This window comes from Longibacter salinarum (genome assembly GCF_002554795.1).
Classification (GTDB): domain Bacteria; phylum Bacteroidota; class Rhodothermia; order Rhodothermales; family Salinibacteraceae; genus Longibacter; species Longibacter salinarum.
Window position 1 is genome coordinate 115,343 of record NZ_PDEQ01000003.1, and the last position, 115,343, is coordinate 230,685.

Annotated in this window: 88 protein-coding genes and 1 tRNA gene (2 of these 89 running past the window's edge); 49 read left to right on the top strand and 40 right to left on the bottom strand. The window is 58.9% G+C overall.

Features of this window, described 5'->3' with window-relative positions; all coding sequences use genetic code 11:
- Positions 1–11, bottom strand: partial view of a lipoyl synthase gene (lipA, locus tag CRI94_RS06845; RefSeq protein ID WP_098074943.1) — the 5' portion only. It extends 979 nt beyond the left edge of the window; the window shows 11 of its 990 coding nt (coding positions 1–11); its start codon is at positions 9–11; its stop codon lies off the left edge, out of view.
- A 694-nt stretch (positions 12–705) separates the two neighbouring features.
- Between lipA and lat the strand changes: the two genes are divergently transcribed.
- From lat to CRI94_RS06870, 4 genes are all read left to right on the top strand, one after another.
- The gene (gene lat / locus CRI94_RS06850) at positions 706–2,046 is read left to right on the top strand and encodes an L-lysine 6-transaminase (RefSeq protein WP_218919366.1); all 1,341 of its coding nucleotides are present in this window, start codon (positions 706–708) and stop codon (positions 2,044–2,046) included.
- Positions 2,047–2,698: 652 nt separating this feature from the next.
- Positions 2,699–5,701 (top strand): S8/S53 family peptidase, encoded by a 3,003-nt coding sequence (locus CRI94_RS06860; RefSeq protein WP_098074946.1) that lies wholly within the window; start codon positions 2,699–2,701, stop codon positions 5,699–5,701.
- 405 nt (positions 5,702–6,106) lie between these two features.
- Entirely contained in the window at positions 6,107–8,026 is a 1,920-nt protein-coding gene (locus CRI94_RS06865) for a T9SS type A sorting domain-containing protein (RefSeq protein WP_179862192.1), read from the top strand.
- 176 nt (positions 8,027–8,202) lie between these two features.
- Positions 8,203–10,608 (top strand): S8 family serine peptidase, encoded by a 2,406-nt coding sequence (locus CRI94_RS06870; protein ID WP_098074948.1) that lies wholly within the window; start codon positions 8,203–8,205, stop codon positions 10,606–10,608.
- A gap of 119 nt (positions 10,609–10,727) precedes the next feature.
- Here the strand turns inward: CRI94_RS06870 and gyrA are convergent, their stop codons facing one another.
- Positions 10,728–13,451: a DNA gyrase subunit A gene (gene gyrA / locus CRI94_RS06875; RefSeq protein WP_098074949.1), complete on the bottom strand. Its 2,724-nt coding sequence runs from the start codon at positions 13,449–13,451 to the stop codon at positions 10,728–10,730.
- A 535-nt stretch (positions 13,452–13,986) separates the two neighbouring features.
- Here gyrA and CRI94_RS06880 point away from each other — a divergent pair.
- Complete coding sequence (locus CRI94_RS06880; protein WP_098074950.1) at positions 13,987–14,913, top strand: glycerophosphodiester phosphodiesterase family protein; 927 nt, start codon at positions 13,987–13,989, stop codon at positions 14,911–14,913.
- Positions 14,914–14,967: 54 nt separating this feature from the next.
- On the opposite strand, the gene CRI94_RS06885 is transcribed toward CRI94_RS06880, so the two are convergent.
- Complete coding sequence (locus tag CRI94_RS06885) at positions 14,968–17,136, bottom strand: PAS domain-containing hybrid sensor histidine kinase/response regulator (RefSeq protein ID WP_098074951.1); 2,169 nt, start codon at positions 17,134–17,136, stop codon at positions 14,968–14,970.
- Positions 17,137–17,447: 311 nt separating this feature from the next.
- Between CRI94_RS06885 and CRI94_RS06890 the strand changes: the two genes are divergently transcribed.
- The 5 genes from CRI94_RS06890 (at position 17,448) to CRI94_RS06910 (ending at position 24,367) form a co-directional block, all read left to right on the top strand.
- Positions 17,448–17,705, top strand: a complete 258-nt coding sequence (locus CRI94_RS06890) for a hypothetical protein (protein ID WP_098074952.1) — start codon at positions 17,448–17,450, stop codon at positions 17,703–17,705.
- A 74-nt stretch (positions 17,706–17,779) separates the two neighbouring features.
- Positions 17,780–20,134 carry a TonB-dependent receptor gene (locus tag CRI94_RS06895; protein ID WP_098074953.1) on the top strand — a complete coding sequence of 785 codons (2,355 nt, stop codon included), beginning with the start codon at positions 17,780–17,782 and terminating at the stop codon, positions 20,132–20,134.
- Between the two features lie 188 nt (positions 20,135–20,322).
- Positions 20,323–20,838 (top strand): hypothetical protein, encoded by a 516-nt coding sequence (locus CRI94_RS06900; RefSeq protein ID WP_098074954.1) that lies wholly within the window; start codon positions 20,323–20,325, stop codon positions 20,836–20,838.
- Positions 20,839–20,861: 23 nt separating this feature from the next.
- Entirely contained in the window at positions 20,862–21,650 is a 789-nt protein-coding gene (locus CRI94_RS06905) for a class I SAM-dependent methyltransferase (RefSeq protein WP_098074955.1), read from the top strand.
- A gap of 203 nt (positions 21,651–21,853) precedes the next feature.
- The gene (locus CRI94_RS06910) at positions 21,854–24,367 is read left to right on the top strand and encodes a DUF4623 domain-containing protein (protein WP_179862193.1); all 2,514 of its coding nucleotides are present in this window, start codon (positions 21,854–21,856) and stop codon (positions 24,365–24,367) included.
- 173 nt (positions 24,368–24,540) lie between these two features.
- Here the strand turns inward: CRI94_RS06910 and CRI94_RS06915 are convergent, their stop codons facing one another.
- From CRI94_RS06915 to CRI94_RS06925, 3 genes are all read right to left on the bottom strand, one after another.
- Complete coding sequence (locus tag CRI94_RS06915; RefSeq protein WP_098074957.1) at positions 24,541–25,206, bottom strand: uracil-DNA glycosylase; 666 nt, start codon at positions 25,204–25,206, stop codon at positions 24,541–24,543.
- Positions 25,207–25,319: 113 nt separating this feature from the next.
- Positions 25,320–26,123 (bottom strand): ion transporter, encoded by an 804-nt coding sequence (locus CRI94_RS06920; protein ID WP_245846103.1) that lies wholly within the window; start codon positions 26,121–26,123, stop codon positions 25,320–25,322.
- A 48-nt stretch (positions 26,124–26,171) separates the two neighbouring features.
- Positions 26,172–27,311: a TRAP transporter substrate-binding protein gene (locus CRI94_RS06925; protein ID WP_098074959.1), complete on the bottom strand. Its 1,140-nt coding sequence runs from the start codon at positions 27,309–27,311 to the stop codon at positions 26,172–26,174.
- 609 nt (positions 27,312–27,920) lie between these two features.
- Between CRI94_RS06925 and CRI94_RS06930 the strand changes: the two genes are divergently transcribed.
- Positions 27,921–28,922, top strand: coding sequence for a site-specific integrase (locus CRI94_RS06930; protein ID WP_098074960.1), 1,002 nt, complete (start codon positions 27,921–27,923; stop codon positions 28,920–28,922).
- Positions 28,923–28,979: 57 nt separating this feature from the next.
- Here the strand turns inward: CRI94_RS06930 and CRI94_RS06935 are convergent, their stop codons facing one another.
- On the bottom strand, positions 28,980–29,699 hold the full coding sequence (locus CRI94_RS06935) for an SDR family oxidoreductase (RefSeq protein ID WP_098074961.1): 720 nt from the start codon (positions 29,697–29,699) through the stop codon (positions 28,980–28,982).
- 332 nt (positions 29,700–30,031) lie between these two features.
- On the opposite strand from CRI94_RS06935, the gene CRI94_RS06940 reads away from it, so the two are divergent.
- Complete coding sequence (locus tag CRI94_RS06940) at positions 30,032–30,892, top strand: TrmH family RNA methyltransferase (protein ID WP_245846104.1); 861 nt, start codon at positions 30,032–30,034, stop codon at positions 30,890–30,892.
- Here CRI94_RS06940 and CRI94_RS06945 read toward each other — a convergent pair.
- The 6 genes from CRI94_RS06945 to CRI94_RS06970 all read right to left on the bottom strand — a co-directional run bounded on the left by CRI94_RS06945 (position 30,878) and on the right by CRI94_RS06970 (position 37,263).
- Positions 30,878–31,402: a hypothetical protein gene (locus tag CRI94_RS06945; RefSeq protein WP_098074962.1), complete on the bottom strand. Its 525-nt coding sequence runs from the start codon at positions 31,400–31,402 to the stop codon at positions 30,878–30,880. The two genes, CRI94_RS06940 and CRI94_RS06945, sit on opposite strands and share 15 nt — an antisense overlap.
- A 66-nt stretch (positions 31,403–31,468) precedes the next feature.
- Positions 31,469–33,082, bottom strand: a complete 1,614-nt coding sequence (locus CRI94_RS06950; protein ID WP_098074963.1) for a tetratricopeptide repeat protein — start codon at positions 33,080–33,082, stop codon at positions 31,469–31,471.
- A gap of 93 nt (positions 33,083–33,175) precedes the next feature.
- The gene (locus CRI94_RS06955) at positions 33,176–33,745 is read right to left on the bottom strand and encodes a hypothetical protein (protein WP_143815325.1); all 570 of its coding nucleotides are present in this window, start codon (positions 33,743–33,745) and stop codon (positions 33,176–33,178) included.
- A gap of 337 nt (positions 33,746–34,082) precedes the next feature.
- Positions 34,083–35,282, bottom strand: a complete 1,200-nt coding sequence (locus CRI94_RS06960) for an NAD(P)/FAD-dependent oxidoreductase (protein WP_098074965.1) — start codon at positions 35,280–35,282, stop codon at positions 34,083–34,085.
- Positions 35,283–35,387: 105 nt separating this feature from the next.
- A complete protein-coding gene (locus tag CRI94_RS06965; RefSeq protein ID WP_245846105.1) occupies positions 35,388–36,311 on the bottom strand; it encodes a helical membrane plugin domain-containing protein in 924 nt (307 codons plus the stop codon).
- A 271-nt stretch (positions 36,312–36,582) separates the two neighbouring features.
- The gene (locus CRI94_RS06970) at positions 36,583–37,263 is read right to left on the bottom strand and encodes a Tll0287-like domain-containing protein (RefSeq protein ID WP_098074966.1); all 681 of its coding nucleotides are present in this window, start codon (positions 37,261–37,263) and stop codon (positions 36,583–36,585) included.
- A 202-nt stretch (positions 37,264–37,465) separates the two neighbouring features.
- Between CRI94_RS06970 and CRI94_RS06975 the strand changes: the two genes are divergently transcribed.
- From CRI94_RS06975 to CRI94_RS06985, 3 genes are all read left to right on the top strand, one after another.
- Positions 37,466–38,266, top strand: coding sequence for a hypothetical protein (locus CRI94_RS06975; RefSeq protein WP_098074967.1), 801 nt, complete (start codon positions 37,466–37,468; stop codon positions 38,264–38,266).
- Positions 38,267–38,321: 55 nt separating this feature from the next.
- On the top strand, positions 38,322–38,936 hold the full coding sequence (locus tag CRI94_RS06980; RefSeq protein ID WP_098074968.1) for an SAM-dependent methyltransferase: 615 nt from the start codon (positions 38,322–38,324) through the stop codon (positions 38,934–38,936).
- Between the two features lie 138 nt (positions 38,937–39,074).
- Positions 39,075–39,983: a sterol desaturase family protein gene (locus CRI94_RS06985; protein WP_098074969.1), complete on the top strand. Its 909-nt coding sequence runs from the start codon at positions 39,075–39,077 to the stop codon at positions 39,981–39,983.
- Between the two features lie 136 nt (positions 39,984–40,119).
- Here CRI94_RS06985 and CRI94_RS06990 read toward each other — a convergent pair whose 3' ends face one another.
- Positions 40,120–40,617: a hypothetical protein gene (locus CRI94_RS06990; protein WP_098074970.1), complete on the bottom strand. Its 498-nt coding sequence runs from the start codon at positions 40,615–40,617 to the stop codon at positions 40,120–40,122.
- A gap of 197 nt (positions 40,618–40,814) precedes the next feature.
- The gene (locus CRI94_RS06995) at positions 40,815–43,253 is read right to left on the bottom strand and encodes an Ig-like domain-containing protein (RefSeq protein WP_098074971.1); all 2,439 of its coding nucleotides are present in this window, start codon (positions 43,251–43,253) and stop codon (positions 40,815–40,817) included.
- A 253-nt stretch (positions 43,254–43,506) separates the two neighbouring features.
- Here CRI94_RS06995 and rsmB point away from each other — a divergent pair, with 253 nt between their 5' ends.
- The 8 genes from rsmB (at position 43,507) to CRI94_RS07035 (ending at position 56,916) form a co-directional block, all read left to right on the top strand.
- Positions 43,507–44,850 (top strand): 16S rRNA (cytosine(967)-C(5))-methyltransferase RsmB, encoded by a 1,344-nt coding sequence (gene rsmB, locus CRI94_RS07000; RefSeq protein WP_098074972.1) that lies wholly within the window; start codon positions 43,507–43,509, stop codon positions 44,848–44,850.
- Positions 44,851–45,361: 511 nt separating this feature from the next.
- Positions 45,362–46,507, top strand: a complete 1,146-nt coding sequence (locus CRI94_RS07005) for a PorV/PorQ family protein (protein WP_143815326.1) — start codon at positions 45,362–45,364, stop codon at positions 46,505–46,507.
- Positions 46,508–46,570: 63 nt separating this feature from the next.
- Positions 46,571–47,299, top strand: a complete 729-nt coding sequence (locus tag CRI94_RS07010) for an energy transducer TonB family protein (RefSeq protein WP_098074973.1) — start codon at positions 46,571–46,573, stop codon at positions 47,297–47,299.
- A 166-nt stretch (positions 47,300–47,465) separates the two neighbouring features.
- Positions 47,466–49,472, top strand: a complete 2,007-nt coding sequence (locus CRI94_RS07015) for an alpha-ketoacid dehydrogenase subunit alpha/beta (RefSeq protein WP_098074974.1) — start codon at positions 47,466–47,468, stop codon at positions 49,470–49,472.
- Positions 49,473–49,904: 432 nt separating this feature from the next.
- The gene (locus CRI94_RS07020) at positions 49,905–50,111 is read left to right on the top strand and encodes a hypothetical protein (RefSeq protein WP_098074975.1); all 207 of its coding nucleotides are present in this window, start codon (positions 49,905–49,907) and stop codon (positions 50,109–50,111) included.
- A 187-nt stretch (positions 50,112–50,298) separates the two neighbouring features.
- Positions 50,299–51,603, top strand: a complete 1,305-nt coding sequence (locus CRI94_RS07025; protein ID WP_098074976.1) for a TolC family protein — start codon at positions 50,299–50,301, stop codon at positions 51,601–51,603.
- A 41-nt stretch (positions 51,604–51,644) separates the two neighbouring features.
- Positions 51,645–53,393, top strand: coding sequence for an efflux RND transporter periplasmic adaptor subunit (locus CRI94_RS07030; protein ID WP_098074977.1), 1,749 nt, complete (start codon positions 51,645–51,647; stop codon positions 53,391–53,393).
- Positions 53,394–53,649: 256 nt separating this feature from the next.
- Positions 53,650–56,916, top strand: a complete 3,267-nt coding sequence (locus CRI94_RS07035; protein ID WP_098075239.1) for an efflux RND transporter permease subunit — start codon at positions 53,650–53,652, stop codon at positions 56,914–56,916.
- Between the two features lie 153 nt (positions 56,917–57,069).
- Here CRI94_RS07035 and CRI94_RS07040 read toward each other — a convergent pair whose 3' ends face one another.
- From CRI94_RS07040 to cysS, 8 genes are all read right to left on the bottom strand, one after another.
- Positions 57,070–60,105: an efflux RND transporter permease subunit gene (locus tag CRI94_RS07040; protein WP_342751890.1), complete on the bottom strand. Its 3,036-nt coding sequence runs from the start codon at positions 60,103–60,105 to the stop codon at positions 57,070–57,072.
- 153 nt (positions 60,106–60,258) lie between these two features.
- The gene (locus CRI94_RS07045) at positions 60,259–61,503 is read right to left on the bottom strand and encodes an efflux RND transporter periplasmic adaptor subunit (RefSeq protein ID WP_218919360.1); all 1,245 of its coding nucleotides are present in this window, start codon (positions 61,501–61,503) and stop codon (positions 60,259–60,261) included.
- Positions 61,504–61,551: 48 nt separating this feature from the next.
- Positions 61,552–62,964: an efflux transporter outer membrane subunit gene (locus tag CRI94_RS07050; protein WP_098074979.1), complete on the bottom strand. Its 1,413-nt coding sequence runs from the start codon at positions 62,962–62,964 to the stop codon at positions 61,552–61,554.
- Positions 62,965–63,175: 211 nt separating this feature from the next.
- The gene (locus CRI94_RS07055; protein WP_098074980.1) at positions 63,176–63,691 is read right to left on the bottom strand and encodes an HhH-GDP family DNA glycosylase; all 516 of its coding nucleotides are present in this window, start codon (positions 63,689–63,691) and stop codon (positions 63,176–63,178) included.
- Positions 63,692–63,919: 228 nt separating this feature from the next.
- Positions 63,920–64,465 (bottom strand): outer membrane beta-barrel protein, encoded by a 546-nt coding sequence (locus CRI94_RS07060; protein ID WP_098074981.1) that lies wholly within the window; start codon positions 64,463–64,465, stop codon positions 63,920–63,922.
- Positions 64,466–64,635: 170 nt separating this feature from the next.
- Positions 64,636–65,640 carry a porphobilinogen synthase gene (gene hemB, locus CRI94_RS07065; protein WP_098074982.1) on the bottom strand — a complete coding sequence of 335 codons (1,005 nt, stop codon included), beginning with the start codon at positions 65,638–65,640 and terminating at the stop codon, positions 64,636–64,638.
- Positions 65,641–65,761: 121 nt separating this feature from the next.
- Positions 65,762–65,944 carry a CysS/YqeB C-terminal domain-containing protein gene (locus CRI94_RS07070; protein ID WP_098074983.1) on the bottom strand — a complete coding sequence of 61 codons (183 nt, stop codon included), beginning with the start codon at positions 65,942–65,944 and terminating at the stop codon, positions 65,762–65,764.
- 95 nt (positions 65,945–66,039) lie between these two features.
- The gene (gene cysS / locus CRI94_RS07075) at positions 66,040–67,578 is read right to left on the bottom strand and encodes a cysteine--tRNA ligase (protein ID WP_098075241.1); all 1,539 of its coding nucleotides are present in this window, start codon (positions 67,576–67,578) and stop codon (positions 66,040–66,042) included.
- Positions 67,579–67,948: 370 nt separating this feature from the next.
- Here cysS and CRI94_RS07080 point away from each other — a divergent pair, with 370 nt between their 5' ends.
- The 10 genes from CRI94_RS07080 (at position 67,949) to CRI94_RS07125 (ending at position 79,680) form a co-directional block, all read left to right on the top strand.
- Positions 67,949–70,552 (top strand): T9SS type A sorting domain-containing protein, encoded by a 2,604-nt coding sequence (locus CRI94_RS07080; protein WP_179862194.1) that lies wholly within the window; start codon positions 67,949–67,951, stop codon positions 70,550–70,552.
- Positions 70,553–70,630: 78 nt separating this feature from the next.
- Positions 70,631–71,563: a hypothetical protein gene (locus CRI94_RS07085; RefSeq protein WP_098074985.1), complete on the top strand. Its 933-nt coding sequence runs from the start codon at positions 70,631–70,633 to the stop codon at positions 71,561–71,563.
- Positions 71,564–71,655: 92 nt separating this feature from the next.
- Positions 71,656–73,401 carry a lipase family protein gene (locus CRI94_RS07090; RefSeq protein ID WP_143815327.1) on the top strand — a complete coding sequence of 582 codons (1,746 nt, stop codon included), beginning with the start codon at positions 71,656–71,658 and terminating at the stop codon, positions 73,399–73,401.
- A gap of 117 nt (positions 73,402–73,518) precedes the next feature.
- Positions 73,519–74,658: a PQQ-binding-like beta-propeller repeat protein gene (locus tag CRI94_RS07095; protein ID WP_098074987.1), complete on the top strand. Its 1,140-nt coding sequence runs from the start codon at positions 73,519–73,521 to the stop codon at positions 74,656–74,658.
- A 345-nt stretch (positions 74,659–75,003) separates the two neighbouring features.
- Complete coding sequence (yidD, locus tag CRI94_RS07100) at positions 75,004–75,366, top strand: membrane protein insertion efficiency factor YidD (protein ID WP_098074988.1); 363 nt, start codon at positions 75,004–75,006, stop codon at positions 75,364–75,366.
- Positions 75,363–75,755, top strand: a complete 393-nt coding sequence (gene hisI, locus CRI94_RS07105) for a phosphoribosyl-AMP cyclohydrolase (protein ID WP_098074989.1) — start codon at positions 75,363–75,365, stop codon at positions 75,753–75,755. Before yidD ends, hisI begins: the two co-directional genes overlap by 4 nt.
- A gap of 122 nt (positions 75,756–75,877) precedes the next feature.
- Complete coding sequence (locus CRI94_RS07110; protein ID WP_098074990.1) at positions 75,878–76,357, top strand: TspO/MBR family protein; 480 nt, start codon at positions 75,878–75,880, stop codon at positions 76,355–76,357.
- 203 nt (positions 76,358–76,560) lie between these two features.
- On the top strand, positions 76,561–77,442 hold the full coding sequence (locus CRI94_RS07115) for a DUF2911 domain-containing protein (protein WP_098074991.1): 882 nt from the start codon (positions 76,561–76,563) through the stop codon (positions 77,440–77,442).
- Between the two features lie 192 nt (positions 77,443–77,634).
- Positions 77,635–78,405, top strand: a complete 771-nt coding sequence (locus CRI94_RS07120) for a DUF6503 family protein (RefSeq protein WP_245846106.1) — start codon at positions 77,635–77,637, stop codon at positions 78,403–78,405.
- 183 nt (positions 78,406–78,588) lie between these two features.
- The gene (locus CRI94_RS07125) at positions 78,589–79,680 is read left to right on the top strand and encodes a PAS domain-containing sensor histidine kinase (protein ID WP_098074992.1); all 1,092 of its coding nucleotides are present in this window, start codon (positions 78,589–78,591) and stop codon (positions 79,678–79,680) included.
- Positions 79,681–79,720: 40 nt separating this feature from the next.
- On the opposite strand, the gene CRI94_RS07130 is transcribed toward CRI94_RS07125, so the two are convergent.
- Both CRI94_RS07130 and CRI94_RS07135 read right to left on the bottom strand, forming a co-directional pair.
- The gene (locus CRI94_RS07130) at positions 79,721–80,143 is read right to left on the bottom strand and encodes a hypothetical protein (RefSeq protein WP_098074993.1); all 423 of its coding nucleotides are present in this window, start codon (positions 80,141–80,143) and stop codon (positions 79,721–79,723) included.
- Between the two features lie 186 nt (positions 80,144–80,329).
- A complete protein-coding gene (locus CRI94_RS07135) occupies positions 80,330–80,536 on the bottom strand; it encodes a hypothetical protein (RefSeq protein ID WP_098074994.1) in 207 nt (68 codons plus the stop codon).
- A gap of 314 nt (positions 80,537–80,850) precedes the next feature.
- Here CRI94_RS07135 and CRI94_RS07140 point away from each other — a divergent pair, with 314 nt between their 5' ends.
- On the top strand, positions 80,851–82,401 hold the full coding sequence (locus CRI94_RS07140; RefSeq protein ID WP_098074995.1) for an SDR family oxidoreductase: 1,551 nt from the start codon (positions 80,851–80,853) through the stop codon (positions 82,399–82,401).
- Positions 82,402–82,467: 66 nt separating this feature from the next.
- On the opposite strand, the gene lepB is transcribed toward CRI94_RS07140, so the two are convergent.
- The 4 genes from lepB to CRI94_RS07160 form a co-directional block, all read right to left on the bottom strand.
- Positions 82,468–83,532 (bottom strand): signal peptidase I, encoded by a 1,065-nt coding sequence (gene lepB, locus CRI94_RS07145; RefSeq protein ID WP_179862195.1) that lies wholly within the window; start codon positions 83,530–83,532, stop codon positions 82,468–82,470.
- Between the two features lie 204 nt (positions 83,533–83,736).
- A complete protein-coding gene (clpX, locus tag CRI94_RS07150) occupies positions 83,737–85,011 on the bottom strand; it encodes an ATP-dependent Clp protease ATP-binding subunit ClpX (RefSeq protein WP_098074997.1) in 1,275 nt (424 codons plus the stop codon).
- Between the two features lie 286 nt (positions 85,012–85,297).
- Entirely contained in the window at positions 85,298–87,508 is a 2,211-nt protein-coding gene (locus tag CRI94_RS07155; RefSeq protein ID WP_143815328.1) for a hypothetical protein, read from the bottom strand.
- A gap of 13 nt (positions 87,509–87,521) precedes the next feature.
- Positions 87,522–88,181, bottom strand: coding sequence for a deoxynucleoside kinase (locus tag CRI94_RS07160; protein WP_098074999.1), 660 nt, complete (start codon positions 88,179–88,181; stop codon positions 87,522–87,524).
- 644 nt (positions 88,182–88,825) lie between these two features.
- Between CRI94_RS07160 and CRI94_RS07165 the strand changes: the two genes are divergently transcribed.
- Positions 88,826–89,197 (top strand): energy transducer TonB, encoded by a 372-nt coding sequence (locus CRI94_RS07165; protein WP_179862196.1) that lies wholly within the window; start codon positions 88,826–88,828, stop codon positions 89,195–89,197.
- Positions 89,198–89,229: 32 nt separating this feature from the next.
- Here CRI94_RS07165 and CRI94_RS07170 read toward each other — a convergent pair whose 3' ends face one another.
- The 3 genes from CRI94_RS07170 to CRI94_RS07180 are packed head-to-tail and all read right to left on the bottom strand — an operon-like array spanning position 89,230 to position 92,056.
- Entirely contained in the window at positions 89,230–89,772 is a 543-nt protein-coding gene (locus tag CRI94_RS07170) for a CIA30 family protein (protein WP_098075001.1), read from the bottom strand.
- Positions 89,769–90,971, bottom strand: coding sequence for an aminotransferase class V-fold PLP-dependent enzyme (locus CRI94_RS07175; protein ID WP_098075002.1), 1,203 nt, complete (start codon positions 90,969–90,971; stop codon positions 89,769–89,771). The genes CRI94_RS07170 and CRI94_RS07175 overlap by 4 nt, the downstream gene beginning before the upstream one ends.
- Positions 90,972–91,018: 47 nt before the next feature.
- The gene (locus CRI94_RS07180) at positions 91,019–92,056 is read right to left on the bottom strand and encodes an alpha/beta fold hydrolase (RefSeq protein ID WP_098075003.1); all 1,038 of its coding nucleotides are present in this window, start codon (positions 92,054–92,056) and stop codon (positions 91,019–91,021) included.
- A gap of 173 nt (positions 92,057–92,229) precedes the next feature.
- On the opposite strand from CRI94_RS07180, the gene CRI94_RS07185 reads away from it, so the two are divergent.
- Positions 92,230–92,302 (top strand) — tRNA-Arg (locus CRI94_RS07185).
- Between the two features lie 221 nt (positions 92,303–92,523).
- Positions 92,524–93,927 (top strand): deoxyribodipyrimidine photo-lyase, encoded by a 1,404-nt coding sequence (locus CRI94_RS07190; RefSeq protein ID WP_098075004.1) that lies wholly within the window; start codon positions 92,524–92,526, stop codon positions 93,925–93,927.
- A gap of 388 nt (positions 93,928–94,315) precedes the next feature.
- Here CRI94_RS07190 and CRI94_RS07195 read toward each other — a convergent pair whose 3' ends face one another.
- On the bottom strand, positions 94,316–95,419 hold the full coding sequence (locus tag CRI94_RS07195; RefSeq protein ID WP_098075243.1) for a 6-phosphofructokinase: 1,104 nt from the start codon (positions 95,417–95,419) through the stop codon (positions 94,316–94,318).
- Between the two features lie 328 nt (positions 95,420–95,747).
- Here CRI94_RS07195 and CRI94_RS07200 point away from each other — a divergent pair, with 328 nt between their 5' ends.
- The 3 genes from CRI94_RS07200 to CRI94_RS07210 are packed head-to-tail and all read left to right on the top strand — an operon-like array spanning position 95,748 to position 98,213.
- Positions 95,748–96,443 carry a hypothetical protein gene (locus CRI94_RS07200; protein ID WP_098075005.1) on the top strand — a complete coding sequence of 232 codons (696 nt, stop codon included), beginning with the start codon at positions 95,748–95,750 and terminating at the stop codon, positions 96,441–96,443.
- Positions 96,431–97,750, top strand: coding sequence for a hypothetical protein (locus CRI94_RS07205; protein ID WP_098075006.1), 1,320 nt, complete (start codon positions 96,431–96,433; stop codon positions 97,748–97,750). Before CRI94_RS07200 ends, CRI94_RS07205 begins: the two co-directional genes overlap by 13 nt.
- Positions 97,722–98,213, top strand: a complete 492-nt coding sequence (locus tag CRI94_RS07210; RefSeq protein ID WP_098075007.1) for a hypothetical protein — start codon at positions 97,722–97,724, stop codon at positions 98,211–98,213. The genes CRI94_RS07205 and CRI94_RS07210 overlap by 29 nt, the downstream gene beginning before the upstream one ends.
- A 162-nt stretch (positions 98,214–98,375) precedes the next feature.
- On the opposite strand, the gene idi is transcribed toward CRI94_RS07210, so the two are convergent.
- Complete coding sequence (gene idi, locus CRI94_RS07215; protein ID WP_098075008.1) at positions 98,376–98,900, bottom strand: isopentenyl-diphosphate Delta-isomerase; 525 nt, start codon at positions 98,898–98,900, stop codon at positions 98,376–98,378.
- A gap of 426 nt (positions 98,901–99,326) precedes the next feature.
- On the opposite strand from idi, the gene CRI94_RS07220 reads away from it, so the two are divergent.
- From CRI94_RS07220 to CRI94_RS07235, 4 genes are all read left to right on the top strand, one after another.
- Complete coding sequence (locus CRI94_RS07220; RefSeq protein ID WP_098075009.1) at positions 99,327–99,704, top strand: 2Fe-2S iron-sulfur cluster-binding protein; 378 nt, start codon at positions 99,327–99,329, stop codon at positions 99,702–99,704.
- Between the two features lie 185 nt (positions 99,705–99,889).
- Positions 99,890–100,267, top strand: a complete 378-nt coding sequence (locus CRI94_RS07225) for a hypothetical protein (RefSeq protein WP_098075010.1) — start codon at positions 99,890–99,892, stop codon at positions 100,265–100,267.
- 626 nt (positions 100,268–100,893) lie between these two features.
- Positions 100,894–103,701 (top strand): UPF0182 family membrane protein, encoded by a 2,808-nt coding sequence (locus CRI94_RS07230; protein ID WP_098075011.1) that lies wholly within the window; start codon positions 100,894–100,896, stop codon positions 103,699–103,701.
- Positions 103,702–103,855: 154 nt separating this feature from the next.
- Positions 103,856–104,305 carry a hypothetical protein gene (locus CRI94_RS07235; protein WP_098075012.1) on the top strand — a complete coding sequence of 150 codons (450 nt, stop codon included), beginning with the start codon at positions 103,856–103,858 and terminating at the stop codon, positions 104,303–104,305.
- Between the two features lie 26 nt (positions 104,306–104,331).
- Here the strand turns inward: CRI94_RS07235 and CRI94_RS07240 are convergent, their stop codons facing one another.
- Entirely contained in the window at positions 104,332–106,041 is a 1,710-nt protein-coding gene (locus CRI94_RS07240) for a helicase HerA domain-containing protein (RefSeq protein WP_098075013.1), read from the bottom strand.
- A gap of 52 nt (positions 106,042–106,093) precedes the next feature.
- Positions 106,094–106,360 (bottom strand): hypothetical protein, encoded by a 267-nt coding sequence (locus tag CRI94_RS07245; protein ID WP_098075014.1) that lies wholly within the window; start codon positions 106,358–106,360, stop codon positions 106,094–106,096.
- Between the two features lie 163 nt (positions 106,361–106,523).
- Between CRI94_RS07245 and CRI94_RS07250 the strand changes: the two genes are divergently transcribed.
- The 4 genes from CRI94_RS07250 (at position 106,524) to CRI94_RS07265 (ending at position 111,184) form a co-directional block, all read left to right on the top strand.
- Positions 106,524–106,934 (top strand): hypothetical protein, encoded by a 411-nt coding sequence (locus CRI94_RS07250; protein WP_098075015.1) that lies wholly within the window; start codon positions 106,524–106,526, stop codon positions 106,932–106,934.
- 209 nt (positions 106,935–107,143) lie between these two features.
- Positions 107,144–107,668, top strand: a complete 525-nt coding sequence (locus CRI94_RS07255) for a hypothetical protein (RefSeq protein ID WP_098075016.1) — start codon at positions 107,144–107,146, stop codon at positions 107,666–107,668.
- A 304-nt stretch (positions 107,669–107,972) separates the two neighbouring features.
- On the top strand, positions 107,973–110,735 hold the full coding sequence (locus tag CRI94_RS07260) for a valine--tRNA ligase (protein WP_098075244.1): 2,763 nt from the start codon (positions 107,973–107,975) through the stop codon (positions 110,733–110,735).
- A gap of 41 nt (positions 110,736–110,776) precedes the next feature.
- Positions 110,777–111,184 (top strand): FxLYD domain-containing protein, encoded by a 408-nt coding sequence (locus CRI94_RS07265; protein ID WP_143815329.1) that lies wholly within the window; start codon positions 110,777–110,779, stop codon positions 111,182–111,184.
- A gap of 128 nt (positions 111,185–111,312) precedes the next feature.
- Here the strand turns inward: CRI94_RS07265 and moeB are convergent, their stop codons facing one another.
- The 4 genes from moeB to CRI94_RS07280 are packed head-to-tail and all read right to left on the bottom strand — an operon-like array spanning position 111,313 to position 114,352.
- Entirely contained in the window at positions 111,313–112,524 is a 1,212-nt protein-coding gene (moeB, locus tag CRI94_RS07270; RefSeq protein WP_218919361.1) for a molybdopterin-synthase adenylyltransferase MoeB, read from the bottom strand.
- Positions 112,525–112,578: 54 nt separating this feature from the next.
- Complete coding sequence (locus tag CRI94_RS17815) at positions 112,579–112,872, bottom strand: ubiquitin-like small modifier protein 1 (RefSeq protein WP_218919362.1); 294 nt, start codon at positions 112,870–112,872, stop codon at positions 112,579–112,581.
- A gap of 57 nt (positions 112,873–112,929) precedes the next feature.
- Positions 112,930–113,394 (bottom strand): M67 family metallopeptidase, encoded by a 465-nt coding sequence (locus CRI94_RS07275; RefSeq protein ID WP_098075018.1) that lies wholly within the window; start codon positions 113,392–113,394, stop codon positions 112,930–112,932.
- Positions 113,395–113,446: 52 nt separating this feature from the next.
- Positions 113,447–114,352 carry a PLP-dependent cysteine synthase family protein gene (locus tag CRI94_RS07280; RefSeq protein WP_098075019.1) on the bottom strand — a complete coding sequence of 302 codons (906 nt, stop codon included), beginning with the start codon at positions 114,350–114,352 and terminating at the stop codon, positions 113,447–113,449.
- 710 nt (positions 114,353–115,062) lie between these two features.
- Between CRI94_RS07280 and CRI94_RS07290 the strand changes: the two genes are divergently transcribed.
- Positions 115,063–115,343, top strand: partial view of a hypothetical protein gene (locus tag CRI94_RS07290; protein WP_098075021.1) — the 5' portion only. Its footprint extends 28 nt past the window's final position; only the first 281 of its 309 coding nucleotides appear in the window; its start codon is at positions 115,063–115,065; its stop codon lies off the right edge, out of view.

Below are 115,343 nucleotides of genomic sequence, written 5' to 3' on the forward strand. Positions count from 1 at the left end.
GTCTCGGACATGCGGAAGGTCAATTTGGCGGAACAGACGGTCGGTAGGAATCCAGTACCCGGAATGCCGACGTGATCATCGGTCTATGACCGTATGAGCCGGCCCCGATCCGAGTACGTTCCCTACGTCGACGTCCACGATTGCGCAGTTAGCGTACGTGGCGGACGAAACGATCCGAAAGGCGAGCGATTCGCGAAGTCGTGGTCTTCGGCCGAAGGACATCCGGCAAAACCGTGACTCCTGCAAAACTCGCTAATCGTGTCGTGGCATACCGACCGGATAGAAGGGGATCGGGAGTGGGCGTGTGTACGACCGACCCGATGGGGCGTTCCTCTATCTTCGGACTGTTGCCGGCCACTGTTAGGCCTGCTCGACCTGTCGAAAATGAATCGTTTGTGCGGTATCTGTTGTAGCCGAGAGCGACGGTTATCAATCCGTCTCTCGGCTTCTCATCTGGCAATTCTCCGGGCTGATGGTGTTACTGATCTGTCCGGTTGCTTTCATTCCGATATCGCTCTGGCCGAGTCTGTGTGGTGAGGCACAAGCATGATGTCGGCCCAGCGAGATGCGCTGTGTCCCGCCCATCTCGCCCTTCTCCCATTGTTTGTTTCATCTTCTGGAAGCCCTTACATGCAGGTAAATCACGATACCACGTCCGACGCTCCGGCATCCCATACCCGTAGCACCGAACACGAATCAGGTTCGATGCCGGATGTCCGGAAGTCGCTGTCTCGCCACATGCTGACCAAGGGCATGATGGAGATGGTGCTGGACATGGATGAAAGTCACGGCGTCATTTTACGTGACAAGCATTCCGGTCGCGAGTACGTCGATCTGTTCGGGTTCTACGCATCGAGCCCGCTCGGAATGAACCATCCGGAGTTGACGGACGACGAGGGGTTTCGCAAGCGCCTGCTTGATGCGGCCGTGAATAAGGTGACGAACTCTGACGTCATCACCAAGCACATGGGGCGCTTCGTCGATACGTTCAGCCGCGTGGGGATTCCGGAATATCTCCCCTACACGTTCTTTATCTCCGGTGGTGCGCTTGCGGTGGAGAACGCTCTGAAGACGGCGTTCGACTGGAAGGTTCGGAAAAACCACGAGAAAGGGTATCGCCGTGAAGTGGGTCACAAGGTCCTTCACTTCGACCAGGCCTTCCACGGGCGCAGCGGCTACACGATGTCGCTGACAAATACCGCTGATCCGCGGAAGACGATGTACTTCCCGAAGTTCGACTGGCCGCGGATCACGAATCCGAAGGTTCACTTTCCGATCGACGCCGACGAGACCGCCCGGGTCGCCAAGCACGAAGACATGGCCATCCGTCAGGCTGAACAGGCGTTCCGGGAGCATCGGGACGAGATCGCCTGCGTGATTTTGGAGCCCATCCAGGGAGAAGGGGGCGATAACCATTTCCGTCCAGAGTTTCTCCACCGCCTCCGTGACCTCGCGCACGAGAATGATGCTCTATTGATCTTCGACGAGGTCCAGAGTGGCGTGGGCATCACGGGTGAGTTCTGGGCCCACCAGTCGCTGGGAGTACAACCGGACATTATCGCTTTTGGGAAGAAGACGCAGGTCTGTGGGATTCTGGCCGGGCGGAAGCTCGACGAGGTCGACGATCACGTGTTCAAGACGCCAAGTCGAATCAATTCGACGTGGGGGGGGAATCTCGTTGACATGGTTCGCTTCGATCGTATTTTGGAAATTATCGAGGACCACGACCTCGTTGGTCACGCAGGACAGGTTGGCGCCCATCTGCAGAAGCGCTTGCACGAGCTCGAGGACGATTTCTCTGTCGTGGATAACGTGCGAGGTCGCGGTCTTATGTGCGCCTTCGACCTTAGCACAGTCGAAATCCGCGACGCCGTCCGCGAGCACACCTTCAAGGAAGGAGCGATCGTGCTCGGATGCGGTCACCGCTCAATCCGCTTCCGGTCACCGCTTACGATTACGGAAGACGAGATCGACCGAGGTGTCGCCTGCCTGCGTCGGGCATTGGAAACCGTAACCACGAAGCCGACGGCCCAGGCGCATTCCTGACGATGCATCGTAGGTAGCACCGAGGACGTAGCAACGTTCGATTGCGCCGGCCGGCAGAAAGACCCCTGCCCGGTCGGCGTCGTCGTATTCAATCACAGCGGTGGGCAATAACGAGCGGACCCAAACCGTTCGAAATTGGTGTAAATGTTGCGTAGAAAGAGGTGCAGGCTGGTCTCCCCGCATGACTATTGGTTTTCTCGTTGTCACCGACATACGATGCAGCGCACTGGTTACGTTTATCGCGCGGTTGTGACAGGCCTTGGAGGTGTCGGCTCATTCGCAACGAGCGTTGTGCTCGCACTCTTGGTGCTATCAATGATTGGGGCGGGCTGCACGAGCTCGGACGAACTCACTGAATCCCAGATGCAAAAGCTGAGTCCGTTTCTTCAACAGCAAATAAATGCGGAGGGCCAGGGCTCAGACCGCATTTGGCCGGTGACGGTAAAGACAGCCTCAGTTCAGGATCTTCGCGACGCGAACCTTCCTCTTGCTACGGTGACGGAGGGGATTGTAACAGCGAGATGGACGATGAAACAGATTCGCGACGCTGCGCAGATCTCTTCCGTTTCCGCAATCTCCTCGACGGAGAACCGGCCGATGTCACCGTCGAATTCGCCTGATTCTTCTGCCTGACTGTCTCTAACCTGTGCGTATGAAGCGATTCGCTACAGTTTTTCTACTTGTCGTTCTTGGGGTGTTCGTTGGCCTTCGCCCGGCCGCCGGTCAGGATTTGACGGCGGAGCAGGTGGCGAAGCTGGACGGTCGTCTTCGGTCCGTTGTGGCCCATGCGGTGCCCTCGGCTGGGCTGCCGCAAGACCAGGCGCCGGCGGTCGCGCCCATCACGGATGCTCGAAAGAATGCACCTGCGCGGTACCGCGTCGTGCTTCGCACGTCCGCGGGTGAGGCTCTGCGAGCAGCTGGAATGCCGATTCAGACGGCATTGTCTCGTGTCAGTACGGCACGACTAACCCCCCGACAGATGGTCGATCTCGTGCGGCGGGACGACGTGTCAGCCATCCATGCTGCAATTCAAAATGAGCCGCATAACGACGAGGCTGCGGGTCTGTCCGGGATCCGCGCGTTGAACAACGGCCGACTGAACAACACGAACTACACGGGGGCAGGCGTTGCATCCTGCGTCATTGACAGCGGGGTCGATTTCACGCATCGCGACTTTCGCGAGATTGCAGACCCATCGAAGAGCCGCATCTTGTCGATCTGGGACCAGACGCTCTCGGCCCAGTCGGGCGAGTCTACGCCGACCTCCTACAGTTATGGCGTGGAGTACACGAAGGCCGATATTGAAGACGAGATCGACGGGTCGCCGGCCGGATATATCCGCCAGAAGGACACATCCGGTCACGGAACGCACGTCGCCGGCACGATGGCGGGCAACGGCGGAGCCGACCCTGAAGGACGGTACGTTGGAATGGCGCCCGAGTCGTCGATGATTGTCGTTAAAACAGACTTCTCTTCGACAGGCATTATCGACGCTGCCAATTACTGCAGCACCGTTGCGACGTCGAACGGAATGCCAGTGGTTGCAAATCTAAGCCTCGGAACGGACTACGGCCCGCACGACGGGACGCTCGATCAGGACATCGGTCTGTCCGATTGGGCGACGGCTGCTCCCGGGAGAGCGGCGATTGCGAGTGCCGGAAACAGTGCGGATAACGGGCAGCACCTGACGGGTACGATCGCTGGAGGGGCGTCGAAAACGATCGAAGTCGATATTCCGGGTACGTATGAGCCCGAACCCGGGACGAACAACGACGTGTTGGGAATCGACTTCTGGTTTGATGGAGTGCCCAACGTCGACTTTACCGTGACGACGCCGAATGGCCATACCGGCTCCATGTCGTTCGGAAGCAACAATTCGGTCGATACGCCGGAGGGTGAGATCCAGTTTTTCCAGGGGATATCCCAGGAAAATGGAGACTACGAAGTTGTTTTCCAGCTTGCGGACGCGGAGCAAGGTACGCAAGAGTCGGACACGTTAACGGCCGGTACCCTCACGATCGAGATTACCAATAACGAGACATCCTCGGCCTCGTATCACGGCTGGCGGTACCGTGATGGTGTGGGCACCACGCTCCCTGCCGGGGACGGTGCCTTTACGATTGGTTCGCCCGGCTCCGCCCTTGAGGTGATTGCGGCCGGGTCGTACGTGCACCAGTGGGTCTGGTGCTCCGAGAGCGATGGTTGCCTTCATACAGTCGATCGGGGATCCCCGAATCGTGGTGACGATGTTTCTTCCTTCAGCAGTGTCGGTCCGCTGCGCAACGTTTCGCAGACAAAGCCAGACGTTGCTGCCCCGGGCGAAATGACGCCGTCGTCGTACTCCTCGGACTACTCGACGAGCGGTTTTTACGTTGCCGATGGTGGAAAGCACCGGTTCAGCAGGGGGACGAGCATGTCTGCGCCCGTCGTAGCGGGGGCGGCCGTTTTGCTGCTACAGGAAAATCCAGGGCTTACGTCCGGGCAGATTCGGGAGGCACTTCAATCTGGTGCGTCCACGGACGCGTTTACCGGATCTGTACCGAACGATACGTGGGGCTTCGGAAAGCTCGATGCGATCGGAGCAATGAACTACGTAATCGATGCCTCGGCATCGTATTCGAGAGAGGTCATTGCGTACGACGACTGGAGCAGTAGCGAAACACCGATCTCAGCTGGGAGTGCGCCGGTGGCCGTTCGATTTGAGGCCTCTTCCTCCGGTGTGCTGAGTGGTGTACTCTTCCATACCGCCAAGAGCAACGCTGTAACCGGCCCCATCTCGGTCGAGGTTTGGTCCGACGACGGAAGTGGTTTCCCCGATCAGAAGGTGTCGCAGACGGTGACGACGCCAGCCGGTAGCGTGCAGAATTACTCGTGGAACTACGTCGATTTTGCCGGGGCCGGATTCGAACCGGAGGCCGGCACACCCTATCACATCGTTGTGTCGGCTGCATCCGGTGATGATCTCCAGTTGGTCAGTTCAACGCAATCTGTGGATGGCCGCTCGTCGATTCGTTCCGGAGGCACGTGGGACGGTGTCTCGTCTGATCTTCGGATTCGTCCCATCGTGACATCCACCGAGGTCTCGGGCCAACTTCCCGTCGAACTTTCAGGCTTCAGCGGACACGTCGATGAAGACCGGGTCATCCTTACGTGGAATACATTGTCTGAGGCGACGAACGACGGATTTGTCGTCGAACACGCACGAGAAGGCGGATCGTTTTCTCGCATCGGTTTCGTCGACGGGGCAGGGACGACGCGCGAGCGTCAGTCATACAGCTACACGACGCGAGCTTGCGACGCGGGGACGCATCGGTTCCGCCTCCGACAGGTCGATGTAGATGGCACCAGCACGCTTGGCCCGGAGACGACCGTCGTGATTGGGCTGCAGCAGCCATACGTTCTGTCACAGGTGGCACCGAATCCGGTTCGCGACCGCGCCACTCTCACGCTTGAGGTGAAGAAGCAGCAGGAGGTCCGAGCGGAGTTATTTAACGTTCTTGGCCAGCGGGTGCGCGTCCTGCATGATGGGGCGATCAACCCAGGATCCGAGCAAACGATCTCCGTGAACAGCGCCGATCTGGCCAGCGGGATTTACTTCGTGCGCGTGAAAGGCGAGACCTTCAGCGAAACTCGAAAATTCGTACGCGTACGGTAGAGAGCCGTGACATGGATGCTAGCTGTCAGCATTCCCATGATGTGTTCGGATTCGCTCTTCCACGGAAAAGCCGGAGAACCGCTCGTGTGAAGAAATGCGTTATCAACGAATCGAGGTGCATTCGTGACGGAAACGTAGCGGGGTCGGTCGCATTGCTGCTTACATTCCGTTATCTTTTCTTGGTCTGGAAAGACCGTCGTCGTACCAAGGCGTCTGGGCATATCTGTCTACAAGATGTGCCAGTTCTGTTTTCCCCGTGGGAATGAGCCTCCGTCTATTGTGGCAGGGTTCGTTCTTGATCCCACTTCGTTGTCTTTTGAGCTCCCCACACCCATGAGCAAGATTAACGTGGTATCCCGATCGCCTTTCTGTACAGTGGTCGGTGTGATTTGCCTTCTGCTGTTGATGAGTTCTCAGGATGTTTTCGCGCAGCAACATCGACTCGCGGACTTGAAAAATGCTCGGAAGGTCTCGAACAATATTTTACCGGATATCGAGTGGACCTGCGGGTTGACAGCAGGCGATGTGGTTGAGTCAACCTTCGTCCCACGGGCAAAGAACCAGTCGAAAGCGACGGCGACGATTAACGTCAACTACGGGCCAGGTTTTAACGCGAACCCGGACGCAAGGGATGCTTTCCAGCGCGCCGTGGATACGTGGGCTCGGCATCTTGACTCCCCGGTCGAGATTCTGATCGATGCGACGTTCGAGACCTTTGAAAATCCGGCTGTTCTCGGTGGCGCGCGTCCAGCCTACGTTCTGGGAGATGTTAATGGTGAGCAACTCGTCGTTGCCGTCAATATCCTGGAGGCGATCCGCGGGGACAACGTTGAAAACTTCGCGCCGGCTGCTGGCCATACGTCGAACGATCCGGAGATTTTTGCATCGTTCAACGAGGGCCGTTCGGATTGGCACTTTGGTGAGGGGCCACCGCCGGCTGGTGCGATCGACTTCGAGAGTGTCATTCTGCACGAGATTGGGCACGGTCTTCAGTTCGCCTCGACGTTCTCGTACAACACAGGTTCTGGAAGTTACTCCTGCAATGGTGGCACCGGGTCTGCATGCTGGGGCTTCGGTACGGGACGGCCAAGCACGTACGACCAGCAGGTTGTCCAGTATAATCCGCAGACCGATACGGCCGTCGACATGCTTAGCTTCCAAAACGACTCACCGTCACTTGGAGATGCTCTTACCGTCGACGCAACGGAGGCAACAACGGAGCAGGTTCGATTTAGTGGTGAGCTAGCAACAGGGAATGCGAGCCTGACGAACGGGCCGCAGCCACCCGTGCTGTATGCGCCCTCTCCGTGGCAGGGAGGATCAAGTTTGAGTCATCTCGACGAGAGCACGTACGCGGCAGGTACGGAAAATGCGCTCATGACGCCTCAGATTGGGAGTGGAGAACTTGCGCGCGAGCCGGGCCCGGTCGTGTGTGGCAGTCTACGGGACATGGGCTGGCCGCTCGGACCGGGATGTTTGGAGTACATCGCAGCTCCGCTGAATCTTACCATTTCGGCTCAGGACCTTGCGCAAGGAACGGTAGAGCTAAGCTGGTTCGTGAGTTCAACCGCGGACGTTGCTTCCTATACGGTCGAGCGTCGCGCCTTTGACGGGCCTTTTCAGAGTATAGCGACGCTTCCCGGTAACGCAGAACCCACGTTCGAAGACTCCGGGGTTGGTCTTGGCGTCTACACATATCGACTGAAGTATGAGAAAGGCAATGGTGAAACTGGAGCCGTCGAAGAGACGCCGACCGCTCGAATTGGATTCACCGATATCGAGGGCGCTCTGGAGCGCGGAGACCTCGTGTCGACCATTACGCTCAACTGGGCCGTTCCCACATCTACGACTGGATACGAGTATGTCGTCGAACGAACCACGGGCGCAGCAACGGTTGACTCGACATTCAAGCCGGTCGGTCGAGTAGCAAGCGCCACGGAGTTTACGGATACCGGTATCTATCCAGCCACCTATAAGTATCGGGTCCGGGCAGTTGACGGCAGCGGAAATTCGATCACGAGCCCGAGCACGACGGTTGATATCGAGTTTAAAGGAGATGCTTTTGTGACTGGGCCGAATCCCAATCCGATCTCGTCGGGAATGGCAGAGGCGCAACTCGTTGTCTCGACAGATGAAGCGCAAGATGTGACCGTTGGGGTGTACAATACACTCGGGCAGAAAGTCTATGACGAGCGTGTCTCGATGCGCGCGTCCTCGTCGAAAACGCTACAGATTCCCGTTGGAAATCTTGGCAGCGGCGTTTATTTCGTCCGCGTTCAGGGGGAGACATTCGCCCGGACGCAACGCATGGCGGTTACGCGCTAGGCGCATTCGATTTGTCCCGATTGGTCACCGTGCGATCGTGCCGTTGGCCTGATCCTGCTGACTAGGGCTGCCCGGTTGAGATATCTCTCGACCGGGTATGTCTGCGGATGGCTACAACGTGGACATTCATCCCGTGAGTCGCACCTTCTGTGTTCTTCTCACTTCTCGGTCGATTCATGCCGATCCCCTCGTCGTATCGACAGCTCGCGTCCACGCTGGTCGTTCTGTTGGTTTTCTTCGTGCCCGAATTATCTCACGCACAGCACGATCTTGGTCCGGCAGGTTCCAGTCTTCGGTCGCTCTATAACGCATATCAGAAATATACGTCTGCTGGAAAGTCTGCGGCATCATTTGGGGAGGGACCCGCGCTGGTTTCCGTTCACGCTGGTAGGGTCAGCGTGGAGATTGTGACCGAGGTTGGCAAGCGCTCGCGGGTCGCGGCACGCCTTCATTCGCTCGGGATGAGGGGCGTCCAGTCGAACGCCCGCCTGATTACCGGCTGGTTGCCTGTCGGGAAGCTGCCCAACGCGGTTGCAATCGATGGCGTGCATTCCATTTATCCCGCGCTGATGGTGGCGCAGTCGGGGTCGGTGACGTCGCGTGGGGTTGAGGTGATGGAGACAGAGGCGTTGAGCACCGCACTCGGAACGAGCGGCCAGGGTCTTGTCGTGGGCGTCCTCTCCGACTCGTATGACAACTACGACGGCTCCCAGCCGGGTCAGGCGACGGCGAGCGATGACGTGTCGACCGGCGATCTGCCCGGAGGCGGGCGTGTCCAGATTCTTCAGGATTCGAGCACGCCGGCGAGCGACGAGGGCCGAGCGATGATGCAGATTGTTCATGATGTCGCGCCGGGTGCGGACCTTGCCTTCCATACGGCGACGGGCGGCCGCGCAGCTTTCGCAGATGCGATCCGTAGTCTCGCTGCTTCTGGATCACGGGTCGTTGTCGATGATATTCTGTACTTAAACGAACCGGCGTATCAGGATGGGATAGTGACAAGGGCGATCGATGAGGTCGTCCGGCAGGATGATGTCGTCTACGTAAGTGCAGCAGGCAACACGGGGCGGGACGCGTTCGAGAGCCCGTTTCGCGGGTCGGGGACCGAGGGGCCGCTCGGCGGAGAAATGCACGATTTTGACCCGGGCCCCGATGTCGATCCTATTCAGCAGATTTCAATTTCGGACGACAGCCAGTTTCAGATCGCTTTTCAATGGTCGCAGCCTTATGCCTCTACGGGAGGTCCAGCTGCGATATCGGATCTCGAAATTTACCTCGTAGACAAGCGGGGTCGACTCCTTCCGTCTGTCCAACCGGAGCGCAGGGATAATGTCGGTGGCGACCCGTTCGAGTTTATCAACGTTCAGGATCTCAGTGTGGACGCAGATGGGGATGGCACGGACGATACGGAGTTTGGCCTCGTCATCGAGCGCATATCAGGGCCCGCACCGGAGCGAATTCGCTACGTTCCGTTCCAGCAACGGGGAGAGATATCCGTCGAGGAATACGCGACCCGTTCGCCGAGTCTGTATGGCCACCCGAATGCTGAAAGTGCTATCACCGTGGGGGCGACGGCATGGTTCGATACGCCGGAGGCAAATGGAGATCTCACCGCCCCGCTCGTTCACACGTTCTCTGCGGTAGGGGGAACACCGGTTCTGTTCGATGCTCTCGGACAGGAGATTCCTCCGGTGGTACGGCAGAAACCGGACGTGACGGGGCCCGATGGCACGAACACGACCTTTTTCGGTCAACCGCTCAATGATGGAGACGACTTTCCGAACTTTTTTGGCACCTCGGCCGCCGCTCCGCATGTGGCCGCCCTGGCAGCGATTATCCGCTCTGGACGTCCAGACGCGACTGCTGAAGTTGTGAAGCGCGCCATCATTGCTTCCGCCGAAGATATCTCTAGCACCCGCGATGACGTGGAAACGACGATTGCGGGAGAAGATGCGCAGGGATTCGACTTCTTCAGCGGCACCGGTCTGGTCAGGGGCGATCAGGTGACCGTTTCGGCCTTCCCCGTGCGCGCGTTTCAAGCACGGGCGACCGAACGTGCGCCCGGCGGACGTGTGATCGTGTCGTGGGAGGAGAAAGAGGCAGCTGGAATTGATACGTACCGTGTCGAACAGAGCTACGTCGGTCAACCGTTCAACGAGATTGCGTCGGTGCCCAGTTCGGGAGGCGGGGCGTATGAGCAGGCGATTTCGGATGTACGCCCGGGGACGCACACCTTCCGGCTCACGTGGACCACCTCAAGCGGAGACCAGATTCGCGGACCAGAAACACAGGTCATGGTTTCCGTTAAGGGTGAGGCTGTCGTCACGAAGCAGCCGTTTCCGAATCCGACCCGCTCCTCCTTTCGACTAGAGCTGACGGCGAGTCAGTCGCAGAACGTCGTCTTGGCGATGTATGATGTGCTCGGGCGATACATTCGGACGGTCTATACGGGACGGTTGCGAGCAGGCCAGCCCTCACTCATTCAGGTCAATCGCGTTAGTCAGACAGCGAGCGGGCAGCACTTCATTCGCATCATTGGGGAGACGTTCGAAACAGTGGTCCCTGTGACGGTCCTGCGGTGAACCGAGCGAGTGTGAAGGCCACTCATAGCACCTGTACATGACGTCGTAGCAAAAAAAAGAGGTGGAAGCGACCCGGTCGCTTCCACCTCTTCATGTAGATACCTCATAGACGCGACAGATCAGGCGTCATCTGCCTGGCCATTGGCGCCTGGCTCCTCCGATGCAGCTTCGCTTGTTGCGTCGTCGCCCTCGGCGGTCACGTCCGCTTCTTCAGCAGCGCCGTCGCCTGACGTTGCCTCGTCGTCGATCACGACGCGGGTGACATCAGCGATGGAGTCGCCATCCTTGAGGTTGATCACGCGGACACCCTGAGTGTTGCGTCCCATCGTCGAGATCTCGTCGACCGACGTACGGATCATGATCCCATTTTCGGTGATGATCATGAGATCCTCGCCGTTGTATACGCCTTTGATCGCAACGAGCTGTCCGGTGCGGTCCGTGCAGTTCATTGTAATCAGGCCTTTCCCGCCACGGCCCTGGACGCGGTAATTTTCCAGGTGCGTGCGCTTGCCATATCCTTTCTCGGCAATAGCGAGGACATCGACATCGTCGCGGGCTTCCGGCGGAACGCTGATCATGCCGACCAGCTCCTCGCCGTCCTCCAGACGCATGCCGCGGACGCCACGCGTATTTCGACCCATCGGGCGGGCGTCTTCCTCGTCGAAGTGAACGGCGCGGCCCCCAGATGATGCAACGACGACCGTGTTCTCTCCACCGGTGAGTGCGGCTTCCAGCAATTCGTCGCCGTCCTCGATGGAGATTCCAATGATGCCGTCGGTACGCGGACGACTGAATGCTTCGAGCTCCGTTTTCTTCACTTGTCCCTGTCGCGTGGCCATCAGGACATAGTGGGACGTGAGGAAATCCTCATCCTCAAAGTCATCTTTGGTGACGTTGAGCACCGTACGGATGCTGTCCTCCTTGTCGATCTGGATGTAGTTCCGGATCGAGCGACCCCGCGCTGTACGGCTTCCTTCCGGAATTTCGAACGGTCGCAGCCAGTAGCACTGGCCGTGGTCGGTGAAGAAGAGCAATACGTCGTGCGAGTGGCAAACGAACAGGTGTTCGATGTAGTCGTCGTCACGCTTGCCCGAGCCGCGCATGCCGACCCCGCCGCGGCCCTGAGAGCGATATTCGTCCACGCTGGTCCGTTTCACGAGGCCCTGGTGGGTGACCGTCACGACGACGTGCTCCCGCTCGATCAGGTCCTCGATGATGATGTCGCCACCGGTCTTGTCGATCTCCGTGCGGCGCTCATCGTTGAACGAATCTTTGACTTCCAGCAACTCATCTTTGATGATCTGCATCCGGAGCTCCTTGCTACCGAGGATGCTCTGGTAGCGCTGAATCTCCTGGATGATGTCGCGGTACTCACCGGCAATCTTCTCCCGCTCCAAGCCCGTAAGGCGGCTCAGCGTGAGGCGAAGGATCGCACGCGCCTGATCTTCCGTGAGCCAGTGTCCTTCTTGAGGACGACGTGCAAGGGTTTCGTATTCATCGTCCAGCATGTCCTTGACCGTCGTCTGCGACTTGTCGCTTTCGACGGGCGGAATCAGCGGGACGCCGAGTTCGCGGAGGTCATCCTCCGTGAGTTGCGACGGATACCGGCCCAGCATCAGGTTTTCGCGAGCGGCGTCCGTATCCGGAGAATGGCGGACGATGGTGATCACCGCGTCGAGGTTGTCGAGCGCGAGCGTAAGGCCCTCCAGCACGTGAGCACGCTCCTGCGCTTTCCGCAGGTCGTACTCCGTCCGGCGAACGACGATCTCGTGCCGGTGATTGACGTAGTGCCGAATCGCGTCCTTGAGCGTGAGTACCTTCGGGCGGCCGTCCACGAGGGCGACCATGTTGACGCCGAAGGTATCCTGCAGGCGCGAGTTCTTGTAGATCTGGTTCTTGACGATGTCCGGCACCGCGTCCTGCTTCAGCTCCACAACGATGCGCATACCGTTGCGGTCGCTCTCGTCGCGGAGGTCGGACACGCCTTCGATCCGGTCCTGGCGGACGCGTTCGGCGATCCGCTCCAGCTCCCTCGACTTGTTGACCTGGTACGGAATCTCCGTGATCACGAGAGCTTCGCGACCCTTGCGGACCTCCTCCACGTGCATCTTCGCACGCATGACGACGCGTCCGCGGCCCGTGTGGTAGGCCTCGTAGACGCCGGAATAGCCGTAGATGATGCCTCCCGTCGGAAAGTCCGGAGCGGGAAGATGCTCCATCAGGCCGTCAATGGTTATTTCCGGGTCGTCGATGTACGCTACTGTCGCATCGATGGCCTCCCCAAGGTTGTGCGGCGGAATCTTCGTCGCCATTCCGACCGCGATGCCGTCCGCGCCGTTGACGAGCATGTTCGGGAAAGCCGCTGGGAGAACCGTCGGCTCTTCGAGCGTGCCGTCGAAGTTTTCGCGCGTGTCGACCGTTTCCTTGTCCAGGTCGGCCAGCATCTCTTCGGCGATCTTCGTCATGCGTGCCTCGGTATACCGCATCGCTGCAGCCGAGTCGCCGTCGATCGAGCCGAAGTTGCCCTGCCCGTCCACGAGCGGGTAGCGCATCGAAAAGTCCTGCGCCAGGCGGACGAGCGTGTCGTACACCGACGAGTCGCCGTGAGGGTGGTACTTACCCAGCACCTCCCCGACGATACGAGCGCTCTTTTTGTAGGCAGCTCCAGCCGTCAGGTTGAGTTCGCTCATGCCGAACAGCACACGACGGTGCACCGGCTTGAGGCCGTCCCGCACATCCGGTAGGGCGCGGCTGACGATCACCGACATGGAGTAGTCGATGTAGGAGGACTTCATCTCCTCCTCAATATTAATCGGAATGATGCGGCTTTCTTCCGCTACCATGCTCGCTTTAGATTATTTCAGGCACTCATCCCGCGCCCGGTTGCTCCGTGGATTCGGCGTGTCCGCTCCGTGCTCTCGTTCGCTGGCAGGGCGGAACACGTTAGCCCCGATCTCCCGGGCAGCGTGCGCGTTTCACTATCACAGTAATGTACCATTGAGACGGGAGAAACTCCACTTCTGAGCGCCCTGAATGGCCTCCTCAAGGGGCCTCCGTAGAGGTTTCACAGGGTGCGCAAAATCAACGACGAAAGGGTTTCCCTTACGGGTGGATTTTCATGCAGAGATGGCCTGTTTGGCGGATGGATCGGGCGCCGTCATGGCACGGAGGTCGCCCGGTGGAAGCGTCGCACGACCGTGGGGCGCTCAGGGCATGAGAAACGGTATGCGCGCCTAGAATGGACCGACATCGCGTCATCGAAGTTGATGTCGATGCCACGTGTCGTCCCGATTTCGACGAAATGATGCCGACGCTTCTCCGAATATGACTTTGAGTCGCTTTTCGACTGCTCTCTCACTTCTGCCGCTGGCCCTCGTTATGCTTTCTCCGACCCAACGATCGCCACTGTACACCCCGCAGGATCACGGTGCGTCTCGCGCGGCCGACACCTCGGCGCTCGTTCCAGACGGATTGGACTTGCAGGGGCATCGCGGAGCACGGGGACTCGCGCCGGAAAACACGATACCTGCGTTCAAAAAGGCTCTCGACCTCGGCGTCACCACGCTGGAGCTGGATGTCGTGATCAGTGGAGACGGCCAGGTCGTCGTCTCGCACGAACCGTGGATGTCCAATGTCATCTGCACGCAGCCGATCGGCACGCCGGTGCAAGAAGGGACGGAGCGTGAGCATAACATCTACGAAATGACGTACGACGAGGTGAAATCGTACGACTGTGGCACGCGCATGCATCCGCGCTTTCCGGAGCAGGTGCGGCAGCCCGCGCAGAAGCCGTTGCTCGGGGACGTCATCGAGATGGCAGAGGCGTACGCTGCCAATCACAGCCGCGGACCCGTCTTTTACAACATCGAGACGAAAATCCGTCCGAAGTGGGAGGGGACATTCACACCGGGACCGGAGGAGTTTACGGATGCGGTCCTCAGTGTCATCGACGAAAATGGTGTGTCCAGGCGAGCGACCCTGCAGTCGTTTGATCCACGAACGCTCATCGTCGCTCATGCGCGGCAGTATCCGGGTCGCCTCGCCTTACTGGTGGCAGCGTCCGCAGACAATGGCGTATCCGGAAACCTGGAGATGCTGCCGTTTACGCCCGACATCTACAGTCCGGACCATGAGCTCGTGACCGATGCGTTGCTGACGGAGGCGCATGGCCGCGGGATGGAGGTGATTCCGTGGACCGTAAACGATCCGTCGAGAATGACGGCGCTCGTCGAGCTGGGGGTCGACGGTCTAATCACGGACTATCCCGACCGGGCCGTCGCGGTGCTGCCCTCGTGGGCACGATAGCAGGTGCGGAGGGTTACTGCCGATCTCGCCTACGGCACCTGATCGTGGTGGCTGCTACCGATCGGAGGCGAGGACCTGATCGACCATGTCGAGAAGTTGATCCGACGTGAATGGCTTGCCGAGGTAGGCATCGAAGCCGGCCTCGATGAAGCGCTCCCGGTCGCCCGAGAGAGCAAACGCTGTCAGCGCGATGATTGGGGTTTGCGCATAATTTGGCAGGGCACGCAACTGTGGCAGCAGGTCCAGTCCGCTGCCGCCCCCTTCCAGGTTGATGTCGAGGATGATGACATCGTAGGCGGCTTTGCCGAAGGAGCGATTCTCCTGTGCGGCCTGCAGCGCGTCGTCGGCTGCATTGACGATCGTAACGTCGTGGTAGGTAGAGAGAATTCGGTCGATGAGCGCCTGCGTCTCGGGGTTGTCTTCCGCGACCAGGATGCGGTGCCCCTGCTGATGTCGTGCGAGTCTGGAGTGGGGCGACGGTTCGGCACCATTCGCGCCTCGTACCGTCGGAAAGGTGACGACGAACGTACTGCCTTTATTTTTGCTGCTCCGAACGCTGATTTGTCCCGAGAGATGATCCACGAGGTGTTTGGTGATGGCGAGCCCGAGGCCGCTCCCTTCATGCGTCCGCTTCATCCCCGCGCTTTCCTGTTTGAACACATCGAACAGCTGCGGTAGGAACTCCTCGCTGATTCCGACGCCGGTGTCCTTGACGCGAATCTCGATGCCGCCATTGGGCGACGGTTGGACCTCCTGCTCATCCTCGTCGTCTGAAAACGGCGTTGGGTTGGGGAAGGGGGCGTCTCGAACGACGACGGTAATCTCGCCGCTATCGGTAAACTTGATCGCGTTGCCGATGAGGTTCGAAAGAATGCGGTCCAGGGCGCCCTCATCGAGCATGGCATACCGCGATTCCGGGAGCCGCTCGATACGCAGCGTCAGGTTTTTATTGTCGGCCAGGGGCTGCATGAGGTCGACGTGATCCTCCACATGCTGCGGAACGTCGATCATCTGGAGGTTGAGCTCCATTTCGCCCGATTCCAGCATGGAGAGATCCAGCACAGAATTGAGCGTATCCAGGAGTCGTTTTCCGCTCTGCTCGATGAGCTGCGGAATCCGACGCTGCGTGCTCGGGAGTTCGTCGGTGAGAATGTCTGCGAATCCGATAATCGCGGTTAGGGGTGTGCGGATTTCGTGGCTCATGTTGGCGAGAAAGGCAGACTTCAACTGGTTCATCGTTTCTGCCTCGTCGCGAGCCTCGATGAGCTGCTGCTCGTACCGACGGCGTTCGGTGATATCCTCCACGATGCCGACACCGCCCATCACCTCACCGGCCTCCGATCGGATACTGTTGAACAGGCAGCGGACGGGCGTCACCTTGTCCGCCGTGACGGATTCGTAATCCCCCTCGTAGGCCCCGCTTCCGTGCTCAAGAGCGTCTTTGACCGCTCGGATCATCTTCGAGTCGTGGAGATCTTCGAGCATGTTCAGCCCGATCAACTGCTCACGCGAAGAGCCAATGATCCGAACAAAGTTGTTGTTGCACTGCGTGATGCATCCGTTCGCATCGAAGTGTAAAATGCCGAGCGGGGACTGGTTGAAGATATGCTTGTACTTCATCCGGTTGGCCCGCATGGCCTGGTCATAGCGGCGCTCAAACGTAATCTCACGGAGGGCGCCGTGAACGCGACGCACCCCACCCGGACCGTGAATCGGTTGTCCGTAGTCGCATACCCACCGGACATGGTCGGACCGCGACTGGATTCTGTATTCGGTCACCATTCGCGAGCCGCTGGCGAGGTGCTCTCGGTGGCGGCGGACGAGCATGCGGTCGGCCGGATGAACGTGATCGAGCCAGTCACCATCCGCGAGCAGACGTCCTTGGGAGATTCCAATCATTCGGGAGAACGAGGAGGAGGCCCACGTCAGCTTGAACGTCGGTGAGTCGGAATCCCCATGCGTCAACTCAAGATCATACGCGGCATCTGTGGTCAGATCGACCAACGACCGATATCGCTTCGCGGCCTCGCGGAGACTCTGGACCTCTTGTTTAAGCGAGTCGATTTCAGCCCGCAGAGCCGCAGGATTGTCCGACTCGACGGCGGACGAATTGCGATTGCTCGCCTCAGAAGACGTTTCGTCGTCATCGACGGGCTCATCAGAGTCGTTCCCGTTGGCCGCGCCGGGAGGACGGGCGTCCGAGCTGGGGGCGCTGGCATCCATGATGAAATGGGCTCGCGGAGGAAATACGTAAACCGGAAGTTATGCTCCTGATAAAGATACACCGCGCCCTATGAGGGCCCTTAAAGCCAAAGCTACAAGAGAGGGCGGTACAGAGCGTCCTTTCCCGTCACACTTTTTTCTAAATATATGCAAGCCATTGCGGATAGTCACATGTCCACGCCACAAGAAAATGTGTCACACCTTGGGAAAAGGTATGTCAGCGGAGCGAGGATCGATGATCAGGCCGAACGAACCTGTACGCGTGTAGGTATTGACATCCGATGGTTTTAATTCTCAATGCCTGAAGTCGCATGTCAAATCGCGAGTCTGCCGATGTCGTCCGAAACTACAACACGTGGAAACGTCTAGCACCGCTCGGGCTGCTGGGCGTGGGACTTGGAGCGAGCCTTCTCGGACATGCTACGCTGAAGAAGGCCACCTGCGACCGAACGTGGCCCTGGGTCGTCACGGGAACGCTGAGTCTGGTCGTGCTGAATGCAGGACTGAGCATGTTCGGCGATGCTGTCAAACATCGAACGATTTATGAGATCCGAACCGGTGCGGACTGAACTGGCGCGGACCATCATCGACTGAAAAAAGCTCATTCCGCCCTACAGGGGGGATCTCTCGCCATCACGACCATATGGAAGTCGCCTTCCCAACATTTTTCCGTCGTGCAAACGCGTCTTCCGGCAAGCAGGTGGATGTTCGTGGTCGCACCGACTGGTCGCTATGTTCGATAACCCTTCTACTGGCGCTTACGCTGATCCATTTCTTTCTCCCAGCGCCGGGGGCTGTTGGACAAACATCATCGGACGAGATCGTCACAGGCGTCGTCGTTGATGCTCAGACGGGAGCACCGCTTTCGCTGGCAAACGTGCTCATTGTAGGCGAAAATAGAGGGGCGACGACCGGCGACAACGGGCGATTTACTCTTCGAGATGTCTCTACGGGAGCGCAGACGCTGCTCGTATCCTACGTCGGGTTTGAGACTGCGAGAAAAGAGATCAACGTGCAGAGGGGAGAGCGGCTCGACGTACGCGTCGAACTTCGCCCGGTGGAGATGGAAGTGGAAGGTGTGATGGTTACCGGGCGTCGTGTAGAAGAACGTGCGCTGGGAACGGAGACGATCACGCCGGACGACGTGCAAAATCTACCCACGGTGCTGGAGCCCGATCTCTTCCGAACGCTTCAGTTGCTGCCCGGCGTCAAGTCCGCCTCGGATTTCTCGACCGGATTGTACATTCGGGGAGGTTCTCCCGATCAGACGCTCATCCGGCTCGACGAGGCGACGATTTACAATCCTACGCACGTCTTTGGATTTTTCTCGACGTTCAACCCGGACGCTGTTGGGGATGTTGTGTTGTACAAAGGCGGCTACCCGGCGCAGTATGGAGGGCGACTCGGGGCCGTCGTTGACATCGCGAATCGGCGAGGCGAGAAGAGTGCAACGCGCGGTGGAGCGAGCCTGGGACTGTTGGCGTCGCGAGCATATGGCACCGGCCCGTACGAAATCGGCGGTCGGTCCGGAACGTGGATGGCGGCTGCCCGGCGATCCACGATCGAACCGCTGCTCTCAGGCCTGCAGGCAGCTGAGGTACAAGACATCCCGGAAGGATTCTACTTCTGGGACATCAATGTTGCGACCCGTGTGAATCTTACGGAGCGCGACCAGCTGTTCGTTTCCCTCTACGCCGGACGGGACCAGCTCGATTTTCCGTTTTTACGTGACGTCGTGTTCGATATCGGATACGGGAATCGTGCTGGAACGGTATCGTGGCGGCGTGTGATCGGTCAGAATCTGACGACGCGCCTTTCCGTTACGGGATCACACTACTTCGCCGATCCTCGGGCAGATATCGCAAATACCCAGTTCGTCCGGGACAACGATGTGTTCGATTTCGCCACGGACGCCCGAGCTACGCTCTCGGCCGGCGACCACACGGTGGAGGCAGGATTCCGGGCCGGCCGTTTCGTCTCGCGGCTGCGAAACTATTTCAACGGTGATAGAAACTACAGCCCGAGCTTTCGCACCCCATACGGCAGTTTGTATCTGCAGGACACGTACCGCCCTACGAGCGACTGGACGCTCACAGGTGGGATGCGAGCGAGCTATTTTGGGCAGGGGAAAAACGTTCGGTTTGCGCCCAGACTCTCGCTCGAGCATCGACTCTCCGACTGGCTTTGGCTTCAGGCGGGATACGGGCGCTATTACCAGTACCTGACGGCCGCCTCGACGGAGCTCTTCTCAGCCTTCGACTTCTGGCTCACCACGGATGATCAGGTCCCGCCCGCGTACGGTGACCAGTTCGTAGCTGGAGTAAAGACGGAGCCGAAGGACAATCTTCGGGTTGACCTCGAACTGTACTATCGCACGCTCCGCGACCTCTTCGAATTCGACCGACTGTACACCGATTACACCGGGCTCGACTATCCCGAGGTTTTCCGTTTCGGAAACGGATACGCCGCCGGTGCAGAGCTCATGATTCGCCGGGACGCCGGGACGGTCAACGGCTTTATCAGTTACGCGCTCAGCCGCACACGACGTGAGTTTGACCGCTTTGAGGGAGGACGGGCGTTTTCGCCAAAATACGATCGCCTGCACGACTTGACGACCGTACTGCGGTACGATGTATCCGAAAACTGGCGTGCAACGGCGGTTTTTACCTACGCGACCGGGCAGGCCTACACCGAACCGAGCGGGTACTACAAGCTCGTCGACGATCCGACGCTGAGTCGTCCCCGTGATGTTTTTCAGGCCGAGTACAATGCCTCTCGACTTCCGGCATATCATCGTCTCGATCTCGGCGTTCGTCGAAAAGGTGACTTCTTCGGAGTCGGCACATATGAGGCACGGATGCAGGTTGTCAACGTCTATGGGCGTCGAAATATCTGGTTTGTGATTTTCGAACCGACGCAGGGAAATACGATCGAGCGCAACATCGTCCCACAGATCCCGGTGCCCCTTCCGAACCTTTCGCTTACCGTCTCTTTTTGAAAACGTGAGGCGTAACGGTGGGCAGGGGCGGCAGGTTGGAAAGGTGGCCGGTTCGAGAGGTTTTGTTGCTTGTATTCGGGGCGGGTTGAACGTATCTTCATGGTTGCCCTCAGCGCCTCGCCGATTGCTAGCGGTCGACCTCGCGACATGGCGCTCGCTCTGTTCGTTGTCCGTACCGTCCCCCGATCATGTCACTCCAGATCCGTCCGACCTTTCAGGAGGTCATCCCATGCGCTCCGGCCAAGGTTATCCGCTACCTGAAACGAGAAGTTATTCAGCAACAGGCGCCGTGCACGGGCAATTTTTACGACCAGCACGCCATCCTAAACGTGCGGGAGGAGGACCAACATTTCTGGTCGCCCCAGCTCAGTCTCGATTTTGAGTCCCACCGCGATGGTACGCTCGTCCGAGGGCTCTTCGCCCCGCGTCCGTCCGTGTGGACGATGTACGTCGCAGCGTACGCGATCCTCGGTTTTAGTGGCATTATTGCACTTCTTTTCGGGACGTCGCAGATGAGTCTCGGAATGAGTGCGACCGCTCTGTGGGTGATTCCATTCGCTGGCATACTGGCTGCTTTTGTTTACGGAACGGCGTGGATCGGCCAGCGACTGAGCCGGTCGCAGATGGTGGAGTTGCGGGCGTTTATTGATCGGGCCTTGAGCGATTGCGCCCTACGCGAAGCAGAGTCGACGCCCACACCATAACTCGGCCACGATCTTCTTTCCTTATGCGCCGAATCGAACGCGGACAAGCGCAACTTTTCATCTCGCTGCTGTGCTTGCTTCTCGCCTGGTCAGGGTGCCGCGTCTCCACCGATAATGAGCAGTGGCGGCAACCAGATTCGCTGTCGGCACAATCCAATGGCGTGTACACGCGCACCGCGCCGAGCCGGGATGGGATCGGAAAGGTGTACATGGGACGGGAGATTTCTCAGGTGATGGGACATCGCGGTGCAGATTGGCTGGAACGAGGGGATCGTGAATCGGAGGAACAACCGGGGCTTGTGGTCGACAGTCTCGATTTGGACCAGGACGACGTTGTTGCCGACATCGGAGCGGGAACTGGCTATTTTACTTTTCGCATCGCTCCTCGTGTGCCGGAAGGGCGCGTGTTCGCTGTCGACATTCAGCCGGAGATGCTGGATGTCATGCGTGCACGGATCAAGAGAGATGCCATCTCCAACGTCACGCTCGTTCGTGGCACCGAACGCAATCCAAAGCTACCGGCCGATTCCATCGACGTCGTGCTCATGGTCGACGCATACCACGAATTCGCGTACCCATGGGAAATGATGCAGAGCCTTCGCAAGAGCCTCGTCCCGGGCGGACGAGTTGTTCTGGTGGAGTACCGACAGGAAGATCCCTCGGTACCGATCAAGCAGCTACACACGATGACCGAGGCGCAGGTGAAGCGGGAGATGGAAGCCGTCGGCTTCGAATGGGAGAAAACGCTCGACATGCTGCCGCAACAGCATTTTATCGTCGTGAAAAACCCGACGCGCAAACACACGCCGTAGGATTGAACCAAGGATGTGGGAAAGAGTCTGTCGGCGTATATTCGTAGATCGTGGTTTATCTTTGTAAAAGATTCTGTCTTGAAATATACGCGTTGTATGGGTTGGTTGAGGGTGGCGAGAGGTGGTAATCTCTTTGGGCGGCGATCGGGATGTCCACCTTGTCGCCGTCTGCGTTCTGTTCCGCGAATCGATTTTGCATTCACATGCATCGCTTCTTGTTACGGCATTCCTCGACCGAGCCGACGGCGTTTGCCACGGCTTTTTTCATGCTAATGGGTCTCTTTTTCGCCGGGTCCGCAGTTCATGCCTTCGCGCAGGAGGCGGTCCCATCTAGCGACGACGTTCAGCGACATCATCTCGACCTCGGTGCAAAAGACTTACAGATGGCGGCAAAGTCGGAGCCCGGCCTCCGGGTTGATGATCGCGTATCGCTCAAAAGCAACGTCGATCGGGCGACTCTGACCTCGTCGGTGATCGAGGCGCCCTTTGCTTTTAATGGACTTGCACCGCACTGGCGAGCCGAGACGCCGTCCGACGCCCACATCCACGTCGAGGTGCGCACCAGCCGGGACGGCTCATCCTGGACGCGCTGGACCCCGACCGGACACGCGGCGCCCGTCGAACCGACGATCAAGCGCACGGGTGAGCCGAATCCGTACGCCGGCGACATGGCCACCGGATATGTGCTCACCGAGCTCGGTAGCCGGTACGTTCAGTTTCGCGTCACCCTCGAGCGCGGTGCCGACACCCCACAGCTAGACCGCATCTCGATGTACCTGGTCAACTCTACCGGCGGCCCCTCCGAGCCGAGTGCCGAACAGAATGACGCGTACAACGAGCGGATCGAACAGGATATGAAGTCCGCCAACCCGGCGAAGGCCGTGTCGAAGCCACGCATTTACACGCGCAGTGAGTGGGGGGCGCAGGCTCCCAGCGGCGGATACCGCTATTACACCGCCGATCATCTCGGCATGCATCACAGCGCTTCGACGTCCGACGGTAATGCAGATACCTGGAGTGAGTGTGCTGCCGCTGTCCGCGGGATCCAGGACTTCCACATGTACACCAACGGTTGGACCGATATCGGCTACAACTACGTCGTCTGCCAGACCGGTCACATTTTCCAGGGCCGAGAAGATGGCGACGACGGGTCTGACATCGTCGGTGCACACGATGGTGCAAACACCGGAAGTGTCGGTGTGGACGGGCTCGGCTACTTTCACGCGCCGTACGACCAGACGCCGACCAACGCGATGCTGGACGGCTTCGCAGAGCTCTTCGCGTGGATCGCAGACCGTCGCGGCATCGACCCGAGTTCGGCCAGTTACTATTACGGTTACGGCGGCACCGTCGATAACGTCTACGGCCACCGGGATGTATCCGCGACGGCCTGCCCTGGAGATAATCTGTACACGGAGATCCCGACCGTGATTTCGAAAACAAACACGATTCTTGATGGCGGCGGGTCCGTCACGCTTACGAGCGATTGGCAGCGGAACGGTGCATCCGGTGGGCGTCCCTCGTGGTTCTCCAGTACGGCAAGCACGGAGCGCGGGTTGGCGTATGGCGTTGTCGGCGGCAAAGAGCGCGTCTATGCCGTGAGCCGAACCGGCGGCCTCTCGGTTCAAGTAATGCGCGCCTCTGACGGTGCCGATGTCACCACGCTGTCGACCTCTGGCATCTCCGGAGGAGTGTATGCGCTGAACGATATCGAAGCCTCGTCCGACGGCGTCCTCTTCGCTGCAAATCTTACCACCGATGCCTCACAGAGCGCGTTCAAGGTGTACCGATGGGATAGCGAATCCGACACGCCCACGGAGGTGGTTTCGTACAGCGGCGCAGCGCTTCGTCTCGGCGATCACATCACCGTCACCGGTTCCACCGCCGACAACTCGATCGAGATCTGGGCGCCGGGGAGTGGAAGCAACAACGTCGTTCGCTTCGCCACGTCCACGAACGGGCAATCGTTTACGGCATCCACGATTACGGTGGGCTCGATGGGCTCGACCCCGTCGGTGGGAGCGTTCAGCCAGTACTTCTTTCTCAGCTCCGCGGGCGTTGGGGCTGGGTCGTATAACGACAGCGGATCGCAGCGAGGCACTGTTCCTGCATCGGTCATTCCGTCAACGACCGGCAGCCTGAAGACATACGCCGACTTTTCGGGGCCGTCCATGCGGAAGTACGCGGCGGCGTACGACTACGTTAGCGGGAGCGCGCACGGCGGCAAGCTGCGCCTCGTCGACGTGACCGATGGGGCCTCGAGCGCTACGCTCCAGGATGAAACACCCTGGCTCGGCGGTGCGGATAACCCGAATGGAACCGGCGACGTTGCGGTGAAGAGCAATGGCGACGGGACATTCACCATCTTCGTACTGGCGACGAACAACGGGCTTGCCGCTTATTCCACCAGCACCGTGAACGGACTGGCTGCGTCGGGTACAGAGGCGTCGGAAGAGGAGTGGGAGACGCCGACAGCCTACCCAAATCCAACGAGCGAAAGCGTTCGTATCGACGTCTCGCTCACGGAAGCATCTGCTGTCCGCGTGGAGGTATTCGATATTCTGGGGCGGCGCGTGCTGTCTCGCGACTATGGGCGCATCGGAGGTGGGGAGCGCACGTTCACGGTCCCGGTGCAGAACCTGGCAAGCGGTGCATACCTCTATCGTGTAAAGGCTGGTGAGCGTACGGCAGAAGGTTCGATCCGCATCGTGAAGTGACACTCAGTCCGATGCGATCCATCGTGCGCGATGTGAACGTGTGGAGGAATGGAAGTGTGGAAGTATGAAGGTGTGAAGGTGTGAACGTGTGTGGGTATGAATGTGGGTGTTTTGGTCGTTATGCTGCCTTAACGACCAACGTATTGATGCCTCAATACTCCAGCACAGGGACGCTATTTCGACCGGTTGGCTTCTGGGAGCCCGAGTTCATCAACGATGTCGGCAATGCCGTTGGTAAACTTGGTGGCTCCGCCCTGTGATGGATGGCGGACGTACGTGACGTCAACGCCGATCTCTTTCACGGCACGCTCCGCCTTGCGTCCGATGCCCACGACGCGCTCCGGCTGCAGAATGTCGATGATGTCTTTCGTTAGCGACTCCCATCGAGCGACTTCACTCCGGCGCGGGTTGCGGATCGAAAGTGGTTCTCCGGGATTGTGCGGGTGGAGAGGCACGCTATTCCACACAAAGAATTGCGGGAAGACCGGCTGGAGCACGCGCCAGAAGATGTTGGCACTGTACTCGGTGTGCGGCTCCTCCTCAAGGCTCGTCGGCACTCCGTCAATCGGAAACTCGGGGTCGACGAGTTGAGCCTCCGCCGTGATCGGCACGCCAGAAAATCGGCAGCCCCACGGTCCGGGTGCTTCCGCGAGCAAGAAGAGCGAGGGTTTCTCCTCGTACGCAGAGAGGTACGCATGAACATTTTTGCGACGGATCGCAGCCGCATCGTCCACATCGAGATGAGAGACCTCATCCCCGTAGAGGTTGAACAGTTCATCCGTGGATAAGACGTCGAACAGGTCATGCGAAAATAAATCGTAAACGGGCTGCAGAAGCATTCGAGCTGCGTCAGATAAAATAGAGAGGAGAGAATACGGGTGGATGCTGTCCCGCCGCATCGGGGCTCAAAAGGAGCCGTCGACGGCCGATGCAAAGTGGAATTGTTGGGTGATCAGGCATGCAGTTTCGTCCCGCAGAACTTGCAGTAATCTGCGTCGATGGTGTGGTCATCCCGCTTGCAATTCGGGCAGCGTACAGGTTGCTGGTCTTGCGTTCGGGTCAGTTCGGCTGTCACGATTCCGGTGGGCACAGCGATGATTGCGTAGCCGATGATCATGATAATCGCCGAGAGGAAGCGCCCCGTGGTTGTCTGTGGCGAAATGTCGCCGTAGCCAACGGTGGTAAGCGTCACGACCGCCCAGTACATGCTCGTCGGGATGGACGTGAAGCCGTTCTTCGGCCCTTCGACCAGGTACATGAGGGAGCCGATGATGACGATGAGTGTCGTCACCGCGAGAAGGAAGACCGATATCTTCTTCCGACTGGAGCGGAGGGCCCGTGCGAGGACATCGGCCTCTTCGAGATATTCCGCGAGCTTCAGAACACGGAAAACACGGAGCGTGCGCAGCAGCCGGACGACGAGGAAATACTGTGCTCCGGGGAAGAGAAGACTCACGTACGTTGGCAAGATGGCGAGCAGGTCCACGATGCCGTAGAAGCTCTTGGCGTAGCGACGCCAGCTTTTTGCGCAGTAGAGCCGAACGGCGTACTCGATGGTAAAGAGAAGGGTGAAGGCCCACTCCAAAGCGTACAACTCCGACGCATAATCCGCCCGGACCGACGGCATCGTCTCCAGCATGACCGCCAGAACGCTTGCTATAATCGCGCCGATCAGAACGACGTCGAACAGCTTCCCGGAGGGGGAGTCCGACTTGAAAATGACGACGTACAGGCGATTGCGAAGGGGAGAGCGCACAGAATCGTCGGTCCGTAGGATAAGAGTGAAACTCGATGCCTTGTTGGGTCAGGTATTGGTGGGGAAGGCAAAGTCGGCGTATGCTCGCTCCGCGGTACCGAACCACCGATAGCTGTCGGAACGCGCCGCTTTGTAGGACTCGTAGATCTTCCGGTACTGTGCGTTGCCTGCGGCTTCGTCCTCCAGGAGTTGTTGCGTGACGTCTTGCGCTTTGGACATAACGTCCTCGGGAAACTTGCGGAGTTCGGTTCCCTGCTCGAGGAGCCGTTCGAGTGCCGCCGGATTCTTGTGATCGTAGGACGCCAGCATATTCACGTTCGCCTCCGAGGCCGCGACGGCGAGAGCGTGTTGATACGTGGCCGGGAGCTTATCGTAGGCATCCTGATTAACGTAGAACGTGAGGGCGGGGCCGGGCTCCCACCATCCAGGATAATAGTAGTACGGAGCGACCTCGTGAAAGCCGAGTTTCTCATCGTCATACGGCCCCACCCACTCGGCGGCATCGATGGCGCCGCGCTCAAGGGCCGGATAAATCTCGCCGCTGGGATAAACCTGTGTGTTGACGCCCATCTCATTCATTACCTGGCCACCGAGTCCAGGGATGCGCATTTTTAAGCCGTTCAGGTCGCTAAGCGATTCGACGGCGACCCGGAACCATCCGCCCATCTGCATCCCGGTATTCCCGCCGGGAAAGTTGATCACGTTGAAATCAGAGAACAGGTCGCGCATCAGATCCATTCCGCCGCCGTGATACAACCACGCGTTGTACTGCCGGGCGGTCAGCCCGAAGGGCACAGTCGCATCGAACGCAAGCGCAGGATTTTTCCCGATGAAGTAGTAACTCGCCGCGTGCCCCATCTGCACGGTCCCCGTCTGCACGTTGCTCAGCACCTCAAGCGACGGGATGAGTTCGCCGCCCGGGTAGCAACGAATGTCGAACTTGCCCTCCGTCAGATCTGCGACGCGTTGGGCCATGACCTCAGCGGCGCCGTAGATCGTGTCGAGTGAACGGCTAAAGCTCGAGGCAAGTCGCCACCGGATCGAGGGGCCGGTGATCACGTTCGGGCCACCGTCGGCATCGCTGGATGAGTCATCAGATCCACTTCCTGAATCGTCTCCGCAGGCCGTGAGCATGCCGGCTCCCACCGCACCGAGAAGAGCCGTTCGGGTAAAGTCGCGACGGTTCATACAGAAAAAGGGTCGGGTCGAAGAATGTACGAGGACCTGCAGGCATAACCCGTCTCCGAGCCGTGTCCCATACAGGCGCTTGTGAGTATACGGGAATCGGGGGAGAGATCGCAACTGTGGAGCGGGCTCTTTCCGTCGAAGTGCACAGCGGGACAGCGCATGGTCCGACTCTTGCGCTATGTAGAATCAACCGTTGAGTACCTGTTCGTCGGACAGCCTTCGGCGATTCAACGATACGGACCTCTCGGTGGTCGGTCCTCGTGCCGCTTGAAATACACGGCGTGGTTGAACTCGCGCACCAGGTCTACGTCGTCATCGTGAACGGCCCCCTCAGGTCTGCGAATAGACATCAACGGCCGCGCTTACGTTTTTCGCCGCCTACCCGCCAAACAGGTTGTGATGCCGATACATTTGTGTTACACGACCGTGATTTGGCGTCTCCGGGCACTGACCAATTGCGTTTGTACCAAAGAAACGGTTACATCTAGTATATAGCGGTTACAATCCTGGCCGGATCGTTTGGAGCGCACACACGGATGTGCCATCTGAGTTGCCGGGAACGACCGCGAACTCTCTCATCCGTGCTATGGGCAAGGCCCATCATTTTCTATGAGTGGATTAGTAACATCGCGGTCGGCAGGCCCTCCTGCGAGCGAGGCCGGACGGCTCCTGAAGGTCGCGCGCATGCTCAGTGATTTCCCGGATCTCGAGAAGCGGCAGAAGCAGATCTATAGCCTGTGGATTATGGGCTACCTGCGCTATGTGGATGCGAACGATCTCGGGGAGCCTGAGCCCCCGCATATCAACCGGTTTCTCGATCGACTGACGGAGAAGAAGGGCATTGACGACGCGATGCGGCAGCAGGCCGCTGAAGCGCTCGTGTTCTTTCACGAATGCGTTCTGGACCAGAGCGTAAGCGAGATGCATGGCCGGCTTTCCATGTTGAGCCGGGACGAGCGCCAGCGAATCCTCAGCCAACTCTCCGGGCCGGAGAAGCTGCTGGCCCGCATCGTCTTTCACACCGAGCTCGACCTGACGGAGGCACTTCGCCTCCGGGTTGGAGATGTTGATCTAACACGTGGTCAGATCACGGTGTCCGATGCGCAGGGCTGTAGCGATCGGTTCGTGACGCTGTCGAGTGAACTCACCGTCGCGCTCGAACGTCATCTCAAGCGTGTACAGGAGATGCACGAGCGTGACCTCGCCGAAGGACATGGAAGCGTCGACCTCCCGGTTTCGATTCGCGACCAGTTTCCCGGGGCAGGCTCTGCATGGATGTGGCAGTATGTTTTTCCGTCACCACGGCGAACGGTCGATCTGCATTCGGGACGCGAGCGACGGTATCCGATGCAACCAAATAACCTGATGGAGGCGATCGAGATGCTGACGGAGCCTCGCACGAGGCACTTCATCTCGGCCGTCTCGCGTGGGCCAGCCCCTGGACAGCGTGACGAGAAGAAGCCTGCGGCATCTACGCGACCGAACGAGTCGGCCAGTGAGCCTGAGCCTACACCTGAGCCCGATGAGCCCGTACCAGCACAAGAAAATGGCCCCACCGATGAAGGTGAGGCCGAGCAGAGCCACAGCGAGTGGAAGTCCGTTTTTTCCTGACAACTCCGGTCCAACAGCCCAAATCCCTGTGGCACGTTTACCGCGAGTAACCGTGCGTTACCCTCGAGGACGGAGCGGGCGCATGACGACTTCGGAGATCAGGTAATTCTCCGGGCTCTCGATCACGTGCATGACGGTTGAGGATACGTCTTCGGGCTTCATGGGATGATCGGTCATATCGACACCGGCCACGTCGAAGAAGTCCGTCTCGATCGATCCGGGGTAGACGCACGTGACTTTAATGCCATCGTCACGGAGCTCCTTCATGATGGACTCACTGAAGCCGCGGACGCTGAACTTGGATGCGTTGTAGGCGCTGATATTCGGATTCCCCAGGAGTCCGGCGATCGACGCAATATTGACGATGTGGCCCCCGAAGCCGGATTCATCATTCTGGGCTCTCATGGTCGGAACGGCATTGCGCGTGCAGAAAAACACGCCCCGAACGTTGGTTTCCATGAGCGTGTCCCAGTGCTCTGTGGAGAACTCGTCGACCGGTCCGAATTTACCGAGTCCGGCGTTGTTGATCAGAACGTCAATCCGCCCGGCCGCGTCGACGGCTGTGTCGAAAGCGTCGGATACAGACTCTTCGTCTCGAACATCGCACCGGACCGGGTGAAATGAGTCCCCGAGTTCATTTCGGAGGTCCTCCATCACGTCGAGACTTCGTGCAAGGCCGAAGACGGTGGCGCCCCGGTCGATTAGGTCCGAAACGAACCGTTGCCCGATGCCGCTGCTGGCTCCGGTGACGACGGCGACGCGATCAGTGAAGTCCATGGTAGCGTTGTGGTGTGGTCGGCGATTGGATGTCGTATGCGTAAACCAGTTTTAGCATACGGAGCGGCAGGGCCCATGATCACGAGCCGGGTGATCGTCCGGTAACGTTCACCGGCTCAATGCTGAATTCACAGCCGAATGCATTGTCAGCTCGAGGAGAAATAGACTTCGCTGCCCTTCCGTCTCCAGTGCTCAACGGCGGTTTCACATGAACGCATGCCACCAGCGGACGGCGTCCGCGTATGTGGTTGGGGTTGGACCGTACGGATCCCCTTACGGCGCGCCGTTCGTACAAGCCACCCACTCTGCTCGCACGAATTCTATTTTTTGCTATGCCGTCCTCCGAAACCGGTTCAGGCGACACCGCTCGCCCGGATGTTCAGCCCCCAGATACGTCGTTGCCTTTCGAGGGGCGGGACCGAAACGACGTCGACCCGGATCGAGCGATGCAGCAACTGTTGGCTGCGGGAGGCCGCCCGCCCCACCGTGATCGTCCGTTTGACATCGCGGGACGGGAGCTCTCACCGACGCGCATTATCGAATTGCTTACGCCATTCATGACGGAGCGGCGTATGCGTCGGATTCGAGAGGTCGTCGGTGAGCGGACACGAACGGTGCTGCCGGTCGTGGAGGGATTGGTAAACACAGGCAACGTGAGTGCTGTCATGCGTAGCGCGGAAGCGCTGGGCTACCAGGATGTTCACGTCGTCAAAGGCTCCAACGAAAAGCGCTACAAGCACTCGAAGCGCACAACGCAGGGAGCGCAGCACTGGCTTGATGTGTGGCGCTGGCCGGATGCTGATGCCTTCGTTCGAGCCATGCACGACTCCGGGTATCGGGTCGTGGTGACGGCTCTGAGGGAAGACGCGAAGTCGATTCGCGAGGTCGACTTCACACGCCCGACGGCTCTGGTTGTGGGAAATGAGCTGGAGGGAGCGAGCGACGCCATGCTCGAGCTTGCCGATGAAGCCGCGATCATCCCGTTGAACGGGTTCACGGAGAGCTTCAACGTGTCCGTGGCTGCGTCTATTGGTCTGTACCATGCCCGGGAGGATCGCATTCGGCGACAGGGGCATCATGCGGACCTCTCACAGGAGGAGCAGGAAGCGCTCGTCGCCCGATTCTGCCTGCGGAGCGTGACGAACGCAGAGTCGATCATCGAGCGCGTCTTGTCCGACCTACAGAGCAGCTAAATCGGTGTCGTTTGCGGCGTACGATGGGAGGTCGCGAGCGATCATTGGCGTGGTGCTTAGGCGTTCCCCGAACCGCACGGCCGACCAGAGGAGTGGGCGCCGAATGACGGTTCCGTCGGTCGGGTGGAGTGGAACGCGAAACTGGGTGCCCTCGGCGTCCGAACGTGGCTCCCCCGCGCAGTTGCCGCCGATGTAGCAGACCGTCCGTTCGGTCGGCGTATTCGCTCGGATCGTACCGAGAACCGCCAGGGGAACGAGGTCTCCAGCTTTCTTTTTGGCCTCAAACAGGGCTCGGCTCCGGTGGAACGTGTCAGCCGGAAGCGGCATGCGGACGAAAATTCGGGACTTCACGAACGCCACGTGCTCTCGGAAAACCCATTCGAACTGACGGTTGAGCCCACGCGACGCGACGACGTCCCGCAGCGCCGTCACGGCCTCCGTAAACGAGGCCGTTCTCAGTCCGGTTGGATGAAGCTCATTCCATCCGTCAATGTCGAGCGTCGCACTCATGAGACGTCACGTCTGCACGTACATGGCATGATGGGCGGTTGCGACCGCCCGATGGGTTGGGTGTGCTTACTCCGACGCAGCGGTGGTTGCGATTCCGTCAAGGTGCTCTCGAACCGCCGGGTCGGCGTCATCCCAGATCGATCGGAGATGAGCTTCCGCCTCGCGAGCCGTCTCTGTATTGCCGGCACGCGCCGCCGCTCTGGCTTTGCCGAGGAGAGACAGGGCCCGGGCCGGATACCGATCGAGCGACGCGTCGAATTGCTGTTGCGCCTCTGCCGGGCGATCGAGTTGGAGGAGGACCTCTCCAAACAATTCGTGCGCGGGCTTCAGCGGCCAGGCGGGCCCGAACTGTAGAGGCATCTCATCTTCGAGGTCTGTGGCTTGTGTAAGAGTCGCTACGGCAGACTCGGAATCACCGGCATCTAGCTGAAGAAGCCCTTCGAGCTGCAACACCGGGATCTGGAGACGGCCTTTCTTTCCTTCGACCGATGCTTTTGCGTCTGCCAGTTTCTTCTCGGCCCCCGGACGGTCACCTGTGTTGAGTGCCGCCATGCCCTGAACGGTGAGGGCGGACACTTTCAGCCGCGGCGAAAGCCCCGTCGTGTCGATTGCGAAGTCATCCATCTCACTCCAGCGCTCGGTCTCTACGATATAGCTGGCCGGGTAGGCCGAGAGGATGTAGCGTTCGTATCCGGTAGCATGGCCATCGCTTTCTCGAGCGTGCTTGATGCCCCGGTCTGTCACCTCGCGGGCATCGTCGTAGCGTCCTTGCTGGGCGCGGGCGTAGGCAAGCCAGTGCAGTGCGTGATAGCCACCTCCGCCGAGCGGGTCGCCGTTTTCGTTTGCCTGGCTACGTTCCGCTTCGTACGAATCGACGTTCGATGCCGCTCCGCGGTCCCACATGCCGAGCGCGAAGAAAATGTGTGAGGGCATGTGGAGCGCATGAGATGCCTTCGGGGCGATCTCCGCGTAGATGCGAGCCGGTCGAAGTCCCAGCGGTGCATGGACGGGATCGTCGTACGCGTGGATCAGATAATGCGCGGCGCCAGGGTGCTTCGGGTTGGCGTCGAAGACCTCCTCCGCGATGGCAGCCGATCGCATGTAGGTGCTGAAGTCGCGTCCCTCATGGGCCGTCCCAAGAATTGAGAGGGCGTGGAAGGCCTGTGCGTCCAGATCGTCGGGGAAGCTGGTGGCCAGTCCGGCCATTGCCTCCGCGTACTCGTCATCGCGCGTTTCCTTCGACGCCGGCTCGTCCGTTCCGGCGCCGTACAGTACGTGGAGCGTTCGCAGGTAGTGTCTCTCGCGCTCGGTGGATGCGGCGGCGAGTTGCTCGTCGGGCGTTTCACCAAGCTTCGCCAGAGCATCCAGTGCTGCCTCCCGGTCTTGCTCCATCCAGATCGGATGGTTGTGGGTCATCGCCTCTCCCCAGATTGCCATGACGAAGTCTGAATCGACCTCCTGGGCTTTCTGAAAGGCCTCCCTAGCCTCGGGGTACTCGAAGCTGTGAAGCATCAAGAGTCCATTTAGAAACGGCTTCTGGGCCTCTTCAGCGCCTGAGTTTTCGAACGACGTTTCACCGTAGTCCTGTGCCGTGGCGGCGGGTGTGGTGATGGCCAGAATCAGCAACACGGTTGTGAGTGTGTGCCGAATCGTAGACCAGCGGAGAATGGGTGCGTGCATAGCAAAAACGGTTCAGGTTCGGCGAGAAAAGGCGAAGCAATTCCACGTAGAGAATAATGAGCCCGGGTTTGTGCATCAACAGGAGAGCAGAAGTCACTCATCCAGGACAAAGAGGCGCTGGGCATCCCCCCATTTCCAGATATACAGCCAGGCCGGACCGGTGCCTTCCGCATAGAGATCTACGCGATTCCTCCAGAGAAGCGGATACACGTTCATCTGGCTTAGTCCGTCGACGTTTGCTGATTTTGGGACCGCAGACGCCCAAAGCAGTCGGCCGTTGACTTGGTAGGCAATGGCAGCGGTCCGTTCTTCTGTGCGGCGAAAGCTGAGCAGAAATCCGTCCTCGTAGCGGATACTGTCCGATGCGGCTTCCGTTGAGAGCGCGTCGAGCGAGGCCGGTGGCATTCCACGCATGTCGAACGAGGTACCGCCGGTGAGGACCCCGTGAGTTAGCAGGCCGAGGGGGATCGTCACGAATCCGATGAACGCAAGCCCGCCCCAGAGAAGGCGCCGGAAGGGGAGGGAAGAGATGGTCAGGTGAGCCGAACCGGCCGCCACGGCAACCACGAGGGGAGCGAAGAGAGGATGGGCCGCGGCAGCGAGGGAGGCACCCACGGCCAGAAGAAATAGCGCCGTCATCACGCCAGCGAAGGCAACGGGCATCGGTACGATGATATTGGGCAAATTGGGCAGGCTCGTACCCATTTTCCTCTCAATCGTTCGCTGAGGAGACGCTCAAAGAGATGGGTCGTCATATCGACCGTAATGTGCTGATGTCTACGTTCGGTACCACCACGTTCATTGACGTAAACTGCGTTCGAGGAATGTGATAATGCACGGAAGCAGCCGTACGGTGATCGTCGACAAGCCGAGGCACGGTCAACACGGAGAAGGGGAATGGTTGTCTGAATGCGCCTTACGCCCTAAGGCGACAAAAAATAAAAGAGGCGGCATCCTGGGCAAGGATACCGCCTCTTGCGTTTTCAAACCTAGGTGATGTTTACATTCGACCGCGGAGCATCCCATTCCAGTACATTCGCGGTAGGCCGTACGCTTTCAGTGCGTACATGGAGTACCGTTCCTGAGATTGGTCGAAGGGGAAGCTCTCCATCGGGTTCTTATCATAGTCGAACTCCGCGAGAACGAGCTTCCCGTATCCGGTGACGAGCGGACACGAGGTGTAGCCGGTATACCGGCCGTTCAGTGGTTTTCGATTCTGCAGCGCCGCGAGCAGATGATCGACAACAACCGGCGCCTGCTTGCGAATGGCAGCTCCCGTCTTCGAGGTCGGGAGGTTCGAATTGTCACCGAGGCCGAATACGTTTTCGTATCGGTTGTGGCGAAGCGTGCCTGGATCCACGTCAACCCAGCCTTCATTGTCTGCAAGCGGGCTCTGAGAGATGAAGTCGGGGGCTATCATCGGGGGCACGACGTGAATCATGTCGTAGTGCTCGGTGTGCTCCTCGCCCGTCTCCAGATTCTTGAACACAGCCTCGTTCTGGTCGGCTCGAAGCTCGATCAGCTCCGTCATGAGGTTGAGTTCGATGTCTTTCCGTTTCACCACATCGTAGAGCGTTCGCTCGTACTTCGGCGAGGAGAAGAGCTTGCCCTTCGCTTTCATGAACGCGATGCGACTGCCGTCCCGAACCCCGTTGCGCCGGAAGGCGTCGTCAGCAAGATACATGATTTTCTGTGGAGCACCGCCGCACTTGACACCGGTGGTTGGCTCTGTAAAGATCGCAGTGCCACCCTGTGGAAAGGCCTCGATCGCTTCCCATGTTTTCTCGCACGTGTCATATAGATAGTTTGAGACCACCCCATTCCCGGGTTGGTGAAGGGCTTCGGTGACGCCGGGAATGGCATCCCAGTCGAGCTTGATCCCGGCGGCCATTACGAGGAAGTCGTATCCGACGCTTTCGCCTCCTTTTAGCGTGACACGGTTCTCGTCCGGATGCAGCTCTGTGACTGCATCCTGGATCCATTCGGCGCCGTCTGGGATAAAGTCCGCTTCATCGCGCTCTGATTCCTCTTTTGGGAAAACGCCGCCGCCGATGAGCGTCCAGAGTGGCTGGTAGTAGTGCTTGTCGGATGGTTCAATGATAGCGATGTCGAGGTCGTCCTCGTGTTGCATAAGCTGCGAGGCGACCATGAGTCCGCCGGTGCCACCACCGACGACGAGTACGCGATAATGATCTTTCATGGGATCAGAGCAGTCAGGTCAGATGAGTCAGGCGAAGTAAGCGAAGAAGTAGGCGCTGAAGGCGTCCAGAGGTGTGCGTTGGGGCCGCGGCGCATGGAGGACGATTTACGAGCGGAGCTGGCGGCCGAATCGTTTAGCGAAGCTGGTGAGGAAGCCGACGGCATGCTGAACGTCGGGGTCGCGAAGAGCACGCAGGAGCCCGAACATGCCGCGCTCTGGCGTTTCGCCGCGAGATGCTTCTTTCTGGCTTTCGACGAGAGCTGTGCCGAGGCTGCCGATGACCCGGAGCGCCTCGGGATCGAGAACGCCGGAATCGAGAAGGGCGCGAAACTCGTCTGTGCGGAAGACTTCGGAGAGCTTTCCAAGGGCGGAGGCGGCGTCGCGGAGCGCGCGTTCCGGGTCGAATCCCGCATTCATGGCACGCGCGTATTCCGAATCAAGGATGTCGACCACGGTAGCGATCGCCTGGGGGGCATGCTCAGCGAGCTTCGCGAGTTCGGCAATCTGGTCTGTTCGGCCGGCGAGTTCGCCGAGTGCCTGCGCCGTCTTCGGCTCGGTGAGGGTCTCAAGTAGCATGAGACCTTCGCGAACGCGCTCGTCCAGAACGACTCCACGATCGGCGGCGCGGGTCAGCGCCTCGTCGAGGGTATCGACGGTCATGGCTGCGGCACCCGGCACGTGGTCAGCCAGGTCAGCAATCTGCTCGATTCGGTCCAGCCGGTCGATCAGGCGCGTCAGCGTTTCGACCGTCTTCGGCTCGGTTAGCTTTTCAGCGAGCCGCAGTGCTTCACCGGCGCGTTCGTCAAGGACGACGCCGCGCTCAGCTGCTCGCGTAAGTTCGTCGTCCAGCACATCTGCAGCCGTACTCATCGCCATCGGTAACTGATGCTCCAGACGCTCCAGCGCATCTACGGCTCGCTCGATGGTATCCAGGCGGTCTAACAGGTGGTTGAGCTTTTCAACGGTTTGAGGTTCGTGTAGACGCTCTTCCAAGGACGGAGCGCCGTTGGTCATGGCGGTGGATTCCATAGCAGATTCGGATGGTGAATGGGTGACGTACTCGGTACCGAGGAGGAGCGGGCGTATCCCGGGCGGAAGCAGTCCGTTTAAATTTCCGTCCGATGGGACACGGACAAACGACACGCGGGTAGCACGTTTAATACGTTAGAACCTGTAAAGGCAAGTTGCATGAGGATAGATTTTCATTGTCTATCAGGGAATTCCCCTTGGAGTTGTAGGTCAAACCCGGCGATTTGCTTTCGTCCCGCGTGGAGGTTCGACCGTGTGCACGTCCTTTGCGCTACGGCCGCTCGCTGTCGGGACGATCCGTTGACGGTTCCGGTGCGGCATCCGGTACGAAGACAGCGTACAGTCCGCGGAGGTCGCCGGAATCGAAATCGTAGGCTTTGTCGTCGGGATACCCCGCCTTGATAAAGTCGGGGCGGCTCTCCTTCGGGCCGTGACACGCCAGACAACTCGGCTCGACGGTGATCCGGTGAAAGTAGCGCCATCCCTCGGTGCCGTTGAGCGTCGTGCGCCGCCAGAATGATGTTTCTTGGGGATTCGACTCGAATCGTGAGTGGGCTTGTGCAGCGATCGAGTCCAGGGTGTGAGCTGGATTACGGTATTTCTCAGCGAGCTGCTGGACGACCCATCCGCTGTCCTGTGCAACGGATTTTGCTCGCCGACCGACGGGCTTGCAGACACGCTCAAACGTCTCGGCGGTGACGTTATCCGGATCGAACGTGGTTGCAAGTTGCGAGCGCATTTGGTCGATGCCACGGACAGCCGTTACGACCGATGTACGGATGCTATCCGGAGGGGCGACGGCCGATGTGCTGACCGAGTCCCCTGAGGCGCTCGTATCATCATCGCCGCCGTTGTCGGTCTGGCATCCTGCCACCACAGCAAGGCCGAATGCGAGCGCGAGAAAAACCGTGGCTCGGGTGTGGCGAGGAATGTCACTGGAAGAGAAGATCATCGTTGGGGCCACACCTGTCTGAATAACCGAAGTATCACTTGTTACTACAGGATCATACAACAGAGTGGTCCGTTTTTCCAGCGTTTTCTCCCCGGCTCATCCTGTAGGGAATGTCCCCACACGGGAACCGACTTGCTATCCTCGTCAGGGCGTGCCTGTTTTATTATCACCGGAATCTCTTTACCCGTCTCTGAGCATGACTATGGTTTATCCTTTGCGTCTCATCCTCTTCACGGTCATCTCAGCGATCGTTGCAACGGCTCACATCCCAACCGCTTCGGCAGAGCATTCCGTGCGGGTCGATACAGCGGGGGTGCCCACCACGGTGACCGTGCGGGTGCTGTCGAATGATGCGAAACTGCTTCAGGACCCTGTTGGGGGCGCACGCATCGAAATTCGCCACGCCGAGACCGGGGACGTTCTGGCGGAAGGTGTGCAGACGGGCGATTCTGGGAGCACGGACAAGATCATGCGAGAACCGCACACACGGGGAGAAACGATCTACGACGTGGAAGGAGCCGCGTCATTTCAGACGACCCTCTCGCTTAATGGTCCGACGCCGGTCGTCGTCCATGCGGAGGGACCGCTCGATTATCCCGAATCGATGCAGTCGGCCTCGGCATCCGTCACGCTCATTCCTGGTCAAGATATCGAGGGAGACGGGCTGATCCTCACCCTGCACGGCTACATTGTGGAGATGCTTTCTCCTACCGAGAACGAGGAGACAGCAGATGGGGAGATGACAGTTCGAGCGCGCGTCCGCATGCTCTGCGGATGCCCAACGGAGCCCGACGGACTCTGGGATGCCAACCGCTATGACATCCGCGCCAAACTCATCGGTAGCAAGGGAGAGGTGATCGACGAGGTACCGATGACGTTTACGGGAACGACGAACGAGTACGAAGCGACCGTGGAGGTGCCGGATCGCGGTGCAGAACGTATTCGTGTCACCGTTTCGGATGCAGAGCGCGTCAACTTCGGTGTGGCGGAACGGGAGATATAATCGTCCCGGCAAGCACCTGCCGAGGTTTCTAATTCAAAAATTGCCTTTTTTATTTATGGCCAACATCGAGTTCTGGGACGAGCGATACGACACCGATGAGTTCGTGTACGGCACCGCTCCCAATGCCTTTTTGGCAAATGCAGTCATGGACTATTTTCCATCTCCTCCGGCTACGATCCTGGATCTGGGCGCGGGAGAAGGCCGAACAGCAGTTTTCCTCGCTACGCGGGGCTACGATGTTGTCGCGGTGGACGCGTCAGCGGTCGGGCTTCGCAAGGCGAATCAGTTGGCATCAAAGCATGGTGTCCAAATTGCGACGGAGGAGAAGGATATCACGGAATGGCAGGACGAGGAGCGTTTTGATGGGATCGTCTGCTCATTCCTTCACTTTGCACCGGCGGATCGGCCGCGGCTGTACCGCATGATGCAACGTGCCGTGCGACCCGGAGGAATCGTGGCAGCCGAATGGTTTCGGCCGGAGCAACGCACGGAAGGCTACACCAGCGGCGGGCCGCCTCACGTTGAACTCATGATTGACAAGGCGGAGCTTCGAGCGAATTTCCCGGAGGAGGGTCTTCTTCTACTCGAGGACGCGTCGCCCATGCTCGAAGAAGGGGATCACCACAGCGGACCTGGCGCGACCGTCCGACTCGTCTGGCGGAAAGGATGAGGAAAGTATTCGGGTGTTTTTGTATTTACGTGTTAGCGCTGCTTCGCAGTTATCCCCTGGAGGTCAAAGGAAGCTTGATTCCATCAACTCCTGAGCACATAAACACTCGAGCACGTTAACACCTGAACACGTTGTCCCATGCCTGATCTATCGTTTGAAGCGCCAAATTTGATTCACTTCGCGATTCCGGCGTTCATTCTGCTGCTGATCGTCGAGGCGATCGTCAGCACGCTCGATCAGTTCGATGAGCACGATCTGTTCGAAGGAAAGGATACCGCGGCTAGTCTTGCGATGGGCGTGGGTAACGTCCTCACGAATCTGGGGGCGAAGGCGGTCGTCATCGCTGCGTTCTTTATTGCCTATGAGTACACCGGCTTCTTCAAAGAAACGATTCACCCCGGCTGGTGGGCAACCTGGGTGATCCTGTTTTTCGCTGAGGACTTTTCATATTACTGGTTCCACCGGAAGTCGCACGAGATCCGCTTCTTTTGGGCCTCACACGTCGTTCATCACTCGTCCGAGAAATACAATCTGTCGACGGCCCTGCGGCAGACGTGGACCGGCAACATCACCGGCTCCTTCATTTTCTGGATGTGGCTCCCCGTTCTCGGATTTCATCCGTTGATGGTCGTTACGATGCAGTCGGTCAGTCTGCTATATCAGTTTTGGATCCACACGGAGACCATCGGCAAGTTGCCTCGGCCCGTGGAGTTTTTCTTCAACACGCCATCGCATCATCGCGTGCATCACGGGTCGGACATCAAGTATCTTGATCGCAATCACGCCGGCATTCTGATCATCTGGGACCGGATGTTCGGCACGTTTCAGGAGGAAGAGGAGCGCCCGACGTACGGCCTCACGAAGAACATCGAGACGTACAACCCCTTCCGGATCGCCTTTCACGAGTGGATGGACATCTGGCGGGATGCGACGCGCCCGGGTCTTGCGCTCCGTGAACGTTTCGGATACATTTTCGGACCGCCCGGCTGGAGCCACGACGGCAGCCGTATGACGACGGAGGAGATGAGGGAGAAGGTGGATCGTTGATTGTAGATGGTTAATAGTTTTTGGTTGATTGGATTTCAGTCGATCGTGATCGATGCGATTCTGGCATTTAAGCTTGAATCAGCACGACGGAGATGCGGTGATCCGATCCACAATTCACAACCTACCATCGTCGATTCTACAGCCTCGTCACGTCCCCGACCCGCGTCCACGTCACGTCGGTGAAGTCGATGTCGATCCGCCCCTTCGAGTCGATAAACCGTTCTCCGGCGTCATCGGGGAAGCAGATGAGATCGAATGGAGCTTCGCGATCAACCTCAGCCACGGCATTCTCCACGATCTTGAGAAACGGATCCAGGCGGGTGTCCCATTTCGCCATCGCAAAGTGCGTGTCTGCATAGCGCCGGACCAGCGAGCCAATCTTGTCGGGTCCGACCTGGCCGGCCTCGCCCCAGAAGACCGGTCGCCCGCGCAGAGCATCCATTTGCACGACATCGGGTTTGTACTTGTCGCCAATCTTGACTTCCACCGACAGGTCCGGATACTGCGGGAGGTACAGCGCCCAGAGAAACGCCTTCATCCAGACGTGCTCGATGCGCTCGTGCTGGTTCTTGACGAACACGACCTGCTCGCCATGAGCGCGCAGCGTGAGTTTGCGGCGGAGGGGAGACGGCATTGTTGAGTGCGAAGGGCGAAGTGGGGAATGCGAAGTGTGGAGGGCGAAGGGTGAAGGGCGAGATCCGGTGTAGTACTTGAGGGAGGATCGGGTCCTCTTTAGGTCGCCGGAACGGAAGGAAACATAAGAACGGCCGGGGCTTGGAGTTGCCCCGGCCGTTCTCTGGTGGTCCACCATCTTTGCCAGCAGAGGGCGTTTTAGCGGACAATCGTCAGGCGCTGCGTTTTCCGTTCGCCGTCCGCCGTCAGGACGAGGAGGTAGGTGCCACTGGAGATTCCACGTGACGACATCGAGTAGGTTTTGCGTCCCGCCGTCTCGCGGCCATTGACGAGGGTGGCCACGCGCCGACCCAGCATGTCGAATACCTCCAGTCGGATATCGGTCGCTTTCGGAAGCGTGTAGACAACCTCGGCCTGGGTGTGCACCGGGTGCGGAGCTGCACCGAGTAGCTTGAGATCCGATGGCGTTCCACGACTCACTTCGATGGGGTCGGAGAGGGTCGATGTGCCGTCCACATCAATCTGCTTGAGACGATACGACGCGGTTTCCGCGGTAAAGGGCAGTTCATCGCTAAATCGGTACTCTTGCGCCTCCGACGTGGTGCCTGCACCCTGAACGGCGCCGATGCGTTTGAAGGGGCCGTCGTCACCGACCTTGCGCTGAATTTCGAACCGGTCGTTGTTTTTCTCACTGAGGGTCGTCCACGTTAGCACGACGCGATCTTCGTCCGATGATGCTTCGAGGTTGGCTAGCTCGACGGGAAGTACCGCATCATCCGCCACGACGATCTCAACAGTTGTGCTACTCGCGGCGTAATTCCCCTGGCTGTCCTGGATGGAGTAGGTGAATGAGTCTGTGCCGGTGAAGCCGGCGTTCGGTGTATAGGTGATGGCGCCGGCCGTGTTTAGCGATAGCGAGCCATTCGACGGAGACGAGTAGCTGGTCGCGATTATGTCGTCGCCGTCGCCGTCGGCGTCATAGTCATTGGCCAGGAGGCCGGGGGCCGCGATGTCGAGTGTGCGGCCTTCAAAGACGGAGTATCGGTCTGTTGCCCCCACAGGCCGACGGTTTGGATCGGGTTGTACCTCGAAGGTCACAGTGGCAGTACTCGTTGGACTATCGTTTTCATCCGCCATGGTATAGGTAAACGAATCCGATCCGGTAAAGCCAGCGTCGGAGGTATACGTGGCCTCTCCGGCGACCGTCAGCGAGAGCGATCCATTGGCTGGCTGGAAAAAGCTTCGGGCCGTGATGGCGTCACCATCGGGGTCGTAGTCGTTCTGCAAGACACCGGGTGCCGGGATGGTCGTCTGCTGACCTTCGATCGCGAGGAATGTGTCATCGTGAGCCTCCGGCGGTCGATTCGGGTTATAGACGGTGATCGTCACGGTACCAGTATCCGTATTGCCGTTTCCGTCGCGGAGGGTATACGTAAACGAGTCACTGCCCGTAAATCCTGCATCCGGCGTGTACGCGAACTCTCCGTTCGTAACCACAGATACCGAACCGTTCGGGGGATTAAAGTAGCTCGCGACAATCCGGCTGCTACTATTCGGAGCCAGGTCATTACCGAGCAGGCCCGGGGCTGCGACCGTGAGCGTGCTGTCCATCTTTGTCCGGTAGAGGTCGTCTCCGGCAAGAGGTTGGGTTTGCGACGCCGGGATCACCGTGATTTCGACACGACCAGAAGAGGCTGACGTCGCCCCGTTCGCGTCGCGAGCCGAATACTTGAAGGAGTCCGTTCCGGTAAACCCGGGATCCGGGGTGTACGTGAACTCGCCGGCTGTATTGAGCGATAGACTGCCGTTAGATGGCGAAATATAACTGCTGGCGATGATGTCGTCATCATCCGGATCGTAGTCATTTGCCAGTACAGCCGGTGCCGATACGTTTAGCGTTTGCCCCTCCACGACGGTATAAGCATCGTCCAGAGTAACGGGCGGGCGGTTCGCCGGTGGTTTTACATATAGCGTTACGGTGCCCGTGCTGACTGTGCCGCCGTTTTCGTCGCGCATGTTGTACGTGAATGAGTCCGTGCCGGAAAATCCGGAATCAGGCGTGTACGTGAACTCTCCGCCGGTTGTCAGGGAGACCGTTCCATTGGCCGGTTGAAAGAAGCTTGCGGCGATGATGTCGTCGCCGTCGGGGTCATAATCGTTTTCCAGAACACCGGGACTACTGACTGTGAGGGTTTCGCCCTTCATTGTCACATAATGGTCGTCGATGGCCACGGCCTCGCGGTCGGCGTCTGGCTGGACGGTGATGGTTACCGTCGTCGTGGACGCAAGCGTACCCGCGGCATCGCGGATGGTGTACGAGAAGCTGTCTGTTCCTGAAAACCCACCGTCAGGTGTGTAGGAGAACGAGCCGTCCGTGGAAATCGACACGGTGCCGTCGCCTGGGTCCGAAAAGCTCACAACGGAAAGGGCGTCGCCATTCGGGTCGTAGTCGTTGGAGAGTACGCCCGGGGCATCGATGGACAATGTTTCTCCCATCTCAACCACGTAGTCGTCATCGAGACCGACCGGTGCAGCGTTCTGAGCGAAGGTTGGGCTTGCCGTCATCCATAGGGTGATACAGCCGAGAATGAGGCCGATATATCGTGGGATAGAGCGATACAGTAGCGGTTCGGGCATAGAATCCGAGAGGGATGTTAGAGGGGAATGACCGTCACCACGGACATAGGTAACGTGCAAAAACCGGTCGGGGACATAGCCGGTGTATATTTATATGCGCAGAGACGCTGGCGGTAAGGACAGAAGCGGCGAGAAGCCGGGATGAATCGACGCCGGGATGGTCGCTCACCGAAAGTGCACGAAAACAAACCGGGAGGAGGGCGTACATCGGAGTGGATATTTGCAACCGCTCTCCCTCGATTCTCTGCGTTTGATGAAAGATCTCACTACCGTTTCTCCGTCCCGTTTCCACGCGTTTCAGAACCTGGAGCGCATCGATACCACGGATGCGTTTGTCGGACGGCTGCAGATTGATGAGGCGGATCAGCGAGAGCGGCGGCAGGCGCGCGAACTCGTGGCAGGCGTCACCCGCTGGCAACGACGGCTCGATTTTCTGCTGTCGGAGTTTTACAACGGCGACTTCGAGGACATGGAGCTGCGGCTTCAGGTCATTCTCCGTCTCGGTCTGTACGAGATTTTGTACCAGGACACACCGCCGCACGCCGCCGTCGATCAGTACGTCGAGCTTGCCAAAGAGGTGATTCGACCGGGGGCCGGTGGTCTGACGAATGGAATCCTGCGAGCGATTCTACGGAAGAAAGATGCGCTTCCCCAACCGCGAACGGGGGATACAGCAGAAGATCTGGCGATCCGGCACTCGCACCCGACATGGATGGTTCGCCGGTGGCTGGATCGTTTCGGAGACATCGATACGGCGGCGCTTCTGACGTGGAATAATCAGCGGCCCATGTTCGGTCTGCGCGTCAACACCGCGAAGACCACGGTCGAGGACGTCACAGCCTGGCTCGACGAGAACGAGGTTGCATGGACGCCGTCGCCATACCTGAAGGATGTCGTTCGCGTACAGCGCTTGCAGCCCATCATTCACGGCTCGTTGCTCGACGAAGGGAAGGTTGCCATACAGGACGAGAGCGCGAGCCTCATCGTCCGGTGCCTCGATCCGCAGCCCGGGGAGACCATTTTCGATCTGTGTTCGGCACCGGGCGGCAAGACCATTTATGCCGCTCAGCGTATGCACGGGGAGGGACGCATCATCGCGTTCGACATCCACGAGGGACGTCTCGGTCTGGTGAAGGAGGCCGCGGAGACGCACGGATTTGGCGACTTGATCTGGAGGCAGCCGGCGGACGCTCGGGATCTCCCCGGCCGCGACGATCTCCCGACGGCTGACCGCGTGCTGCTGGACGCTCCGTGTTCCGGACTTGGCGTGCTCTCGAAACGCGCGGATCTGCGCTGGCAACGCAAGGAGTCGGACCTCGAAGAACTGACCCAGCTACAGGCAGAACTACTCGACGCCGCAGCTGACCTCGTCCGCCCGGGCGGCGTACTCGTTTACAGCACATGTACGATCGAGCCGGAGGAAAATGAGGCCCAGGTCGACCGCTTCCTCGCGGAGCACGAAGACTTCGAACTGGAGTCCGTCGAGGGGTTGATCGCGGATGAACTGGTTACGAGCGACGGGGCGTTTGCGTCGCTACCCCACCGCGATGCTATCGACGGTGCGTACTGCGCGCGGCTCCGACGGGTTGAGGGGTGAAGGTATGGATGTTTGAAAGTATGGACGTGGGAAAAGGTGAGAGTGTGTGAGTGGAGTTACCCCGATTTGGTGGACTCCTCTACGCTTGCATGAAGCAAGGATGCTGCATCCGTTCGCAGGTGATCGGCGAACGGTAGCCGAGTGGAGTCGGCACCGGCTGTTTATCCATCCGGCATACATGCTCTACCGGATACAAAGTTGAGGCAATTCCACACGGCTGGCTGTCGCATCGAGCCTCCGGTTTAGCTGCATTCATTCGGCTCGTGGATGTGCTCGAGAGTGTCGGCGAATACAAGCCGCCTTCCTGGTTCAGGCCTGCCGGGAAATCCCTTAACCTCCAAATCCACAATCCATAATTCCCAATCCAGAATGCTATAACGGACCAACGTCTAACGACTCAACGCACAAACGTAAAAAACTGGATCTTTGCGGCACAGCGATTGTAGGTTTGCGAGGACACCATGTCACCTCCCGGCGATATTTCGTACGCCCCCACCCGTCTTCTGAACGTATGTTGTCTTGCCGTTTCCCTCGCGTCTTTATTCTGACGGTCCTACTCCTGTTTCTGATGGGAGGGCGTCCGGCAAACGGGCAGCGGATTGCGAAATACGGCGCTGACTTTTTAGCAGGCGGTGTGGATGCGCGCGCGCTCGGCATGGGCGGTGCCTACGTTGCGCACGCGTCTGAAATTACGGCGGGTTACTGGAATCCGGCTGGCTTGTACCACATCAGTTCGACGCAGGTCTCATACATGCATGTGAGCCGCTTTTCCGGAGCGGTCACGTTTGATTACGGTGGCGTCGCCGTTCCCCTCGATGAGCGGTCGGCCCTCGGCATCAGCTTCTTCCGGAGTGGCGTCAACGACATCGTGAACACGCTCAACGCCTGGGATCCCGTCCTGCAACAGCCCAGAGCGAACTATGAGAGTCTTATCACGACGTTCTCCGCAGCAGACTGGGCGCTCTTCTTGAGCTACAGCCGAAAGATTAACGAACGGCTCTCAGCGGGCGTAAACTTCAAAGGCATTCGCCGCTCGATTGGGGATTTTGCTCAGGCCTACGGTTACAGCATGGACGCCGGCGCGCAGTATCGCGTCGGTGTGTATCGCTTTGGCGTAAACATTCAGGACCTATCCACGATGCTCCAGAGCTGGAGCGTGAACCGAGAGGAGTTTCAACTCAACGGCGACGAGATCAACCCCGACACCGGACAACCCTACACGTTTTCTGAGGTGTTCGGCCAGGATTTGCCGCAAGGAGGCACGGAGCTCGTTCTTCCGGTCGTCCGCCTTGGATCGGGTGCTGTCTGGCCTGTCGGAGATCGACACTCGGCGACCGCCGGGTTCGATGTCGATGTCGCATTCGATGGGCAGCGAGCCTTCGTGCCCAATATGGGCGACGTATCCTTTCATCCGCGCGTCGGCGGCGCCTTCAACTACGCCGGTGTGGCGGAAGTGCGTGCTGGCCTTCAGCGGATCCAGACGGGAGGCGACCTCGGCGGCATCACAGCTTCTCCGACGGTTGGGGCCGGCGTGCGGCTGGATCGCATTTCGCTCGATCTCAGCTTCGGCGACTTCGTAGGAATCACCGCGGAGGATCTTGGGTTCACCTACAGACTGTCGGCCATCATTCGCCTACAGCCGCCGGATCAGCAATAAGCGTCCGTCCTCGGCCGTTGTCTTCGGCCCCTCGCTTCGATTCTGATTCTCCAGGACTCCGCTATGGACCAGAATGACTACATCGGGATCGGCACCAGTGTGGTGCTTCACCTGTTGCTCGGGATCCTGTTCTCGTTTCTGACCGCCTCCCGCCCTGTGCCGCCTCAGTTGGGATACGTGGAGGTCGAGTTCGGGGAGTTTCAGTCGGGGCGGCCCGTCGAAGCGGTCGACGAGGCACCGGAGGCATCCGCACCGGAGGAAGAACAACCGGAACCCGAGACGCCCACCGAGCCGGAGCCGGAGCCCGAAGAGGTCACGGAGCCGGAGCCTGAACCTGTCGAGGCGCCGCAGGAAGACCCGCAATCCGAAGAAACCGTTCCGCCGACGGAGGAAGAGACCACAACCCCAGAGCCTCAACCGGAACCGCAACCAGAAGAAGGCGCGGACGAACAGGAATCCGACGACGAATCGGGAGCAGAGACCGGGGATCCGGGCGAAGGCGCCGACGAACAAAAGTCCGCGCCGTACAATATCGAAGGCCTGAATCGGGATCCGATCACTGCGCCTCTTCCGCAGTACACCGAGAAGGTCGACGCAACCATCAGTTTCATCATTCGCGTCGGCCCGGACGGTCGCGTCGTTGGGCTCATCCCCGCCAGAATGGGGGGCAGCCCTGAGCTTCAGAATGAGGTGAAGCGTGTGCTGAATCGCTGGCGTTTTAACGCTCTCCCACCCGCAGCACCGCAGGAAGTTCAGCGTGGCACGATCACATTCACGTTCCGGCTGGAATAGAAAGGAAGGTGTGAACGTGTGAAAGTGTGGACGTGTTAAGGTGTTTGACCGCTTAGAATTGGGCTCCTCCCGTAGAGTGGGCGGAATCGTTTACACGAAAAGCCACGCTCCTTTCCCCCCTCTCACCCCCTCTCTCTTTTTCTCCCTTTCCCCCTTCAGCACACCTATGCCGCAAGTCGATACGCCGCCCTCGCTCGATGTTCATGCTCTCTATCGGGCGATGCTCGTACCGCGCGTTATTGAGGAGAAGATGCTCCGTCTAATTCGACAGGGGCGCATCTCCAAGTGGTTTAGCGGTTATGGTCAAGAAGCAATTGCCGTGGGAACGACGTGGGCGCTACGGGACGACGACTACATTCTACCCATGCACAGGAATCTGGGCGTCTGGACCACGCGCGGGGTAGAACTGCGCCCGCTCTTCTGCCAGCTCATGGGGAAGGAAGGCGGCTTTACGAAGGGGCGCGATCGAACCTTCCATTTCGGTCTGCCGGAGAAGCACATCATCGGGATGATCTCCCACATGGCGGCCATGATGCCCGTCGCGTGCGGACTCGGACAGGCCTTTCGCTACCGGGATGAAGACCGCGTGGCGGTGACGTTCTGTGGAGACGGCGGCTCCCGAGAGGGCGACTTTCACGAGGCGCTCAACCTTGCATCGGTCTGGGATCTGCCAGTCGTCTTTCTGGTGGAGAACAACGGATACGGTCTTTCGACGCCGACTACAGATGCCCTTGGCACGACGAATATTGCCGAAGCGGCACGTGGATACGGCATGCCGGGCGAGGCCGTGGACGGTAACGACGTTCTTGAGGTCATTGACCACGTGGAGTCCGCGGCGGAGTACGCTCGAAGCAACGGGCCAGTACTGCTGGAAATGAAGACGTTCCGTGTCCGGGGGCACGAGGAGGCGTCAGGTACGAAATACGTCCCGGACGATTTGATCGAGACGTGGGAGGATCGCGACCCCGTCGATCGCCTTACACGCCATGCGCTCGCAAACGGGCACATGAAGCAGGCCGACATTGAGGCGCTGCGCGAGGAATTGGAGCAGGAGATCAATGAGATCGCCGAATGGGCACTCGATCAGCCGGAGGTCGAAAGTACCGTTGAAGCCGAGAGGGCGGACCTCTTCGCTCCATTCTCCGACGATTCGCCCCTCGCGTTCGACCTGTCGCTCGTAGCGCCGAATGATGAGCCGAAAAGCGAGAAACGGTTTATCGATGCCATCCAGGATGGGCTGCGTCAGGCGATGGAAGCCGACGAGACGTCGCTGGTCATGGGACAGGACGTTGCAGAGTACGGCGGCGTGTTTAAGGTGACGGAGGGCTTCCTTGACCAATTTGGTCCGAAGCGCGTCCGCAACACGCCGATCATCGAAAGCGGTGCAATCGGAGCGTCGCTCGGCCTGGCGGTCGAGGGATTGAATCCGGTCGTCGAGATGCAGTACGGTGACTTCATCACGTGTGGATTCAACCAGACGGTGAACAACCTGGCGACCACGCACTACCGCTGGGCACAGGAGGTCGGCGTTACGATTCGCGCCCCGATCGGCGGAGGCATTGGCGCGGGCCCGTTTCACTCGCAGTCGATGGAAGCCTGGTTCGCGCATGCCCCGGGCTTGAAGGTCGTTCTTCCTAGCTCTCCCGCTGATGCGAAAGGGTTGCTTATTGCTGCAATGGCCGACCCGAATCCAGTTCTCTTTTTCGAGCACAAAAAGCTGTACCGCTCGATTCGCGAGGACGTGCCCGACGCGCCGTACCGCCTGCCTCTCGGGACGGCTCGCGTCGCCCGGACGGGAGCAGACGCGACGATCGTGAGCTGGGGCGTTGGTGTGCACTGGGCGCTCGAAGCTGCGGAAGCCTGGCAGGAGGAGGGCGTCGATCTGGAGGTGATCGACCTACGGACGATCGTGCCGTGGGACCGCGATATCGTACTCCAGTCACTGGCGAAAACAAACCGTCTCCTCGTTCTACACGAAGCGACACGAACCGGAGGCTTTGGAGCCGAGGTGGCCGCGGAAATAACGGAGGAAGGGTTCAAGGAACTGGACGCACCACCGATTCGCGTTGGTGCAGAGGATCTGCCGGTACCGTTTGCCCGGAATCTTGAACGCGATATTTTCAGCGCGAAATCGAAGCTCGACGATGCACTGGATCGTCTGCTCACATTTTGATTCCCGTAATGTCTTGGTCCGTCAACAGTGAAGAGCGAGGCTCGTCGTGATGCGGCGGGCCTCGTTATGTTTTGTTTGCACGAACGCGACGATCCCAAAGGCACTCTGGAAACCTGAGCGATCCCGCGGTGTGTCAAGGTTGTGATGAGAAAACGTCTTCCATATCGTCTAGTCGCTGCGACACTCAGCCTCCTCCTGGTGGCGGGTGTCGCCGTGCCCGTTGTTCAAGCGGCGTGCGCGGCCCACATGCGGATCGATGCAGATGTTCATCATGCGTCCGTGGTACCACCTGATGCGTCTGACGATATAATGGCCATGCAGGTGGTTGCATCGCACGTACGTGATGGCGATCACGTCTCCTCCGCACAGAGTGAAAGTGAACCCTGTGAAGCGGCTCCGTCTCCATGTGCCAGCGACTGTGCGTCCTGCTGTATGGTCGAGACCCCATCTTCGACGTGGACAAGCATCCGTGTCGTCGATCAGGTCTCGTGGAAAGGCGACGTACCGTCACGGTACGATGTGGTGACGATCATCCTGCCGCGCGACGGCAATGAATCGCCGAGGCATCGCGCGTCGGACGCTTCTCCTCCCATTTCTCCTGTTCGCCTCCACGTCTGGACGGCGACATTTCTGACGTAAATCTGGATCCGTACGTGAGCCGCGCGGTCGCGTGATGCTCATGTGTGCTTCTGTCGATTGTCGGTCTCCCGCCCGACACTACTGCACGCCTTCTGGGTGGTGACGTGTGTCTGATTGGACCGGGTCGGCAAACTGATTCTCTCAGCTTCCATCTGCGAGGCATCCGTTCCAGATTTCCGGATTCTCTATGTCCCACCCGTTGACCCGCATCGGTGTGGTGCTCATCGCGAGCATCGCCCTGGTTTTGTTCTCTCCTGTGCAGGCGCAACCTTCGACCGATGGTTCCGTGCCGTCCGCCGATTCATTGCGCCTCTCTGATCTCGTTCAGCAGGCCGTGTCGGCCAACCCTGATTTGCAGGCGGCCCGTCTCGAAGCCGCCGCGCGAGCGGAGAAGGTCGCTCAGGCCCGGTCGTGGCCCGAGCCTACCGTCGGAGCCACGTATTTCCCACGCTCGATTGTGACCGCACGCGGGGCTCAGCGCTCGCAGTGGCGCGTCCAGCAGACGCTTCCCGTCCCGGGGTCTCGGTCGCTTCGCGGCGAAGTTGCCGAGCTCGGCGCGGACGTGGTCCATCGCCAGACGGAGGCGTTGCAGCAGGAGGTTGCACTGAACGTGCGTCGCGCCTACTACACGCTGTATCGCGTGCAGCGGCAGGAGCAGCTCATCCGCCGCTTTCAGGACGACCTCCGACAGGCCGAGGACGTCGCTCTCGCGCAGTACGAGGTGGGAGAGGAGGGACAACCGGCCGTCCTGAAGGCGCAGATCGAGCGTGAACGTCTCCAGGTGCGGCTTGAATCGCTCGACGCCGCTCGTCAGCGGACGGTCCAGACCCTTGCACGCCTTACCGGAAACGCGTCCCTGGCGACCGACGGAGCCATCTACGTGCAGGCGCCGCGCCGCGAACGGGTCGTCTCTGCACGGGTGGAGGACGCGCTCGCTCAGCGACCCGAAGTTGCAGCGCTTCAGCAGAGCGTGAAGCAGGCCGAGCGGAAAGTCGACCTGGTGCAGCGCGAGAAGTGGCCCGATGTGACGGTGGGCGCGCAGTACTTCGATATCGAAAGTACGGGTCTGACACCGATGATGGACGGACGCGATGCGCTTGCTCTCTCCGTCGGGGTCAAAATTCCGCTCTGGCGTGGGGCCGAGCGGGCACAGGTCGATGAGGCCGTGCTCCAGCGCCGGGCCGCGGAGTCTCGCCTCGATGCGCTCGCGCTGGACGTCCGTACGGATCTGCAACGTCTCGAAGCCACCCTCGATCGCCAGGAACGACAGCTCCGCATTCTGGACGCGACCCTCATTCCTCGGGCTGAAACCGCCCTCGAAGCAACGCTCAGCGCGTATCGAACCGGCCAGAGTGATTTCCTCGATCTCCTGGACGCCGAGCGCACGCTGTTCCAGTTGCAACTCGATCGCGCCACCATCTTCTCTCGACTCCTGACCACTCAGGCCGAACAGGACCGGGTCGCCGGTCGGACAGCCGTGTCCGATCGCTGATACCGATCTCCCTGTCTGCCTGACAATTTTCTCTGCTGAACATGTCTACGACAAGCTTTTCTCGCACAACTGCTGTATTGATCGCCGTCGCGCTTCTGGTCGGCGTCGGGCTCGGTGTCACGGCCATGACGGTGTTTTCGGACAATAGCGACGTCGAGGCAACGGCCGGATCGCCGCCGGCGTCCGATTCTGCTGCTTCAGCCGCATCCGGCGCGACCGGACTGGCTGCCTACGACAAGGATGGGGACGGCACCGTTTATCAGGGGGGAATGCACCCCGAGGTGATTCAGGACGAGCCCGGCAACTGCCCGATTTGCGGCATGGCGCTCACGCCGACGCCCGTGAACGGGCAGGCACCGGAGGGGACGGTTCAGATTTCTCCGACGACGCTTCAGAACATTGGTGTCAAGACGGCTCCGGTTCGGACGGAGTCGCTCGCACGACGGGTACGCACGACCGGGCGCTTTGAGGTAAATGAGCGGCGCACGACCGCCGTCGCTCCGAAAGTGGGCGGATGGGTCGACAAGCTGTACGTCGATTACGAAGGCGCGCGGGTCGGAACAGGGCAGCCGCTTATCGAACTGTACAGCCCGGAGCTCGTCGCCACGCAGGAGGAGTACCTGAGCGCTCTCCGCGCGGCCGAACGTCTCGATGATGCCTCCTCCCAGCGACTCGTGGAGGCAGCGCGTCGACGGCTCGCGTACTGGGACATCTCCGACGCCCAGATCGAGCGTCTGAAGGAGACCCGAGAGCCGATGCGTACGCTCACGTTCTATGCGCCCTCGGCCGGGACCGTGACGAAGAAGTCGATCACCGAAGGGGAGAAGTTCTCTCCGGGTGAGACGCTCATGCAGATTGCCAACCTGAGTTCGCTCTGGCTGATGGCTGATATTTACGAGCAGGACCTCGCCTGGATTGATACGGGCAGCAAGGCGCGGGTCCGTCTGCCGTACGATCCCACAGCGGAGGTTGAAGCTGAAGTCGACTACATTTACGACGAGGTCGATGGACAGACTCGCACGGTACGCGCTCGCGTGTCGGTTCCGAACCCGGACCGTAATCTGCGTCCCGGAATGTACGCGGTTGTTATGATCGAGGGCGACGAGACGGAGCCCTACCCGGTCGTCCCGCAGGAGTCGATCGTCGACTCCGGAGACCGCGACATTGTGATTCTTGCCGAGGGGAATGGGCGATTCCGTCCGGTGCCCGTCCAGACGGGGCGCACGGCGGATGGAAAGGTGCAGGTCGTCGAGGGTCTGCGTGGAAACGAGACCGTGGTGACGAGCGCGCAATTCCTGATCGACTCTGAAGCCCGGCTTCAGGGCGCGCTGTCGGCGATGACGATGCCGGGGCATGACCACGGTTCATCCGATGCGATGTCGAATGACCGGGAGGAGTCACGTGCAGACCACGAGCCGGCAAATCACTCGGCTAGCGACCACGCAGAGATGTCGGCCGAGCAGATGCCGTCTGAGTCTCACGACATGACCGGCGGTCAGATGACCACTCGGGACACCGTCGACATTCGCGTCACGAAAAGCGGGTTTGAGCCGTCGATGGTCCACGTGAAGAAGGGGGATCAGACCGTGTTTCGCTTCATCCGTCAGACCGAGTCCACCTGCGCAACCAATGTTCAGATTCCTGCGCTCGATGTGAAACCGACGGATCTGCCCATGAACGAGGCCGTCGCGATCGAGGTGACGCCGGAGAAGACGGGATCATTCACATTTGCCTGCGGAATGGACATGATCGAAGGTACGGTCATGGTCGAACGGGCATCCAAGGGGTGATTGCCTGAACGCCTCCGCCGTCACCCCCTTTGCTATTGAGGACCGAATGACCAAAACCTGTTTGGCGGACAGCCTTCGGCCACCCCAAGGTACGAACCTCCCGACGGCCGGTCCTCGCGGCGCGCGCACGATTTTGACGTCGTGGATCGCGCTCACCGAGCCGACTGCGTCCGTACCAAAGTTTGACCTTCAGCCCTACCTGAGACGCGACCGTCTGCCCTTCCTTATTCGCGATTCATCCACCGAACAGGTTATCATGCTTTCTTCTGTTATCGAATGGAGCGCCCGAAACCGGCTTCTCGTCGGCATGCTGACGCTTCTTCTCGCGGCTGCGGGAACGTGGGCGACTCTGAGCATTCCGATCGACGCCTTTCCGGACCTGTCGCCCACACAGGTGATCGTGAAGACGGAATACCCCGGACAGGGGCCGCAGATTGTCGAGCAGCAGGTCACGTATCCGCTGACGACATCGCTGATGTCCGTTCCGTTTGCGAAGACGGTGCGCGGCTATTCGATGTTTGGGACGTCGTTCGTCTACGTCATTTTTGAGGATGGGACGGACATGTACTGGGCGAGAAGCCGGGTGCTCGAGTACCTGAACACGGTTTCCGAGGATCTCCCGGCGTCGGCCAAGCCGGCACTCGGTCCGGACGCGAGCGGGGTTGGATGGGTCTATCAGTACACGTTGCGGGACACGACCGGGCAGCACGATCTCGCCGAGCTTCGCTCGATCCAGGATTTCTTCCTGCGATATGAGTTGCAGGGTGTGGACGGAGTGTCGGAGGTCGCGTCGGTGGGCGGATTTAAGAAGCAGTACCAGGTCGTCGTCGATCCGCAGAAGCTGTCGGCCTATGGCGTGCCGTTACAGCATGTCAAAATGGCGCTCAAACGATCCAATCAGGATGTCGGCGGGCGCCTGCTCGAGATGGGGGAGCGCGAGTTCATCGTGCGAGGAAAAGGCTATCTGGAGGGCGTTGACGATATCCGTTCGGTGGGTCTCACGTCGAGCAACGGGACGCCGCTCACGATCGGAGATATCGCCCGCGTTCAGGTAGGCCCAGAGCTTCGCCGCGGAATTGCCGAGGTGGACGGCGTGGGCGAGGTGGTCGGGGGAATCGTCGTGATGCGAAGTGGCGAGAACGCGATGGAAGTCATCGAGCGGACGGAGGCGCGACTCGATGAACTATCTGCCAGCTTGCCGAGCGGAGTCGAGATTGTCACGCAATACAACCGTCGTCCACTCATCGAGCGCGCGATCGACACGCTGACCACGCAGCTCATCGAGGAAATGATCGTCGTTGCGCTGGTCGTGCTGCTCTTTCTCCTGCATGCGAGAAGTGCTGTTGTTGCGCTGATTACCGTACCGGTCGGGATCGTCGTGTCCTTGCTCGTGATGCACCTACTGGGCATCAACGCGAACGTGATGAGTCTCGGCGGGATCGCGATCGCCATCGGCGTGATGGTGGATGCGTCGCTCGTGATGGTGGAGAACGCCCACAAGCATCTGGAGCGAATACGCGAGGCCCGATACGCAGAAGCGACCGGTGACGGAGCAGGGGATGGTGCTTCAGGGGAAGAGCCTGAGATCGACAACGGCGAGCGGATTGAGGCTGTAATCGCTGCGGCAAAAGAGGTCGGGCCGAGCCTGTTCTTTTCGCTGCTGATCATTACGGTCAGCTTCCTGCCGGTATTCACGCTGCAGCAGGTGGAAGGAAGACTTTTCCGGCCGCTGGCGTTCACCAAGACCTTTGCGATGGCCGCGGCCTCGCTGCTTGCGGTGACGCTCGTTCCCGCACTCATGGTCACGTTCGTGAAAGGGCGGATCCGGAAGGAGTCGGAGAACCCGATCGCCCGATTTTTCATCGGCGCGTACCGCCCGGTTATCCGGCATGTGCTCCGCCGACCCGTGACGGTGCTCGTTGGTGCCACGGCCTTGCTTCTGATTACGCTGCTTCCGATTCAGCGGATGACGCTTGGGACGGCGTACGTTCCGTTCCCGCAGATCGGGTCGGAATTTATGCCCCCACTAAACGAGGGCGATCTTCTGTACATGCCGACCACGCTGCCCGGCGTGTCTCCGCAGAAGGCTAAGGAATTGCTCCAGCAGACGGATCGCATCATCGCGCAATTCCCCGAAGTCGAATCGGTGTTTGGAAAAGCAGGGCGTGCGGAAACCGCGACGGATCCCGCACCGCTATCGATGCTGGAAACCACGATCCAGCTTAAGCCGAAGGACGAGTGGCGAGACGGCATGACGCGGCAGAAGCTGATCCGCGAAATGGATGCGGCCCTGCAGATTCCGGGGCTCACGAACGCCTGGACGCAGCCAATCGAGGCGCGAACGGACATGCTCGCGACGGGAATCAAAACGCCGGTCGGGATTAAGGTTGCCGGTGAGGATCTGAAAACGCTCGAACAGATCGGCGAGCAACTCGAAGCGGTGCTCGCGCCCCTGTCCGGCACGCAATCGGTGTACGCCGAGCGCGTGATGGGCGGGACGTTTTTGGACATCGAGGTCGATCGCCGCGAAGTCGCGAGGTATGGCCTCACGACCGGCGACGTGCAGGATGTGATCCAGACGGCCATTGGCGGCATGCCCGTGACGACGACGGTCGAGGGACTGGAGCGGTACTCGGTCAATGTGCGCTATCCGCGTGGACTCCGCGATAATCTACCGGCGCTACGCGACGTTCGCGTTCCCCTTCCGAGGGGCGGAGAGATTCCGCTGGGACAGGTCGCCACGTTCGAGCGCGTCGAAGGCCCGCCGATGATCAAAAGCGAGCAGGCAAGGCCCAACGCGTGGGTCTTCGTCGACATCACGGATCGCACCGACGTCGGAACGTATGTCCAGAATGCGAAGGAGGTCGTTCGCGAGCAGATCGACCTTCCGGCCGGATACGCACTCACATGGAGCGGTCAGTATCAGTACATGGAGCGAGCGAATGAACGACTGCAGCTTCTTGTGCCGATCACGATCGCCATCATTTTCCTACTGCTCCTGATTCATTTTCGGAGCGCGATGAAATCGGCCCTTCTCCTCGGGCTGTTGCCTTTTTGCGCCGTTGGCGCGATCTGGCTGATGTGGATGCTCGACTTCAACATGAGCATCGCCGTCGGCGTCGGGTTCATCGCCGTGGCAGGACTCGCCGCGGAAACGGGCGTCGTGATGCTGGTCTACCTCGACGAGGCGATCGAGCGATACCGCGATCGAGGCGACCTCGGTTCTATCGAGGCTCTGCGCAGCGCCCTCGAAGCCGGATCCGTGATGCGCGTGCGACCGCTGCTAATGACGGTGTTCACGACGTTCTTCGGCCTGCTTCCGTTGATGTTCAGCACCGGCACGGGGGCACAGGTCATGCAGCGTCTCGCTACGCCGATGGTGGGAGGATTGGCGAGTGCTGCAATGCTCACGCTGGTCGTGCTTCCGGCGGCGTACATGGTCGTTCACCGGCGACGTCTGGAACCGGCACCCGTAGATGGATCGCGGACCGTTGACGCTGTGGCGGATAGTATGGAGGTGTGAAGGTGTTGAGGTGTTAAAGTTTGGAGGTGGGGACGTAGGGAGTCGGGATCAGGGCGGGCAGGCGAGCCGACTCTGCAACCCCCGATCCCCAATCCTAAATCCCCAACCCTCACTTCGAACTTCACCCTTCCACCTTCGCATTTCGCACTGTCGTCAGAGCGTGGTGACGTCCTCCAGGATGAGGTAGAGGCAGGGCACGATGATCAGGATGATCGATGTCGCAAAGACAATCCCGAATCCGAGCGAGATGGCCATCGGGATAAGCTGGTAGGCTTGGCTCGACCGCTCGAGGATGATCGGCGAGAGGCCACCAAAGGTCGTGAGGGTTGTCAGGATGATGGGGCGGAAGCGCCGGACGCCAGCTTCTTTGACGGCGTCGAAGACCGACATCTCGCGCCGCTTTTTGTTGGCGAAGTCGATCATGATCAGTGAGTCGTTTAGCACGACGCCTGACAGCGCGATCACGCCCATCAGGCTCACGAGCGAGAGGTCGTAGCCGAGCAAAATGTGGCCGATCACCGCACCGACGAGTCCGAACGGAATCGCGCCCAGCACGACGAACGGCTGCGAGTAGCTGTTGAAGGCCACTGCGAGGAGGGCGTAGATGATGAGCATCGCGAGAGCAAATCCTCCCCACAGGGCTTGCGTCGACTCGCGCATATCCGCCTGACTTCCCTCGAAGCTCCACGTGAGGCCCGGAAACTGATTCCGGAGATCGGGCAGAACGTCCGTCCGGATGGCCTCGATCACGCGGGTGACGGCGCTCGGTGGGTCGGCATCCATGCTAACGGTCACGACGCGTCGCCCGTCCCGCCGGTTGATCGACGTGAATGCTTCGCCCTCGTTGATTCCGACCACGTCGAGAAACGGGACATCTGTGCCATTCGGTGTCTGCAGAACGAAATCCTCCAGGTGGTACAGGTCCTTTCGCTCCTCTCGTGGAAGCTTTACGCGCACCTCGATCTCGTTCGTTCCTCGCAACTGTCGCTTGGCGAGAGCACCGTAGAATGCATTTCGAATTTGCTCCCCGACCGTGGCTGAGGTGAGACCGAGGCGGCGCCCTTCCGGGAGGAGGTGGAAGTCGAACTGGGACTTCCCGCGATTGTAGTTGTCGTTGACGTCGCGCGTCGCGGCGAACGACTCCGCGCGAGTCAGAAAGGTTTCGCTCGCTTCCTCAAGGACCTCGATGTCGGAGTGGCTCAGGTCCACGCTGATGTCCTGTCGGTAGCCACCGGGACCGCGCTCTGCCTCGAACGTGATCTGGTCGAGCCCCTGGATGTCTCCAATTTCATCGCGCCAGATCTCGATGACCTCTTGTGCAGACATGTCGCGCTCGGTTGGCGGCTTCATCACGATCTCGACATCGATGAAGTTCTGTCCGCGCACGTTCGTTTTGATTCCTTCCGCCACGCGGTAGAGGTCGTTCTCTTCGAACATCCGGTAGGTGGCGTTGGTGATGTCCTTCGCCACCTTTCCGGCCTGATCGACGGTCGTTCCAACGGGCAGGCTCGCACCGGCCTCAATCTCGTCAGTGGCAACCTCGGGCATCAGCACCATGCCCATGTGATCACTGTATCCGTAGCCTCCGACGACCAGGAGGAGCGCAATCGATGCGGTGAGGGTGACGTATCGGGCGTTCAAACAGGTATCCAGGAACGACCGGTAGTGTGTGTTGACGAAATGATTGAATCGACGGGCGAAGTTCTGCTGTCGCTGTTCGATCCACTTCGTGACACGATACTGCGCCGAGTCGGCGGTGTGGGCCAGGTGCGCCGGAAGGATGAACAGCGCCTCCAGCAAAGAGACTGCAAGAACCACGATGACGACTGCGGGCAGGGGCCACCAGTATTTGCCGGTCGTTCCGGGGATGAAGAGAAGTGGAACGAATGCAATGATGTTGGTGAGGATGGCGAAGGTGACCGGCTTGGCCATGTCGCGCGCGCCATGTACGGCTGCTTCCATCGCGCCCATGCCATCCTCGCGAAGCGCGTAGACATTCTCGCCCACCACAATCGCGTCATCCACCACGATCCCGAGTGCGACGAGAAAGCCGAACATCGAGATCATGTTGATGCTCAGTCCGGCGATAGGCAGGAAGAGCATCGCCCCGATAAACGAGATCGCCATTCCCATCATCACCCAGAAGGCGAGCCGCAGATCGAGGAACAGGGCGAGGATGAACAGCACAATGATTACCGCCAGCACACCATTTTCCGTGAGCAGTGTCAGACGCTGCCGGTAGTCGTTGGCCGCGTTACTGTCTACGCGATAGGTGATGCCGGGCGGGAACGAGGCCGAGGCGGTTTCGAGTACGCCGAGTGCCGTTTCAGCAATATCCAGAGGGGATTGATCACCGATACGGTAAATCTGCAGATCGACGGTGGGTTGGCGGTTGAACTTGCCGTGGAAGCCGGTCTCCTCGAACCCGTCGGTAATCTCTGCGATGTCGGCAAGCAGGACGTTGCTGCCGATATCGGATGTCACGATTTCGATGTTACCGAACTCGTCGGCCCATTGCTTTCGCTCTTGCATCCGAAGCAGGATTTCACCATCGCTCGTTTCCACCGCGCCCGCCGGTACGTCCTCGCTGGATGCCTGAAGGAGCTGGGCAACATCGCTGAGCGTCATTCCATATTCGCGTAGCCGATCCCGTGGAATCTCCACGTGCGTCACGTAATCTGGCACGTTGCCAATTTCGACCTGGGTGATGCCCTCCGTGCTCAGAAGTTGATCGCGGACCGACTCGGCGAGCTTTCGCAGGGTCCAGATGTCCGCCTCCCCGTAGATACCGATCGACATCACCTCCCGCTGGTTGGACTGCAGTTGCACCTCCGGCTCTTCGATGTCGTCCGGAAACGTGCGGATGCGATTGACGGCCTGGTCGATGTCCTGAAACGCCTTCATGCGGTCGGTTCCGGCGACGAGCTCAATACTCACCGTTCCGCGCCCTTCCTCTGCTGTGGAGGCGACTTCTTTGATGCCCTGAACGCCCCGGATGGCCTCTTCGACGGGACGGAGGATCCCCTGCTCGACCTCGGCTGGCGCAGCGCCCGGATACGTCACGTCGACGTCGACTACGTCCAGTTGGTACTGCGGAAAGACCTCCTTTTGGATGGTGTACATCGACCACAGTCCGCCACCGATGAGAATGACCATCAGCAGGTTGGCCGCGATCGGGGTCCGAACCATGAACGCGATCGGACCGGAGAACCAGCCTTCCGGGGGCGTGTCGCCCGTGGAAGGGGAGTTGGAGTCGTTGGGCGGGGAAGTAGCCATAGCAGAAGTGGATCGAGCCCGTCAGGAGCGGGGCAGCGCGAGGACAGAGCGGAGGATGCGGGATCGTTACCGCGACGGATCGGGGAGACGTTTCTCGTCGGACGTATCACTTGTGTCCGAGGCGAGACGGAGGGGCGCTCCTTCGCGCACAGTGGCGAGCGTCGACGTAATAATGCGGTCGTTCTCTTCGATGCCGTCGCGGACGTACGCGTAGACGGCATCTTTGAGTACCACGTCAACATTCTCGATTCGGAGTGTATCGGCATCCATAATCCAGACCGTATCGTCTGCTCGCAGGAAGTCGCGATTCAGGCGGATGACATCAGGAAGCGGCTCGGCCGGGATTTGTGCCTCCACATACGAGCCAAGCATGAGTGGAGGAGCATCCTGGTGCTCCGGACGCGTGGCTCCGGGGTCCGGAACAGAAATCAGCACGCGAGCCATGCGGGTCCGATCTTCCAGTGCCCCGATGCGCCGGGCCAGGTATCCGGTGCGGTACTGATCATCCATCCAGGCCGTCCGATTACGAATGCGTACCGCAGACCCGTTCGCCGTCGCTTCTTCCATGGAGGTAGAGGTGGATAGCCACTGCAGGTGAGAGAGTGGAACGGTGGCTTCGACCCAGTATCGATCGCGCCCGACGAGACTCGCGATCGGGTCGCTTGGCTGGACCTGCGATCCGACGCTCACATTGCGCTCCAGAACGTGGGCGTCGAAGGGCGCCCGGATCGTGGTTCGGTTGAGCGCGAGGCGTGCCTGTTGCACGGCGGCGCGGGCAGACTCGACCTCCGACTGGGCCGCCTGTAGCTGCGGCCTGCGGAGGACGAGATCCTGGTTTTCCTCGGCAAGCGTATCGTCGAGCAGTTTGTAATCCTGCCGGGCGACATTTTGCCGTCCCATTTCGAGCTTCAGATCCGACTCTGCCTGTTGAAGCTCGCTCTGTCGTTGCTGAAGAGCATTTCGGTAGTCCGAGGGATCGATTTGCACGAGGATGTCGCCCTCCTGGACATCGCGGCCCGGATCGAAGGCGGCCGATCGATCGATGATCTGGCCTTCGACGCGTGGACTGAGGACGATCTCATCCACCGGACGAACGGTGCCCATTGCGCGGATGGTGGGACGAATGGTGTCGCGTTCGAGTGTGATCACGTCCACCAGCATGGCACTTTCTTTCGTCGCGCCGGAGGTCTGTGCCGTTGGCTCGGTCGAGAAAATGAGCGCCATGAGGACGGCTGCACCGGCGATGATACCTGCACAAATGAGCACCGTGTGCATCCATCCGCTGGAAGAGTTCGGGAGCGAAAGAGACATGTCGGAGGCGAGGGAGGTCAGAGAGAATGCTTAATCGGAATGCCGAAGCTACGTGTCGTCTCGTTCGCGCTCGGTCGTGAAGGCCCCGGCGAGTGCGCGGTAAAGCGCTATTCGGTCTTCCGCCAGGATGCGACGGGCCGCGAGAAGGTCGCGCTGGAGCCGTTGCACATCGCGTAGGGCCGTCAGCACGTCCAGGTACGAGCCGGAGCCATTCAGGTACTGCACGCGCAGCTGCTCGTACGCCTGCTGGGCGAGTTCTTCCTGCTGGATCAGTTTTTCGACCTGTTTGCGCTGGCTCGTTTCGAGCACCAGGGCATCCTCGACGTCCCGAAATGCCTGGAGAACGGTCTGCCCATACGCGTATACCAACTCTCGCTTGCGTGCCTCGGCACGGTCGACCTCCGCCTGTAGCGCTCCACCGTAGAAAATCGGCGCGAGAAGGTCGCCTGCCACGCGTGCCACCCAGTCGTCGAACAGGTTTTCCGCCGCCTGCGCGGACGTGGCGGCCGATGCCGTGAGGGTAAGACGAGGGTAGCGATCGCTCATCGCCGCGGCGAGGTCACGATCGGCTGCTGCGACGCGGAAGCGTGCCGCTCGAACATCCGGGCGGCGGCGAATCAGCTCGGCTGGCACGCCAGTTTCAGGTGCAGGAGGAAGGTCGGGCAGTGAATCCGGCCCCGCAACAGGCTGGCGAGGCGGAGAGGTGCCGAGAAGGACGGCGAGCTGGTGTTCGAGCACGCCTACGCGAGCCCGAGCGGCAGATCGGTCCTGCTCCGAGGCAGCGATGAGTTGGCGTTGCCGGAGGATGTCGACGCTGCGTATCTGCCCGGTCCCGAACCGTTCACGGAGGAGGCTGAGGACCTGTTGGTTTGTCTGAACCTGCTGTTCTGTGAGGTCGAGCTGACGCCTCGCTTCGGCCAGCTGCATCCATGCACGAGTTACTTCTGCCGCAATCGAAAGGCTCGCTGCGCGGTAGTCTGACAGGGTTGCCTCGGCACGGGCCTGTTCGGCATTTGCACGGGCGCGAATGCGGCCCCAGAGATCGATCTCGTAAGATGCAGCAGCCCCTAGTTCGAGGTCGCGCTCGCTGGGATTGCGTCCAGCTCCATCTTCGGATCGACGCTCGGTTACGGCGGAAGCTGATGCGTCGATCTGGGGGAAAAGCCCTGCTTGCTCCTGGTCTACGATCGCGCGGGCCTCCTGCAAGCGAGCCCAGGCTGCGCGGAGCGTGAAGTTTGCCGATAGGGCCGTGTCGATGGCTGCATTGAGGGAGTCGTCACCGAAGGCGGTCCACCATCGGTCGATTTGGTCGGCTGAGCCCTGCTGCGAAAACGACGCGGGTGCCTCGACGGGCTCAGGTACACTTCGTTCAGGACTGCAGGCGCTTATCACGCTCGCGACGAGAACACATACGACGACGGCGGTTGATCCAAACGAAGCGGCGCTTGTGGAATCCGGCATGCGACAGCGTTCTTTGTCAGCTAGGGAAGCATGAAACGTCGCGGTACATATCCAGAAGATACCGAACGACGCGCCGTTCCTCCAGAGATCAGATCGTCACACATGAATGTACGGGCGGCTTGGTTGATAAAATCGACGGTACGATACACAAAAAAGCGTCCCACACCTAGGCAGGCGTGGGACGCGAGATTCCGGCAGAAATAGCAGCGCGCTACTCGTCGGAAAAGTCTCTGTGTCCGAAGTAGTGCAGCACGTACTTGATTTTTGACGCTTTGCCTTTCCCGAAGCCCGGGAATTTGCGAATTCGCTTCTCGATGGTGTCGATGTCCACTCCGTCGTTCCAGATATTGGCGGCATTGCCGTCGTACTCTTCGACGAGCATCGCAGCGACCTTCTGCGTGTTCTCCGCCATCTTGTTGGTGAAGCGGTGCACCGCCGGTTTCTGAGCGAAGAGCTCCTGGAATTCGTCGAAGTCCATTGCCGCGATCTTCTTCATGTCCAGATGACCGAGCCGGTCCTTCAGGCGAAGGGGGCCGGTGAATGCGAATTCGGCTCGGACACGCTGGTCGTACAGGAGGCCGAGAAGCGCGGCGTTGGGGTCTTCGCGAAGCCGGTCGTCGTCTTCAGGCTCCCCCGTTAGGGTGCCTTCCTCTTTGAAGCGTTCCATCATGCGGACGAGACCGCCCTTTAGATCGCCGTAGTCGATGTGTGTAACTTCGATCGCCATATGCTATTTCGTTCAGTATAATTTCCGGAAGCAGTGAACGGTCCAGGGCAGAAGGTAGTAGCGCGCTATCGGAAATGACAAGCCGCACATCAGAGTTTGCAAGATCTGGCGACTCTTCCGCGCTTGTCGGAGCCGGAAAGATACAGCGAGGGAAATAAAAAACGGACCCCGACTGTGGCAGCCAGGGTCCGTCAAATTGCGCAGGGCAGGAGAGTCCTCGTTCACTGATTAACGCATGGCAGGGCGATCCGGGATGTACGCCGGTCCACCATTTACACCGACATACGTGAAGTCGTCCCCCTCGGTAAACACGACGTTGTACTTCAGGTTGAGGTCGAGGTCGAAGCCGCGGGAGAGCGGGATTCGAAGACCCAGCCGGGGCGCAACGCCGAAGTTCGTCTCATCCGTCGCGCCGCTGACGAACGTTGGACCGCCTTCTACGCCGATGTACGGCTGAATACCCGTCAGGCGGAAGTTATACTTCGCGGCAACGTGGACGGGGATGATGTCGACATCGGCGACGTTTCCTTCACCTGAAAACTGGTGATACCCACCGGCGACGCCAATGAAGAAGGCGTCGGCCGCACGGTAATAGTACCCGCCATCGATTGCCAGTCCGGTTTTGTAACCGTCGGAGGCGTCACCCGTTACGAACTGCGGACCGGAGTTGAAATAGATCTGGTGCTTCCAGGCTGGCGTCTGCGCCTGGGTGACGTCCGGGCTCGACGCCGCTAGGAAAAGGAGTAGAGCCGCAAAGATACCGAGGCGTTTCATCGTAGCGTGGTGTCAGTGAGCAAAATATGTTCGCCCCCGCCAAACGAGTGGTGTCACGCTCGGTTGTTACGCTGATGTGTGTTGCGGAAAATGGAAATTACGCCGTTTTCTGCGCCACAAAAGAGGGGGAACGCTATCACTCGGTAGCCGGGACGAGAATTCGGCAACGGTCAAGACTCGCTGATCCACTGCGCCACTTGCTTGGCGAAGTACGTCAGAATGACATCGGCACCTCCACGGTGAATCGCCGTCAGGGCTTCGAGGGCTCCGGCTTTCTCATCGAGCCAGCCGTTTGCAGACGCAGCTTTGATCATCGCGTACTCGCCGCTCACGTGATACGCCACGACGGGGACATCGCTGTGATCTTTGACGCGGCGGATGACATCGAGGTACGGAAGCGCCGGCTTCACCATGACGAAGTCTGCCCCTTCCTGTAGGTCTAACCGAAGCTCACGGAGGGCCTCGTCGCTGTTGGCCGGGTCCATCTGGTACGTCGCCTTGTCGACCGGCACACCTTCGCGGCGGCGCGGGGCAGAGTCGAGGGCATCCCGGAATGGGCCGTAGTAGGCCGACGCGTACTTGGCCGTGTACGACATCAGCGCCGTCGACGTGTGACCCGCATCGTCCAGGGCATCCCGAATGGCTCCAATGCGCCCGTCCATCATGTCCGAGGGGGCGACGATATCCGCTCCCGCTTCGGCATGTGCCACGGCGATCTTGCGCATCACGTCGAGCGTCGCGTCGTTATCGATGTCCCCATCCCGTACGATGCCGTCATGGCCATCACTGTTGTACGGGTCGAGTGCCGTATCGGTGATGACGAGAAGATCGGGTACCTCCGATTTCAGAGCGCGAATCGCACGCGGATAGAGGCCGTCTGCATCCGTAGCATACTTGGCATCCGGCGTCTTTCGATCGTCCGGAATCTTCGGGAAGAGGGCGACGCCGGGGATGCCGAGCGCGTCGAGTTCACGCGCTTCTTCGACGAGTTGGTCAACGGTGAGGCGATACTGGCCGGGCATCGAGCCGATTTCCTGACGATCATTCGTTCCGGCCTTGACGAAGAGCGGGTGGATCAGGTTGTCCGTGGACAGGCGCGTTTCGCGCGACAGCCGTCGAATGTTTTCGGTGCGACGGAGGCGACGCGGACGCTCGGGTAGATCGTAAAGCGACATCGGGGAGGAAGATGGGGGAAATGACAACGTATCTTTGATGTGGCGGGTGCGCGCGGGGCAGAGTACGAACACGTCCCGGCGCATCCTGGCGGAGCACCCGTGATCGGGCACGACGCGCGCTTCAGGATTCCTCCCGGCGCCAGGTTGTTTCTCCATCGTCGTCCATAACGACAATGCCGAGGTTGTCGAGCTTTTCTCGGATGGCATCGGCGCGTTCATAGTTGCCTTCCGCTCGGGCCTGTTCGCGCTCTTCGACGAGAGATTCGACGATTTCTGTAAAGTCGTTCGTGGCTTCGTCAGACATAGGTGGTCTTCGTTCTTCGTTGAGATAAATGCTATCATCGCGGGCAAGTGGGCCAGGCGACTGGTCCAAATCCCGCGGTCAGATCCTGGTGTGCATTAGAGGCCTTTTCGCTCCCACGTCGTGCCATCCGCGCTGTCTTTGACGTCTACGCCCATCGCGTCGAGTTCGTCCCGGATCGCGTCTGCCCGATCGTAATTACCGTCTGCGCGGGCATCTGCGCGCTCTTCGATGAGCGCCTCGACGCGTTCGGCGAACTCGTCGTCTTCGTCTTTACCGTCTGTGCGCTCTGATGCCTCGTGCTCCGGCTGCACGATGCCAAGCAAATCGTTGATGTCACTCAGCCACGCACGCGCCGCGCGTGCATCCGTGGCCGTGAACGTATCGACCTGCTCGAGTGCTTTTACGCCCTGGAGCGCCGCGGCGAGTGCACCCGGCGTGTTAAGGTCGTCGCACATTGCATCCAGCGTGGCTTCATAACTCTCGCGAAGCTTCGACGTGAGATCGGACTCGCCGGTACCATCGGGCTCCGCAGCCAGTGCTTCCTCGACTCGCTCCTGGATATCCTGGTAGCGTTTGACGGCGCGCGAGCTGTCGCGCAGCGTTTTGAGCGTGAAGTTGAACGGCTTGCGGTACTGACCGCTGAGAAGCGCGTAGCGGAGGGCAAGTGGGTCGACGCCGCCCTGCTGACGGATGGCCTCCGGCACGTGCTCGTCGTTGGGGTCTGGCGCGATGAGGTCGCGTACCGTGTAGAAGTTGCCTTTCGACTTCGACATCTTCTCGCCCTCGACCTGCAGGAAGCGGGTGTGCACCCAGTAGGGGATAACCTCGTGGCCGGCCAGCGCTTCGTTCTGTGCCACCTCGCACTCGTGGTGGGGGAAAATAAGGTCTTCGCCTCCAGCGTGTAGATCGAAGCGGTCGCCGAGATATCGCATTCCCATGACGCTGCATTCGATGTGCCAGCCGGGATAGCCCCAGCCCCATGGGCTGTGCCACTTCATCAGATGGTCGTCGTCCAGCTTCCAGAGCGCAAAGTCGCGCGGGTCGCGTTTGCCTTCGTCCTCCACTACCTCGCGTTCGGTCGCCTGCAACTGCTCGGCTTCGCGATTCCCACTCAGTTTGCCGTAATCGGGAGCGGACTCGACCGAGAAGTACACGCCCTTGTCCGTCGCGTACGCATGTCCACTTTCGACGAGACAGATTACGGCCTCGAGCTGATCGGTGACGTGCTCGGTGGCACGCGGGCGGACGTTCGGATCTCGCAGGTTGAGTGCGTGCCAGTCACGTAGGAGTGCGTCGCTATAGTAGCGGGCAAGGTCATAGATATTGGCGAATCGCTCGCCTTCCCGTTCCAGGGCCTCGGCCATTCGGTCTTCCCCGGACGGGTCGACGAGGTCGTCCTGCGTCAGATGTCCGACGTCGGTAATGTTGCTGACGTATGTCGTGTCCCAGCCGATCGCTCGCGCGGTACGGAGAATCAGGTCGGCCGTCAAAAACGACCGAAAGTTGCCGATGTGCGCGTAGTTGTACACCGTGGGGCCGCAACTGTAAAAACGGAGGTGTCCTTCCTCTATGGGCTCGACAGATTCGGTCTCACGAGTGAGCGTATTGTAGAGGCGAAGCGTACGTTCGGCCATGCGGTGCTGGAATCGGCGGTGTGGGAGAAAAATCGTCGCGTACGTCGAGACGGACAGCGATAGAACCGTACACGGCGCGCCCGGGATTGTGCCGCCATCGAACGGTGCATTTTTGACCGAAACGAGGCAACCCGTTCGCCCGATGGCCCGCGTGGGTAAACCCACGCACGTGGATGTGTCAAGGCGTTTGGAAAGGTGGTGCACATACATGTGGGCTCTAATCTCATGTTACTATAACGTAAATAAACACTTTATATCTTTATATAAATAAATAAATACATATAGTGTGTACCAGATAAATGGATAGGGTCTGGTGGGTGCACGTATGCAGCAGTGGAAATGCAGAGCGAAATGGTGGAGGGCTCGCTGTATGTGGGAAAAGCACGTCGCCCTGGTTTTCGGCGCCATGCTCGTCTTTCTGGGATTAGGTACCGCGAGCAAAACGTTCGCTCAGAGCGGGCCAACGCATCACGGTCGTGGAAGTGACACGCATATTCGGCACGTCACAGCGGACCTCATTCGCGCATCGGATTACAGCCGGGTTCAGGCGCACATCAAGCGTCTACGCAAGCAAGCCGTTCGTCCCAAGACTCGTCTTGATACAGATACTCGCACCTTTCGCGTCCGAAATATACTCGATCAGTCGGAGTGGGCGGATGTCGAGGCCCGGCGACTCGCTTCGACGCCGGAGACAAATGTATGGATGGAGGTGGCCGAGGCCAATCGCTTCCGGCGACGGGGCATACTCGGTTCGGTGGTGCAGCAGATTCAAACTACGTTGAGCTATCGGACCTCGGTAGCGTCCCTCGACTCGACGCTTGGGGTTCTGTCGTTGCTCCATCGGTATTTCGGTCACCCACCCGACGTGGATCGGGATGGTCGCGTCGACATCCTCCTGCTAGACATTCACGATCAGTTTGAGGAAACCGGGGCTTTCGTAGCGGGCTTTTTCGACCCCAATGACCTCACTTCTAACGCGAACTCAAATCGCCGCGATCTGCTCTATATCGACACGCGCCCGACGATACTCCGCGACGGATCTGTTGATGTATCGACCGCGACAGCAACCATAGCGCACGAATATCAGCACCTCGTCCACGCCAACTACGAGGGCCGAGAGGTGGAAACGACCTTCGTCAACGAGGGGCTATCTGAGCTAGCAGAGATCGTCTGTGGCTTCGAGCCCCGATCTGCCGGCGCATACTTCGCGGATCCAGTCCGGCCGCTATTTAGCTGGTCGTACGGAAATCCGCTACCGGACTATGCGCGTGCGAGTCTCTTCCTGCATTACCTCGCCGAACAGATCGGGTATGAGCATGTCTCTGATCTCGTGCAGACGCCTAACCGTCACGGTGAGAGGGCGGTCCGCGCCGTTCTGCAGCAAACGAATGCGGGACGCTTCGAAGAGGTGTTCGAGGATTGGGGCCAGGCCACCCTGCTTGCGGCACCCGACTCGCGAGTTGGATATCGGCATCCCGATCGAGTAGCGGTAGGAAAGGGTGCACCCGGTGTGGAAATACGAACCCTGCCGGAACTTAGAAACGGCGAGCTCGGGGCATGGAGTCACGGTCGATTCGACGTGCCGCTGGTTCGCGACGCAACCGTCCATATTCGAAGTCAGGCTGCCGTTCAACTACATGGTCAAGTGGTGCATCCATCCGGCCGATCGAGGTCGGTTCAGATGCAGTCAGGGCAGAAGATACGGGTTGATGATGGCGGACAAGCGACTCTGCAGGTTCTGGTCTCTAACGTAGAATCGGGACCTGATTCTTCGATGCCCCGGGTACAGGTCGTATTCAACGGCCGTCGTAGCCTAACGCAGACTACGCTTCGACATGACGACGGGGTGGCGGATGCGTTTGGACTCGGTGCCCGATATCTGCTCCTGGAGCGCGCACACGAGCAGGCCGGATTGAAGTTTGACCCGCTAACCGAGTTCTGGATGCGATCAATCGATCTGGACGTGGTTTTTCTCAGCGAGATCGAAGGCTCTGGAATCTCGAATCAAACCCCCAAACGTCTGGAGGTCGAAATTCGAAGCGTAGAGGATGGGCTTCCCGGCGCACGTGTCGCCGGACCCGAAACATTTGAGATCACCCGAGAGGAAGGTCAGATCGGGAGTGTGACTGTGTCGTTGGGACGTTTTTATGACCAGCTCTCTCAAATGAATGAACCGGTCTATGTCCTCATTGGCTCCGGCCTCGATTCCAATCCAGTCGCGATCGCGCTCGACAACAGCCCGTCTGACGCGAAGGTGCGGGGCGTTCACCATAGGGGGGGATGGCGTCCAATGGCACATGTTCGCGTGGACGGTCAGTCGCTGGAAGGGTACCGGCCGATGATCCGAGCAAATGTCGCCTGGCCCAATCGCCGTGACGCCTTCAGTCGACTAAACATTCAGCCCGTGTATCACGGAGATCACATCTGGGTGAGTGTCTCGTCCGATGTAGAGATGAAGCCGGAAACATCCAGAATCGTGGCGCAGATGCCGTCCGGACGGTATCTGCAGGCGCTTACGCCGATTCCGATGGACAGTCTGGAGGCTGACGTCAGAGAGGCGGTGCCTCCAAACGCCGGGGCGATATTCAACTTCCCCGTCGAAACCGGCGGTCCATATGTGCTGCACGCACGCGTCGAGACGGTGGATTACGGTATTCTAAAGACGGGTGTACGCTGGCAGGGGCCCGATCTGTCGTCTGCAGAGGTACGCTCGCCCTATCCAAATCCGACCCGTCAGTCGGCTACCCTTCCGATCGTTCTTCGCGAGCCGGCTGATGTACGCGTGAGCCTTTTTGATGTGCTCGGACGCCGAGTGCGCAAACATCCTTCGCGACGCACGAATGTCGGATCCTTTGCTCTTCCCATTGACCTGCGTTCACTCGCATCTGGAATGTACTTCGTCCGCGTCACGATGCGGCGGCTGCGAGATGGGCACACGACTCGGGACGTCCGAAAGGTCGTCCTCATTCGATGACGATCTACTTCTGATTGTCATCGGTCCCGGTGTGATTGCATCGGGACGTATCCACATCAATCATATCATCTATGACCCATGTTTATAACCAACCGTACGAAGCGGCTTGGCTGGAGCATCATCATCATGGCAGCGCTGGCCGGTACCGTGATTGTTCTTAGCGGATGCGACACTTCTGGCATCGATGCATCGACGGGTCCCCCGGAAGGTGGGGGCGCGACGGATCTCGGGCCAAATGTTCGCTTGCAAATCTCCTTCGACGAAACGGATGCGACGTACTCGTCCGTTTGGCCAGATGTGATTGTCGGCAATGAGTCGAAGTCAGCCAAATCCGAAGGAACCGTTTACATGACGGAGTACGAAGAGACGAGTCAGGTGCGATCATACGATCGCGAAGGCTACCTGACCTCGTCATCCAGGTTCATCGAAGGCCATCCTGGAATGAATATGCCGGCTGATCTGTACGCGGAGCTTCAGAATGACATGCCGTACGATCCAGAGGATGAGAATCCCGTCGTGCGATCTGAGGTGAAAAACGGCCGCCTCACGGCATATCATGCTGACGGCTCCGTGGCGCGACAGCGATCGGTCGATCCAGAAGCGTTTCGGTTGAGCCCAGAAGCGATGGATAGTCTAGAGGCTCGGTCTACAGTATCTGCGTCCGTCGATGAGCGTCGAGAGCAGACCCTTACATCTCTTCGATCTCGGGGTGTATCCTTCAGGCAGTTGGACGACAATCGTGTCTCATTCACCAAATCCGTGTCGAGTTCGGAGGGTGCCCCGACCGTCGAAACCGTCGTTGACCTCCGAATTGGCGAACCGATTTACCTGAAGTATCGCCTCAAGAATGGCAACGTAGACATGGTGCAGACACGCAGGTACGGGATGTACAGCGGAATGCCGTTTCCAGAGCGTATTGTCACCTACAAGTATGACGATCGGAAGGGAGAATGGGGAGTTGTCTCCCGATCTGAGACTATTCGTAGCAATATCAACGTGCGCTTTAACTGACTCCTCTGAACGTCGAGCAGAACTCAGGTCCTGGAAATCAAACCCGCCGGATCTGGGAAAAAACACTTCTCAAATAAGGAAAGGTCAGTACCATGCGATTAATCAAAGGTTTAGCGAGGCCCATCGGCGTTCTTGCCGTGTTGCTCATCGTGATGAGTGGACTTCAGGACGTCCAGGCCCAGTCCCGATACGCAGCTTTCGTTCATGGTTTTACGTTCGGAGATGATCGCCCTCAGTCGGGGGCAACCGCTCAGGACATTCTGAATGCGAAGGGACAGAGATGGAAAGCGAGTGGAACCATCGACTATCTTCAAAACCAGGTTGGTGTCATTGACGGTCACGTCATGCTGAAATATTTCGACCGGGATCTCTACGGTGGAAGCCGAGACCGAACGCTCGATAACACGCGCCAGGCGATGATGGAACGGTTCGTTCGCAAAATGAAGAATACCGCTCCGAACGCGGAGTGGCTGCTGATTGGCCACAGTCAGGGCGGAATCGTCGTTCGGCTTTTACGCGAGCACGTCCGGAAGTACGCACCTGAGCTCAACGTGTCCACGGTGATTGCGATTGCATCGCCGATGCAGGGTGCGAAGCCGACGACCGTGTCCTATGGGAAACGATCCGGGTACAAGAACGCGAAGCCCAAGGTCAATGGTTTTTTGAAGGACATCTTGAAAGCTCCGCTTGCCGAGGCCGGGGAGGGACTGGTGGAATTTTGGGTTCCGTGGGGTCACATGCCGATAAATATCATCTCAAACTTTTGGGATCCGTACGAATACGCAGCGGAACGGATCATACGGTTGCAGGAAGAGGACATCGCCCAGTCGCTGAATGGCATGGCAGTGGAAAAGCGAGCGAAGGACGCCATTGGTCCCGATGGTTATCTGATTGAGGAGATCAATAATGCACCCGATCCGGAAAACTATCGCGCTCTTTTAGGGATCGAGCGCGCACCTGCATTTGCTCGCGTTGCTAGCGGTGCGAGCACAGAAGCCGTGAACACGATAGGATTCTCCCCCTTCGAGCGATTTGGCATTCTTGAGGACATGGCGGCGTTAGGAAATCCACGCTACGCTACGTTTAGAAATGTCTTCACTCGCGATCAGTTGGTTCGTCCGGGCGAAGAGCCCAAGACCGTTAACCTGTTCTATCAACTCAAAGGTGTCTATCGTGATGCTGCGGACTATTACCGGCATCGCTGCTATTGGACGCTGGGAATATCCTGCGCGACGGGGGACTACAGAAAATGGAATCGATGGAAGGATGGCCGGCAAGCGCTGGAAGGCTTCGAGTCCACGTATAGCTACATACTTGCCGCAGATCGGATGGCAACCCGCCAGGGAGAGCGCCTCGTTTGCAAAGACCCGACCACGGGAGAAGTCGTGGGTCGCAGCATGGTCCAGGCAACGTTCGATGTCCCGTCGGCGGAAAGTTTCGTGCACGGGCGTTTCGAACCCCCGGACGATGACGGTGACGGACGAGACGACAACGATGGCACGCCAGGCAATGAGTGCTGGAATGAGACATATACGTATCTCGTAAGCGTGCCGAATAAGACGGATGGATTATTGGGGTCTGTGACGACCGGTTGGGACGGAGATCCTGACTTTATGTACACTCACGCTGGGCCGGAGACCATCGTGTATTCCGATACGCCCAGCCGAAATCAGTACTACAAGGGAGGCACGGGCTTTAACCACGCCGAGATGATCTATGCACGACGTAGATACAGTGCGAACCAGGATCCCGGCATCCCCGACGGGTCGTTCTCTCGAGGCGATTTGAATCCACCAACGCGTGATGTCCGCGACTTCATGATAGAGTCAGGATTGTAAGTCTTGCTCTTCATGCTTTGTATACACTACAATCAAGGGTAGGTCGCTAAATGAGATTTTTTGAATCAAGCGACCTACCCCTCGATTCTTGACAATGATCATTGATGTGAGGGTAAAATGACTAGGTCGAGTGTATTTCTTTCATCGGTGTTTTTTGTACTGTCACTTACATTTTTTGTCGGCTGCGACACAAATAAAGATCGTGCTTCTGCACAGCGACTGGACGTTAGGTGGGAGAGGGACTATCTGCCTGCCACGACATCCCCATCGACTGAACCGGCAATATTGACGGTGGAGCAAGCCCCGGCCGTTTTGACGTCTGCAGCTGGTTCACTAAGAGCCATGTCGCTGGAGAATGGTGAGGATATCTGGGCTACCCAGCTCGAGCCAAAACAAGAGCTCATCGGACCGGATTTTGTCGTCGATTCTGGCGAGGTTTTTACCTGCCACTACTTCTATAAAGCTGGCGCGTGGGACCAGGGTACAGGACATACATTATGGTATTACTCTGACTCCGAAGTATATCCACTCGCTTATCTGGCAGTCGGAAAAGACGCACTCTATGCCGGCGATCAGTCAGGAAATCTGCTTGCTTTGGAGCGCCGGACAGGTAAGCCTATATTCCAGCGTAAGTTCGAGTCGCTTCCTCGTGGATTAACGTACCACGATCAGTCTGTGTATTTTGGGTATGGTTATGTCCCGCAAGGAGGGGAAGGTCAAGCCGTGGGAGGCATTCAAAAGGTTACAGCAGATACTGGCGAATCGATATGGACATACCAGACCGAATCAGGTGGGTTTTTACGAATGAGGCCCATCGTTCGTGACGGACGGGTCTATGCTGGTACCAAGACGGGCGATCGCGTCGAGTTCGTCGCGCTCGATGCAGAGACAGGTGAAAAGATCTGGTCGAACCGGTATGTTCGGACGTATGCGGCCATCTGGGCGGACGGGAAGATCATCGTCAATGACCGTCAGAAGCTGTGGGCGCTTGATCCTGAAACCGGTAGTCGCATCTGGATGACGGATCTAGAGGCTGGACACGGGGAGTCAGGGATGGCCTACCTCGACGGCTTCATTTATCATCCTCATGGCGTTGCGATGTACGTGGTTGACGTGGACTCCGGTGAGGTCGTGCACGTGGAGCCGCCCTTGGACGGGACGTACGTCTGGGAAGTTGGGGCAGGAAAAGGGACGGTCGTCGCTCAAACCTCAAGCAAGGTGGTAGCTTACGAACCGTTCGAGCCGAGGACGGATTAGATCGTCCAATTTAGACTGCTACCTACCGGACACTTGCCCTGAGTAGGTGGCACCTCAAGAATCCCTGGCGCGACTGCCCCGAAATGCGTGGGGTTATGAGAGTATGGACGCGTGAGAGCTCGTACCTCCTTTGATGTTTACGTCTATGTTTCTACGATCCATGAGACCTACGAGGACCTTTTCTAGATGGCGCAACAAGATATGCCGTATCGAAGAGAAACTGTGGGGTAAGGAAATTAGACCGTTCAACAATCACAACGTGAGAACGTGAGGTCGACCTGCCGAACTCACGCCGCCGGCCGTCGTTTTCTTTATTGCATCGATTCGATTGATCCGCTGGCGAAAATGAGCCAATTCCTTTCGTTTTTATACCGACTGCCGCGCCTCGCCTTTGTAGGCCTTGTTCGCGGGTATCAACTCCTTTTGTCCCCGCATCTCCCTCCTACGTGTCGGTTTCAACCGACGTGTTCGACGTACAGCATTCAGGCATTTCGAGAATATGGGGCCGTAAAAGGACTTATCCTGACAATCTACCGACTCGGACGGTGTCATCCCTGGGGCGGGTATGGCTACGATCCGCCGCGTTGGTTTGGGGAATCACTTCCCCATGAGGAATGCCACCATGCGTCTGATCCGTCCGGCACATCCGATGCACAGTCCCCTGCGGATGAACCTGTCTCTTCCCACGTTTCTTCTTCCTCCGAATGATCGACCAGCCAGCTGCTCTTCTCGATGACGTCCGTTTTGATGAAGACGGCCTCGTCGCTGCAATTGTGCAGGACGCAGAAACAAACGAGGTCCTCATGATGGCCTATATGAATGAGCAAACGCTCGAGATGACGCTCGAGACAGGTAGAATGACGTACTGGAGTCGCTCGCGACAGGAGATCTGGATTAAGGGGGCAACCAGCGGAAATACGCAGAAAGTCGAGTCCGTACACGTTGATTGCGATGGCGACGCGTTGCTATTCAGCGTGGCTCAAAAAGGCGGAGCCTGCCATACCGGGCACCAGTCGTGCTTCTACCGTCGCGCGACCGCGGACGGGTGGAAAGACGATGGCCAGATGGTGTTTGACCCCGATGAAGCGTATAGCTAACGCGCAGTCTGCCGCGCCCCACTAGCCTAGGTGGTTGCGTTAACGATTGTCGGTCGCCGCGATCGCCGTCCGGTAATGTCCCCTAGCATCCGTTTCATCCACAGCATACGAGCTTGCCTACCATGGTTCGCAAGATCATCGCATTTGTCGTTGCTGTGATCATTCCTGAAGCGGTCGGGGCGCTTGCGGGTCTTGCCACGCAGTCGTCCGTCACGACCTGGTATCCGACATTGTCGAGGCCCTGGTTCACGCCCCCGGATGCCGTCTTTGCGCCCGTCTGGATCACTCTCTATTTTATGATGGGAGTCGCGTCCTGGCGTGTCTGGGATCGGGGCGCTCGACGTGCAACCGGACAGATGGCTCTCGTCGCCTACGGTTTGCAATTGCTTCTCAACGGTGCGTGGTCGCTCGTTTTCTTCGGCTTCCAGTCGATTGCGTGGGGGCTCGTGGTGATTGTCGCATTGCTCATCGCGATCCTGGTGACGATGCGTCTCTTCCGCCGCGTCGACCGGTGGGCTTTCTGGCTGCTGGTTCCCTATTGCGTCTGGGTCGCATACGCGACTATGCTGAATGCGTCGCTCTGGTGGCTGAACAGCGCGTAGCGTAGAGTCAAAGCAACGGCATCGAGCAGGTTAGATCGTTCCACGATGCGTCGGCGCATGGTCCGAATCATTGCGGGCGGAAGGCAACCATCTTTGAACGGGCGAACTTCGGTGCGTACTTGAGCGTGAAGTTTGTCTGGAAGCACGACGCGCTTTCACCTCCCAACCTTAATCTCCACCTCTATTTTCGCTCCGATCCAGATATGACTTTGATACGTCGATTCGCCAGTGTTTTTTCTCTCACGATGCTTGTCTTCGCGGTGACGATGGTCGTTCCAGATACCGCGGCGGCGCAGGAGCGCAACTCGATGCTTCCACGCGTCAGCCCGAACGCGAGCGTCAGCCAGTCTATTGGCGTCACGACCGTGGAGGTGCACTATGGGCGCCCGGCCGTTCGGGATCGCCAGGTCTTCGGCAAGCTCGTTCCCTACGGCGATGTGTGGCGAACCGGTGCGAATGAGGCGACCGTCATCGCTTTCTCCACGCCCGTACAAATTGAGGGTGAGTCGCTCGACGCCGGCATGTATTCGCTCTTTACGGTGCCGGGGGAGGAAGAGTGGACGTTTATCTTTAACGACACGGTGGAGCAGTGGGGAGCGTACAACTACGAGGAAAGTAAGGACGTTCTTCGCGTGACCACCGAGCCGACGACGGGGCCCATGCATGAGCGGCTCACGTTCGCGTTTCCAAGCGTGACGGATTCGTCGGCCACGCTCGCCCTGATGTGGGATGAGACACGCGTTCCCCTCGAGATCACCGTCGACACGAAGGAGGTGATCGCGAGTCGGGCAGCCAGTGCTGTCGACGCGGCTGAGAACTGGCAAACACCTCTCCAATATGCAGGATATGCGCTTCAGAACGACATTTTGATCGAGGAAGCAATTGACTGGACCGATGCCTCGCTCGAGATACAAGAGACGTTTCCAGCACTGGCCGTTAAGGCCCGCCTTCAGGCAAAGAACGGCGACTATCAGTCCGCCATCGAGTCGGCTGAGCGTGCCGTTGAACTCGCGGAAAACATGGAGGAGACACCTCGGGGACTCGAGGGACTCAAGAATGCTCTCGAAGAGTGGAAGGCAAAATGAGTTCGCCGCCGGTGTGGCAAAACATGTTATGATGTAACCAGCCTTTTGCGGGTTACTCGATCGGCGTCCCGGATCCCCGGGGCGCCGAATCTATTTTTATGAACCGAAACGCCCCATTCCCTCTTAGCTCACCTTATGTACTCTAACGTTTCGCCGTCTGCATTGCGCTATATATTGTTCGCGTGCCTTCTGATGACAGCTTTTCTCGTCGTCGGATGTGGCTCCGAATCCACATCGCCGACTTCAAACGATCGAGACGCAATCTCTGCGGATTCGATCATTCAAAAGGCAATTGCAGCACATGGCGGTTCCGTTCTCGATACCTCTGTGGTCACATTCGACTTCCGCGGAGCTCAGTTTCGCCTGGTTCACGACGAAGGAAGATTCCGATATGTGCGTCGAACGACGGACTCTCTGGGACAGACGGTGCGAGAAGTACTGTCGAATGATAGCCTATACCGTGAAGTCAACGGCGACACTGTCAGCCTGTCGGCGGAAGAACGGGAGAGCATGAACACGACGGTAAACTCCGTCTCGTACTTCGCGCTCCTGCCGTACAAACTGTCGGACCCGGCCGTGAATGCGCAGCGACTCGGCGTGGATACGGTTCGTAGCACGCCTTATTATCGAGTCGAAGTGACGTTCGCGTCCGAAGGGGGAGGGCAAGACTGGGAGGATCGATTCGTCTACTGGTTCGATACCGAATCCTACCACATGGATTTCCTCGCCTACGCGTATGGATTGGGCGGAGATGAAGAGCCCGGACATCGTTTTCGCGAAGCGTATAATGTCCGTGAGATCGAGAACGTGCGGATTGCCGACTACAAGAATTATACGGATACGACGATCACGCCGTCTACGATCGAAAATTACGCCCGACGCCTATCTGCTTCGACGCTGCAGGAAGTCTCGCGTGTAGAACTCGACTCCGTTCGAGTGACAACTCTCCGGGACGGACGATGATGATGAGAATGTTTCGTTCAGGATGCGCTCATCCCTGACACTGCGGGGGAGGGAATGTATGACGATGGAGGAGGATTTCGTTTAAGGCGCCTAATAACCCAGGTGATTTTCTTTATGGAAACGACTTACTGGCTTTAACCCTTGTCGTTTGTGACTCCATCGAATCGCTTTGCCGGTTGCAATATGTCTCTCTCCACTGCGGACTCCGTGTCCGAAACGTTCGATAATCCTCCGGAAGTACCGGTTTCTCACGGTCTCCTCGCTGCCGCATTAGACCAGATCCAGGATCCGGTCATACTCACGAGTGCGGAGCTTGAGAAGCCCGGGCCAACGATTCTTTACGTCAACCCGGCATTCACTCGACTGACGGGGTACGAGTTGGACGAGGTATTAGGTAAGTCGCCACGCATCCTCCAGGGCGAACGAACGGATCCACTGACGCTCGACCTCCTGAAGCGTCGGTTGCGAGAAGACGGCCACTTCAAGGGAGAGGCCATTAATTACCGAAAGGACGGGTCGGAGTATGTACTCGAATGGGAGATTAGTCCGATACGGTCTAAAAGTGGAGAGGTGCGTTATTGGGTAGCCTTGCAGCGAGATGTCACCGAGAGGCACCTGGTCGAACGAGAGGTGCTCGACGTGAGCACGCGAGAGCAGAAACGGATTGCCGAGGATCTGCACGACAACCTTGGGCAGACCATGAGTGGTATGCTCATGCGAATGCGAGCGCTGGAAAATCGTGTCGAAGAACGTCAGGATGAGGCATTGACGCGAGAATTCGGCGACCTGCGTCGTCACATGCGCAGCGCGCTCGATCGGATACGGCGTCACGTGCGCGAGCTGTATCCTGTGAGTCTGGCTGACGACGGTCTATTGCCGGGGCTGAAGGAGTTGGCGTCGAACGCGGAGGCGTTGTACGGGGTCACATGCCGTGTCAAGTCCAGCGGGGATACGACGATAGCATCCTCCGACGTGGCCACGCAACTCTACCGTATTACGCAGGAGGCGATCACCAACTCCGTTAAGCACGGTGGCGCGACAATCATCGATGTCACCATCTCGTCGACAAATGGCCATCTAACACTTGCCATCGAGAACAACGGGACAAGCATTTCCCCCGATGATTTGGAGGAATCCACGGGTATGGGATTGAGGATCATGCGTCAGCGGGCGCGGGCGATCCAAGCCGGATTTACAATCCGCCCATCGGAGCGCGGCACCGTCGTAGAGGTGTCATTGAAGAACCGACACCTCCTTCGCTCGCCAAATGCGTAACACATGTCGGACGTGCTGAAAATAGGTCCGATCGCTCGGTTTATTTCCGAAGACGGGAGATGATGTACGCAAGGACAGCAGACGCGCCGCCAACGACAGCCAGGGTGGCGAGCGGTCGAGAACGCGCTTCGGCCTGAAGCGCCTTGACGGGGTGAAGCTCGACCTCCCCAAAGTCTAAGAGGTGGGCAACGGCGTTTGGTGAGGCCGTTTCGCCCAGACGTGCGATCGTTTCTCCTTTGTATTGCACGTTGATTGTTACTCCTGCTGTGCGAAGCGCCTGGTTGAACTGCTCGGTTCGCATGCGTCGGACGTCTCCGCTCCAGGGGCCGGCCTGTAGGAGACGTTTTCCTGCACGGATGGAGGGGAGGTCCACAACCACAACATCGCCATCTCCCTGGATCTGAATGTCTTCACCATCAATAGCGAGCGTTAGGTCCGCGAGTACTTCGAGAGGAAGAGGCATGGGTCGAGTCGTGAAGTGATCATACAAGAAATGGCGCTCCGGTTGCGAACCGGTGCACGCGCGGACAAAGTACGACGGAGGCAACGGTGCTCATCGACACAGAAACCCCGAGACGGACGCAAGGCGCGTCCTGAATCGGGGTTCAGCATCTGTGCCGGGTCCTCCCCCGCAACGGTCGAAATGAGATCAGTTCCGCTTGTCCGTCGTGCGAATTTTGAGACTACCGTTCATTTTCCATTGTGCATGGTCAGCGTCACCACCGACCTTACTGGGTACGAACAGTTCGAAATCTTCGAACTCGTAGGTGATCTCTGCGCCGCGACCAGTCAGGCGATCGTACAGGCCAATAGCGAGCTCGGGCCAGGTTTCTGTTCCTTCCTTCGTGTCTGCCATAAGAGGGTGTCCAATGTTTGAAAAAGAGGACGTTCTGAGTACAGAAGGAGGCGGCAGAACCGCCACCACGAGCGGCGTCGAACCGCCCCTGTTGTGATAGTTGTTAACCTCTGTGAAGAAACGTAGTGCCTTTATAGTGAGAGATTTTCGTAATCAGAACGTCCAGAACTGGTTACGACCATCAACTCTACCGGTCGCGGTGGCGTAGCACTCACGTCCAGTTACCCGTAACGCCCGTATCGTGACAGTCGCAGCATATCACTTCGGCGACTCTTCCGCTTCTCGCAGGCTCTTAGAATGATCGTCCATGCGTTATGTCTGATTCCAAGCCTCAACGTATTCTTGTAAGTGGTGCGACGGGTTATGTCGGCGGACGGCTGGTGCCCTGTCTTTTGCAGGCGGGCTACGACGTGTGTTGCTTCGTCCGCAGCGAGAAACGGCTTCGTGCTCAGCCCTGGGGCGATCGGGTCCGCGTGGCCGTGGGAGACGCCATGAACGAGGAGGACATCGAGAAGGCGATGGAGGGCATCGACGTCGCCTACTTCTTAATTCATTCCCTTGGTACCGGTGAGGACTTTGCGGAACGTGACCGAAAGATTGCCACGAATTTCCGCCGGGCAGCTGAGAAGAAGGGGGTACAGCGTATCATTTATATGGGCGGAATGCGCCCCAAGGGTGAGCAAAAGTCTGAACATTTGCTCAGCCGGATCGAAACCGGAGACCATCTTCGGGATGGGCCCGTGCCCGTTACCGAGTTTCGCGCAGCACAGATCATCGGGTCCGGGTCTCTATCGTTTGAGCTCGTCCGCTACCTGACCGAGCGAATACCGGTTCTGATCTGTCCAAAGTGGGTGAGCACGCCCACGCAACCAATCGCAATTCGAAACGTGCTCCAGTACCTGACTTCGGCTCTCGAAACACCGGAGAGTACAGGTGAAACGATCGAGATTGGCGGCGCAGATGTCCTAACGTATGGAGACATGTTTCGAGCCTACGCAAAGGTCCGCGATTTACAGCGGACACTGATCGCGGTACCGTTTTTCACGCCGCGCCTTTCGTCACACTGGGTCGGTCTCGTGACGCCGATCGCCAATAGCATCGCCCGCCCGCTTATCGAGGGGCTCGACAACGAGGTCGTCGTTGACGATCCCGATCGTGCTCGCTCCATGTTTCCCGACATCGAGCCGATTAAGTTCGAGGCGGCGCTGCGGCTAGCGCTTCGCCGGGCAGAGTCCGACGAGGTCCCGACCGTCTGGAACAGCGCGCGCTCGTCTTCACCGCGGGCAAATGAAATGACGGCGGATTTGGAGACGACGGAGGGCCTCTACAAGGAAACGCGTCGCATTAACGTACATGCCGACGCCGACACGGCCTTTGACGTCATCAAATCACTCGGGGGCCAGACCGGGTGGTTGTATGCAGACCCGCTCTGGCACGTACGTGGCTGGCTCGATCAGTTGTCCGGCGGGGTAGGATTTCGCAGAGGCCGACGCAATCCTACGGACCTTCGCGTCGGCGACGCCGTCGACTTTTGGCGCGTCGAATCGATGGAGGAGGTCGGGGAAGAAAAGATGCTCCGGCTTCGGGCGGAGATGCGACTGCCGGGTCGCGCGTGGCTTCAGTTCGAGGTGGAACCGATCGCGCGGGAGCGGTGCAGAGTGACCCAGCAGGTCTTCTTCGAACCCAAAGGCCTGACCGGAACGATCTACTGGAATATGATCGCGATTCCGCATCGAATCGTGTACGCAGGGATGATGCGGGCCCTTCGAGAGCGGATCGAAACCCGCGCGTACAGGCTGTCGCAGATGTCGGAAGAAACCTCGGGTACGACGACATTGGAGGATGTCGAGGCAGCCCGACGGTAACGCTCCATCGCCGAGACGAAAGGGGCTCCGTCCAGTAGAGATCAAGACGTCCTCGGGCCCGTCCGGTTAACGGAGCGGACCGAAACGGTCCGGGCGCATCGCATCCGATTGCGGATCCCAGGAGAAGAACGTCCAGACGGCTTTTCCGATCATGTGACTTTCCGGCACAAAGCCCCAGAAACGGCTGTCGAATGAATTGTCGCGGTTGTCGCCGAGCGTAAAGTAGTAGTCTTGCCCGACGGTATATCGTTTCGTCGGTTTGCCGTCCACGAAAACGGTTCCGGCTCTCACATCCACCGTGCGGCCCTCATGGCGCTCAAGGATGTCGCGGTACGTGGGCAGCGTCCGAGGGGACAACCAGATTGTGTCGCCAGCTTTTGGGATGCGAAGGGGATGGAATCGATCGGGTGTGTTGCCGGATCCGTCGGGAAAGAGAGAGACGGACGTTCGGCGACCACGTGCCACGACGGACGGGTGTACGGACTCTACCTCCGGCAACTCCCGAATTCGAGCTGCGACGTCGCGCGTCGCACTGACTTCAAATGTGCCCGTTCGGTCGGTACCATACGCCGTCCCAGCACCCAGGTCGCGCAACTCGTCCGGAGACACCCAGAGTTGCGTACCCGTCATTTCGACCCGCCATCGCTGTTGAGCCGTCTGTGGCAGGCGTTGTGCGAGTCCGTTGATGTAAACCTGCTTGTCTCGGATCGATAGCGTATCGCCGGGGAGGGCGACGATACGCTTCAGGTAGGGGGTTCGCTGATCGACCGGTCCGCTCTCTGTCGGAAGATTAAAGACGACGACATCTCCGCGCTCGGGCGCCGTAAAGCCGGGCAGCCGGACCGACGGAAGCTCAACATCGGCCACGGGCCCCCCGAAGGGCAAGCGCACGGTGATCGGGGTGCGCGGCCCGTAATGTAGCTTTGACACCAGAATATAGTCGCCCGGGATGACGGTGCGGGCCATCGAGGGGGTGGGCACCACGAACGGCCGGGCCACGAAGAGATTCAGTGACAGCGCAATTCCCAGTGCATACAGAAGAGCCGTTTTCCACACGCGAAGCGTGGATCGGGTCGATGCGCTGAGTGAAAACGGCGATCTCGACCTGTCGAGCGGAATCAGTGGTTTCATACGACAGCACACGACGAACGGAGAACATACAGGATACATCCGCATCCTCTGTACCTCACGTCGCAAAAATCGATCCCGACGCGGGGTTGGTGCCGATGTTCAGTGCTGTGCGGAATGACGCTCCGCAGGGATGTTACGTTCCGAGTAGAGGAAGACGCGGAAAGTCGTCTCCGTTGTGCGTGGCTGGGACGTCAGCCGGCGACGTTATGCACTCGCCTTCCGCTCGTCGTAGATGGGGCCGGATCTCTCTCGGATGGTACTCTCCGTAACGCGGACGGCCCCGACGCCCTGCATGCTGTGCACCTCGAACATAATGTCAAGCATGATACCTTCCATCACCGAGCGCAGGCCGCGGGCCCCTGTACCCAGACGGCGTGCCCGTTCAACAACGCTTTGCAGGGCGTCTTCGTCGAACGTGAGGTCGATCCCGTCCATCGCAAAAAGCTTCTGATATTGCTTGATGAGCGCATTCTTTGGCTCTGTAAGAATCCGCTTCATCTCCTCGTCATTCAGCGTGGTGAGCGCCGTCGTCACGGGAAGTCGTCCTACCAACTCTGGAATGAGACCGAAGCGGAGGAGATCGTCCGGTTCAACATGTTGAAAAATCTCCGGATCGTCCTTGTCGAGTTGCATCCGGTCCTGGCGTTCCGAGCGGAAGCCGAGGGTCGACTGTGAGAGGCGTCGTTGGACGATCTCGCCGAGTCCGTCAAACGCACCGCCGCAGATGAACAAGATGTTGCGGGTATCGACGCTCACGAGACTTTGCTCCGGATGCTTGCGTCCGCCCTTGGGAGGGACACCGGCCTCTGTACCTTCGAGCAGTTTCAAAAGGGCCTGCTGCACACCTTCACCGGATACGTCTCGGGTGATGGACGCATTCTCGGCCTTCCTCGCGATTTTGTCGATTTCATCGATGTAAATGATCCCCCGCTGTGCATCGTTGACGTCAAAGTCGCAGGAGCGAAGCAGGTTGGACAGAATGCTCTCGACATCCTCGCCGACGTATCCTGCCTCCGTCAGTGCAGTGGCATCCGAGATCGAGAAGGGGACATCGAGAATGCGTGCCAGCGTTCGAGCCAGCAGCGTTTTGCCCGTCCCGGTTGGCCCCATGAGGAGGATATTCGACTTTTCCAGTTCCACGTCGTTGAAGTCGTGGACGTACTGGTCGGCGTCGATGCGTTTGAAGTGGTTGTACACGGCGACGGACATCGCCTTCTTCGCGGCGTGCTGCCCGATCACGTATTCATCCAGCGCCGACTTGATCTCGTGCGGCGCCATCAGGGACGTACGCGCCGTTTCCGTGCCGCGCCCGGCCTGGTACCGGCCCGACTTGTTGCCCTTGACGATCCCCGACGCTTCATGGATGCAGCGATCGCAGATGTACACGTCCGGTCCGGCAACCATCGAGTTGGCCTCCTGGGCAGACGAGCCACAGAAGGAACACCGAATAACGTTATCGCCGGTACGACGGTTGCTCATAGTAGGCGGTGGATCGGGTAGAGAATAGATCCGGCGACGGTAGAGGCATTACCGGGGCCGGAAATGATGCGCAACGGGACCCCGACAACAGCCCATCGAGGTGTTTGTGAAAGCGCTATCACAACTGTCTATACTACAGATAGCATGCCGGATCTGCAAGCAGGTATCCCCGGTTTGTGAGTGCATTTTGGGCGGAGACGAAATGCACAAAAGAAGGGGGCATGCGGTCGACGACCGGTCTCGGAGTGTGTTCTTGCCGCGTGTCGCACCGTTGGGCGGTCACCGCTTAGTCGAAGATCGCCCAGTAGACGCCGAACCGGAATTGCTGATCGGGGAGGGGATACGTCGGGATGAGAATCGATCCGAAGTCGGCTTCCGTTCCCCCGAGAACGTTTTCGAACGTGAAGAACAGTGTCGCCCCGTACAGGTCGATGTCGATGTTTACGTCGAGGACACCATCCGGTCCGATCAACGGAGAGTTGATGGGGCGCGAGAGCAGCGAGGGTTCGGGGGCGTTAAGCGGAGGAACCGCCAGGCGACCGGTAGGCGTGTGGAAGAGTCGACTGCTCATCTCAGACCACATGCGACCACCGATACGTGCATCGAAAATCAGGTCCTGGAAAAGGAGAAACCGTGCGCCAATCGCGCCGCGCGCATGCAACGATGGAAGGGTGCGTGAAACGCGAGCGTGGAGGACAGACGCGTTAGCATTCAGGAACTCGTGGGCTGTGCCGGTGACACGGGCGTAGAAGCCGCGGCGCGCCTGGGTGCGCCATCCGAGATCGACGACGAGGCCGGCCTGCCGGAAGGGCGTGTCTGCAGACAGGACCTCAACCGTATCCGACCGAGCGGCTGCGGGCGTCATGTCGTTGGTCGTGGCGTACAGGTCGACCGGATTCCTTTGCTCGTGTGCGTATCCTCGGATTCCGATATCGAATGGACCGAGCGAACGCTGAAGTCCGGCTTCAAGCACAATCGTTTGAGACGAGACCGGATCATCGATCGGCTCGACGAATCCCTCGAAGCCGGAGGTCTCCATCCAGGCATAGCGCTGTCCGGTGAGGCGAGCGCCGGCAAAGAGATTCGTTCCGAACGGGCGCGTCTCTGCGCGGACCGAGGCTGACGGGTAGAAGGGTTGGGTCTCGGTCCCATGCGCCCCGGCCTCAAGAATCCAGTTGATTCCGGCTGCTCGAACGGAGTCGCGAATCGACGCGTGGAGTTCAGCGCGTCGGCCTCCACTAGACAGGGTCGTGCCGCGAGCGCGAGATTGGATGCGTGTGCGACCGATGATCGAGAGGCGGTGTGGGCCGATCTGGAGAGGCTGCGTCAATGCACCATGCAGCGCGTTCGTTTTGACCACCCAGCTGGTGTCCGAGGCGGCGCCCGTTTCACCATAACCCGTCGTGAAGTCAAACGTATCGGAGCTCCACGTCAGCGATGCCTGTGCAGATGGAAGGCCGGGAATCATGGGGCCGCGCACACGAGCGGTGAGGTCATTGCGGACCGTCTGCCGAAAGGCGGTCTCGTAGCGCGGCTGGCCCAGCGTCCGGAGATACACACTTTGAAAAACACCTTGAGCAGGTGGAATTCCGCCGTGAGCTGCGACGCGATGCCGGATTGCAAAGTTGTTGATGCCGACAGCCCATTCTCCCGTTCGATAGCGCACTCGGCCAAGGAACCCGCGATACTTGTCGAACTCGGTACCGGGAGTGTATTCGCCCGACGCGGTTGCCCCGCCATATCCGAACTCAATGTCGAGGATGCCGGGCGGGCCGAAGAGGCTGAACTCTCGCTTTTGCGTGTGCAGAACGTCCACGCGGGAGAATCCATTGCTGTCGCGCCGGTAGCGGATTTGCGTCAGGGGTTCGACCCCACCATAGCTCTGTCCATCCGCGTACACGGCGATGGGATCACCGGCGAGATCGGTGCCAACGCGAAGCGGCTCCAGCAGGGCGAGCGGCGTTAGGTCGTAGCGCGGCCGCCCACTGACCGGATCATGAAAGCGGCGCTCCTCCAGCCAAAACGATGTCGCACGGGGCGGAAGGCCGAGCAAGCTTACGCCATGAGGCCATCCTTCAGGTCCCACATCATAGAAGAACGCTCCCTCGGTTCGGCCAACGATTTCGGAGACGCTCGACGCCGAGAGCCGCGCCGATAGAGTATCTATGATCGTTCGGCCGGGCGAAACAGTTACGAACGGAAGCGGGCGAAACGGGCCATCGCGGTCGGGGCGGCGCGCACCGGTCGTGTCGACGGCGACGGTGTCGGGCAGGGTTTCCTGTGCGTCAGCCGGTGCCAGCGAGTCGGTTGCAACGGAGTTCCGCGAGACGCGCGTCGTGTCCGACCCCTGCGCGTGGGCGACCCCAGGCAGAATGAAGAAGGCGAGGGCGACGAGCAGGAGAGCGGAAGCGAACGCGCTGCAGACCCCGTGATGTGGCGATCGACGCGTTAGCGGTCCCATCGAAGCGTTGGAGACGGACAGGTGGGCCAGAGGCACGAGCGGGGGCGGACTATTCGTCCGGAAATAGGCCGAAGAGACGGCTCTCGATTCGGTTGAGTACGTCGCGACGGTCCGCGTCGTTGTTTACGAAATCGAGCTCGTCTACGTCGATAATCATTTTGGGACCGAGGTCATACGACGAGATCCAGTCCTCGTAGTGTCCCTGGAGCCGCTCAAGGTAGTCGATGCGAATGGTCGACTCATAATCGCGTCCCCGACTCTGGATGTGGTTCACGAGCGTGGGAACGGACGCTTTGAGATAGACCAGGAGCGTCGGCGGCTTCAGGTACGACGTCATGATGGAAAAGAGCTCCACGTAATTCTCGTAGTCCCGCGGGCTCATGAGATCCATCTGGTGCAGGTTGCGGGCGAAAATCTCCGCGTCCTCGTAAATGGATCGATCCTGCACGACGGACCCTTCCATATTTTCGATGCGCTGCTGGTGCTTGAATCGGCTGGACAGGAAGAACACCTGCAGGTTGAAAGACCAGCGACGCATGTCGTTGTAGAAATCCGTGAGGTACGGATTATCATCTACACGTTCGAAGTAGGCCTCCCAGCCAAAGTATTCGCTCAGGATTTCGGTCAAAGAGCTCTTGCCGGCGCCAATATTTCCGGCAATGGCTACGTACTTCTTCTTCCGCGGGGCGGAGTCGAACAGGTCGGACATGCGAAGGGGGGCGGATGCGGAGACGACGGAAAAAAGGGCGAATCACCCGGATCGAGTACACTAACCTATCGACTACTCATCGGATCTGGTAGCATACGCGTAAGAATAATGATTCAAGCCCAGACTTTGTTTGACGATTCCGCGCAGGCTGAATCCACGAACGACTGCCAGGATGTGCTGCGCCCTCCACTGATTCGTGCTTCAATCGGTGCCATGAATAGAGTGTCCGAGGCCTTTTGGATCTGTTGAACACATTCAGACCTGTTTGTCGGATGGGCCCAAAAAGGTAAGTTCGGTCGTTCCTGTTTATTCGCATGCCTGATCGTGATCGTATGGCACGTGTGCTACAGACACGGTGCGCGGAACGAACGAGGCCTGGTCGCGCAGGCGTCCCGAGGACCGACCGTTGGCAGGTCCAGCCTTATGGATGGCCGAAGGCTGTCCACCAAACAGGTTTTCAGCGCGCTGTCAAGAAACGTCCGGAACGGAATGGGACCGCTAAACCCGGGTGTTATCCATATGTTACGGGAACTATGTTGATATCTAGTCCCTAAAGATAGCCCTTACTGTTGTAACAGAATATGAGTGGTATGGAGGTGATTTCTCATACATCCAAGTATCTGCCCGCTTGCTTTGTCTGCTGTGTGCTCCTGCTGGGAGGGTACGGAGCCGAGGATTCGCTGGGTCAGGCGGATCCGGTAAGCCCAGAGCGGGACACGGTGGTCGTCGCCGACCGCCCCCCTCGAATGATCGGTGGCATGAAGGCTCTACGCGCTCAGGTGAACTATCCGGACTCGGCACGGCGCCAGGGTATCGAAGGGCGTGTGTTCGTCCAGTTCATCGTGACAACGGAGGGAAAGCCCGTCGACATCAAGGTGGTTCGCGGCCTCCATGGCGCGCTTGATCAGGCGGCAATCAACGCCGTTGGGAAAATGAAATTCGACCCCGGTCTGCTAAACGGGGAGCCGACCAACGTCGTAATGTCGCTGCCTGTCACCTTCGAGCTAGACCGATAACGTGACAAACCGAAAGGGCAAACCAACCCGGATCATCCTTCGTCAGGATGTCGACGTACAGCCGCGACGGTTCGTAGGTCGATCTGGAATGGACCGGCTTGCCGGTCGCTGATCAGTATTCCGAACGTGCGCAGGTGGGACGCGTCGAACGGTGGAGCCGAATCGAGTTGGTGTCCACGACGAAATGGGATTAAATCAGTGAATGGAAGAAAGATCTCCTGCCATTCGCCCGACGGAGTGAAGGAAGCTCGGTAACTGACGGGTCCTGCTGTGTCGGTGTATGCGGTCCATTTGTAGGTTTTCCCATCGCCACGCGTCTCGATCAGAAAACCAGTCGCATTCGAGATATCCGTGTTTCGCTCCGGCGCCCGGACGGAAGCAAATCCGCCGCCGTGATCGAGCGACACTGTCCCACTGAACCGGGCACCCTCGTCCGTGCGAGCAAACGAGCTTTCCGAGACGCCACCCATGACGGTGTCGTTCACGACATGCCAATTCGTATTTGCCGCTGGTCCCTCGCCTGCGCTGTGGCGTGCATCGAACAGAACCTTTTCCGTCGTAAAAGAGGTCGTCATGAGGCGTCGTGGAGGATCTTCTGGAGATGGTCGGTGAATGTCTCGATTTCGTCGGCTGTGTTGTAGTAGTGTACAGACGCACGGACCATTTTCGGCAGGTTGCGTGCGGTAGCATCCAGCAGTGTAGACGGCGGCGAGGAGACCGACACGTTCGCCCTTCGCTCTCGAAGTTTCTGCTTGAGGTCAACCGCATCCATACGGTCGGTCGAGAACGTGGTGATTCCGCACTGCGTCGTGCCCGTGTCGTGAACGGTTACGCCGTCGAGTGCGTCGAGACGGGTGCGTAGTGTTGCAGCGAGGGGTTGAAGGCGCTCGAAAATAGCCTCGAGTCCGAGGTCGAGTGCGTAGCGTACGGCTACGCCGAGGCCGACCATCCCGCCAACGTACGTTTCGAAGGTTTCGAATCGGGCCGCATCGGGACGGATCGCGTAGCTTTCCGGGCCTGTCCACGTCGCGGCGTGCAGGTCGAGGAGCGGTGGCGTGATTCGCTCGATCCAGTCCTCGTGCACGTACAGAAAGCCGGTTCCGCGCGGCCCACGCAGGTATTTCCGTCCGGTTGCCGACAGCATTGTGCAGCCGATGTCGTTTACATCCAGCGGCATTTGCCCGGCCGACTGACAGGCGTCGAGCAGGTACGGCACGTCCCAGTCTCGTGCGATCGCGCCGACCTCCGCAGCCGGGTTGACCAGGCCACCGTTCGTCGGAACGTGCGTGAGCGTGATCATCGCCACACGCTCGTCCATCATCTCTCGTAGTGCGTCTACGTCGACCTCGCCGATCTCCGTCGATGGAATGACCTCGATGGAGGCGCCGGTCTTTTCGGCGACCTGGAGGGCGGCGATGTAGTTGCTGGCGTAGGCCGCACGAGAGATCAATATCCGGTCGCCCGTCTCGAAGGGGAAGCCGTAAAACGCCATGTCCCAGGCTCGCGTCGCGTTTTGCATGAGGGCGACTTCGTGCTCTTGACAGCCGAGCATCGTCGCGATCGCGTCGTATGTGTCTTCCAGTTTTTCCTCTGCCTCTTCCTTGGCCTCATATCCACCAATTTCGGCCTCGCGGCGGATGTGGTGCATTTGCGCATCGACGACGGGTTGCGGCGGGAGAGAGGCACCGGCATTGTTGAAATGGAGCACGTGTTGCGTGCCGGGTGTCTCCTCTCGTAGCGAGGATACCAGGTCGTCGGAGAAAGATGCAGGCATAGAAAAGTGATGTGAGAAGAGAGAGGGCTCGAGGGGGGGACGGCACCTTAGTCTGTAAGAAACTGTTCGATAGCTTCAAGTGTCGTGCTGCGGGCAACGCCATGTTCCCAGTGCGGTAGCAGTCCGCCGGGAAGCGGTCTGTGTGAGAGATCGCGTTCGTTGCTCTTTAGCACGTCGGGCAGCATGTCAAACTGCTGGACCGTTCGAGCCGGGTCCGCAGGAGTGAGGAGTAGCGTCGGCCGGTAGAGACGCGCGTAAATGTCTGAAGCGACATTATCGAGAAACAGGGAGCCGTCCACGAAGCGGCGCGGCGCGTGATGGGCGCCGCGAGCATGGCTGGTCACGTGAGCGTAGTCGACGAGCGCGTCGGGAACGTCTTCCTTCCGGAGAAAGACCTGACGCTCGTAGAAGTCTCGAAGGGATGCCGTGCGAGTGAGCCGGTAGAAGAAGAGCTCGAACAGACCGGAGGCATCGGCCGATCGAATCATTGCGCGAGCGAGCGGAGCGGGGCCACGCCGTTCGCCGAGGCCCGTCGGGTGGAGGAGAACCAGGCGGCGAACCATGGGAGCAGCCTGCATGCCGATTGACGCAGCATACTCGCACCCGAGCGAAAGTGCGACAAGATCTGCGGGTGTCTCGACGACGTCACGCAAAAACGCAAAGAGATGCGAGTGGTAAAGGTCAGGGGTGTAGTCGATGTTCGGCCGATCCGACCGTCCGAAGCCGAGCCAGTCCATGACGTAGAGTGGCCGATCCGTATTCTCGGCCCAGTACTCGAAAATGGGCGCCATCTCGAAGGAGGACGCAGCCGCATTGAAACTGTGGACAAATACGATGGGAGTCCCATTCCCGGGCCGGTGATAGTAATTGGCCTGGCCTCCCGGTAGGGCCACAGCTCGCGCCCGAACAGATAGCGCCGGTGGCAGCGTCGACGGTGCGGGCAACTGACCGCGGACAGCCGCCTGCAGCCCTTTCACTGCAGCGTATGTGCCAGCAGCACCCGCGAGGCCCCAGGCGATGCGCGACCATGTCCCATTGTCGGAGGGGGGCGTTGTTGCGTGGTCTGCAGCAGACGTGTCAGGCATGGTTACGTCGAGAATGGGAACGAGAAGAGGCTGGACTGACTGAATGGTGGGACGGGAACGTGGATCCCGGAAACCGACGCACCGACTGCTCGTTGCTCCTTCCCGTCTCCGGAAACGATGCAGTTGGTGCAAGAAATAGTCGAGACCATTCGCACCGTTTCCGAATCACATCTGCCCTCGTAGTTCAACGGGATAGAACGATGGCCTCCTAAGCCGTAAATCCTGGTTCGAGTCCAGGCGAGGGTACAGGGGAAGGCGAAGTGGGAAGGTCGAAGTGCGAAATGTAAAATGCGACGTTGTTTGTTTGGGGCGGGGACATCGATTCTGACGCTCCACGGTCTGGCCGCTGCAGCCTCGCTGAATGAAACGATGCGGTAGGGGCTGTCATCGCTGCGGCACATGAGGATAGAAAGCGACGTTTGGGTGTTTCTGAACGTCGTCCTCTCTCAATTCTGTCGCCTCGCCTCATGGCCACCACTACGCCCGATATCCAGCATGAACGGATCCAAGTTCTGAACGACACGTCGCCGCAGGAGGATGGCGACTACGTGCTCTACTGGATGCAGCAGTCGCAGCGCCCGGAGGATAACCCGGCGCTGGAGCGGGCCGCCCAGATTGCGAATGAGCACGATGCGCCGCTGCTCGTCGTGTTCGGTCTGATGGACGACTACCCCGAGGCGAATCTCCGGCACTACACGTTCATGCTGGAGGGCCTTCAGGAGACGCAGCAGGTTCTCGCGGACGAGAGGGGGATTAAGATGATCGTTTCTCACGGCTCCCCCGACGAGGTTGCGATCGAGTATGCCGATCGCGCCGTCGTCCTCGTCACGGATCGTGGCTACCTCCGCCACCAGCGAACGTGGCGCGAGACAGTGGCCGAGCAGGCGCCCTGCCGCGTGGTGCAGGTCGAGGGCGATGTCATCGTACCGGTCGAACTCGCGTCGGGCAAGAGTGAATACGCCGCTCGCACCATTCGCCCAAAGCTGTGGGAGCACGCCGAGTCTTTTTTTATCGACCTGGAGCCCACGCCTGTAGAAAACGATTCGCTCGACCTCGACGTGGACGGAGACATCGACCTGTCCGACGTTGAGGCCGTTACCGATGCGCTGGATCTGGATCGCAGCGTAACGCCGGTTTCGTCGTTGTACCGAGGCGGGCCCCTCCACGGCAAAGATGTCCTGCGCACGTTCATAGCGAAGGAGTTCAACGACTACGACGAGAAGCGGAATCGGCCCGAGACCAGCGCGGTATCGTACGCCAGCATGTTTCTCCACTTCGGCCAGGTGTCACCGGTCTGGATTGCCAATCGAATTCGTGAGTCCGATGCACCGCAATCGGAGATCGACTCCTACATCGAGGAGCTGATGGTGCGGCGGGAAATCACGATGAACTTCTGCTACTATAATCGCAACAGCTACGACACGCTCGACCCGCTACCGGACTGGGCGGCGACGACGCTGGAGGAGCACGCCGATGACGAGCGTGAACACCTGTATAGCCTGGACGAACTCCGCGACGGCGAGACGCACGACCCGTACTGGAACGCATCGATGAAGGAAATGCGCGAGACCGGATACATGCACAATTACATGCGCATGTACTGGGGAAAGAAAATTCTGGAATGGTCGCCCGACCCGGAGGAGGCTCATCGTCGCATCCTCCATCTCAACAACACCTATTTCCTCGATGGACGCGACCCGAACTCGTTCAGCAACGTGCTTTGGATCTTTGGGCTACACGACCGTGCCTGGAAGGAACGGCCCGTGTACGGCAAGACGCGCTACATGAGCAGCGGCGGACTGGAGCGGAAGGCGAAACCGAAGGAGTATGTCCGGAAGGTTGATCGCCTTGCGGAAAAGGCGCGGGGATGAGGGTAGGGTTCAGAGTTCAACGTTCAGAGTTCAACGTTCAGAGTTCAGCGTTCAGGGTTCAAGGTTCAGAGTTCAGGGGGCACGTGCTCCTCCCGTGTTGCCGAGCTGACATGTGAACGATGTTGCCGAGACTACAGGGTTCGACGGGCTGCCGAATAAGCTGAAGGGAATGCCTACTGAGATCGCGAACAAAAAAAGCGTCGCACGGCTGTGCGACGCTTGATCCCTTCGAAAATGGAAGGAGGGCAGAGCATCAAATCGAACCGGAAGAGACGAGTCAGGATGGTCCGGAGGTGCTACCCATGTTGCCGAGGGAACGTGTCACCGATGTTGTCAGGACCACAGGGGGGCGGCGCAGTCGGCACGGCTGAATCATCGCTCCGGAGCTTCAGCTTTTGATGTTTGACAGGTCTTTCTGGCCGAATGAGGTGCCGACGGCGAGGGCGCTACGAAGAAGCGGGTTGTCGAGTCCGACCGTTCGCGTTTTGTCCGCCACGTCGCTCAGGGGCACGCTGGTGAATCCACCGTTCTGATAGGCGACCATGCGCCCGAACTGTCCGTCCGCCATCATTTTCGCTGCCATCGCGCCGAACGTTGTTGAGAGATTGCGGTCGTAGGCGGTCGGGGAACCGCCACGCTGAACGTGTCCGAGAATGGTTGTGCGAACGGCGCTCGTGACGCGATCCTTCAGGTCGTGGGCGAGCATGTTGCCGATTCCGCCGAGCCGGAGTGGGTCCGGGCTGTCCTCGATCCGTTCTCGCACGGCCATTTCACCGCCGACCGGGGTTGCACCTTCTGCAATGGCTATGATCGTAAAACGCTGCCCGCTGTCCTCTCGAGTCTGGCACACGCGGGCCACCTCCTCCACGTCGTAATCGATCTCCGGGATCAGGATAATGTCCGCGCCGCTCGCGGTGCCAGCATGGAGGGCGATCCACCCCGCGTACCGACCCATCGTTTCGACGACCATGACGCGATGATGACTCTGCGCCGTTGTATGGATGCGATCCATGGCGTCGGTCGCGATCGATACGGCCGTGTCGAAGCCGAAGGTCTCATCCGTTCCCACAAGGTCATTGTCGATCGTCTTCGGGACGCCGACGATGTTCATTCCCATCTCCGCAAGCCGGTGCGCGATCGACATGGTGCCGTCTCCGCCGATGGTGACGAGCCCATCAAGGCCCAGTCCCTGATACGTCTTTAGGGCTTCTGCGGATACGTCCGCATTTCCTCGCCGGTAGTAGGAAAACGGGTTGGCCTTATTCGAAGCACCCAGAATGGTCCCGCCACGGGTCAAAATCCCGCTCACGTCGACGTATTCGAGCGGCTCGACGTGACGCTCGATGAGACCCTGAAAGCCGTCCCGGATGCCGATGATTTCAGCGTCGTGCTGCAGCATCAGGCTCTTGGCGACAGCACGAATGACCGCATTCAGGCCCGGGCAGTCTCCGCCTCCAGTTAGAATGCCCACGCGAAACGATGCACTGTTCATATTTTGCTGTCTGAGAAAGGTCGGGTAGAAAGCGAGTCCGTCGAATTCCAAAAATACGAACGGCTCCGTCTTCGTCAACCGACGCGGCCCGACAGACAGTCAGATCATCGGCGCTGAACCGCGGGGCACCGATAGAACAGGCGGGCGTCGGCTCCCAACACTCGGTGTCACATGTGTACGTTAACCGACATGTCCGTATATCTAACGGATCATTCCCGGCGTTATCACATTGTTTACGAAAGTCTATTCACTAGCCGAAGCGGAGTGACGTTTCTCAATCACGTATCCGGTCGGCCGGCCGTCCGTACTTTCACTCTATCCCATATTCATGTTTTCCGGGACGATATTTAGCCGCAAGTCCGACCCTCCTTCGTCGCTGCAGTTACCCCGGTCTTGCTGGGCGTTTTACCATGAGGTCGATGGGGAGACCTCAACCTCAGACATTGCCTCCGATCTCGGGCTCAGTGAGTCGGAAACGTTCTCGGCGGTTCGTCTGCTACAGTCGCATGATCTGATCGCCGAAGATGTCGTCACATACGACGCGTTTCGACCCCAGGCAGCAACCAGTGAACCCCCTTCGCCATCGTCGAGTGACGGCCCCTCTGCCACCGAAACGGGGGGCGACGGTGTTGAAAGCGACGGTGTTGAAAGCGGTCAGCCACGGCGAGAGGATGTCACCTCGGCCGATTCGCAGCACGAGACCGGGAGCTTCGATCGCTTTGACACGTCCTCGATTGACCTCTCGGAGGACCGCGTGCCGACGCAGACACGTCCGGCTCCAGAACTTCATCTCCGGGCTCTCTGGAAATGGATGGAGGACCTCTCTGAAAACGTCAAAAACTACAAAAACACGCAGGCTTTCATCCTGATGGAGGCCTCCGGTGCGTTGGCGAGTATTGGCGTCGAGTCGATGGATGACCTGGAGGCACTCGAGGTCATTAAGGATCCCGAGGTCATGGAAGCGCTCGAGACTGCAGTGGAAAATAACCTGAACGAGAGTATCCCGGAATCATGCTATCAGTAGACCAACCAAGTTCCGGGAATGACTCAGCCCCGGCGAGCACGCCGACGTTACCGGATGGTGCCACCAACCTCGTTCTCGCTGAAGAGCGCTGCCATCTTCTCGGCCCGGCGGGTCACACGTACGTCGCCCACTGCAATCATTACAACTGCTTTCTGCAGAAAACCCTGCTGTCGAACAAGGACCTGAACATGGAGGACGTCCTTGTTGACACGGCGGGAATGCTATTCTTCCTGACCTTTGCTCAAACGTTCCGGTCGAATCAAGACTGGACGGAGCAGCAGCGACTTCTCTTTGTGGAAGAGTTCTTCAAGCGTCGGGGGTACGGAAACCCGAAGGTAACGGATGCCGCAACGCAGCAGACGATTACCGCGACGGCATCACACCATTCAAGTGGCTTCAAGGCAAAGTTCGGTGAGCAGGACTCGCCACAGGACTTTTTCCTCACTGGGGCAATCCAGGGCGCGTTGATGGCTACGTATGGCTGCGATGTCGACGTGACGCAGCGACAATGCCTCTCGATGGGAGACGACCGAAACTCTTGGGCGATTCGGAAACACCCGAATCAGTCGGAACGCATCGGCGAGTACCTTGACGAGGCTCGACAGCTCCGAAATGGGCGTCAGCGTCTTGAGCACACGCCTTTACCCGATGACCTTCCGGCTCGGCCTGTTACCTCGGTGGTCCGGAATATGGATCTCTCGGGCGACGAGGAGGAAGGGTTGATTGCTGCATTCAATGTGTACCTCACGTTTATCCCGTCGCTGTACTACAACATTTGTTCGACCGTCTTGCTCAACCGGTTGAGCGAGCACTCGATGTCGCGCGATCTGGGTCGGCGTTTGCTGAAAGAGGCCGGTCATGTCTGCGGCTTCTATACGCTCGGTAACATCTTGCAATCGTCGGAATACGAGTTGCTTCGAAAATCGCACTTTGGGGCGAATCCATCGGAGAAGGATTCCATGACGACGCTCTTCGCGGTGGTAAATGCATTCGGATGGGGCGCGTGGACGCTTGACTACCTCTCCGAGAAGGAGATGCGGTTCACCGTTTACAACAGCTACGAAGCCTACAATCACCGAGAGTTCTTTGGATATGCCGATAGCCCGGTTTGCTTCCTCCACACGGGAGGCGGCGAAGCCATTATGAACGCGCTTCGCTACGGCAATATTCTGTCGTACAATCGCTCGATCGATAGCGAGTACGTCAATAAGGTGTTCGAGCGAAGCGACGGATTCCGAGCTTTCGAAAATCACTGTCTTGCAGTTGACGGACCCGGCAATGCATGTACAATTCAGGTCACGGAGTGAGCTTGACGATTATCTCGCCCGTGGGTCGAAAGAAGACACATTCGAGTACGTCGGTCCAGATCGCGTGCTGATTCTCCACAACGACTGCCGGAGATACCCGCTGCGGCTCGAGATGAAATTGAGCGACCGGCTCGGTGAGCGCGAGAAGGAGAAGACGCTCTATGCGTTCGTGGACAGCGTGCGGTCCACGTTCGAACCGTCGTTCTCTCCGTACCTTGGATCGTCCCTTCGAACGCAGATCCCGGGGCTGGCGGTGAAGATGGTCGTGTTCTTCAGCCTCGGTCGGGTCGAGGTCGTCTTTCGAAAGGGGGCGACGAAGACGGCTCGACGTCGTGTGATTGGCTGGCTGGTCGGAGAGAAGAGGCGGGAGCCGAGCACGACCAATCTGGCGACCACACCGAAATCTACGCCAAGCGGCTATCGCGCAGAGGATCTGTCGGAAACCGGTCACCTCCGTTCGTGAGGTGACGCCGGCAGCCGCTACAGGTGCGCTGGTCTCGTGGTACGATCATCCAGGGCCGCGTGGGAAGGACGGCAGCGGAGGGTCATGCAACCCCGCTGTAGGACGTTGCCGGCGTGTTTGACGTTAACGCTAGCCCGAAGAGTCGACGGTCAAACGACCCATCTACGCGGCTCGGGCAGAGACGTGCGCCAGCGTGCGGTCAAGGATGTGGCGAAACCAGAACGTGTAGCGTTCCGGTCGCGCGGCGACGTCGGCGAGCAGGTCTTCCGGCGTGACCCAGGCCCAATCCGACACCTCGTCGGAGTTCGCGTTCACAGTCGGGTCCGCATGGCCGATGAAGACGTGATCCAACTCGTGTTCTACGAGCCCTTCGCCGACATCCGCCCGATAGACGAACTGAAAGGCGTGGTGCACGTCGCAGTCGAATCCCATTTCCTCGACGAGTCGGCGCTGAACGGCTTCCTCCAGGTCTTCGTCCGGACGCGGATGACTGCAGCACGTGTTTGACCACAGGCCAGCCGAATGGTACTTGTCGTCGGCCCGTTTTTGGAGAAGAAGCCGTCCCCGGGAGTCGAATACGAAGATCGAGAACGCCCGATGCAACCACCCGTGAACGTGTGCTTCGAGCTTTTCAGCAGTGCCCTGCGGCACATCATCTGTGTTGACGAGAACGACGTGGTCAGTCATGCGGAATAGTCACGTAAGGGCGAGCGAAGGAGGGGCGGATCAGCCGTTGGGGACGGACTTTATACAGGTGATAAAGATAGAGGCTTCATGCTCAAATGAATGTAAGGCTCTTGTTCTTTTACGCTCTGCTCCCATGATGGGTACCGGAGATAGCGTTCCAGCCTGAACACCCGTGGGAGAAATCAGGACTTTCGTCTAGGCGTTTATATGCAAGTAGTTTGCAATGGTGTAACGCACCGGTTCCATCAGTCTCGTTTAGTCAAGGGAAGCTACTCCGTAAGGATGCCTCCCGTCATTCCGTAACGAATTGCTTTTCTCGTTGACATGCTGCCTCACGCTTCGTCTTTTTCGGCTGAACCGGGTTGCACAACGACCGGGTAATGAAGGCTGAATCCACGACCTCCAGAAAATAAGTCCGTACGACGCATGCCTAAATTGACGATTCAAGGAGAAGGAACGTTCGAGGTCGAAGATGGAACTCGACTCGTGCGCGCGATCGAACAGAGTGGTGTTGAAGTCGGACACCGATGCGGGGGGCATGCCAGTTGCACGACCTGCCGAGTCGAGTTTGCGGACGGCGAGCCGGAGGTGATGACTCAGGCCGAGCACGACAAACTGAGCAGCATGAAGAAACTCGGGCAGATGAGGCTGTCCTGTCAGATCGTTGTCGACCGTGACATGACGGTGAAACCGCTGATGTGGGCCAGCAAAGAGGGATGGGATGACAATGGACCTGAGCCGGCCATTCAGGTGGAGCCAGAGCCAGAATGGCACGCACCCCAAGATCTTGAGGAAAGCGACTGACGAACAGCCTGGTGCGAGTCGCGGGTACATCAGTGATGTTTCGCAGATCAAAGTACGGTGAGGCGGACCGGCGATCGGTCCGCCTTTTTCTTGGGAGGGCGGTCAGATGAGACCAGCAGGAACGCGGACGGTGCCGTCGACGTGCCGGAACGTCCCCTTCGATGACAGTCATCCCTTCCGCTCGTATGCTTCTACCTGCAGGTCTTGCTATCGTGTTCGGTGCCGGTCTCATCCTTTACGTCGTCTCTCGGCGCCATCAGGTCCGGAGCGAAGTAGATGGGGCCGCCTTTCAACTCTTTAGCCGACTCGTCCCGCTGATCGGCGGCCTCATCATCCTCGGAGGCAGTCTGATGCTACACCGCGACATTCTACTTGCACTTCGTACATTTGGGGCTGCGATGACGGGGGTTGGCGTCGGTGTTCTCGCGCTCACATGGTCAGCCGGTGACGAAGACGCGCCGGATGAGCCCACGCTGTTCGTCGGTAGCATGACAGCTCCTGATCTTGGCGCATTATCGTTTGTCATTGGGGTTGGACTCTTGGCCTTTGCGCTCATTTTGTGATGGATTACAATGAGTGCCGGGCAGGCTATGGAATCTTCGGTTGCACTCGATGGACGGACCTCCCGACCCGACGGTCGGTCCTCGGGCCGCCTGCGCAACCAGGCCTTGTTCGTTTCGCACACCGTGATATAGCACACGTGTCATCGGATCACCGCCAGGGCTGCGAATAGACAGGAACGACCGAGCTTACGTTTTTGAGACCCATCCGCCAAACAGTTCCTCAACGGGATACGTTCGAACGTTCTTCTGCCAGAATGTGGCGCGTACGCGGAATCGAAGCCGTTGGAGACACCGACATTTTACAGTCGAAACGGTATCAGTAGGCCGTCGGGGCAAGATAGACTTCGGGAGATGAGCACGGATCGTGTCCATCGCCAGGATAGTGTGCCAGGAGCATCAGCCGTAGGATTAAAGCATGATCCCGACCACGTTCGTTCGACTCGTTTTCCTTCAATTTCGTCCACTCGGTACCGGACGGTGTTCTGTTCGTCACGACCTCAAGATTCCGGCACCAGAAAGTGAACCCGAACCCTTAGTGTGCATTCATCATCGTCCTGCCGGCATTTTTTCCGGTGAGATTGATTTGTCCTTCCCGTCATAGATGTCCACTTCTCCGGCACCGTCGTATGTCGCTTATTCCACAGAGCCGCGCTGCACAGGTCGTTCTCGGCATCGTTGGCCTCGTGCTCACGCTTCTCCTCTTTGCCCCCGGTCTGTTCGTCGAGTACCTCTGGATGAGTGAACTCGGCTTCGAGGGTGTATACTGGACGATTTTAACGACACAAGTTCTCCTGTTTGCTGTCGTCATCTTGGTGGCGGCGGTATACTTCATCGTCAACTTCCGCGTTCTGGTCGAACGTTTACCCCCGTCGTGGGCGGCGAACTTCGGTCAGGAAGACCAGGGCGGCACGCCGCTGACACGCGATCGGGTCCGCCGCCTTGCCTACACCATCGGCGCGATTCTGAGTCTATTGTTCGCAGCAGGTTTCGCCGGGCAGTGGGACGGACTCCTTCGATATCTTTATGCCGTTCCCTACGGTGATGTTGATCCGGTGTACGGCCTTGATCTCAGCTTTTACATGCTGGAGTTGCCGTTCATTCAGGCGTTGCAGAGTGGGCTCGTCGGACTTGCGTTTCTCGGGCTCCTGACGCTGATTACCGGGTATATTCTGGCCGGGCAGATTGGGGTTCGAAACGGGCAGTTCCAGCTTCCGATGCCCGTCGTGAAGCACCTCGGCATCAACGTCATCGTTCTCCTTCTGGGATGGGCCTGGGGGTTCTATCTCGACCGTTACGAGGTTCTGATGGAGGGCGGCGGGGCCGTGTACGGCGCGGGATATACCGACATCCACGTGACCATTCCTGCGCTCTGGGTGATGGTCTTTGCGACGATGCTGCTCGTGCTGCTGGTCGCGGTCAACCTGTTTCAGCGCCGCCTTCGCGTCCTCGGCCTCGGTGTTGCGGCGTACGTCGTCACGCTCGTGGTCGCCATGATTGTTGCGCCAACGCTCGTCACACAATTCACGGTGACGCCCAACGAACTCACGGTCGAGGAGCCCTATCTCAAGGATAACATCCGGCTGACCCGCAAGGCATACGGACTCTCTGATGTGAGGGAGGAGTCCTACCCCGCGCGAACGGATCTCACGGTGGAAGACATTACGTCGAACCAGGAGACGATTCGCAATATCCGGCTCTGGGATCCCCGCTTGCTGATCGATACCTACAGTCAGCTGCAGCAGATTCGACTGTACTACGAGTTTCAAAATGTCGACGTCGACCGGTACCAGTTGGAGGATGGGTACCGGCAGGTGATGTTGTCGGCCCGAGAGTTGACGGCATCGCTGCCACAGGGCTCCAACAACTGGGTAAACCGGCATCTGCAGTTTACCCACGGCTATGGTGCCGTTGCGAATCTCGTTGCTCGGGAGGGGACGGAGGGATCACCGGAGTTTCTGGTCAAGGACCTTCCGCCAGTGGCCGAAGATTCGGCGCTCGCCGTCGATCAACCTGCGATCTACTACTCGGAGACGGCCTCGACGTATCGCCTTGTTAGCACGAATGAGAAGGAGTTCGCGTACCCGCAGGGGGATGATAACGTCTACGTCTCCTACAAGGGCAATGGAGGGGTTCTGCTGAATGCCTTCTGGAAAGAGCTGCTCTTCGCGTACTATCTCGGCGACTTCAACATCCTGTTGTCCGACTACTTGAACGAGTCGAGCCGGATTCAGATCTGGAATCGGGTGCAGGAACGCATTCGCAAGATCACGCCCTTCCTCCAGCTCGACAGAGATCCATACTTTGTTCTGAATGATCGGCGTCAATACTGGATACAGGATGCCTACACGACCACCCAGTCGTTCCCATATAGCGAGCCGATCCGTGGGTACGGTCAGTACAATGGCATTAAGTACATTCGCAACTCCGTCAAGACGGTCGTTGATGCCTACGAAGGAAAGGTCGATTTCTACATCTCGGACGCGGACGACCCGCTGATCCAAACGTACCAGAATATCTTCCCGGAGCTCTTCCGTCCGATGGAGGAGATGCCGGAGGGACTGCGCTCGCACGTTCGGTATCCGCAGGATATGTTTGAGATTCAGATCGAACGGTACCGGCGGTACCACATGCAAAACGCTCGCGTCTTCTATAACAACGAAGATCTGTGGACGCGACCGCGGGAGCAGTACGACGAGAATCAGCGCATCATGGAGCCGTACTACATCATGTCGAAGCTGCCAGGCGACGACCAGCTTCAATTCATGTTGATGACACCGATGACGCCGGAAAATCGCGACAACATGATCGCGTGGGTCGCAGCGCAGTCCGACGCGCCCAATTACGGGGACCTCGTGGTGTACAAGCTGCCGAAGGAGAAACTGATCTACGGCCCGAATCAGATCGAGTCGCGTATCGATCAGAACCCGGAGATTTCGCAGCTGCTCTCACTGTGGGATCAGCAGGGCTCGCGTGTTGTCCGCGGTAACCTGATCGTTGTGCCGATCGAAGAATCCTTCCTCTACGTCGAGCCGATTTATCTCATCGCTGAAAACCTGAAGATCCCGCAGCTGCGCCGTGTCATTGTGGCGTACGGGGAGAACGTGGCGATGGAGGTTTCCCTGCGTGAAGCACTGAACGTCGTTCTTGGCCGTGAAATCCTTCGCGTGCAGGACGATATCGCAGATGCGGCGGACCTTCCCGCTCCATCTCAGCGTGGGGCGGCCTCGGGTGCGGTGAACGCGGTTGAAGAACTTCGCGAGGCGCGCTCACTGCTGCAGGAGGCACGAGATGCGTTGCAGGGCGGCGACTTCGCGCGCTTCGGTGATCGGCTCGATGCGCTCGAAGATGTTCTCGACCGTGGCGTTTCGGAGGCGGAGTCGGCTGTGCCTGTCGATACGTCGGCCGTCGTACCGCAGGGGGAGACGTCAGAATAGCGACAGCGGTGTTCGTCGAGACTCGGTCACATATCCAACAATTCCGTCCGGTCGGACCCTCACGGGTGCGACCGGGCTTTTTTTTGAGCAAGAAAACCTCCTCCACCGCTTCTGCCCTTCGTATCACCCGTGGACCATCGTTTCTACGCCCGGCATGCCTCAGGCCCAACTTCGCCGACCTCTCGGGGTCAGCTTGATCTCCACGTATGACCTGCTCATGGTCGCCATTCTCCCATCTGCGTTGATCATGCTTCAGGTCTTCGGCGCGATTGGGGTCGGACGCCCGGAGACGCTCCATGTCTTTATCTCGGTCTTGCTCAGTGCCGGCATCGTTGTAAGCGCGTCGGCCATTCGGCGAGGAGAGAACTGGGCTCGTTTCATCCTCTTGGCTCTCATCACGATCTACTACGTCGGCCTCGCATTCGGAGCGCCGTACACGGTCGATCTGGCCCAGTACGTGGCGTCTGACGACTGGAACTCGTGGCTTCTCGCGGGCCGGTCCGTCTTCTGGATCGCGCTGCACGGCTGGTACTTCTTTGTGTCCGCCGACTGGTTCTTCGACCCGCATCGCACGCGTCCGGACGGCCGCTCTGGGTGGCTGTAGATCAGAAAACCAAATAAGAGCTGTCGTCAAAACAGCTCATGAATGAGTTCATCAGGGTCGTCATCCTCATTCGGTGATTTTCCACCAAGGGGACCCGAACGAAGATCCTCGTAGAAGTCGGCGCCGTAGGTTCGGGTTCGCACGACAATCGGCATGGGGACGGCGTGTCCGAGGAGAAGAGCCTGCTGCTTGGCGTCGAGAGAGGCCAGCACCTGTCGCAGGGATGAAGAGTCGCTCGTCCCCACGAGGGCATTGGAAATGTCCTTGTCATCGTTCAGCTTGGCGATCATCTTCGTGCCGAGCTGACTCATCACTTCCTCGTCGATTGCCGAGGGGCGTTGGTCGACGACGAGCAGGCTGACGAAGAACTTCCGCATCTCGCGGGCGATCTTCCCGAATGGTGTCTCGTGCGCAATGCCGGGCGCGAGGAATTTGTGGGCTTCCTCGATCGTGATCATCAGAGGACGCGGCTTGTCGCCCTCATTCTTCGTCTGGCGGTATCGATTCGTCTTCTCCTCGTACTTCCGACGGATCCGGCGCGTGATCGCGTTGGCGACCAGGAGGTACACCTTCAGGTCGTCGTAGCGGCCAAACTCGAGGACGACGGACTTTCCGCTATCCAGGGTTTCGAGGAGGGCATCCAGGACGTCGTGGCGGTCCTGCGACGGCTGGGTCGTGAAGAAATCGTACTGCTCAAACTGTGAAAGCTTGCGCTTCAGTGCTTCGAGGGAACTCTGGTGTGCCCCCGTTTCGTCCGCGATTTGCTCCAGTTCATCGCCCCGTGCTTCCAGGAGGGTTCTTAGCCAGTCCTTGCCGTATGTATTCTGCAGCATGTAGCTGCTCTCGGCGGCGGTCGCGTTCAGGTTCAGCGTATCGCGGAGCGGGAGGATGTCCGCGGGCTGGATCTGGTCGGCATGCAGGTAGACATCGTGGTCGGGCTGATTGCCGCGATCTCGCGTCGTCTTTGGGTCTAGCGAGAAGATGCATACTTTGCTTGGAAACAGATCGCGGAGCCCCTTGACGAACTGTGTCGACCCGTCCTCGGATTCTGCACGATCACCGTAGCCGTACTCCGAGTGCATGTCGAAAATGAGGTTTACGGCCCGTCCGGTCTGAATCGTACCGGCGAGCAAGAGACGTGTCAGGAAGGTTTTCCCCGTTCCCGTTTTCCCGAAGACCGCGTTCGATCGTTCGGCGAACCGCTGTAGGTTGATGCAGACCGGAATCTCGTCCATTCCGATCGGGCTACCGACATTGAAGAATGTGCGTCCACCATCATTCGCTTCGTGACCGAATACTCGGGCGACGTCATCCTCCGTGGCGTGGGCGACCGGCGCAAAGTGGGCCGGGATCGTTTTGACCGATCGGGGTTCGTCCTCGCTCAGTTCGGGGTGCTCCGTGTTGGGGAGCATGAGCATTGGCTTGAGCGAAACGGTGGCGTACGTACCGGTGCCGCGCATCACATCACGAAGCAGGTCGTCTTCCGGGCCAGGCGGGTTGAGCAAGATCTGCTCATTGGCTGCGTCAATCTCTACATCGGTGATCATGCAGAAAAAGTCATATTGCTCGCCCTGGATCACGACAAAGGTGCCGGCAATCACATCCTCGATGGGACGGGCTGCATCGAGTTTCATCTCGATCCCGTCATTCAGGGAACCGTGCGTGATGACACCGATCTTTCCGGGACGATCGGTGGGATGATGCCCGTCGCCGGACGATTCGCTGAACTCAAGCATAACGTCGGGGAAGATCCGTCAGAACAGAGGAGGTAGAGGTGGGTGGGGGCGGTCAGGCATCGACGCGACCGGTGTGCATGCTGCTATGTTCGCCCTCGTCGGAAGGGTCGCTCGAGGATCGCGCAAACTGCTGGGTCAAGAGGGCACCAACCGTGACCAGAACGATCTCTCCGATGATCCCGACGACAAAGCGCTTGAATACAAACGAGATGATGCGCGGCAGGAACCGGATGACAGCGTAGACGCCCAGAATACTTAGGATTCCCTGAACGATGCGTGTGGTCAGCGACGTCGTCGAGTCGAATGACAGAAAGGCCATGTGTCTGTGAGGCGTTCGAAAGAAGAAACCAGCTTGAGTCACTCCGATGGATGGATAAGATAAGATATTACAGCGTCGTACCCAACTCGAAGATAATGGGCTCTTTTACATGCCGCAAAGAGCATCTGGATTAATACATAAGCCCGAATAACTGTTGCCGACCATGCCATCTACACGCGACGATAACCTCAAGTCCATTCGGCCAGACGTTCCCGTCAATACGGAGGACAGTCACGCAGTCGAAGCCTTCCAGCACGAGGTGCTCCGTCCGATCTTGAAACTCCTTAACCCGAGGGTTCTCGACCTCGTCGCCGATACGCTGGAACGATACGGTACCGGTTTTTCGACCATGGATCGCCCGGATCAGGTTCGGCGCCTGGAAAATTTGCTCGGCCAGGACAGTCGGCTGAAGCGTACGTTGCTCGGGATGGTGATCGGTCATTTTACGTCTGCCGAAATGCAGTTTTATCTGCAACACACGGCAGAAGTGCGACGTCGCACGGTTGAACTCGTAACCGAACGCGCACGCAGCCAGGTAAATGAAATTGCTGAGCGAGTGAAGGCCGAAAAATGACGCCGCCATGACGTTGATTAGATTAGGCCATGGTTTGCACACATTGTTACGTCGATAACGTTTCGCAGAAATAGTTCTCGATTCAACATGTCCGCAGGAACCAAGTGTTAGAGTGTGCAATTTGTTGCGTCCATCCGCCCGCTGACTGAGCGGACGTGCCCCCCACAGGTTGTATTCATACTGCGGTCGCCCTCTCCGACCGATCTATCATGTCTAGCTCAACATCGGTTACGATTCAGCTGTCGAAGGATCATCATGACTGGCTCCAGCGCGTCGCGGAACGTTGTAATCTGTCGCCGTCCGGGGTTGTAGAGCTTCAAGTTCTCGCGCAGGCACACCTGGCGGATCTTCGGGAAAGCGGAACGGCTGCGCTGCCGGCGTTGGACAGTTCGGCGCAACAAGACGATCCATCCCTTCCCGAGGAAGATGCGTCCGTGATGGATATGCTCAATTCGGCGCGGGATCGTCTCGATCGCTGGGAGAAAAAGCGCCAGCAGGTCGACGGTCAGAATTCTCGCCTCGAAGCTCTTCGTCGTCGCCTCGATGCGGTTCGTGGCTCGGCGGAAGCATCTGACTTTGGTCCCAAGCGCACCTCGAAGTCATCGACAACGCTAATCCAGCAGGCGCTGGCACGCATTCAGTCGATTCACTCGCCCAGTGCGAAGTCTAATTCGGTTGATACGGAGGGCGCTCCCACGTCGATGTTCGACATTGCCGATGAGGACGACGGGTGAGTCCGTCCGCAGAGTCAAAGTTGGGCTGCACGAACGGTAAAAGATAGGGGATGAGCCATCTCAGCCCGAGCAAGGGCAAACAATCCGCGCTTTAGAAGAAAATAACAGCGCGGGTGCCACATCCAATCCCGCTCAATGCTACGTTAAGGGTTCGGAGTCCGATTGATGGTCGATTTTCTCTGAAGCGGGATCCATTCCTGTCACGGATCGATCTGATTGACGACGTTTCTCGTTGTCGCACTGGGCCGTCCGGTTCCCGCAAGCGGCGATGTTCACGACCGATGTTCTCCCGACACCCTTACCCATGTCTCACGACGCCCCTCCGGTTTCTTCCGGCACCTCCACGGCATACGATCCGTCGGCTATCGAATCCAAGTGGTACGATTACTGGGAGCGCCGCGGCTTCTTCGAAGTCGACGTTACCGATGATCGCCAGCCCCACTGCATCATCATGCCGCCTCCCAATGTGACGGGGCGGCTGCACATCGGGCACGCGCTACAGGACTCCATCCAGGACGCGCTAACCCGAATCCGTCGCATGCAGGGGTATGAGTCGCTCTGGATGCCTGGCCTTGACCACGCTGGTATCGCCACGCAGAATGTGGTGGAGCAGAAGCTTGCTGAGGAAGAAGAACTGACGCGCCACGACCTCGGTCGGGATGCGTTCGTCGAACGCGTGTACGACTGGAAGGAGGAGTACGGGGACATCATTCTCCAGCAGAAGCGCACGCTCGGAGATTCCTGCGACTGGGATCGCCAGTATTTCACGATGGATGAAGACTTCTCCCGCGCCGTGCAGGAGGTTTTCGTCCAGCTCTATGAGGACGGTCTGATCTACCGGGGCGATTATCTCGTCAACTGGGATCCGAAGAACGAAACGGCTCTATCCGACGAGGAAGTTGACAATGTTGATCGTCAGGGGCACCTCTGGTACATCCGCTACCCGCTCGCCGAGCCGGTGGGCGACAACACGCTGATCGAGGAGGCTGCCGATGGGGAGGAGACGCCGGAGCCGATGCAGTATCTGACGATCGCGACCACGCGGCCGGAGACGATGCTCGGAGATTCCGCCGTGGCGGTGAATCCGGACGATGAGCGATATGCTCACCTGATCGGTCGGAAGGTCGTCGTTCCGCTCATTGGGCGCGAAATCCCGATTATAGCGGACGACTACATCGATAGTGAGTTCGGGACAGGCGCGCTGAAGGTAACGCCTGCTCATGACGAGAACGACTTCGAGATCGGGCAGAAGCACGAGCTCGAGACGATCAACGTCATGACGACGACGGGCAAGATCAACGCGAACGGGGGGGCGTACGAAGGTCTCGACCGGTTTGACGCGCGTGACAAGATCGTGGACGACCTCAAGGCGGAAGGTCTGCTAGAGAAGGTTGAGGACTATGAAAACAAGGTGCCCGTGTCCAGCCGCTCTGGTGCCGTGATCGAGCCGCTCATCTCACGTCAGTGGTTTGTGAAGATGGAGCCGCTCGCCGAGCCGGCTATCGAAGCCGTCCGGGAAGGCGAGATCGATTTTTACCCGAAGCGCTGGGCCAATGAGTATTTCCGCTGGATGGAAAACATCCGCGACTGGTGCATCTCCCGTCAACTCTGGTGGGGGCATCAGATCCCGGTCTGGTATTATACGGATGAGAATGGCGACCCGGACCCCGAGCGCGGGTACGTCGTGAGCGTCGACCGGCCCGACAATGGGGAGGAGATGGTGCAGGATGAAGACGTCCTTGACACCTGGTTCTCGTCGTGGCTCGCACCCTTCGCGTCCCTCGGCTGGCCAGAGGAGACGGACGAACTCGAGATGTTCTATCCGTCCGACGTCCTCGTATCCGGCTACGACATCCTGTTCTTCTGGATCGCCCGGATGATCATGGCGGGATACTACGTGATGGACGAGCCGCCCTTCACGAACGTCTTTATCACCGGCATGGTGAAAGACGAGCAGGGCCGCTGGATGTCAAAAAGTCTCGGCAATGGCATCGATCCGCTCGAGATGGTGGATCAGTACGGTGCGGATGCGACGCGCTTTACGCTGACGATGCTCTGCGCGCAGGGGCAGGATATCAAGCTGGCTCCCTCGAAGTTCGAGATGGGCCGCAACTTCGCCAATAAGATCTGGAACGCCTTCAACGTCTTCGGGCAGTTCATGGAGACGGATGAAGACGGTCGGCCGGTCAAAGATTACCAGCGCGAACGGTCCTTCGAAGAACTGGAGCTTGTGGAGCAGTGGATGCTGCACCGCTTGAACGCGGCGATCGAGGACATGGAGGGCTCGCTCGAGCGTTACCGTCTCAATGAGATGGCACAGCGTGTTTACGATGTCTTCTGGCGAGACTATTGCGACTGGTTCCTCGAGCTGATTAAGCCGCCGTACGGCGAAGAAATGCCGGAGGAGAAGATCGCTATTGCCGTCGAGATCTACGAGGCGCTGTTGAAGCTCCTTCACCCGTTCATGCCGTTCATCACGGAAGAGCTGTGGTGGCGTCTGCGTCCGCGCGAGAACGGCGATGCCTGTATCGCTGCCGAATGGCCGAGCATCGATCGGGACAGCATGGATGAAGAGCGAGCGGAGACGTTTACGCTCATCCAGGACCTGATCTCGGGTATCCGCGGTGTGAAAAGTGATTATGGTGTCGGACAGGGCAAGGAAATTGCGGCCACCATCAGCGTGCCGCGTCGCAACACGGAGCTGGCGGAGACGCTGGCGTCGTACAGCACGTACTTCGAGACGCTTGCTGGAGTGACCGACCTGACGGTGAAGCCGCGGGCCGAGAAGCCCGCTGCCTCGGCGTCTGTCGTCGTGGGCCGCTGCGAAGTCTTCGTTCCCCTCGCAGGTATGATCGATCTCGATCAGGAGCGTGAGCGCCTGCAACGGGAAATCGAGCAAAAGGAAGGATTTCTGCAAGGGGTGGAGAAGAAGCTCAACAACCCGCAGTTCGTGTCCAAGGCCCCCGATGAAGTCGTCGATCGCGAGCGGCAGAAGAAGGAAGACGCCGTCGCCGAACTCGAACGTCTGCGCTCGAATCTATCCGACCTGGCCGACGTCAGTCAGTAGATGGCTGATCTTGTTCTATTCGCTCAAATGCCTCCCCGCTTATGAACGCAGTATCCTCCCGCACCTCTCGTTCCATGGGCCGCTCTGCGGCTCGGCGTGCTCTCGCCGCTATGGTTTTGCTCGCTTTGATGACATGGACCACCGGGTGCGGCAACTCGGGACAACAGGGCGTGTCGGCCAGCAGGCTCGATGTGTCCAACACGCGCCTTGTGACTATAACCGAGACGGGCGAGCGCTCGTTCAGTGGTACACTCATTAACGAAAATAGCAAAGCGGTTTCTATCGTACAGGTCGATGTTGCGCTGTACGACGAAACGGGCGCCCGGGTCGGGACGACCATGATCGAAGTGGAAGATGTCCCGGCGAATAGCGAGAAGGATTTCAGCGGGGCGCTTGATGTCGATTATCCCGTCGCAAAGGCTCGCGTCCTGAGTGTCGCCACGCCGTAGGGAGGTTGAGCTTGTGCTTCGAATACAAAAACCGCCGGACCTGAGGCGTCAAACCTCGGATCCGGCGGTTTTTTTATAGGTCAGGCTGTACGTCGGCCCGATGTAGTCCACGGAGGGGCAGAATCGCACTAGTACTTCGCGACGGAGTCATCGATCTCGTCGCTCCAGGCGAGGGTACCACCCGCGAGGTTCTTTGCGTCGAATCCCTTTTTCCGAAGAAAATCCGTCGCTTTCGCTGAGCGTCCGCCAGAACGGCAGTGGACAACAATTTCGTCTCCTGGTTCAGCGTCGATCTCTTCGATGCGGCGCTCAAGTTCATCGAGCGGAATCAGTTGGTCGGCACCGATGCTCGCGATATCGGCTTCGTGAGGCTTGCGAACATCCAGAACGAATGGCGCGTCGCCCGCATCGCGACGCTTTTTGAGGTCCTGAACTGAAATTTCTGGAATTTGGCTCACGTCGTCAGTGCCATTTTGAGAGGAGTCGGAAGACGGAATACCGCAAAACGCTTCGTAGTCGATCAGTTCCGTCTGCGTCGGGTTCTCACCGCATACCGGGCAGTCCGGATTCTTTTCAACATTCAGCGTCCGGAAGTTCATTTCCAGCGCATCGGCCATGAGCAGCCGGCCGATGAGTGGCTCACCAATTCCGGCGATGAGTTTGATGACCTCCGTCGCTTGAAGCGTGCCAATGAAACCGGGTAGGATGCCAAGCACGCCGCCTTCCGCGCAGGACGGAACGAGTCCCGGTGGGGGCGGCTCTTCGTAGAGGCAACGGTAGCACGGCCCGTCCTCGGTTGCGAAAACGGAGACCTGACCTTCGAACCGGAATATCGATGCGTAGACGTTCGGCGTGTCGGTCATCACGCACGCGTCGTTGACGAGGTAGCGCGTGGGGAAGTTGTCCGTTCCGTCCGCAACGACATCGTACGGCTCGATAATCTCGAGCGCGTTGTCGCTGTCGAGGCGTACGTCGTGCGTTTCAACGTCGACGTGCGGGTTCAGGTCGGTTAGGCGTTCCTTTGCTGCATCGAGCTTCGGACGGCCGACATCGCTGGTGCCGTACAAGATCTGGCGCTGCAAATTCGACGCTTCGACGCGATCGAAATCGACAAGTCCGATTTTCCCGATGCCCGCGGCGGCGAGATACGTGGCAGCAGGCGAACCGAGGCCGCCTGCTCCGACGAGCAAAACGGACGTGGCCTTGAGTTTCTCTTGGCCCTCACGCCCGAATTCCGGGAGCGTGAGGTGACGGCTGTATCGTTGGAGTTCATCTGTGGACAGGTCCGGTGCGCATGGAGGGGCCACGGCCGCACCGTTGTCCGAGGGGGAAGCAGACATGGAAGGGTCGTATGGGTTCAGAGGCTGCGAATCGTATGAGTGTGGTGCGAAGCGTCAGCCACCAGCGATCGAGGGGACGATCGACACTTCATCGCCGGCGCTCACCGGCGTATCGGGGCCGTCCTTGTATCGGATGTCGTCGTCGTTCACGTAGATGTTGACAAACTGGCGGAGGGTGCCGTCGTCGGTATACAAGTTCGACTTCAAGTCGCCGTAGCGGTCAACGAGATGGGTCAGCACGTCCTTGACCGTCTCTCCGTTCGACTCTACGGTCGCCTGACCATCGGTGTAAGAACGGAGCGGGGTCGGGATGCGAACCGTCACGGTTGCTGTTTGCGTGTTAGCCATAACAGAATGGTGAGAATGGAAAAAGTTATCAGGTGGTGAGAGTGGCGTTGGCGAGGGCTAGGCCGTCGCGCCATTGCCCCATGCGGATGCGTCGGTCGGTTTCAGAACGTGAATCTCCTCGCTCTCGAAGGACGACCGGTCGACGGCAAGGGACCAGGCGGTCAGATCGGTGGCTTCTCCATTCGCGACAGAGACAATGACGTAGGTATAGCCGGGGAAGGTGGCTTCGCGCAGGTCGGTCTCGGACGGTCGTGCAGGGTGGTCGGGGTGGGAATGGAAGAATCCGATTACGTCAAGGCCGGCTGCCTCGGCCGCATTTTGCGCCTCCCGGTAGTCGTCAGGAGTGATCTCGTATCGCCGTTCACGGTTCTCCGTCTTTCGGTTCGCGACCGGTCGAATGTCCGTCACGCGGTTTGCACAATCGTCGGTCACCGTGCCCATCAGAAAGCCACACCCTTCCTCGGGATATGCGTTTTCCCCGTGGTCGCGGATGGCGTCGAGAACAGCAGAAGTTGTCAGCATGGGAGGTGGTCGCTTGGATAGAGTCGGGCGGTTGCGATCAGGCAGGGAAGTGTCAGTCCGTGTAGAGGCCATCGGAGAGATAGCGCGTCCCGGTATCGCACAGGATCGTGACGACAATGCCTTCGTCGAGCGTTTCGGCGATCCGTCGCGCCGTGTGGACGTTTGCACCCCCGGATGGGCCGACCAACAGGCCTTCTTCCCGCGACAACCGACGGGTCATCTCAAGCGCGTCTTCCGTGCGGCAGACGACGTGTTCATCGGCTACTTCCGGGACGTAGATGCCCGGCACCCGGGCCGTCTCCATGTGCTTCAGGCCTTCGAGGGCGTGCATTGGAGAGTCCGGTTGCATGGCGATCGCCCGAATGCCTGCATTTTCTTGCTTCAATCGACGGGTCGTGCCCATGAACGTGCCGGTCGTTCCGAGACCGGCCACGAAGTGGGTGACGCGACCCTTCGTTTGGCGCCAGATTTCGGCTCCGGTTCCATCGAAATGCGCTTTCCAGTTTGCGTCGTTGTCGTACTGGTTGGGATAAAAATAGGCATCCGGATCGTCAGCCACGATTTCCTTTACCCGTGCCTGCGCTCCGTCCGTTCCTTCAAGCGGATCAGTCAGGATCAACTCTGCACCGTAGGCCCGCAGGATCTGTTTGCGCTCCTCCGACGCATTTGCCGGAAGTGTGAGCACCACCCGGAGGCCACGCGCCGCGCCGATCATCGCGTAAGCGATTCCTGTGTTGCCGCTCGTCGCATCGATGAGCGTCTTGTTGTTTGAAAGAGCGCCGGACGCCAGGCCCTCATTGATCATCCGGAGCGCCGGGCGGTCCTTCACCGAGCCTCCGGGGTTGAGGTGTTCGGCCTTTGCATAGATTGTCACCGAGTCCGGCAGGTCGCGAGAGATTTCGCTGAGGCGAAGAAGCGGAGTGCCGCCGATCTGATCGATGAGGTCTGACGCATCCATTTGACGGTCATCACGCACGATCCGCTGTGTACGAGACCGCTGGATCGATCGCGCCTGGCGAGCGGGAGGAGAGGAGGTAGCCATAAACGGCGACGGTAATGTTGAGGTTAGCTCGAAACAAAAGGGTGCGGCATGAAAAAAGCCTCTCACGGAGCGTCCGGAGAGGCAACAGGGTAGACCGTATTTGACAGCGCATGCTACACGGGTTTCGTGTAACATACACTACGCATACGCGTCCATCCCGCGCCGATGATACAACAACACCGGTCGGTGCTGGTGGGCAGAATGGAGACGTTTACGAGGCGCATGATCGAGTTTGCTGTACATCGTCAGATAAAACCAGCCATCGGACCGCATTAGCAGCCAGGCATCTTTATAACATGACGCTGGAACCCACGTTCCAGAATAGAACGGCGTGACAACATCTTTTATCTTCCTCGTCGGACCTGTTACGATCCTTGCAGGTACGTTAAATTAATCTTCGAGTTTTCAACACGGGTGAGGTAGCAGATTCGAATCCATCGTACACCTCTCTGCGCCGATTCTTCCCCGTACGGATCCATCATGATTGTCTTCTTGGGTGGTACCGATTCACAGATGATGCGTGAAACGGTCAGCACGTGATTGATGGTGTGTCTGAACCATTTCAGCATTTCCCAGCGAAAGGACCGAGTGATCATCGTGATCCACGAACATACCAGAACGGACGCATGAGCATGATTCAGTTCGAAGGATGTATCTGTGACCGTCCGACCGAACAGGTGCGTATTCGGTCTGCGATCAAACGGGTTGAGGAGACCTCTGATATGAACGCATCGACGCGATGGGTTGTGGTCACGCAGGCCGTCCCGCTCGGAGGACTCGTATACGTTGCTCATGCCGTGCGTCGGGACTGGACCGTTACCGCTCAATCCGTTAGCGAATTAGAAGACAAACTGATGGCTCGAGCCGACGGCGGTGTGGAATCGAGTCGAGCCGTTCAACCGTCTCC

Excerpts from the sequence above, each read along its gene's own strand:
- CRI94_RS06885 (WP_098074951.1), bottom strand. The coding sequence starts at position 17,136 with ATGGATGCCAGCGCCCCCAGCTCGGACGCCCGTCCTCCCGGCGCGGCC.
- CRI94_RS07015 (WP_098074974.1), top strand. The coding sequence starts at position 47,466 with ATGCCGCAAGTCGATACGCCGCCCTCGCTCGATGTTCATGCTCTCTAT.
- CRI94_RS07130 (WP_098074993.1), bottom strand. The coding sequence starts at position 80,143 with ATGCCTCTTCCTCTCGAAGTACTCGCGGACCTAACGCTCGCTATTGAT.
- CRI94_RS07040 (WP_342751890.1), bottom strand. The coding sequence starts at position 60,105 with ATGGTTCGGACCCCGATCGCGGCCAACCTGCTGATGGTCATTCTCATC.
- CRI94_RS07160 (WP_098074999.1), bottom strand. The coding sequence starts at position 88,181 with ATGTCCGACCTGTTCGACTCCGCCCCGCGGAAGAAGAAGTACGTAGCC.
- CRI94_RS07180 (WP_098075003.1), bottom strand. The coding sequence starts at position 92,056 with ATGCCTGACACGTCTGCTGCAGACCACGCAACAACGCCCCCCTCCGAC.
- hisI (WP_098074989.1), top strand. The coding sequence starts at position 75,363 with ATGATCGACCAGCCAGCTGCTCTTCTCGATGACGTCCGTTTTGATGAA.
- CRI94_RS07025 (WP_098074976.1), top strand. The coding sequence starts at position 50,299 with ATGTCCCACCCGTTGACCCGCATCGGTGTGGTGCTCATCGCGAGCATC.
- CRI94_RS07260 (WP_098075244.1), top strand. The coding sequence starts at position 107,973 with ATGTCTCACGACGCCCCTCCGGTTTCTTCCGGCACCTCCACGGCATAC.
- CRI94_RS07275 (WP_098075018.1), bottom strand. The coding sequence starts at position 113,394 with ATGCTGACAACTTCTGCTGTTCTCGACGCCATCCGCGACCACGGGGAA.
- CRI94_RS06925 (WP_098074959.1), bottom strand. The coding sequence starts at position 27,311 with ATGAACCGTCGCGACTTTACCCGAACGGCTCTTCTCGGTGCGGTGGGA.
- CRI94_RS06905 (WP_098074955.1), top strand. The coding sequence starts at position 20,862 with ATGCGCCGAATCGAACGCGGACAAGCGCAACTTTTCATCTCGCTGCTG.
- CRI94_RS06970 (WP_098074966.1), bottom strand. The coding sequence starts at position 37,263 with ATGATCTTCTCTTCCAGTGACATTCCTCGCCACACCCGAGCCACGGTT.
- CRI94_RS07125 (WP_098074992.1), top strand. The coding sequence starts at position 78,589 with ATGTCTCTCTCCACTGCGGACTCCGTGTCCGAAACGTTCGATAATCCT.
- CRI94_RS07060 (WP_098074981.1), bottom strand. The coding sequence starts at position 64,465 with ATGAAACGCCTCGGTATCTTTGCGGCTCTACTCCTTTTCCTAGCGGCG.
- CRI94_RS07210 (WP_098075007.1), top strand. The coding sequence starts at position 97,722 with ATGCATGTACAATTCAGGTCACGGAGTGAGCTTGACGATTATCTCGCC.
- CRI94_RS06880 (WP_098074950.1), top strand. The coding sequence starts at position 13,987 with ATGCTTTCTCCGACCCAACGATCGCCACTGTACACCCCGCAGGATCAC.
- CRI94_RS06865 (WP_179862192.1), top strand. The coding sequence starts at position 6,107 with ATGAGTTCTCAGGATGTTTTCGCGCAGCAACATCGACTCGCGGACTTG.
- CRI94_RS07115 (WP_098074991.1), top strand. The coding sequence starts at position 76,561 with ATGACTTTGATACGTCGATTCGCCAGTGTTTTTTCTCTCACGATGCTT.
- CRI94_RS07140 (WP_098074995.1), top strand. The coding sequence starts at position 80,851 with ATGTCTGATTCCAAGCCTCAACGTATTCTTGTAAGTGGTGCGACGGGT.
- CRI94_RS07195 (WP_098075243.1), bottom strand. The coding sequence starts at position 95,419 with ATGAACAGTGCATCGTTTCGCGTGGGCATTCTAACTGGAGGCGGAGAC.
- CRI94_RS07235 (WP_098075012.1), top strand. The coding sequence starts at position 103,856 with ATGCCTCAGGCCCAACTTCGCCGACCTCTCGGGGTCAGCTTGATCTCC.
- CRI94_RS06930 (WP_098074960.1), top strand. The coding sequence starts at position 27,921 with ATGAGTGGATTAGTAACATCGCGGTCGGCAGGCCCTCCTGCGAGCGAG.
- CRI94_RS07090 (WP_143815327.1), top strand. The coding sequence starts at position 71,656 with ATGCGATTAATCAAAGGTTTAGCGAGGCCCATCGGCGTTCTTGCCGTG.
- CRI94_RS06995 (WP_098074971.1), bottom strand. The coding sequence starts at position 43,253 with ATGCCCGAACCGCTACTGTATCGCTCTATCCCACGATATATCGGCCTC.
- CRI94_RS07265 (WP_143815329.1), top strand. The coding sequence starts at position 110,777 with ATGAACGCAGTATCCTCCCGCACCTCTCGTTCCATGGGCCGCTCTGCG.
- lepB (WP_179862195.1), bottom strand. The coding sequence starts at position 83,532 with ATGAAACCACTGATTCCGCTCGACAGGTCGAGATCGCCGTTTTCACTC.
- CRI94_RS07030 (WP_098074977.1), top strand. The coding sequence starts at position 51,645 with ATGTCTACGACAAGCTTTTCTCGCACAACTGCTGTATTGATCGCCGTC.
- CRI94_RS06965 (WP_245846105.1), bottom strand. The coding sequence starts at position 36,311 with ATGGAATCCACCGCCATGACCAACGGCGCTCCGTCCTTGGAAGAGCGT.
- CRI94_RS07280 (WP_098075019.1), bottom strand. The coding sequence starts at position 114,352 with ATGGATGCGTCAGACCTCATCGATCAGATCGGCGGCACTCCGCTTCTT.
- CRI94_RS07230 (WP_098075011.1), top strand. The coding sequence starts at position 100,894 with ATGTCGCTTATTCCACAGAGCCGCGCTGCACAGGTCGTTCTCGGCATC.
- CRI94_RS06950 (WP_098074963.1), bottom strand. The coding sequence starts at position 33,082 with ATGCACGCACCCATTCTCCGCTGGTCTACGATTCGGCACACACTCACA.
- CRI94_RS07240 (WP_098075013.1), bottom strand. The coding sequence starts at position 106,041 with ATGCTTGAGTTCAGCGAATCGTCCGGCGACGGGCATCATCCCACCGAT.
- CRI94_RS06935 (WP_098074961.1), bottom strand. The coding sequence starts at position 29,699 with ATGGACTTCACTGATCGCGTCGCCGTCGTCACCGGAGCCAGCAGCGGC.
- CRI94_RS07080 (WP_179862194.1), top strand. The coding sequence starts at position 67,949 with ATGTGGGAAAAGCACGTCGCCCTGGTTTTCGGCGCCATGCTCGTCTTT.
- CRI94_RS07170 (WP_098075001.1), bottom strand. The coding sequence starts at position 89,772 with ATGACGACCTCTTTTACGACGGAAAAGGTTCTGTTCGATGCACGCCAC.
- idi (WP_098075008.1), bottom strand. The coding sequence starts at position 98,900 with ATGACTGACCACGTCGTTCTCGTCAACACAGATGATGTGCCGCAGGGC.
- CRI94_RS07020 (WP_098074975.1), top strand. The coding sequence starts at position 49,905 with ATGGTCGAGACCCCATCTTCGACGTGGACAAGCATCCGTGTCGTCGAT.
- CRI94_RS07190 (WP_098075004.1), top strand. The coding sequence starts at position 92,524 with ATGGCCACCACTACGCCCGATATCCAGCATGAACGGATCCAAGTTCTG.
- CRI94_RS06960 (WP_098074965.1), bottom strand. The coding sequence starts at position 35,282 with ATGAAAGATCATTATCGCGTACTCGTCGTCGGTGGTGGCACCGGCGGA.
- moeB (WP_218919361.1), bottom strand. The coding sequence starts at position 112,524 with ATGTCTGCTTCCCCCTCGGACAACGGTGCGGCCGTGGCCCCTCCATGC.
- CRI94_RS06975 (WP_098074967.1), top strand. The coding sequence starts at position 37,466 with ATGGTTTATCCTTTGCGTCTCATCCTCTTCACGGTCATCTCAGCGATC.
- CRI94_RS06890 (WP_098074952.1), top strand. The coding sequence starts at position 17,448 with ATGTCAAATCGCGAGTCTGCCGATGTCGTCCGAAACTACAACACGTGG.
- CRI94_RS07095 (WP_098074987.1), top strand. The coding sequence starts at position 73,519 with ATGACTAGGTCGAGTGTATTTCTTTCATCGGTGTTTTTTGTACTGTCA.
- CRI94_RS17815 (WP_218919362.1), bottom strand. The coding sequence starts at position 112,872 with ATGGCTAACACGCAAACAGCAACCGTGACGGTTCGCATCCCGACCCCG.
- clpX (WP_098074997.1), bottom strand. The coding sequence starts at position 85,011 with ATGAGCAACCGTCGTACCGGCGATAACGTTATTCGGTGTTCCTTCTGT.
- CRI94_RS07110 (WP_098074990.1), top strand. The coding sequence starts at position 75,878 with ATGGTTCGCAAGATCATCGCATTTGTCGTTGCTGTGATCATTCCTGAA.
- CRI94_RS07175 (WP_098075002.1), bottom strand. The coding sequence starts at position 90,971 with ATGCCTGCATCTTTCTCCGACGACCTGGTATCCTCGCTACGAGAGGAG.
- CRI94_RS07200 (WP_098075005.1), top strand. The coding sequence starts at position 95,748 with ATGTTTTCCGGGACGATATTTAGCCGCAAGTCCGACCCTCCTTCGTCG.
- CRI94_RS06955 (WP_143815325.1), bottom strand. The coding sequence starts at position 33,745 with ATGCCCGTTGCCTTCGCTGGCGTGATGACGGCGCTATTTCTTCTGGCC.
- CRI94_RS06985 (WP_098074969.1), top strand. The coding sequence starts at position 39,075 with ATGCCTGATCTATCGTTTGAAGCGCCAAATTTGATTCACTTCGCGATT.
- CRI94_RS07085 (WP_098074985.1), top strand. The coding sequence starts at position 70,631 with ATGTTTATAACCAACCGTACGAAGCGGCTTGGCTGGAGCATCATCATC.
- hemB (WP_098074982.1), bottom strand. The coding sequence starts at position 65,640 with ATGTCGCTTTACGATCTACCCGAGCGTCCGCGTCGCCTCCGTCGCACC.
- CRI94_RS07055 (WP_098074980.1), bottom strand. The coding sequence starts at position 63,691 with ATGGCGATCGAAGTTACACACATCGACTACGGCGATCTAAAGGGCGGT.
- CRI94_RS07050 (WP_098074979.1), bottom strand. The coding sequence starts at position 62,964 with ATGCCGGATTCCACAAGCGCCGCTTCGTTTGGATCAACCGCCGTCGTC.
- cysS (WP_098075241.1), bottom strand. The coding sequence starts at position 67,578 with ATGGCCGAACGTACGCTTCGCCTCTACAATACGCTCACTCGTGAGACC.
- CRI94_RS07005 (WP_143815326.1), top strand. The coding sequence starts at position 45,362 with ATGTTGTCTTGCCGTTTCCCTCGCGTCTTTATTCTGACGGTCCTACTC.
- CRI94_RS06860 (WP_098074946.1), top strand. The coding sequence starts at position 2,699 with ATGAAGCGATTCGCTACAGTTTTTCTACTTGTCGTTCTTGGGGTGTTC.
- CRI94_RS07245 (WP_098075014.1), bottom strand. The coding sequence starts at position 106,360 with ATGGCCTTTCTGTCATTCGACTCGACGACGTCGCTGACCACACGCATC.
- CRI94_RS07070 (WP_098074983.1), bottom strand. The coding sequence starts at position 65,944 with ATGTCTGACGAAGCCACGAACGACTTTACAGAAATCGTCGAATCTCTC.
- CRI94_RS07250 (WP_098075015.1), top strand. The coding sequence starts at position 106,524 with ATGCCATCTACACGCGACGATAACCTCAAGTCCATTCGGCCAGACGTT.
- CRI94_RS06980 (WP_098074968.1), top strand. The coding sequence starts at position 38,322 with ATGGCCAACATCGAGTTCTGGGACGAGCGATACGACACCGATGAGTTC.
- CRI94_RS07010 (WP_098074973.1), top strand. The coding sequence starts at position 46,571 with ATGGACCAGAATGACTACATCGGGATCGGCACCAGTGTGGTGCTTCAC.
- CRI94_RS06915 (WP_098074957.1), bottom strand. The coding sequence starts at position 25,206 with ATGCTTCTGCAGCCCGTTTACGATTTATTTTCGCATGACCTGTTCGAC.
- CRI94_RS06895 (WP_098074953.1), top strand. The coding sequence starts at position 17,780 with ATGGAAGTCGCCTTCCCAACATTTTTCCGTCGTGCAAACGCGTCTTCC.
- CRI94_RS07120 (WP_245846106.1), top strand. The coding sequence starts at position 77,635 with ATGACAGCTTTTCTCGTCGTCGGATGTGGCTCCGAATCCACATCGCCG.
- CRI94_RS07220 (WP_098075009.1), top strand. The coding sequence starts at position 99,327 with ATGCCTAAATTGACGATTCAAGGAGAAGGAACGTTCGAGGTCGAAGAT.
- CRI94_RS06940 (WP_245846104.1), top strand. The coding sequence starts at position 30,032 with ATGCCGTCCTCCGAAACCGGTTCAGGCGACACCGCTCGCCCGGATGTT.
- CRI94_RS06910 (WP_179862193.1), top strand. The coding sequence starts at position 21,854 with ATGCATCGCTTCTTGTTACGGCATTCCTCGACCGAGCCGACGGCGTTT.
- gyrA (WP_098074949.1), bottom strand. The coding sequence starts at position 13,451 with ATGGTAGCGGAAGAAAGCCGCATCATTCCGATTAATATTGAGGAGGAG.
- lat (WP_218919366.1), top strand. The coding sequence starts at position 706 with ATGCCGGATGTCCGGAAGTCGCTGTCTCGCCACATGCTGACCAAGGGC.
- rsmB (WP_098074972.1), top strand. The coding sequence starts at position 43,507 with ATGAAAGATCTCACTACCGTTTCTCCGTCCCGTTTCCACGCGTTTCAG.
- yidD (WP_098074988.1), top strand. The coding sequence starts at position 75,004 with ATGAGCCAATTCCTTTCGTTTTTATACCGACTGCCGCGCCTCGCCTTT.
- CRI94_RS07035 (WP_098075239.1), top strand. The coding sequence starts at position 53,650 with ATGCTTTCTTCTGTTATCGAATGGAGCGCCCGAAACCGGCTTCTCGTC.
- CRI94_RS07255 (WP_098075016.1), top strand. The coding sequence starts at position 107,144 with ATGTCTAGCTCAACATCGGTTACGATTCAGCTGTCGAAGGATCATCAT.
- CRI94_RS06945 (WP_098074962.1), bottom strand. The coding sequence starts at position 31,402 with ATGAGTGCGACGCTCGACATTGACGGATGGAATGAGCTTCATCCAACC.
- CRI94_RS06870 (WP_098074948.1), top strand. The coding sequence starts at position 8,203 with ATGCCGATCCCCTCGTCGTATCGACAGCTCGCGTCCACGCTGGTCGTT.
- CRI94_RS07045 (WP_218919360.1), bottom strand. The coding sequence starts at position 61,503 with ATGTCTCTTTCGCTCCCGAACTCTTCCAGCGGATGGATGCACACGGTG.
- CRI94_RS07205 (WP_098075006.1), top strand. The coding sequence starts at position 96,431 with ATGCTATCAGTAGACCAACCAAGTTCCGGGAATGACTCAGCCCCGGCG.
- CRI94_RS06990 (WP_098074970.1), bottom strand. The coding sequence starts at position 40,617 with ATGCCGTCTCCCCTCCGCCGCAAACTCACGCTGCGCGCTCATGGCGAG.
- CRI94_RS06900 (WP_098074954.1), top strand. The coding sequence starts at position 20,323 with ATGTCACTCCAGATCCGTCCGACCTTTCAGGAGGTCATCCCATGCGCT.
- CRI94_RS07225 (WP_098075010.1), top strand. The coding sequence starts at position 99,890 with ATGCTTCTACCTGCAGGTCTTGCTATCGTGTTCGGTGCCGGTCTCATC.
- CRI94_RS07135 (WP_098074994.1), bottom strand. The coding sequence starts at position 80,536 with ATGGCAGACACGAAGGAAGGAACAGAAACCTGGCCCGAGCTCGCTATT.